Origin of the sequence: Rhodococcus sp. NPDC057529, from assembly GCF_042802055.1 — a bacterium.
GTDB lineage: Bacteria > Actinomycetota > Actinomycetes > Mycobacteriales > Mycobacteriaceae > Rhodococcus_F.
The window spans coordinates 449,734-561,695 of sequence record NZ_JBHVEY010000002.1; the positions used below are offsets into that span (position 1 = coordinate 449,734).

The following is a 111,962-nucleotide window of genomic DNA, read 5'->3' on the forward strand; positions in this document are numbered from 1 at the left end:
CGGGGGTGGAGAACTGGGTGAAGTCGAGGTATCCGAGCGATCCGAGTCGGTAGTTGATCGACACGTACACGATGTCGCCGCGGCGGACCAGCGACCGGCCGCCGTAGAGCGCGGTAGCCGACATGCCCAGCGTGTACGCGCCGCCGTGGATGAACACCATCACCGGGCGCGCCCCGGACGTGCCGGGCGTGGCCAGCACGTTGAGCGTCAGGCAGTTCTCGCTGCTCGGCTGATACTTGCCCGGCCGCAGCGCGGTGAATTTCTTGTGCTGCACGGCGGCGTCGCCGAACTCGGTGGCGTCGAGCTCGCCGGACCACGGCGTCACCGGCCGGGGTGCGCGCAACCGCAGCGGACCCACCGGGGGAGCGGCGTAGGGGATTCCCCGCCACGCGACCAGGTCGCCGACCCGCCGGCCACGGACCACTCCGGTGGTCGTCCTCACCAGCGTGTCGGTCGTGAGAGTGTCAGACGCCATGTCGGCGACTATACGGAGACCGCCTGGGGAGACGCCGGCATCGTCCGTGGTGTTCCGTTCGGGTCAGCGCCGCGCCTCCAGCAGCCGCAGCCACACCTCGCTCACGGTCGGGTACGACGGGACCGCGTGCCACAGCGTGTCGAGCGGCACCTTCCCGACCAGCGCGACGGTGGCGGCATGGACGAGTTCGGCGACATCGGTGCCCGCGAACGTCGCCCCGACCAGCGTGTCGGTGGCCCGATCGACCACGAGTTTGGCGTGACCGCTGAAATCGTCGCGGGACAGGGACGAGCCGGCGACGGCGATGTCGACCTCCACGGTCTCGACGTCCACGCCCGCGTCGCGTGCCTCCTGCTCGGTGATCCCGACGGCCGACACCTCCGGATCGGCGAACACCACCTGGGGGATCTGCCCGTGGTCGGCGGTGGCCCGGAATCGGGACCCGTCCAGCGCTCTGCCCTCGGCGCGGGCGGCGATGACGTCTCCGCACACGCGGCCCTGGTATTTGCCCATGTGCGTGAGCAGCGCCCGGCCGTTGGCGTCGCCGACCGCGTACAACCACTCGTCGGCCGTCGTCAGATGGTCGTCGGTGGTGAGGTATCCGCGGGAGTTCAGCAGTCGCGCGTCGAGGCCGAGCGACGACGTGGCCGGTGTGCGCCCGGTCGCGACGACGATCTCGTCGACGACGAGCGGGTCCTGGCCCGCCACGTCCAGGGTCACCGGACCGCCGTGGATGCGGCCGATCCCGGTGTCGCGGGCGTCGGTCCGTTCGACGCCGCGCAGGTCCGCCCCGAACAGGATCCGCGCACCCTTCTTCTCCAGGTTACGGGCCACCCGCTCGCCGGCGAACGGTTCGTTCTTCGGGAGCAGCGCCCGGCCGCGGACCACCATCGTCAGTTCCTCGGCACCGAGGTCCAGGAGCCACGTCGCGCTCTCACAGGCGACGACGCCGCCGCCGACGACGGCGACCCGGCGCGGAATCTCCCGCAGGTTGGTGACGTCCCGCGAGATCCACGGCAACGCCGCCCGCAGGCCGGGGGTGTCCGGGACCGCGGCGGTCGTGCCGGTGGCGACCACGACGGCGTGCCGGGCGCGCAGCTCGCGGGAGTCGCCGACCGTCACCGTGCGGTCCCCGGTGATGCGTGCCGATCCCCGGATGACGTCGATCCCCGCCGCGTCGGCCCACATCACCTGCGACGAGTCGTCGTGGTTGTTGGTGAAGGAGTCGCGGCGTGCCAGCACGGCGTCCACGTCGAGCGGACCGGCGGACACCCCGGGCATGTTGCGGGCCGCGCCGAGGACCCCACCCGGACGCAGCAGTGCCTTGCTGGGCATGCAGGCCCAGTATGAGCATTCCCCGCCGACGAGTTCGTGCTCGATCAGCGCCGCGGTGCGGTCGCTGCCGGCGATGGCGTAACTCGCCGCGTTCTCACCGGCGGGACCGCCGCCGATCACGATGACATCGAACTCTTCCGCGCCGCTACCGGAGTCAGTCATACCTGTAACCGTAAGCCGGTCGGTGCGCGATGTCAGAGGTTCCGCCTGGCCACTCGCGTTGTTACCGATGAGTAGATACTGTGTCGGGATGACACGGCAGAGGATTCTGATCACGGGGGCGAGCTCCGGGCTCGGCGAGGAGATGGCCCGCCGGTTCGCGGCCCAGGGACGAGACCTCGCGCTGTGCGCGCGCCGCCTCGAACGACTCGAGGCCGTCCGGGACGAATTGCAGGCAGCGCACCCCGGAATCGCCGTCGCCGTCCGCGAACTCGACGTCACCGACCACGACGCCGTGATCCGGGTCTTCGGCGAACTGCGCGACGAACTCGGCGGACTCGACCGTGTCGTCGTCAACGCCGGACTCGGCAAGGGCGCCAGGATCGGAACGGGCCGGGCCGACGCCAATCTCGCGACCGCCCGCACCAACTTCGTCGGCGCCCTGTCGCAGTGCGAGGCGGCGCTCGGCATCTTCCGCGAACAGAACTCCGGGCACCTGGTGCTCGTGTCCTCGATCAGCGCCGACCGCGGCCTGCCCGGCCCGAAGGCGGCGTACTCGGCGAGCAAGGCGGGAGTCGCGGCACTCGGCGAGGCGCTGACCGCGGAACTGGCGAAGAGCCCGATCGCGGTGACCACCCTGCTCCCCGGATACATCGCCACCGACATGTCGAGCAAGGCCGGCGACAGTTCCGCGCTGACGGCAACCCTCGACGACGGCGTCGACGCGATGGTGTCCGCCATCGAGAAGGAAACGAACCGTGCTGCGCTGCCGGGCATCAAGTGGCGAGGAATCGACGTCGCCTTGCGGTTCCTTCCTCATGCGTGGACATCCCGGTTCGTGTAGGACTGACCTATGACGACCGCCCAGGAATCCTCGTCCCTCGGCCTGCAGCGTTCGCGACCGCGGGTCGTCATCATCGGGGGAGGGTTCGGCGGCATCTACGCGGCCCGCCGGCTGCGCGACGTCGACGTGGACGTCACCCTGCTCGACCGCGGAACCAGCCACGTCTTCCAGCCGCTGCTGTACCAGTGCGCGACGGGCCTGCTGTCCGAGGGGGAGATCAGCAGCCCGCTGCGCCACCTGCTGCGCGGGGTCCGCAACGTGCACGTCGCCCTCGGCGAGGCGCAGGGAATCGACGCGGTCCGCCGGGTCCTGACCGCCAGCCGCTTCGACGGTTCCACGTTCGAACTTCCCTACGACTACCTGATCGTCGCGGCCGGCATGCGGCAGGCCTACCACGGGCACGACGAGTACATCCAGTGGGCGCCGGGGATGAAGACCCTCGACGACGCCCTCGCCATTCGCCGAAAACTGATCTGCGCCTTCGAGATGGCCGAATCGCTGCCCACCGCGGAGGAGCGCAGGCCGTGGCTGACGTTCGCCGTCGCGGGCGGCGGACCCACCGGAGTCGAACTCGCAGGCCAGATCCGGGAGCTCGCCGTGCACGCGCTGGCCAACGAGTTCCAGTCCATCGACCCCTGCGAGGCCCGGGTGCTGCTGTTCCACGGCGGCGACCGCGTTCTCCCGTCGTTCAACCGCAAACTGTCCGCGGCGGCGCAGCGGACGCTCGACAAGGTCGGCGTCGAAACGCACCTCGGTGTGCACGTCACCGACGTCTGCGAGACCAGCATCGAGACCACGGCCAAGAACGCGGCCCGCACCAAGAAGCGCTACGGGGCCCGCACGGTCCTGTGGACCGCGGGCGTCGAGGCCGTGCCGTTCGCCGCCGCTGTCGCGAATGCGCTCGGCGTGAAGCAGATTCAGGGCGGGCGCATCGCCGTCGAACCCGACCTCACGGTGCCCGGGCACCCGAACGTCTGGGTGATCGGCGACCTGATGTCGCTGAACGACCTCCCCGGGGTGGCCGAGGTCGCGATGCAGGGCGGCAGGCACGTCGGCAGTTGCATCGCCCGCACGATCGCGGGCGGAACACCCGACCGCACACCCTTCAAATACCGCGACCTCGGCAGCGCCGCCTACATCGCCCGCAGGCATGCGCTGCTCCAGGCAGGCCCGATCCGGATGTCCGGGTTCCTGGGCTGGGTGTCCTGGGGTGCCATCCACATCGCGTTCCTCGCCGGGTACCGCAACCGGTTCGGCACGCTGCTCAACTGGGCGGTCACGCTGGCGTCTCGGACGCGACGCGAGCGGGCGATCACGTACGGCGATCCGGAGTCGGCACGGCAGCCGTACACCGATCTCACGACCGGGTCGTAGCCCTCACCAGGCCCGCGCGGTGAGGCCGTGCCGGGCGAGGACCTCTCCTGCCCGCTCGCGGAGGGTCACGCGGTCCGGGCTGTCCAGCGACTCGAGCGCGAGGGCGTAGCTGCCGCCGAAGCGGCTGAGGTAGGCGGACAGCCGGGTGCGGCTGGTCACGACACCCGGATGCACGGCGCGGGTGGCGATGCCGGTGGCCCGGTGGCCGCCGATCGTGGCGAGCGCGTCGGGCAGCGGTCCGATGTTGGAACACAGCACGTCCCGTTCGCCGGGGTTGCCGGTGAGGGCGTGCGCCACGCGGTCGGGCACCAGTTGCAGCATCTCCTCCGGGAACCCGGCCGGGCTGGTCATCGCAGGTGCGGCGAACGCGGCGCGGCTCGCCGCCCGCACGTCCGCGACGGTGTCCTGCGGGGTCACGTCCACCTCGACCACGGCGACGGAGTTCGCGGTGCCCGGCGGGTCGCCCTTGCCGCGCAGATCCATCGGCACGCTGATCGTCAGCGGACGGGTCTCGCCGTCCCGCCGCGCCAACTCGGCCACCACGGTCAGGAACAAGCTGTTCGGGGTGCCGCCCGCCTGCTCCGCGACGGTGTCCCAGCGTTCGGCGTCGACGTCCAGCACCACCCCCACAGGTGAGTGGCAAAGAGTGCCGGGGGACGCTTTGCCACTCACGTGCAGGAAGCGGCGCAGTTCCGCGCGGCGGGACCCGCTCACCACCAGACCGGCGACCGCACGGGCCGTCCCCTCCGTCACGCGGCGGGCGAGCCGGGTGGCGTCCCACATGTCCGCGACAGTGCCTTCCGCCCCACCCACGTCCGACGGCGGGGCGCCCTGCAGCGCCGCCGCGATCGCGGCCGCCAGTCCGCGGGCGTCCGCGATCACGTGGGAACACACCAGCGACAGCACCGTGCCCCCTTCTGCCGGACGTGCGCAGGCCAGCCGCCAGCCGGGACCACGTTCGGGGTCCACCGGCAACGAGGCCTGCTCGTCCGCCCACGCCAACACCGCCCCGGCGCCGATCTCCGCGTATTCGACGGGAAAGGCGTCCGCGCTCGGCTCGAACCGGGGCCGCGCGCCGGGAACCCGCGGGCGCACCACCCGCCTGCCCAGCGGCCCCCGCGCGAGGTCGGCGATCAAGGTATCGAGCGTCGAGGAGTCCACCCGGCCGTCGGTGCGCCACAGTCCCTGCATCACGATCGGCGTTCCCCACCCCCGGTGGGTGCGCAGGAACATCTCGTCGACGACGCTCAATCGGGCGCTCACCAGCGAAGTGTACGACCGGTCGCGTCGGTCGCCGGAGGTCGGCCTCTGGACAACCGGCGCATACTGGAAGTGCAGCGCTGTACGGGACCGCACACGGAGAACACCATGGTTAGCGTCGAGAAATGGAAGGTGTGGGGTTCCGTCGTGGAGGTCGACGTCACCGAAGGCGCCGCCCTTCCCGAGGCCGCGGCGCTGATCGCGGCCGTCATCGACGACGCCGAATCGGTCTGCGACATCCACCGCGGCGACGCCGAGATCCACGCCGTCAACCTGTCCCAGGGTGCGCCCGTCAAGGTCAGCAGGCGCATGTCCGCACTGCTGCGTTCGGCGCTGTGGGCTGCCCGGATGACCGACGGGGCGGTGAACCCGCTCGCCACCGAATCCCCCGACGAAGACCTGATCCCCACCGTGCATCCGGAACCCAGTTTCCTCGACGTCCAGATCGACGACGACGTCGTGTTCGCGCCGTGGGGTGCCTCGTTCGACATCACCGACACCGCCAAGGCCGACACGGTGGATCGGGCGGCGGAGCTGGTCGCCCGCCAACTCGAATGCGGGGCGGCCGTGCGCATCGGCGACGTCATCGCGACGGCCGGGCACTGTCCCGCCGGCGGCTGGCAGATCCCGGTGCCCGGCGACGGCGAGGTCGAACTGGTGAACGGGACGGCGATGGCGACGGCGGTCGCGCCGCCGGTCACCGAACCACCCACCACCACCGAATGGGAGACGGTGACGGTGATCGCCGACGACGCACTCTGGGCGTACGCGGCCAGCGTCGCCGCCCTCGCCCGCGGCATCGGCGCGATCCGGTGGATCGAACAGCACGAACTGCGTGCCCGGCTGGTGGACCGCTCCGGCAGGGTCTACACCACCGAGAGCTGGTGAATCAGGCCCGTCCGCGCTGACGGCGGTACCAGCGCACCAGGCTGTCCGTCGACGAATCGCTCTGCGCGGCCGGTTCTTCCGCGGCGGTAAGCACCGGCTGCAGCTCGACGGCCTGGGTCTTGCCGAGTTCGACACCCCACTGGTCGAACGAGTCGATGCCCCACACGACACCCTCGACGAACACCTGGTGCTCGTACAGGGCGATCAGCTGGCCGATCACCGACGGCGTGAGCTTCGGCGCGAGGATCGTCGTCGACGGCCGGTTACCCGGCATGACCTTGTGCGGCACCAGATCCTCGGGGGTGCCCTCGGCCGCGATCTCCTCGGCCGTCTTGCCGAACGCCAGGACCTTCGTCTGCGCGAAGAAGTTGCTCATCAGCAGGTCGTGCATGCTGCCGGTGCCGTCCGCGGTGGGCAGGTCGTCGGTGGGCTCGCCGAAGCCGATGAAATCGGACGGCACGAGCCGCGTGCCCTGGTGCAGGAGTTGGTAGAAGGCGTGCTGTCCGTTGGTTCCGGGTTCGCCCCAGAAGATCTCACCGGTGGACGTGGGGACGGGGGAGCCGTCGGCGCGCACAGACTTGCCGTTCGATTCCATCGTCAGCTGCTGCAGATAGGCCGGGAACCGCACGAGGTCGTTGGAATACGGCAGCACGGCGCGGGATTCGGCGCCGAAGAAGTTCGAGTACCACAGTCCGATCAGGCCGAGCAGGACCGGCGCGTTCTCCTCGAGCGGCGCCGTCCGGAAATGCTCGTCCACGGCGTGGAAGCCGGCGAGGAACTCCGCGAAACGTTCCTTGCCGATCGCCGCCATCACCGACAGTCCGATGGCGGAATCGACGGAGTACCGGCCGCCGACCCAATCCCAGAATCCGAACATGTTGGCGGTGTCGATGCCGAACTCCGCCACCCGGTCCGCATGAGTGGAGACGGCGACGAAATGCTTTGCGACTGCATCGTTTCCGAGGCCCAGGCCACCGAGCAGCCACCGCCGGGCGGCGGTGGCGTTGGTGAGCGTCTCGAGGGTCGAGAACGTCTTGGATGCCACGATGAACAGGGTGGTGGCGGGGTCGAGGCCGTTCAGGCTGCGCACCAGGTCGGCGGGGTCGACGTTGGAGATGAACCGCACGCTGATGCCGGCGTCGGCGTAGTGCCGCAGAGCGCGGTACACCATCACCGGACCCAGATCCGATCCACCGATGCCGATGTTGACGACGGTCTTGATGCGCTCGCCCGTCGCACCCCGCCATTCGCCGGAGCGCACCCGATCGGTGAAATCGCCCATGCGGTCGAGGACGTCGTGGACGTCGGCCACGACGTCCTGCCCGTCGACGACGAGAGACGCGTCGGCGGGCAGCCGCAGCGCGGTGTGGAGAACGGCGCGGTCCTCGGACGTGTTGATGTGCTCGCCCGCGAACATCGCGTCACGGCGGGCCTCCAGGTCGGCGCTGCGTGCCAGCTCGAGCAGCAATCCGATCGTGTCGCGGTCGACGCGGTGCTTGCTGTAATCGATGTACAGGTCGCCGGCCGAGACGGTGAGGTCCTGCCCGCGTGCCGGGTCCTTCTCGAACAGTTCTCGGAGATGGACGGTCTGAATCCGAGCGTGATGATCACGCAATTTCTGCCAGGCAGCGGTTCCGGTGATGTCTGAGCTCACGAGATTCGAGCTTAATGCCCGCGCGTCGAAACTTCCGTGCGAACTTCGGTGCGGCGCATGATGGACGTCATGGATGCTGTCGAACTCATGCGAACCGTTCCCACGACCCTCTTCCTCGGCGGCGAGAAGCGCGACGCCGAGAACGGTGCCACGTTCACCGTGTTCGACCCGGCCACCGGCGATGCCCTCACCGAGGTGGCGGACGCCAGTCCGGGCGACGCGATGAAGGCCCTCGACGCCGCCGTGGCGGTGCAGCGGGAGTGGGCTGACACCCCGGCACGGGAGCGCGGGGAACTGCTGCGCGCGGTGTTCGAGAAGATCACCGCCCGGGCCGACGACTTCGCGCTGCTGATGACGCTGGAGATGGGCAAGGCGCTGCCGGAGAGTGCGGCGGAGGTCAAGTACGGCGCCGAGTTCTTCCGCTGGTTCAGCGAGGAAGCGGTGCGGATCGCCGGTCGCTACACCCCGGCACCCGCGGGGAACGGGCGCATCCTGGTGACCAAGCAGCCCGTCGGGCCCTGTCTGGCGATCACGCCGTGGAATTTCCCGCTCGCGATGGGCACCCGCAAGATCGGACCCGCACTGGCCGCCGGCTGCACGATGATCGTCAAACCCGCCTCCGAGACGCCGCTGACGATGCTGCTGCTCGCCGAGGTCATGGCCGACGCGGGACTGCCGAAGGGCGTGCTGTCCGTGCTGCCGACATCGAAGTCGGGCGAGGTGACCGGTCCGCTGATCGACGACCCGCGACTGCGGAAGCTCACGTTCACGGGCTCGACCGGGGTGGGGCGGATGCTCGTCGAGAAGTCGGCGAAGGGACTGCTGCGCACCTCGATGGAACTCGGCGGGAACGCGCCCTTCGTGGTCTTCGACGACGCGGACGTCGACAAGGCGGTTGCGGGCGCCCTCCTCGCCAAGATGCGCAACGGCGGCGAGGCCTGCACCGCGGCCAATCGCTTCCACGTCGCGAACAGTGTGCGGGAGGAGTTCACCGCGAAACTCGTCGACAAACTGTCCTCGTACAAGCTCGGACGCGGCACCGATCCCGACACGACTCTCGGCCCGCTGATCAACGCGGATCAGCTCGAGAAGGTCGGGGAACTGGTGCAGGACGCCGTCGGCGCGGGCGCCCGGGTGCGGCTCGGCGGCGTCGCCCCGGAAGGTCCCGGCTACTTCTACCCGGCGACGGTGCTGGACGAGATTCCCGCCCAGGCTCGGATCCTGAAGGAGGAGGTGTTCGGACCGGTGGCCGCGATCGCCGGGTTCGACACGGAGGAGGAAGGGATCGCCGCGGCCAACGACACGGAGTTCGGCCTGGCCGCGTACATCTTCACCCGCGATCTGGACCGTGCGCTGCGGGTGGCCGACGCCCTCGAATCGGGCATGGTGGGCGTCAACCGCGGGGTCATCTCGGACACCGCTGCCCCCTTCGGCGGCGTCAAAGCGTCAGGCTTCGGGCGCGAAGGGGGCAGTGAAGGCATCGAGGAGTACCTGGAGACCAAGTACGTGGCACTCGAACCGTGACGACCGTCGTCGAGGGACGGGCGGCCGCGTCGGGAACTTCAGTGACCGAGGCGGCCGCGCCCGAGGCGCAGCAGCAGCATGGCGAGCGTGTGGCCTTCCTGGCCCAGCTCGTTGAACCGCTCGAGCACCTTCATCTCACGGCTGTGGACGAGACGGGGACCGCCGGACGCCATCCGGGTGCGCCCGATGAGCTGCGAGACCTCGGCGCGGCGCTTGATCGCGGCGAGAATCTCGGCGTCGAGCTTGTCGATCTCCTGGCGGAGAACTTCGATCTCGGCCTCGCTGGTGGGAACAGCGGTTTCCTTGGCGGCTGAAGCGACGGTCTGAGTGCTCATTGGTTCGTCTCCCTCTTGTCAGAACTTGGATCGTTGTTGTGGCTCGAGTCGTTACCGATCCAGGCTCATTTGACGAAAAAAGCCCCGGATCCGGTGCGGACCTCAGGGCTCGTGAGCTGTTCAGTTCACGGGCACCGGAGGCCGGTACCCGTAAAAAAATCGCCACAGGGGGCGCGACGGCGGACTGAACATGTGTACCAGTTTGCCATGGCGGTACCGCGCAGGCCAAGCCGCTGTGACGCTGTCGGTACACGCCGGTAAGTTTGATAGTTGATGAACACTATCTCCGGCACCGCTTCTCCCCTGAGCGCCACATCGACTCCGCACACCGCCGCTCCGGCGCGCACGGGGTCCGATGCGCTCCTCCAGGGCCTCAACCCACCGCAACGGGAAGCGGTCGTGCACGCCGGATCTCCGCTGCTGATCGTCGCGGGCGCGGGCTCGGGCAAGACGGCTGTGCTCACCCGCCGCATCGCCTATCTGCTGGCCGAGCGGGGGGTGATGCCCGGACAGATCCTGGCCATCACGTTCACCAACAAGGCCGCCGCCGAGATGCGGGAACGGGTCGCGCACCTCGTCGGTCCCCGCGCCAACAGCATGTGGGTGTCCACGTTCCACTCCAGCTGTGTGCGGATCCTGCGGGCCCAGGCGGCGCTGCTTCCCGGCCTCAACTCGAACTTCTCCATCTACGACGCGGACGATTCGCGGCGACTGCTGACGATGATCGCCAAGGATCTGAACATCGACACCAAGCGCTACTCGGCGCGGTTGCTCGCCACTCACATCTCGAATCTCAAGAACGAGCTGATCGACCCGGAGCAGGCGAGCGCCGACGCCGACACGGAGCCGGCGGAACTGCCGCGGCTGATCGCCAGGGTGTACGGGCACTACCAGCAGCGGTTGCGTTCGGCGAATGCACTGGACTTCGACGACCTGATCGGTGAGACGGTCGCGATGCTGCAGGCGTTCCCCCAGGTGGCCGAGTACTACCGCCGACGGTTCCGGCACGTGCTGGTCGACGAATACCAGGACACCAACCACGCCCAGTACATGCTGGTGCGGGAACTGGTCGGCAGCACCGCGGACGGCGAAGACGCCGACCACCGGGTCACCCCGGCCGAGCTGTGTGTGGTGGGCGACGCGGATCAGTCGATCTACGCGTTCCGCGGCGCCACCATCCGCAACATCGAGGAGTTCGAACGCGACTACCCGGACGCCCGCACCATCCTGCTGGAGCAGAACTACCGCTCCACCCAGAACATCCTGTCGGCCGCCAACTCGGTGATCTCCAAGAACACCGGCCGGCGCGAGAAGAGGCTGTGGACCGATTCGGGCGAGGGCGAGCTCATCACCGGCTACGTCGCGGACAACGAACACGACGAGGCGTCGTTCGTGGCGTCCGAGATCGACAAGCTCGTCGATTCGGGCGATGCCAAGTTCGCCGACGTCGCCGTGTTCTACCGCACCAACAACTCGTCCCGCGCGCTCGAAGAGATCTTCATCCGGCTCGGCGTTCCGTACAAGGTCGTCGGCGGGGTGCGGTTCTACGAGCGCAAGGAGGTGCGCGACATCGTCGCCTATCTCCGGGTCCTCGCCAACGAGGACGACACCGTCAGCCTGCGCCGGATCCTCAACACGCCGCGACGGGGCATCGGCGACCGCGCGGAGGCGTGCGTGGCCGTCCACGCCGAGCAGCGGGGCATCAGCTTCGCCGAGGCGCTGCGGGACGGTGGGGAGGGCCGCGTGCGGCTGCTCAACACCCGCTCCCAGAAGGCGATCGCGTCGTTCCTCGAGCTGATGGACGGACTGCGGGTGCTGATGCCCCCCGAGACCACGGCCGACGACGTCGTCCCCGACCAGCTCGGCGACATCGGGGACGTCGTGGAAGCGGTCCTGGAGCGGACGGGCTACCGCGCCGAACTCGCGGCGAGCAGCGACCCTCAGGACGGGGCGCGCCTCGACAACCTCAACGAACTCGTCAGCGTGGCGCGGGAGTTCAGCTCCGACGCGCGGAACGCCGCCGGGCTGGTGGAACCGCCGGAGGACGGCGACGTCGACGCCAGGGACGGTGAACCCGACCCCGGTTCCCTCGCCGCCTTCCTCGAACGGGTGTCCCTCGTCGCGGACTCCGATCAACTACCCGACAACGACGAAGGCGTCGTCACGCTGATGACGCTGCACACCGCGAAGGGGCTCGAGTTCCCCGTCGTCTTCGTCACCGGGTGGGAAGACGGCCAGTTCCCGCACATGCGCGCGCTCGGCGACCCGACGGAACTGTCGGAGGAGCGGCGGCTCGCGTACGTGGGCATCACCCGTGCCCGGCAGCGGCTGTACCTGACGCGGGCCGTCATGCGGTCGGCGTGGGGTCAGCCCATCCAGAACCCGGAGTCGCGGTTCCTGCAGGAGATCCCGTCGGATCTCGTGCACTGGCGCCGCGAGGACCCGGGCCCCCGTATCGGGTCCGGTGGCGCGATCGGCGGTGGCCGCGCGCGTGGATCGGGATACGGGCAGGGATTCGGCGGCGGTTCCGGTTACGGCGGCGGGTCCGCAGGCACTCCGAGCTTCGGCGCCGCGCGCTCCCGCAACAACAATCTGGTGCTCGCGGTCGGCGACCGGGTCAGCCACGACAAGTACGGCCTGGGCACGGTCCTCGAGACCAAGGGGGCCGGGCCGACCGCGACGGTCACGATCGATTTCGGCAGCGCGGGCAAGGTCCGGCTGATGCTGATCGGTGGCGTCCCGATGGTCAAGCTGTAAGGGATACGAGAAACGACTGCGGGCGCATACATTGCATGCGCCCGCAGTCGTCGTGTGTTCGGGGGTGATTCCGAGAGTGTCAGTCCATCTCGGGGCCGAGGCTGATGCCGCGGGAGGCCAGCCAGGGCAGGGGATCGATCTTGTTCTCGCCGGCGAGGTGCACCTCGAAGTGCAGGTGCGGGCCGGTGGAGAAACCACGGTTGCCGACGGTCGCGATCTGGTCGCCCGCCATGACCTTCTGGCCGACCGTGACGGTGGAGGTGTTGATGTGGCCGTAGACGGTGATGGTGCCGTCGGCGTGCTTGAGGCGGACCCACATACCGAACCCGGATGCCGGACCGGAGTCGATGACCTCGCCGTCGGCGACGGCCACGATGGGGGTGCCGATGGGGGCGGCGATGTCGACGCCCGCGTGGAGGGTGCCCCAGCGGCTTCCGAAGTTGGAGGTGAACGTTCCCACGGCGGGGAGGACGAACAGGGGGCGGCGGGCCGCGGCCTCGCGGGCGGCGCGCTCTTCGCTGAAACGCTGTCCCTTGGCGAGCAGGTTGCTGAACTGCGACAGGTCGGTCGGGTTCGCGATGTTGAGGACCTGCGGGGCGTTCGAATCTGCGGTGGCCGTGTCGGCGACCGTCGAGTACTGCGCGGCCTGCGGTTCCGCGGTGGTTCCGATGGTGCTCGACTCGTCACTGGCGAGGGCGACCTCGGAGTGATCGGAGGAGTTGGAGGATCCACTGGTGACTGCGGCCTGGCCTGCGGCGACTACGGCGCCTGCTGCGACCGCGAGTACTGCGGCGCGACCTTTGAGGGCCGAGGGGGGAGTCGGGAGGCGGTGGGCTCCGCGGCGGGAGTGGGAGGGCGTGCCCTCGAAGGACTCGGAACCGCTGCGGGGGATGAAGCCGGGGATCTCGGACTCCGTGTCGACGGTCTCGACTCCGTTGCCGGGGTCGACGCTGTCGTGGGTGGAGCGAGTGGACTGCGAATTGCGGAAGAACATGCTGGAAATCTCAGAACTATCGGTCTCGGGATACTGCTCGACCGACTGTGGGGGATACGTGGGCGCGACTTCGTCCTTGTGACCCCGCAACTCGTCATCGTGGTGACTCACAAAACGGCTGGCCGTGAACTGGCTGCGATGGTGCATACGCCCGTCCGTCCTCCTGCTCGTGACCTGCCTGTGACTTAGACCTTGGCGACGGTAACGAAACGGTTGCGATGCGCGCAACCTGTAACGGAGAGGAACGGCTACATGTGATCGGCATCACAAACTGAGCTGGGGAAATGTCGAACTCGCTTTTCGTCTCGGTTCAATCTCGCCGCTGCGCACGCGTGTCACAACCCGGGGGAGGCGGTGGGTAGGCGCTAGCGTCGGCCTGTGGCGTCATCAACTCGATCCCCGGACGGGCGCAGGGCCGAGCCCGAACGCATTCCGTCGTCCGGTGGCACCGGTGTGGCGGTCGTCGACGAACCCGATCCCGTCCGTGCGCGCCGGGGAACCGTGCTCGCGGTTGTGCTGAGCCTCGTCGGAGGTCTGGGGGTGGCGTCGGCGCCCGTCCTGCAGGCCGTCCGCGCGGTCGACGGGGCGGCCGCGCCGTCCGCGATCGGCGCGGCCGCGGTGTGGGCCGCCGTCTTCGCCGTCGCGGCACCGGTACTCGCCGTTCCGGCGGTTCTCGCCCGGCACACCGCGGTGGCCGGGGCGTTGCTGGCCGGTGCGGGCGCCGTGTCCGTCGGCGCCGCCGTCCTCGACGCGCAGCTGTGGTCGGATGCCATCGACGCCAATCGGCTCGAACTGTTCCGGCCCGACACGGCGGCCGAATTGGCCGCCGGGACCGGCGCCTACGCCGCCCTCGCCGGGCACGCGCTGATCGCCTTCGCGGGCCTGCTCGGGATGGTCGCCGTGCACCGGGCGTCGCTGATGGACGGGTACGGCGACGCTCGCAGCGCCGAACAGGTCGGGCGCGCGACGGGCGCCCGCATCGGGTTCCTGCCGTCCGCCGTCGTGGTGGCGGCCGCCGTCGTCCTCGTCGGCGCGCTGTTCGCTCCCGCATTCGTATCCGAGGACCCCGTCATCCTCGTCCCGACCGTCGTCGAGTCGGACCTCGCCGCGTCCGCGGGCGCCGGGATCCTGGCGGCGGCCGTCCTGATCGTCGTCGCCTCGGCGTTGGCATCCATCTCGCCCCCCGTCGCGTCCGGCGCCCTCGTCGGGGCCGGCCTGGCCGCGCTCGGCGTGGTCGGGACGCGTCTGGTCGCGGGACTCGCCGCCGGCGAACGGATCCAGCCCGGTCCCGGCGCGGTGTGGGGGACCGTCGGCGCCGGGCTCCTGGTGCTCGTCGGCGTCTGCATTCCGATGATCGACCGGACCCGCGACAGCAGGATCCTGAAGACACTCGCCGCCTCGCCGTCCGCGCCGGCGCAGGGCGGCCCGGCCAAGCCGGGGGCGGTCACCCCGTCCGCGAAGGGCGTCGCCAAGGCGGCGCTACGAGCCGAGGCCGCCGCGGCGCGCGCCCGGATCGCGCGATGGCACGTCGCCGCCGGGGCCACCGGAATCGTCACCGCCCTACTGGCCGCCGCCGGGGCGCTGCTCCCCGTCCTCGACATCCCCGGCGACACGGCACGCCCCGACGTCTACGCCACCCGGGTCGTGCTCGTCGCGGCCCTCGTCCTCGTCGTCGGGTGCGTCTGGCTGCTGCTGTCGGAGTTCGCGTCCGCCGTCCGGCCCGCGGTCGGGGTGCTGTGGGTGACGATCCCGTACTCCGTCGCCGCCGTGTCGCAGTCCGTGGTGCTCGCCACCGACGTGCCGGGAATCGGCGCGGGAATCGGCGCCGTGCTGTTGTGGTGCGCGGCCGTCACCGCGGGCGTCACCGGCGTGCTGACGTGGTTCGCCGGCTCGGCGGAACGCGAGGAGATCGACACCTCCGAGGAGCCGTCCACCTCGATCGCGGTCCTCGCGGTCGGCGGACTCGGTGCCGTCGCCGCGTTCGCCGGACTCGGACTGCCGCTCTTCCACGGGACCGATGCCCGCGGCGACGAGTACGCGCCCGCGTCGTTCGCGGAGGTCCCGTGGAACCTCGACGTGTGGGGGCGCGTGCTGCTCGGTGCCGCGGTCGTTCTCGCAGTGATAGTTGCCTCACGTGCCCGGCCCGCCAGGGCGGTCGCGTTGCTGCTCGGTTCGGCCGTTGCCGTGGGGGTTTACCTCGTGTCGTGGCCGCTGACCGTCGCCCGGGTCACCGACCCCGAAATGGGGGCCGGTGTCGTCCCGGGGGCGGTGGGCATAGTGTTGATTGCGGCTGCCGCGGCCCTCACTGCACGCCGCAGAAATCGGTGAGGTCCGTCCCGTTTGCAGCGGTGAGGCCCGCCTCAGTGCGTGATATCGCGTGATGTGGACCACATAGCAGACACGCGGGCGCAGACCGGGCCCGGCAACTGGTTAAAGTCCAAAACAGACCCGCTCCTACCCCTCGAGCGGGTGTCAACGCAGACGAGACGGTGAGCAGATGGATCTCTTCGAATACCAGGCGAAGGAACTCTTCGCCAAGCACGAGGTGCCGACTTCGGCTGGGCGTGTTACCGACACGGTGGCCGGCGCACGCGAGATTGCCGAAGAAATCGGCAAGCCCGTGATGGTCAAGGCGCAGGTCAAGGTCGGCGGCCGCGGCAAGGCGGGTGGCGTCAAGTACTCCGCCGACGTCGACGCAGCGCAGGCCAACGCCGAGGCGATCCTGGGCCTCGACATCAAGGGTCATATCGTCAAGAAGCTGCTGGTCGCAGAGGCGAGTGACATCGCCGAGGAGTACTACATCTCCTTCCTGCTCGACCGCACCAACCGCACCTACCTGGCCATGTGCTCGGTCGAGGGTGGCGTCGAGATCGAGGTCACCGCCGAGGAGAACCCCGACGCACTCGCGAAGATCCCCGTCGACGCCGTCAAGGGCGTCGACCTCGCGTTCGCGCGCAGCATCGCCGAGGCAGGAAAGCTGCCCGCCGAGGTGCTCGACGCAGCGGCCGTGACGATCCAGAAGCTGTGGGAGGTCTTCATCAAGGAAGACGCTCTCCTCGTCGAGGTCAACCCGCTCGTCCGCACCCCGGACGACCAGATCCTCGCGCTCGACGGCAAGGTCACGCTGGACGAGAACGCCGCGTTCCGTCAGCCCGGCCACGAGGCGTTCGAGGACAAGGACGCCACCGACCCGCTCGAGCTCAAGGCCAAGGAAAACGACCTCAACTACGTCAAGCTCGACGGTGAGGTCGGCATCATCGGTAACGGCGCCGGTCTGGTCATGTCGACCCTGGACGTCGTCGCCTACGCAGGTGAGAAGCACGGTGGCGTGAAGCCCGCCAACTTCCTCGACATCGGTGGCGGCGCCTCCGCAGAGGTCATGGCGAACGGCCTGGACGTCATCCTGAACGACGCGCAGGTCAAGAGCGTGTTCGTGAACGTTTTCGGTGGCATCACCGCGTGTGACGCGGTCGCCAACGGCATCGTCGGCGCCCTGAAGACGCTGGGTGACGAGGCCAACAAGCCGCTGGTCGTCCGCCTGGACGGCAACAACGTCGAAGAGGGTCGTCGTATCCTCGCCGAGGCCGCCCACCCGCTGGTCACGGTCGTCGGAACCATGGACGAGGCTGCCGACAAGGCCGCCGAGCTGGCCTTCGCCGCAAAGTAAAGGGACTTAAATCACATGGCTATCTTCCTGACCAAGGACTCCAAGGTCATCGTCCAGGGCATCACCGGCGGCGAGGGCACGAAGCACACCGCGCTGATGCTCAAGGCCGGCACCCAGGTCGTCGGCGGTGTCAACGCCCGCAAGGCCGGCACCACCGTGACCCACGACGGCGGCGTCGAGCTGCCCGTCTTCGGCACCGTCGCCGAGGCCATCGAGAAGACCGGCGCGGACGTCTCCATCGCGTTCGTTCCCCCGGCCTTCGCGAAGGACGCCATCGTCGAGGCCATCGACGCGGAGATCCCGCTGCTCGTGGTCATCACCGAGGGCATCCCCGTTCAGGACTCGGCGTACGCCTGGGCGTACAACGTGTCCAAGGGCAACAAGACCCGCATCATCGGACCCAACTGCCCCGGCATCATCACCCCCGGCGAGTCGCTGGTCGGCATCACCCCGGCCAACATCGCGGGCACCGGCCCGATCGGCCTCGTGTCCAAGTCGGGCACGCTGACCTACCAGATGATGTTCGAGCTGCGTGACTTCGGCTTCTCCACCGCCATCGGCATCGGCGGCGACCCGGTCATCGGGACCACCCACATCGACGCCATCGAGGCGTTCGAGAAGGACCCCGAGACCAAGGTCATCGTGATGATCGGTGAGATCGGTGGCGACGCCGAGGAGCGTGCCGCCGATTACATCAAGGCGAACGTCACGAAGCCGGTCGTCGGCTACGTCGCAGGCTTCACCGCCCCCGAGGGCAAGACCATGGGCCACGCCGGCGCCATCGTCTCCGGTTCCTCGGGCACCGCGCAGGCCAAGAAGGACGCCCTCGAGGCTGCCGGCGTGAAGGTCGGCAAGACGCCGTCCGAGACCGCTGCGCTCGCTCGCGAGATCCTGCAGAGCCTGACCGTCCAGGCCTAGGCCCTCCGGGCCCGTGCGTGGTTGACGAGTCCACAGACTCGTCAACCACGCACGGGTCGTTCAGGCGTCGACCCACATCTCCCCGGCCGGATCGAGTGTCCCCGTTCCCGACGTGACGGCAGCGACCAGATCGGCCAGCTCCGCAGAGTCCCTCGCCGCGAGGGTGAGGACCGCGGATTCCGCGTACGCCGTGTCCACCACGACGACGCCTCGTCCCCGCAACTCCGACTCGACGCGTCCCGCCTCGGCGTGACCGACGGCGAGGGTGTGCAGGTGGCGACGTTCCCTCCGCACGAGCGGTGCGGCATCGACCGCGGCGGCCACCGCGCCCGAGTAGGCGCGCACCAGTCCGCCCGCCCCCAGTTTGATTCCCCCGAAGTACCGGGTCACGACGACCGCGACGTCGACGAGGTTGCGGGCCTTGAGCACTTGCAGCATCGGAATGCCCGCGGTGCCACCGGGTTCGCCGTCGTCGTTCGCGCGCTCGACCCGGTCGGACGGCCCGTTGCCGACGATGAACGCCGAACAGTGATGTCGCGCATCGGGATACGCGCCGCGTCGGTCTTGGACGAAAGCCTGCGCCGCGTCGGCGTCCTCGACGCGCCGCAGGGCCGCGATGAAGCGTGAATGCTTTACCTCCGTCTCCAGAGTGAGATCGGCGGCGCGGGGAGCGAGGGTGTACGGCACCGGACCATTGTCTCCTGCCCTGATCCCGGTGCTGCGTGCCGCGAGTGACGGCAGTGACCGACGGGTATCCGTACGCTAGCGTCGGAAGAGCGCACGCAGACGACCACTTGTCGACTAGGAGAAGTCATGACGTTCACGCCCGGAGGGCCGAGTTACGGTCCGCCCGCGCAACCGACTGCAGGGGGAGAATCGAAAGGCCTGGGCTTCTTCCTTCTGATCGGTGTCGCAGTTCTCGGTGTCCTCAACCTGCTGCTCGGATTCGCGCCCTATGCCACGTTGGCGCGAGAATCCGTGAACTCGTTCGAAGCCAACACGGACGGGCTCGGACTGCTGTTCCTCGGTGGTCTGCTCGCCGCGGCGTCCCTTCTGCCGAAGCAGTCCTATGCGGGTGCGGCCGCGGCGGCGTCCGTCGCGGGCTGGGTCGTCGCGTTGTTCGTCTTCCTGAACGTCGACGCGGATTCCGGCTGGGGCGCAATCCTGATCCTCGTTCTCGGCTTCATCCAGTCGGCCGTGGCCGTCGCGGCGGTGCTGTTCGACATCGGCGTGCTGAAGCAGCCGGCGCCCAAGCCGCCCGCGGCCGCGGGCTTCGGTCAGCCGGGCCAGGCCCCGCAGGGGTACGGCCCGGGCGCCCCGCAGGGGTACGGGCAGGGCCCGCAGCAGTCGTATGGACAGCAGCAGCCGCAGGGTTACGGCCAGAGCGCCCCGCAGGGCTACGGGCAGCAGAGCCAGTCGCAGCCCGGTTACGGGCAGCAGAACCAGCCCGGCTACGGCCAGCAGGGTTACGGCCAGCAGGGCCAGCCGTCGCAGAGCCAGCCGGGCTACACCCAGGGTTACGGACAGCCCCAGCAGCCGGGCTACGGAGCGGGCGCGAGTGCCGGATCCGCGTCGTACGACGCCCCGACCACCGCCTACCAGCAGCCGCAGTACCAGGGGTACTCGCAGCCGCCGACGCCGTCGCAGCCCACCGGGACGCCCAGCTCGCAGTACCCGGCGGGGACCAGTTACGGTTCGGCGCAGCACGCGGCGCCGGCGTACGGGTCGCCGTCCGAGTCCTCGCCCGTGGAGCGCACTCTGGAGTACGGCGAGCAGCCGTCCAGCGAGGCGAAGCCGGCCGAATCGGCAGAGAAGTCCGAATCGGAGGGGTACAGCGCGCCCACGCAGGCGTTCGACACGCGCGCCGACAGGGACGACAAGTAGCGGTCCATCCAGCAGGTGGCCTCTGACCGAACCTGGTCGGAGGCCACTTCTGTGCGGCGCGCCTGACCGCTGTCGCGGCGTCGGAGTGCCACTCTCGAGGGGATGAGTTCTTTGGTTGATCGTGCTCAGCGCGTCGCACAGGGTGCACGACGGCGAGCCGTCCGTGACGACGAGCGGCGAGCCGTCCGTGGCGACGAGCGGCGTGCCGTCCGTGGTGATGAGCGGCGTGCCCCGCGACAGCGTCCCGTGCCCGACGCCGACGAGATGCGGGCGCTGCTGGCGATCGCGTTCCGGCCCGCGGGGGTCACGGTCGTCCTGCTGTCCGCGCTCGTCGTCGTCACGCTGGTGGCGGCGAACAGTGATCTCACGGGAACGTTCGGTGCCATCGCGGCGTCGTGGCTGGCGATTCACCAGGTGCCGTTGACGATCGACGGCACGTCTCTCGGTGTCCTCCCTCTGATCCCGACGGCGGGGATGATGTGGGCCGTCGCTCGCGGATGCGCGGCGGTGGTCCATCCGGCGTCCTCGCGGCGGCACGCTCTGCAGGTGATCGGCGCCGCGGTGGCCGGACCGCTGGTCGTGACGGCCATCGCCCTCGCGGTCATCGCGGACGCGTCGGCGGTGATCCCGCTGTCCTCACCGAACGCGCTCGCCGCGTTCGGGTGGGTGCTGTTGGTGCACCTGCTCGCGGCGGGGATCGGGGTGACGGTCGCGATGTGGCCGACGCTCGGTGCGCAGGTTCCGTCGTGGGTCCGGGACGCGGTGCGTCCGGGACTGCGCGCGATGTCGGCGATTGTCGGTGCCGGCGCGGTGCTGGTCACGATCTCGCTGCTGCTGGAGTGGTCCACGGTCGGGTCGCTGCTCGAACGCGGCGACGGCGTCGTCGGCACGCTCGGACTGACGATCCTGTCGGTGCTGTATCTGCCGAACGTGGTGGTGGGTGCCGCGGCTGCCGTCATGGGCGGGACCGCGCAGATCGGCGATGTCTCGGTCAGTGTGTTCGGCAACGTCGGTGGTGCGCTGCCGCCGTTGCCGCTGCTCGGTGCGGTTCCCGACGGGGTGTCGGGTGGTGCCTGGCCGGCGTTGCTGGTGATTCCACTGCTGATCGGCGTGATGCTCGGACGCGACTGCGGACGTCGCGTCGCCGGGCAGGAAGCGCTGTTCACCGTGCTGACCGCCGCCGGGGGTGTGGGTGCGGCGACGGCCGTGCTCGGTCTGGTGTCCGGGGGAAGGCTCGGCGCCTTCGGAACGGTGGAGCTGAACTGGTGGGCGTTCGGGCTGCTCACGTTCGCGTGGCTCGGGCTCGCGGGCGCGGTGACGGCGGTGGTCGTGGCCTGGCACCGGAGCCGGGGCGCCGCCGACGAGGCCGACACGGAGGACGAGGAACCGCACCTTCCCGGCGCGGAGGAGGTTCCGGCGATCGCCGCCCCGATCACCGAGGAGCCGGAGGTCCCGGCGGCCGCCCCCGGCCGGGTGATCGAGGCCGAACTCGTTGACGACACCGAAGCGCCCGCAGCCGCCGTCGCACCGCAGGACACCGACGCCGAGGCCGAGGTCGTGGTGGACGCCGAGGTCGAGGAGGACGCGTCGACGGCAGAACCGGAGGGGCCAGGTAAGGCGGTCAACGCCTCGGAAGCCGACCTGCCCCGCGGGCCCGCAACCCCCAGCGACTAGGCTCTTGGTCGGTCGACGATGCGACCGCCCCCTTTCGATTCACCCGGCCTTTCGATTGTTCAGGAGTAGAGCGCTGACTTCCTCGCGTGACCACCTGAGGCCCACGACCGGTTCGCCGGCGCGGATCGTCGTACTCGCCTCCGGTGCGGGAACGCTCCTGAGGTCGCTGATCGAAGCAACGCGCACGGACGGGTACCCCGCCGAGATCGTCGCCGTCGGCGTGGACCGCGACTGCGACGCGACCACCCATGCGAACGCGGCGGGCATTACACACTTCCGGGTGAGCCTGCGCGAGCATGCCGACCGTGCCGCGTGGGACGTCGCGCTGACCGAGGCCGTCGCGTCGCACCAGCCGTCGCTCGTGGTGTCGGCGGGATTCATGAAGATCCTCGGCCCCGCCTTCCTGGACCGCTTCGGTGGCCGCATCATCAACACGCACCCCGCGTTGCTGCCCGCCTTCCCCGGCGCGCACGCGGTCCCGGATGCGCTGGCCTACGGCGTCAAGGTGTCGGGATCGACGGTCCACCTCGTGGACGCGGGGGTCGACACCGGGCCGATCCTGGCGCAGGAGCCCGTGCCGGTGCTCGACGGCGACGACGAGTCGACCCTGCACGAGCGCATCAAGACTGTGGAGCGACGGTTGCTGGCGGACGTCATCGCCGCTGTCGCCACCCGTGGAGTTGTTTCCGATGGACGAAAGGCCGTGATCCCCAGTGAGTGAACGCAAGGCAGTACGCCGAGCGCTCGTCAGCGTCTACGACAAGACCGGTCTGGTCGAACTGGCTACGGGCCTGCACAAGGCAGGCGTCGAGCTGGTGTCGACAGGGTCGACTGCAGCGAAGATCGCCGACGCCGGCATCCCGGTCACCCCCGTCGAGGCGCTGACGGGTTTCCCCGAGTGCCTCGAGGGCCGGGTCAAGACCCTGCACCCCCGGGTGCACGCCGGCGTCCTCGCGGACACCCGGAAGCCGGAGCACCTCGCGCAGCTCGAGGAGCTCGGCATCGAGGCGTTCCAGCTGGTGGTCGTGAACCTGTATCCGTTCACCCAGACCGTGGCCTCGGGTGCGACCCCCGACGAATGCGTCGAGCAGATCGACATCGGCGGCCCGTCCATGGTGCGCGCCGCCGCGAAGAACCACCCGTCGGTGGCCGTCGTGGTGGATCCCGCCCGTTACGACGACGTGCTCACCGCGATCGCCGGTGGTGGTTTCACGCTGCCCGAGCGCACCGCTCTCGCCGCGCAGGCGTTCCAGCACACCGCGTCGTACGACGTCGCGGTCGCGAGCTGGATGACGTCCACGCTGGTGGACAGCGGTGACTCGCAGTTCCCCGAGTGGGCGGGCGCCACCTGGGACCGCTCCGCCGTCCTGCGGTACGGGGAGAACCCGCACCAGGCCGCGGCCCTCTACGTGAACTCCGCTGCCCCGGCCGGTCTGGCGCAGGCCGAGCAGCTGCACGGCAAGGAAATGTCGTACAACAACTACACCGACGGCGACGCGGCGTGGCGTGCGGCGTTCGACTTCAGTGAGCCGGCCGTCGCGATCATCAAGCACGCGAACCCGTGTGGCATCGCGGTCGGTGCCGACATCGCCGAGGCGCACCGCAAGGCGCACGCCTGCGACCCGGTCAGCGCCTACGGCGGAGTCATCGCCGCGAACCGTGAGATCACCGTCGAGATGGCCGAGCAGGTCGCCGAGATCTTCACCGAGGTGATCATCGCCCCGTCCTACGCGGACGGCGCGCTCGGCGTGCTGCAGCGCAAGAAGAACGTCCGCGTCCTCCTCGCGCAGGCGCCCACCGCGACGGGAATCGAACTGCGTCCCGTGTCGGGTGGGGCTCTCCTGCAGGAGCGCGACGTGCTCGACGCCGAGGGCGACGACCCCGCCAACTGGACCCTGGCCGTCGGCGACGCCGCCGACGAGCAGACCCTGAAGGATCTCGAGTTCGCGTGGCGCGCGTGCCGTTCGGTGAAGTCCAACGCCATCCTGCTCGCCTCCGACGGCGCGTCGGTCGGCGTCGGCATGGGCCAGGTCAACCGCGTCGACTCCGCGCACCTCGCGGTGCAGCGGGCCGGTGACCGGGTGGTCGGGTCGGTGGGTGCGTCCGACGCGTTCTTCCCGTTCCCCGACGGACTGCAGGTCCTCGCGAACGCCGGCGTCAAGGCCGTCGTGCAGCCGGGTGGTTCCGTCCGCGACAACGAGGTGATCGATGCGGCGAAGGAAGCCGGCATCACCATGTACCTGACGGGTGCGCGGCACTTCGCGCACTAGCGTCCGGCTTTTCTCGAACGGGTCTCGGCATCGCGCCGGGGCCCGTTCTGCTTTGTCAGGCGGCTGCGGCCCCGTGCGTGCGGCCGGTGCCCTCGAGTTCACGCGGCGAACCGGTGATGACCACGCGGGCGGCGCCGCGACTGCGGACCTCGCTGATCAGCGCACCCAGACCGGCCTCGTGGGCGGCGTCGCAATGCGACAGGTCGAGGGTGACGGCGTAACCGGTGAGGTCGTCCGGCAGGTCCAGATACGGGGGAGAGGTGGACAGTTGGTTGATGCGAAGTTTCATGTGGTGCTCCTGAAAGTGAAAGGTAAAAGAAAAGGCACCCGAGGGGTTTGCCCTGGGTGCCCGAGAACGACTTGGTTGAGTCTCAACGTTCTCGGGGTGCGCCGTACTTGGTGATGTGCTTGTCGGCGGAGCATCGACGCCATGCGGGTACGGATGCGAAGAGCGCGTGAAGCTGCATCATGGCCGTACCTTTCTGCGTGTCGTTGCTGGTTGGTAGATGACCGTACAGCACCGGTTGAGGGTTTGCACCTCCATTATCCGGCCACCGCGCAGGAAGGCACGGTTGAGCAGCGAGTCTTCGCCCAGAGTTGCCGTCCCGTTCACATCCGCACCTCGTCCGTCGAATCCCACCACTTTGGTTACAGCTTGCTTTCGATCCGGACTCGAGCAGCACGAACGCGCGGTGCAGCTGATTCACTCGGGGCTGATGTGACTCGAGTGGCACCTGTGGAAGGAGAGTGGCGCCCGGACTGCGACGGTGCGCCCATCCCCGTTATGAACCGTTTTGCGATCAAGGCCGGCCTCGGCGCCTGCGTCCTGGGTGCGTCCGCGCTCATCCCTGCTCAGGTGTCGGCGGAGCCCGCGGCGACGGCGACCGGCACCGAACTGTCCGGGATGACGGTGTTCCTGGACCCCGGGCATCAGGGTTCCAGCGAGGGTCACGACCTCGCACAGCAGGTCAACGACGGCCGCGGCAACACCAAGGACTGCCAGACGAGCGGCATGACGTCGCTGGGCGGGGTGCCCGAACACACCATCAACTGGAACGTCTCCCAGCTGGTGAAGAGCAGTCTCGAGAGTCTCGGCGCGAAGGTCGTCCTGAGTCGTCAGGACGACACCGGCTGGGGCGGGTGCATCGACGAAAGGGCTCGTGCGGCAAACGAATCGAACGCAGATCTGGCGGTGAGCATTCACGCGGACTCGACGGCGCAGGGTGAGGACGCGAGCAAGCACGGATTCCACATGATCATCCCGTCGTTGCCGATCCCGGACGAGAAGGCGGACGCGGCGCAGGCCGGGGGCGGGCTCGAGGCATCGAAGATGATGCGTGACGCCTACAAGTCCGACGGTTTCGTTCCCGCCAATTACGCAGGCGTGAACGACGGCCTCCAGACCCGCGCCGACGTGGCCGGTCCGGCGCTGACCCAGATTCCGCTGGTGTTCGTCGAGATGGGCAACGGGTCCAACAAGGAGGACTCCGCGCAGCTGGAGAGCACCGACGGCCAGTTGAAGCACGCCATCACCATCACGACGGGCATCGTCACCTACCTGCTGACGGGCTCGGAGGCGGCGCCCGCCCAGGAGCTGGCCGCAGCGCCGGCCGCGACCACGGCACCCGAGGCCGGCGAGGACAGCGCGTCGTCGACCACCACCACGACCCCGAAGGCGACCACCCCGAAGTCGGCGAACCCGCAGTCGACGGCGCCGGATTCGGCGCAGCTGTCGGAGCTGATGGAGATGCTCGCGCCGCTGCTGGAGGTCCAGGGGCTGGACGGGCTGGAGGACCTCGTCAACGACAAGAACCTCGGGCTCGTGTCCGATCTGGCGAGCACGTTGCTGGCCGTGATCACCGGGGCCGGCGGGGCGAACTGATCACAGTGCCGCGATCCACCTGCTGAACGGTTCGGTGAACTCTGCCGAGTAGGGCAGCGGTTCCACGTAATCCGGACCGGTGGACGGACGGTCGCCGACGTCCTTGAGGACGTGATTGGCGTTCGCCATCCGCACCGGCGTCAGCGCGGTGTGTGCGAGGGCGTCGTTCAGGCCGTCGACGTCCGCGAGTTGCACCTGAATGTCCTTGGCGGAGCAGCTCGTGAGAACCGGGAAACCAGAGGGCAGCCGGCCGGCCAGCGCGCGGGGGTCGAGAGCGTCCTCCTCCGCGAGGGCCTTGGCGTTGGCGTGGACCAGCCCGGCGTTCTGCAGGGGTTCCGGCAGGTCGTCGGGGATCGTGCCCGACGTGCGCAGCGATTCGACGGTGTCCGCGAGCGCGAGCCGCAGTTCGTCGGCCAGCTCCACCGGCAGCTGTCCGGCGCCGACGACGGCGTCGAGCTGTCCGTGGATCTGCGTGGTGAGCAGGTCGAGGAGCCGGACGCTGAGCGGTTCGAGCAGTCCGACGGCGCGCACCCGCGACTCGTTCTCCGCGGTGGCGAGCGCGAGGGCGACGAGCCCGCCGTCGCTGTGCCCGATGACGATCAGCCGGGACGGGTCGACTCCGGGCTGGGCCGCCAGGAAGTCCAGGCCCGCGGACGCGGCGTCGACGAAGGTGGTGAAGCCGAGACCGCCGACCTCCTCCACCTCGTACGGGCCGAGGGCGGTCTCGCCGCTGCCGATCTTGTCGTAGCGCAGACTCGCGATGCCGTGCCGTTCGAGCACGTCGGCGAGGTGGCGGAGGGTTCCGATGTCACCGGGGAGCAGGGCGCTGTCGCCGTTGCGGTCGGTCGGACCGCTGCCGGCGAGCAGCAGTGCGGCGGGCGCCGACCCGTTCGCGTCGGCGGGGGTGCGGAGGCTGCCGTAGTAGGTGACGGCACCGCTGGCGAAGGTGATCTCGGTGTCAGGCATGGGGACTGTCTACCAGTTCACGTCGCGCGCAGTCGCCGCACCCGTTGCACTCCGCCGTGACGCCGGCGGAAGGCGTCGCGGCCGAGATCTCAGAGAAGCATCACAGAACTCACACATTCGGCGATTAGCGTCTGCATCACCAGTTGTTCCAACGGATTACGTCCGAGACGAGCTCCCGACTCCAGGAAGGTGCCGCATCATGAACGTCGTACAGTTGACCACCGGTGATTTCGTCGCCGCCATGTTCTCCCTCGACTTCGTCGACGGCGGATTCCGCCGGGAGGCCGTCGAGCGGATTCACCGGGGCGCGATCGACGAGTGGGTGTCTGCGCTCACCGGGTCGGGTCTGTTCTCCAACCGTGCGGTTGCGAACGTGGTCCGGGCGTGGCGAGCCGATCCGCGACTCCTGCTGGATTCGCTTCTCGCGGCGGCCGATCCGGCGACGGTCGAGCGCTACCGCGCCGTCTGGCGCGAGTTGGACGCCGCGTCCTCGTGCACGGTTGCCGCGTAGGCGCGCTGCGCTCGGGAGGGCCGCCGCGCATTAACCGCGTGCCGATTCGCCCGAACCCTCGTAGCGTGGAGTGGTGACGTCATCGGAACACAGACCTTCCACCGTCGGCGAGCTCCGCGAGTCGGGCCACGTTCAACGCACCGTCAAGGAAGAGATCCGCGAGAATCTGCTCGCGGCCCTACGCGACGGTCGTGACCCGTGGCCCGGCATCGTCGGTTTCGAGGAGACGGTGGAACCGCAACTCGAACGGGCACTCATCGCAGGTCACGACGTGGTGTTGCTCGGCGAACGAGGTCAGGGCAAGACCCGCCTCCTCCGCACCCTCAACCTGCTCCTCGACGAATGGACTCCGGTGATCGCCGGTTCCGAACTCGGGGAGCACCCCTATGAGCCCATCACCCCGGCGTCGATCCGCAGGGCGCAGGAACTGGGCGACAGCCTCCCCGTCGCATGGCGGCACCGCAGTGAGCGGTACTCGGAGAAGCTCGCGACCCCGGACACGTCGGTGGCGGACCTCGTCGGCGACGTCGACCCCGTGAAGGTCGCGGAGGGCCGCAGCCTCGGCGACCCGGAGACCATCCACTTCGGTCTCGTTCCCCGCGCGCACCGGGGCATCGTCGCCATCAACGAGCTGCCCGACCTCGCCGAACGCATCCAGGTGTCGCTGCTCAACGTCATGGAGGAACGCGACATCCAGGTCCGCGGGTACACGCTCCGGTTGCCGCTGGACGTCCTCATGGTGGCCAGCGCGAACCCGGAGGACTACACGAACCGCGGTCGTATCATCACCCCGCTGAAGGACCGGTTCGGTGCCGAGATCCGGACGCACTACCCGACGCGTCTCGACGACGAGGTCGCGGTCATCCTGCAGGAAGCGCACCTCACCGCCGAGGTGCCCGAGTACCTCCTCGAGATCCTGGCCCGGTTCACCCGGCTGCTCCGCGAGTCGACGTCCGTCGATCAGCGGTCGGGGGTGTCCGCCCGCTTCGCGGTGGCCGGCGCCGAAACCGTCAGTGCGGCCGCGGTGCATCGCGGCGCCGTCCTCGGCGAGGCCGACCCGGTCGCGCGGCCCGTCGACCTCGAGACCGTCGTCGACGTGCTGCGGGGCAAGGTGGAATTCGAATCCGGTGAGGAGGGGCGCGAGATCGAGGTCCTCGAGCACCTGCTCCGGCGGGCGACGGCCGACACGGTCCGCACCCGGCTCGGCGGCATCGACCTCGCCGAACTCGTGGACGCCGTCGAACAGGGCGACCCGGTGGTCACCGGCGAACGGATCACGGCGAAGGCACTGTTGAACGAGCTGCCCGAACTCGAGGTCCTCGACGTGCTCGCCGAACGTCTGGGCGCGGAGTCCGACGGCGAGCGGGCTGCGGCGGCCGAGTTCGCGCTCGAAGGGCTGTACCTGGCGCGGCGGATCTCCAAGAACCCGGACATCAACGGGCAGACGGTGTATTCGTAATGTCCCGCAAGGCGGAACGCGGGCTGCACAATGCGCGGTACGGCCCGTACGAGGGCGGTGATCCGCTGGCGGCGCCGGTGGACCTGCGCGAGGCGCTCGCCGCGATCGGTGACGACGTGTTCGCGGGCAGTTCGCCGCGGCAGGCGCTGCGCGAGCTGCTGCGCCGCGGCAGCCGGGACATGCGCGGCCTCGACGAGCTTGCGGCCGAAGCCAATCGCCGCCGCCGCGAACTGCTGAAGCGGAACAACCTGAACGGCACCCTCGAAGAGGTCCGGGAACTTCTGGACCGTGCGGTGCTCGAGGAACGCAAGACCCTCGCCCGCGCGCTCGACGACGACGCCCGCTTCTCGGAGATGCGCCTCGAGGAACTGTCGCCGTCCACCGCGCAGGCCGTGCAGGACCTCGCCGACTACGACTGGCGCAGTTCCGAAGCCCGCGCCGACTACGAGAAGATCCGGGACCTGCTGGGCCGCGAGGTGCTGGACCAGCGGTTCGCCGGCATGAAACAGGCGCTCGAGGGTGCCACGGAGGAAGACCGCGAACGCATCCGGGAGATGCTGTCCGACCTCAACGACCTGCTCGACAAGCATTCCCGCGGCGAGGACACGCAGGAGCAGTTCGACGAGTTCATGAACAAACACGGCGAGTATTTCCCCGAGAACCCGCGCAACGTCGAGGAACTGCTCGACTCGCTGGCGCAGCGCGCGGCGGCGGCGCAGCGGCTGCGGAACTCGCTGTCGCAGGAGCAGCGCGACGAACTCGACGCGCTGGCGCAGCAGGCGTTCGGCGACCCGTCGCTGATCGGACAGCTGGACCGCCTCGACCAGCACCTGCAGGCCGCCCGCCCCGGCGAGGACTGGCAGGGCGCGCAGCGGTTCCGCGGCGACGACGGCATGGGACTGGGCGAGGGCACCGGGGCGTTGCAGGACATCGCGGAACTCGAGTCGCTCGCCGAGCAACTGTCGCAGCAGTACGCGGGTGCACAACTCGACGACATCGACGCCGAGGCCCTGGCCCGTCAACTGGGCGACGAGGCGGCGGCGGATGCGCAGACCCTCGCCGAACTGGAGAAGGCACTGCGGGACCAGGGTTTCTTCGACCGCGGGGCGGACGGCCAGTGGCGGCTGTCGCCGAAGGCGATGCGCCAACTCGGTCAGACGGCACTGCGGGACGTGGCGCAGCAACTGTCTTCGCGCGGCGGGCAACGGGAGACGCGGCGCGCCGGGGCGATGGGGGAGCCGACGGGGGCGTCCCGCGAGTGGGCGTTCGGCGACACCGAGCCGTGGGACGTCACCCGCACCATCACCAACGCGGTGCTGCGGGCGGCGTCCGATCCGGTCGAACGCGGTCGCGTCCCGGTCCGGTTGTCCGTGGCGGACGTGGAGGTGATGGAGACCGAGCAGCGGTCGCAGGCGGCGGTCGCGTTGCTGGTCGACACGTCGTTCTCGATGGTGATGGAGGGGCGGTGGGTGCCGATGAAACGCACCGCACTCGCGCTGAATCATCTGGTGAGCACCCGGTTCCGCAGCGACGAACTGCAGCTCATCTCGTTCGGCAGGCACGCGCAGGTGCTGACGCCGTCGGAGCTGGCGGGCCTGGACGGTGCCTGGGACCAGGGCACCAACCTGCACCACGCGCTGCTGCTGGCCGCCCGGCATCTGCGCAGGCATCCCAACGCCCAGCCAGTGGTCCTGATCGTCACGGACGGTGAGCCGACAGCGCACCTCGAGCCGGACGGCTTCGCGTACTTCGACTACCCGCCGAGTGCCCGGACCCTCGGTCTGACGGTCCGGGAACTCGACACCCTCGCCCGGCTCGGCGCGCACGTCACGTTCTTCCGGCTCGGTGAGGATCCCGGTCTCGCGCGGGTGGTGGACCGGATGGCGGAACGGGTCGGCGGACGCGTCGTGGCGCCGGGTCTGGACGGTCTCGGCGCCGCCGTCGTCAGCGACTACATGCGTCGCAGGCGTTAGGCGGTGCGGCTCCGCCACCCGTGAGTACTTGTCAACCGCCCGCGGTTAACAAGTACTCACGGGTGCGTCAGCGCACGGCGGGCTGGTGCTGGGTGATGCAGTGGATGCCGCCGCCGCGGGCGAAGAGCGGGCGGGCGTCGACGGAGACGACCGTGCGTCCCGGGTAGGCGGCCGACAGGATCGCGACCGCTTCCTCGTCCGCGGGATCGTCGAAGCTGCACGCGATGACGCCGCCGTTCGCGACGAAATGGTTGATGTAGCTGTAGTCGACGAACCCCTCCTCGTCGCGCAGGACCGTCGGCGCGGGGACGGTGATGATCTCCCACGACTCACCGCGGGCGTCCGTGGTCTGCTTCAGCACGTCGATGACGGCCTTGCTGACCTCGAAGTCGGGGTGGTCGGGGTTGCGCTGATCGTGCACCAGGACGACACCCGGCGAGGGGATGGCGGCGACGATGTCGACGTGCCCGCGGGTGCCGTACGTGTCGGAGTCGCGGGTCAGCCCGCGCGGCAGCCAGATCACCGTGGTGGCACCGATCGTGCGGGCGAGTTCGGCCTCGATGTCCGCCTTCGACAGGTCCGGGTTGCGGCCGGGGTCGAGTTGCACGGTCTCGGTGACCAGGACGGTGCCGAGGCCGTCGACCTGGATGCCGCCGCCCTCGTTGACGATCGGCGAGTCGACGAGTTCGGCACCCGACCGCTCGACCACCAGGGCGCCGATTTTCGAGTCCTTGTCCCACTGGGCCCAGTCCTGGCCGCCCCAGCCGTTGAAGATCCAGTCGACGCCGCCGAGGCGTCCGTCCTCGGACAGCACGAACGTGGGTCCGATGTCGCGCATCCAGGCGTCGTTCAGCGGTGCCTCGACGATGTCGATGTCGGGGGACAGGTACTGTGCGGCCGCCGGCACCTCACCGGGGTCGACGACGACGGTGACCGGTTCGAATCGTGCGACCGCGTGCGCCACCTCGGCCCATGTGGTGCGCGCCTCGTGCTGCTCCTCGGGGGTGTCGCCCAGGGAGTAGCCCGCACTGGGATAGGCCATCCAGGTGCGTTCGTGCAGTTCGCCTTCCGCGGGCATGCGCCAGGACATCAGTTCCTCCCGAACGGGGATGCGTGATCGACGGGCTCGGTGAGGACGCCGTACGTGTCGGGGCGACGGGTGGCCAGGAACGGGAACAGCGCCAGCCAGTCCTCGCGCTGCTGGAGGTCGAGGTCCGCGACCAGCACGGCGGATTCGTCGCGCGGGGCCTGCGCGAGGATGCGGCCGTAGGGGTCGGAGATGAACGACGAGCCGTAGAACGTGATGAGGCCTTCGCCGCCGTGGCGGTTGGGCACCACCATGAACGTGCCGTTCGCGATGCCGTTGCCGACGATCACCTGCTGCCACAGCGGCTGGGTGTCGAACTGCGGGTGGTCGGGTTCCGAGCCGATTGCGGTGGGGTACACCAGGATCTCGGCGCCGCCGAGCGAGTAGGCGCGGGCGACCTCGGGGAACCATTCGTCCCAGCAGGTGGGGAGTCCGAGCTTGACGCCGTCCAGTGCCTCGGCGGTGTGGACGGGGTACGGGTTCTCGGCGGGGCCGCCGCGGAAGTAGGTGTCCTCGTAGTAGCCGGCGGTGACGGGGATGTGCAGCTTGCGGGTGCGCGCGAGCAGTTCGCCGGACGGGGCGACGAGGATGGCGGTGTTGAATCCGAGCCCGTCCTCGTACTGGACGCCGTTCTCGGAGTCGTTGCGCTCGTACAGGGACGCGTGGACGAGGACGCCGTGTTCGGCGGCGGCCTTGGCGGCGAACGTGAACGTGGGTCCCGTGAGGAGGTCCTCGGCGTGGCGGCCGGGGTTGTCACCGCCTTCGACGAAGGCCGGGTACCGGCTCAGGGTGAGTTCGGGGAGGAACACCACGCGCGCCCCGAGCGTGGCTGCGGCGGCGATGCCCTCGTCGAGTTCGGCCCGCAGATCCTGCTCGTTCTCGTGCCAGCGGTGCTGGACGAGGCCGACGCGGAGCGGGGTGCGTCCGGTCTCGCGCGTCCTCGACAGGGACTCGGGAGGTGTGAGGGCGGTGATCGTCAACATTGTGTTTCCTCGGATGTTCGGTTCGGCGAGCGCCTAAAACGAATTGGATTCGTTAAGTATGGTGGGTAAATGCTCGGCGATCAAGGGGCGGGGAGCGACGATTTCGATTCCTTCGGTATCCGCCCTGGTCGCCGATACGGCGGCGCCGAGGCGCGCGTCGCCGGTGACACGCACCGACCAGGAGGGCACCCATGCCACGGCCATCGCAGCGACTGCTGTCGCCGGAGATCATCACCGAAGCCGCCATGCGCATGGTGGACCTCACGGGTGATTTCACGATGCCGGGTCTCGCCGACCGGCTGAAGGTGCGGCCCTCCTCGCTGTACAACCACGTGTCCGGGAGGGCGGAGATCATCGAACTGATGCGTGCCCGCATGATGGCGGGCATCGTGGTGGCGGACCCCGACGGCAAGTGGAGCGAGACGGTTGCCGGCCTGGCGCGCGAATATCGGCGCAACTACGCCGAGCATCCTCGGCTGATTCCCCTGTTCACCGCGCACACAGTGCAGTCCGGTGTGGCATTCGCTCTGTACAACGCTCTGGCGCAGGCATTCTCGGACGGCGGCTTCACGCCCGAGGAGATTCTGCACGCCATCACGACGGTCGACAGTTTCGTGCTGGGGTCGGCGCTGGACCTCGCCGCACCCGAGGTGGTCTGGGCGACCGCCCCGGAGGCGAACGAGTCCATGCGGGCCGCCCTGGCCACGTCCGGGCCGAACCCCGGACGGGCGGATGCAGCATTCGAGTTCGGGCTGCGGACGCTTATCGCTGGCTTGGTGGCGCAGGCTCCGAACGAGCCGTGAGATCGCTCTCGTCCCGCAACGCGGAGGTGTCGCGGTTGAGGGTCTTGCCCTCGAAGAACGCGGGACTGCGGAAGCGCATGACCATCATCAGCACGGCGCCGAGCAGGAGGATGCCGAAGCCGAGGAAGAAGACCAGGCCGATTCCGCCGATCGACGCGCCGCTCGCGTTGTCCGGGTTCATGCTCTCCTCGATCGAGATCACGAACACCGCGAGCAGCACGAGGCCGCCGAGGACCGGGAACGCGAACCGGAAGACGAAGTTGCGGACACTCGTGAACAGGGTGTCCCGGAAGTACCAGACACACGCGAACGCCGTGATGCCGTAATACCAGCAGATCATGATTCCCAGCGCGGCGATGGTGTCGAGCAGCGTGCGCTCGGACAGGAACGTGACGACGGTGTAGAAGACCGCCGTCACCACACCGGCGACGACCGTGGCGAACGACGGGACGAGGAACCGGGGGCTCACGTCGGCGAGCTTCTTGGGGAAGGCCCCGTAGGCGCCCATGGCGAGCATGGTCCGCGCGGCGGGCAGGAACGTGGTCTGCAGGCTCGCGACCGAGGAGACGAACACCGCGAGGAACAGCAGCATGCCGCCCCAGTTGCCGAGGACCGGATCGGCGAGGGCACCGAAGACGTTCTCGGAGTTGTCCGGGTTGCCCAGTCCGAGACCGTCCTCGCCGACGCCGGCATACATCATCGCCGCGACCGACACGAGCAGGTAGGTCAGCAGGATCGTGGTCACGCACAGCAGTCCCGCGCGGCCGGGGGTCTTCTTGGGGTTCTTGGACTCCTCGCCGAGCGTCAGGCAGGTGTCCCAGCCCCAGAACGCGAAGATCGAACCCGTCAGGCCGATCACGAACGCGCCGACGGCCAGCCCCGTGAACGGGTTGAACCAGCTCAGGTCGAACGAGAGCCCGGCGGGGGCGTCGCCGTTGCCGACGTGGACCAGTGCCACCACCGCGAACGCGATGAGCAGGACCATCTGGAAGCCTACGAGCGCGACCTGCAGGCGCTCACTGGTGGTGATGCCGCGGCTGGCGATCCACGTGGCGAGCGCGATGAAGAGCAGCGTGGTGCCCACGTTGACGAATTTGTTGCCGGGCAGGTCCGCGATGCTCGGTGCGTCGAACAGTTTCGCGATGAACAGATAGAAGAACTGGACGGCGATCGCCGCGAGGTTCGAGAGAACGATGATCGTGGCGATCACCATGCCCCAGCCGCACATCCAGCCCACGTACGGTCCGAACGCCTTCGTCGACCACGTGAACGACGCACCGCAGTCGGGTGATTCGGAGTTGAGTTCCCGGTACGCGTACGCCGTGAGGAACATCGGGATGAAGCCGGCGATGAAGATGGCGGGCATCTTCAACCCGACCGCCGCGACGATCAGCCCGATGCTGGCCGTCAGCGTGTAACCCGGTGCCACCGAGGAGATCCCGAGGATCGCCCCGGAGAACGTCCCGACCGCACCGGTGGCCAGGCCTTTGGTGCTCACGGCAACGCCGGCCGAGGCCGGTGCGCCCTCGCTGTTCGTCATGTCTGAACCTCCGGTCGGGAATGATCGTGGATCCGGGGCGGGTGTCGCGGACGGTTTACTCACTGCCTGAAAACTCCTGCTTGGGTACGACCACCATGGGCACCGGCAGGACGCGGAGCATCTTGGCCGCGGTGGATCCCAGGAACAGTCGATGAGGTTGGGCGAGCCGGCTGGAGCCGACCATGACGAGGTCGCCGTCCTGCCACTCGAGTTTGCGGACCGCCGATTCCACGGAGGAGTCGTCGGCGATCGTGACGGAGACGGGAAAGTCTTCGGGAAGGGCGGATTTCGCCTCTTCGAGGGTGCTCTGCGCGTGGGCGACGGCCCGGTCGCGGATGTCGCCGGGGGTGTCCCGGTGATCGCGGAGGTCGTTCTGCGGGTCGAGGGCGACGAGCGAGACGAGGCGGAGCGGGGTCTGCATCCGCTCGCACGTCCGCACCGCCGTCCGCAGCAGCACGTCGGCCCCGGCCCGGGTGCCGAGTGCGCATGTCACCTCGCGGATCTTCTTCGCGGAAGAGTGCCGCGCCCCGCGGGGTGCGAGGGCCAGCGGAACGTGCGCCGAGTGCAGCAGTTCCGTCGACACGGAGCCGACGGAGTGCCTGCCGAGCAGGCCGTCGCCGGCGGCGCCGACGACGATCGCCTGCGCCCCCAGCCGGGACACCTCGTCGATGAGGCCCTGCGCGAACGATTCGTGGAAACTCAGGTGCACGTCCACGTCGATGTCGCTCGGCACCGACGACTTCGCGTCGTCCAGCCAGCGCTGCGCGCGGGAGGCGAGGATGTCGTCGTAACCGGTTTCTGCCGGAACTCTCGCCGGGACCGTGCGGTCCGGCGGGAGAACCATGCAGATGTCGAGCTGTGCGCCGAGACTACGGGCGAGCTGTGCCCCGAGGGCCAGACCGTCCTCCCCGCTGGGGGTGGCGAGATATCCAACGACCAATCGCATGGTGACGGTTCCGTTCTGTCTCGGGGCGGGTGGTTTACGCGAAGCCGACGTACTTGGTCTCGAGGTACTCCTCGATGCCTTCGGTGCCGCCTTCGCTGCCGAGTCCGGACTGCTTGACTCCGCCGAACGGCGCGGCGACGTCGGAGATCACTCCGCGGTTGACGCCGACCATGCCGCTCTCGAGCTTGTCGGCGACGCGGAACGCGCGGTCGACGTTCTGCGTGTAGATGTATGCGGCGAGACCGTATTCGGTGTCGTTCGCGGCGGCGACGCCCTCGGCCTCGGTGTCGAAACCGGTGATCGCGGCGACGGGTCCGAAGATCTCCTCGCGGACGATGCGGGCGTTCGCGGGCACCTCGTCGAGGACGGTGGGCTCGAAGAAGTAGCCGGGACCGTCGACGGACTTGCCGCCGGTGCGGACCCGGGCGCCCGCGGCGACGGCGTCGTCGACGAGGGACGCCACGTTGCGGCGCTGCTTCTCGTTGACGAGGGGACCGACGTTGGTGCCCTCCTCGCTGCCCGGTCCGACCTGGAGCGCGGCGATCCGGTCGGTGAGCTTGGTGGTGAATTCCTCGCGCACCGAGTTCGCGACGATCAGGCGGTTGGCGGCGGTGCAGGCCTCGCCGCCGTTGCGCATCTTCGCGGCCATCGCGCCCTCGACGGCGGCGTCGATGTCGGCGTCGTCGAACACCACGAACGGCGCGTTGCCGCCGAGTTCCATCGACGTGCGCAGTACCTGCTGGGCGGACTGCTCGATGAGGATCTTGCCGACGCGGGTGGAGCCGGTGAACGTCACCTTCCGCAGCCTCGGGTCGGCGAGCAGCGGTTCGGTGACGGCGGCGGCGTTGGACGCGGGCAGCACCGACAGCACCCCGGCGGGCAGCCCTGCCTCGGCGAAGATCTCGGCGAGCAGCAGCATGGTGAGCGGGGTGTCCTCGGCGGGCTTGACGATGATCGTGCAGCCGGCGGCGAGCGCGGGCCCGATCTTGCGGGTGCCCATCGCGAGCGGGAAGTTCCACGGGGTGACGGCCAGGGTGGGTCCGACGGGCACCTTGGTGACCATGATCCGTCCGCTGCCCGACGGCGACGTGGTGTAGCGGCCCTGGATGCGGACGGCTTCCTCGCTGAACCAGCGCAGGAATTCGGCGCCGTAGTTGACCTCGCCGCGGCTCTCCGGCAGGGCCTTGCCCATCTCCATCGTCATGAGCAGCGCGAGGTCGTCGGTACGCTCGATGACCTTCTCCCACGCCGACCGCAGGATGATCGACCGCTGCCGCGGTGCGGTCGCCGCCCATTCCTCCTGGACCGCCGCAGCGGAGTCCAGTGCGCGCATCGCGTCCTTGCCGCCCGCATCGGCGACGTCGGCGATGAGGGTTCCCGTGGCCGGGTCGTACACCGGGAAGGTGCCGCCGTCGATCGGGTCGGTCTGGGCGCCGTCGATCCACAGACCGGTGGGCAGGGTGGCGCGGAGCCGTTCGAAATCAGTCATCGGAGTCCTCGTGGTGGGGATGGTGGTGATCGCACGCCTCCGGGATGGGGGCGACGTCGAGGGCGGGGTTGCGGTCGAAGAATCCGACCGGTTTCAGCCAGAACGACACGGTGTCGGCAGGCATGATCGGCCAGTCCTCCGGCCGCGGAATGTGGTGGATCCCGAACGTGTACCAGAGCACCACGTCGGTGTTCTCGATCGGCCGGTCGGCCGCGGTCCACTCGGTAAGTCCGTGATCGACCTTGCTCTGGTTCACGAATTCCCCGGCGGGCCAGCGTTCGTCGGGGGAGTTGGGCGTCACCCAGACGGTGTGGCCGATCGCGCCGGTGCGCTGGAAGATCGGCGACGTCGGGTCGAACATCGACGGGATCGCGCCGCCGGGAACGAGTTTGTAGGCGGGGGCGGTGCCGAGTCCGGTGGTCGTGTTGTCGTTGACGACCTTCCACGCGCGCTGGCTCTGCCAGTCGAAATCCTGCCTGCCCTCGAGTTCGGTGCGCAGCGGGGTGTTCTTCTGGCGCAGCGCGAGCCCGAGGGGATTGTCCGGGCCCATCGGGACGATCTCGGTCTCGGTCGCGTACACCGTGTTCTCGGTGCCGTCGATGTCGAGATCGAGCCGCGCGACCAGGAAGTGCTGGTGGAACGGCGCGTACGTGCGGGTGTCGACCAGGGTTCCGCTCGGGTGCTCACCGCCTTCCGGAAAGTGGCTCACCACCATGATCCCGGTGGCACGGACCTCGCACTCGATGTTGCCGTCCTGGTAGAACCGCCAGTAGACGAGGTACTCGTAATTCGCGACCGTCACGTGCGTCGACACCGTCAGCCGCCGCATCCGGCGCACCTCGGCGCCGTCGTGGTCGACGTGCTTCCAGAGGACGGCGTTGTCCTCCTCGTGGATACAGATCGCGTTCTCGATCGTGAACGGCACACCGTGGCTGTCGTGGAGGACGGCGTCGAGGTACCGGATCTCGCCGAGGCAGTCGCAGCCCAGGGTGAGCGAGGTGGTCATGAACCCGATGCCCCACTCGCCGATGTCGAACGCGGTGCGGCGGTAGTGATCGGGGCTGGTGTCGCGGTACGGCACCGCCATCTCCGCGAACGACATCCGGTTCGCGATCGAACGCACCCGGCCGTTGTCGTTGTACGTCACCGCGTGCAGGGTCATGCCCTCGCGATAGTTGAATCCGACTCGCAGCGACCAGTTCTGCCACTCGAGTTTGTTGCCCTCGAGTGTGAACGACGGTCCCTCCGGCTGGACGATGTCCAACGGCTTCAACGGCGGCCGGGTGCTCGCGTTCCGGATCCGTTCCGGAATGTGCCGGGGCACGTACTCGCCCATGACCTCGGGACGTTCGACGCTGAACGTGTCCTCGATCTCGAGCAGTTCCATCGCGTTGACGTCGATCACGCAGTGAAAGCCGTTGACCGGGCCCGCATACGGGTTGGCGCCCTCGGACGCCCGCACCCAGGTGTCCGACCAGCCGAGCCGGCGGCCCTTGTACTTCTCCGGGGTCACCGCGTCGCCGTACGTCCACACGTCCATGAACACCAGGCTCATGTCCGTGATCCCGCGCTTCGCGAGCGCGGCGATCACGTCCGGGTGCCCGCGGAGGAAGGCGTCCGCCTCTTCCCATTCGTCGACCGTGAAATTGGCCTGGACGTCCGGGATGTGCTGCCAGGAGACCACGTTGTCTCCCGTCAGCGAGACGAGCGCCTTGTAGGTGTCTCCGCTGCCGCGGTCGAAGCACATGACGATCGCCCGGCGGTCCGGGACGGTGCCCGCGGTGTCGAACGCCGACACCGCGGCCTTGTCCGGTTCGGCGAGTTCGATCGACGCGAACCGCCAGCCGTCCCCGACCCCGTGTTCCCTGGCGAGGACGGCCGCGGCCTTCGCGAACTCGTCCGCCCCCAACGGGTCCAGAGGATGGAACGTGCCGGTGGTCGTCCGGGTCATGATGTCTCCTCTGGTCGATGGGTGGGCACTTCGTGCTCGTGCGCCTTTTCGGTCGTGGTGGCTACCGAAAAGGCGCACGGGTCAGACGAGCGAGCGCACGATCTGCTCGATCACGGTCAGGGCGTCGTCGAGCAGGTCGTCGCCGATCACCAGCGGCGGAAGCAGCCGGATGACGTTGCCGTACGTACCGCATGTCAGCAGAATGACACCTTGTTCGAGCGCACGGGCGGCAATGGCCTTCGTCAGTTCCGCGTCCGGCTCGGTCGTGCCGGGCTTGACGAACTCCATCGCGAGCATCGCGCCGCGTCCGCGCACCTCACCGATGACCCCGACCTCGGCGGCGAGGGCCCGCAACCGCGGCAGCGCCAGGTCGCCGATGTGCTGTGCGCGAGCGGGCAGGTCGAACTTCCGCATGCTGTCGATCGCGGCGAGCGCGGCGGCACACGCGACGGGGTTGCCGCCGTACGTGCCACCCAGTCCGCCCGGGTGCACCTTGTCGAGCAGTTCGGCACGGCCCGTGATCGCGGACAGCGGCATACCGCCCGCCATGCCCTTGGCCATCGTGATGATGTCCGGGACGATCTCCTCGTGCTCGCACGCGAACCAGGCGCCGGTGCGGGAGAATCCGGTCTGCACCTCGTCGGCGATGAACACGACGCCGTTTTCGCGGGCCCAGTTCACCAGGGTGGGGAGGAATCCCTCGGCGGGAACGATGAATCCGCCCTCGCCCTGGATCGGCTCGATGATGATCGCCGCGAGCGAATCGGCGCCGATCTGCTTCTCCATCTGGCTGATGGCACGCTGCGCGGCCTGCTCGCCGGTCAGTCCGTCCTGGTCCCGGTACGGGTAGGACATCGGGAGCCGGTACACCTCGGGCGCGAACGGGCCGAAGTGGGCCTTGTAGGGCATCGACTTGGCGGTGAGGGCCATCGTCAGGTTGGTGCGACCGTGGTAGGCGTGGTCGAACGCGACGACGGCGTCGCGGCCGGTGGCGAGGCGGGCAACCTTGATCGCGTTCTCCACCGCCTCGGCGCCCGAGTTGAACAGGACGGTGCGCTTCTCGTGGTCGCCGGGGGTGAGAGCGGCGAGTTCCTCCGCCACGCGGACGTAGCCCTCGTACGGGGTGACCATGAAACAGGTGTGGGTGAAGTGCCCGACCTGCTCCCGGACCGCCTCGGCGACGGCCGGATCGGACGCGCCGACGCTGGTGACGGCGATGCCCGAGCCGAGGTCGATCAGGGAGTTGCCGTCGACGTCGACGACCACACCACCGTCGGCATCCGCCGCGTACACGGGGACGCTGGAGCCGACGCCCGCGGCCACGGTAGCGCGGCGGCGTGCGGTGAGGGCCGCCGACTTCGGGCCGGGGAGCTCGGTGACCAGGGCGCGCTTCTGCGGCAGCCGGTACTGGATGTCGTTCATGTTGGTGCAGTCCTCAAGGGTCGTGACGTGGATGGGTATGGGTGGGAGCGACGTCAGTCGTTGGAGCTCATGACGTGCTTGATGCGGGTGTAGTCCTCGACGCCGTAGCCGGAGAGGTCCTTGCCGTATCCGGAGTACTTGAATCCGCCGTGCGGCATCTCGGCGACCAGCGGGATGTGGCAGTTGATCCAGACGGCACCGAAATCGAGTGCGGCCGAGAGCCGTTGCGTGACGCCGTGATCGTTGGTCCACACGCTCGACGCCAGACCGTACCGGACGTCGTTGGCGAGGGTCACGGCCTCCTTCTCGTCGGAGAAGCTCTGCACGGTGAGGATGGGACCGAACGTCTCCTCCTGCACGATGTCGTCGCGCTGGTCGACGCCGGTGATCACGGTGGGTTCGAAGAAGAATCCCTGCTCGCCCGAACGCTTTCCGCCGGTGACGATCTTGGCGGAGGTGGGGAGCGCGGCGATCTTGGAACTGACCGCGTTGAAGTGGTTGACGTTGTTGAGCGGGCCGTAGAACGTGTCCGGGTCGTCCGGCAGTCCTGGCTCGAGCGTCTCGGCCTTGCGGACGAGGGCGTCGACGAGCTGGTCGTGGATGGACTCGTGGACGAGGACGCGGGTGGCGGCGGTGCAGTCCTGGCCACCGTTGAAGAAGGCGGCCTCGGCGATGCCGCTCGCGGTCTTCTCGATGTCGACGTCGCCGAAGACGATGGCGGGGGCCTTGCCGCCGAGCTCGAGGTGGGCCCGCTTGAGCTGGCGTGCGGCGGAGACGGCGACGGCGATGCCCGCGCGCACGGATCCGGTGATCGACACCAGGCCGAGGGCGGGGTTCTCCACGAGGGTGGCGCCGGTCTCGCCGTTGCCGAGGACGACGTTGAAGACGCCGTCCGGGAGGATCCCCTTGGTCAGTCGGGCCAGCACCAGTGTGCTGTTCGGGGTGGTGTCGCTGGGCTTGAGGACGATCGTGTTGCCTGCCGCGAGCGCGGGGCCGATCTTCCACAGCGCCATCATGAACGGGTAGTTCCACGGGGTGACCTGACCGACGACGCCGATCGGCTCGCGGCGCACGTAGGACGTGAAGCCGTCCATGTACTCGCCGGCGGCCTTGCCTTCGAGCATGCGGGCCGCGCCCGCGAAGAAGCGGAGCTGGTCGGCGCCCACCTTGATCTCTTCGTCGGCGATGACCTGCTTGGGCTGTCCGGTGTTGCGGCACTCGGCCTCGACGAGTTCGTCGCTGTGCGCCTCGATCGCGTCGGCGAGCTTCAGCAACGCGGCCTGCCGCACGCTCGGTGTGGTCTTGCCCCACGTGACGAACGCCCGCTCGGCGGCCTCGACGGCCGCGTCCACGTCGGCCTTGGTGGAGACGGGCGCCCGCCCGACGACGCTCTCGTCCACAGGGTTGATCAAGTCCAGCGTCTCCGTCGCGGATGAGGCGACGAACTCACCGTTGATGTAGTTCTCGAGTACGTCGATCGACATTCGTACCGGTTCCTCTCGTGTGGTCGAAACTCGTGGTCCGCAGCGGTCCGTCGGCGGAACGGTCCGACCGGGGCCCGGAGTTGCAGAACATCTGAAAACAAGTGTGCGCTGTCTCACAAGCTGGAGGCAGCTGACAAAATGGTGAATGACGCGCCCCCCACCGCGCCGAGTTGTCCAATCCGGACGTCACCCGTGCGAGCAGGTGTGCCCGGCCGCGCCGGAACCGGCGAACGGCACGTCCGCGGGGACGTTCGCGACGGCGGCGTCGTGCACGACCTCGCCGCCGACGAGCGTGAGGTCGGCCCGCTGGTCCAGCAGTTCCCCGGGTTCGAGCGCATACAGGTCCGCCGACCAGACGACCAGGTCGGCGTGGGCGCCGGGACGGATCACCCCGAGGTCGTCCTCGGCGTGCCAGGCCCAGGCGCCGCCGCGGGTGTACGCCCGCAACGCCGAATCCAGGTCCATGCGTTCGCGCGGGGTCCAGTCGGTGCGGCCGTCCAGACCCGAGCGGGTGAGAGCCGAGTAGAGGCCGACGAGCGGATCCATCTCCCCGACCTGCCAGTCGCTGGAGAACGCCAGCGCCGCCCCCGACTCGGCGAGCGAACGGAAACGCCACGCCCGGTCCCACCGGTCCTCGCCGACGTTCTCCATCCACGTTCCCGCGACGAGGTCGGGTGAGCAGTGCCGCGGCTGCATCGCCGCGACGACGCCGAGGTCCCGGAACCGGGGAAGGTCCTCCGGGTGCAGGCACTCGACGTGGACGATGCCGTGCCGCCGGTCGGTGGTGCCGTTCACCCCGGCGGCGTGCTCGATCGAGTCGAGCGCCAGCCGGATGCCCCAGTCGCCCGTCGCGTGCGTGTGCGTCTGGAAACCGAGGCGGTCGAGTTCGGTGAGCATCGCGGTGAACTCCTGCGGCGGCAGGCTCGGCGCTCCGCGGTGGCCCGGCCGGTTCGCGTAGTCGGCGAGCATGGCGGCGGTGTGCGGCTCGATCACGTCGTCGGCGTACAGCTTGACCGGCCCGAGCCGGAGCATGTCGTCGACCGGCGCGCCGTCGACGGCCTCCCGCAGGTCCCGGCGGAACGCGGCGTCGGCGCCGACCGGATGGAACAGGGCGGTGATCACCCGCGACTGCATTCGCCCCTCGGCCCGTGCCCGGTACATCAGGTCGAGTTCGGCCAGTGGGACCTGTGGTTCGACGACGGTGGTGATGCCGCACGCGGTCGCCATCTCCAGGCTGGACGTGATGCGCCGGTACCTGCGGTCGGGGGAGTACATCGGGATGTCGCGTTGCAGCCCGGCCAGGCCGGCCCGCGTCATCGCGCTGGTGTAGAAGTCCGTGACCCAGCCGGTGGGTGCGCCGTGGCCGTCGAATTCCGGACGCCCCCAGGGGATCTGCGTGCCACGGTCGATCCCGAGCTTCCGCAGCGCGGCCTCGTTCAGCCACACCGAGTGCTGGTCGTAGGTGGTGATGAACACCGGGCGGTCGGTGAGGCCGCGGAGGTCGTCGGCGTTCGGCCTGCGCCCGGTCACCACGGAGTAGACGGCGTTCTCGGCGCAGATCCAGTCGAGGTCGGGGCGGGCGGCCGCGTGTGCGCCGATCCGCCGCCGGACCTCCGTGAGGTCCTGTGCGCCTTCGAGGCTCACGGCGTCGGGGTCGAATCCGAGGAGCAGGTGGTTGTGGCTGTCGATGATGCCGGGGGTGACCAGCCGGCCACGCAGGTCGATGGTCCGCCGGGCGGGAGGGGCGTCCTCGGTGGTCCCGACGTATCGGATCCGGCCGTCGGCGATGCCGACGGCCTCGGCCCGGCCGGGAGCATCGAATGTGCGGACGACGCCGTTGTTCAGCAGCAGGTCGAGCATCAGCAGGTCTCCTCGGGGGCGGCGTCGAGCAGCAGCAGGTGGGTGTTCTTGCGCGGTCGCAGGTACAGGGCGAAGTAGGCGAAGCCGGCGGCGACGAGTCCGAGGGAGATGCCGAGGCTGAGCCACTGCTCCGGGTCCAGCAGGGTGACGACGAAGACGAGACCGAGTGCCGCGATGCAGATTCCCGGGGCCAGCGGCCACAACGGCATGCGGTAGCCGGGTCGGGTGGTCCCGCCGCGGCGGTGGTGGATCGCGGCCAGCGCGATGAACAGGTAGGTGAACGTCAGGGTCGACCCGGTGGCGGTGAGCAGGACGTCCAGCGGGACGAAGCACGCGGCGAACGCGATCGCGCCCATCACGACGGTGGCGAGCACGGGAACGCGGCCCTTGCTGCTGACGGCCTGCAGCGGCGCCGCGACGGTCTCGGGGAGCGCGCGATCGCGAGCGGCGGCGTAGAGGAGCCTGCCCGCCTGCAGCGTGATCGCGATGATCGCGTTGATCACGGCGAGGGCGATCGAGAGCATGACCACCATGGCGACGGCGTGACCGGCGCGTTCGGTGAGGAAGGCCTCGACGGGAAGGCTGGAACCGAAGAGTTCGGTCTGCGAGCGGGCGCCGACCATGATGGCGATCAGCGGGACGAGTTCGGTGGCGACGGTGATGACGGCGCTCCAGATCACGGCCTTCGCGATCGAGCGGGCGGCATTCTTGGTCTCCTCGGCGAAGTACACGGCGCCGCCGTACCCGTTGTACGCGAAGATTCCCTGGGTGACGGCGAGCATCAGTCCGGAGATCGCGAGTGGTGCGAGTTGGCCGGTGGCCGGGTCGAGGACCTCCGGGCTGAGCAGGCTCGACAGCGGCCGTTCCATGTGGACGAAACCGAGAACGGTGAGCAGTGTCAGCGCCGCCATCTCGACACCGAGGAAGACCCCGGTGAGCCACGCGTTCGTCCGGATGTCGAAACACGCGGTCACGGTGGTGATCACGACCACGACCAGCGCGGTCTGCTGCGGCGACAGTCCGTGGATCGCGACGCCCAGATAGTCGGCGACGCCGAGGGCGAAGACCGCGATGATCAGCGGCAGGGAGATGAGGCTGATGAAGAACGTGGCGACGCCGAAGGCCGGTCCGAGTGCCCGCGACACCAGCGAGTAGTCGCCGCCGGCAACGGGATACGCGGAGGCGAGTTCGGCGTAGCAGAAGGCGATGAGGATGCTGACGACGCCGGCGATGAGGAACGCCCAGAAGACGCCGGTGCCGAACAGGGCGAGGGCCGAGCCGCCGAGGATGAAGACGCTCGACGCCGGTGAGATCGACGACAGGGTGATCAGAATGTTCCCGCCGACGCCGATGCTCCGCGAGAGTGAGGCCTCGTAGGCGCCCGCGGCGGCGGGGGGAGTGGCGGTGGGCGGCCGGGCGGTCTGGTCCATGAGCTGTCCGTTCGAGGGGGTGAGGGGGTGAAATAGTTTTTTGACAGATCCGTCAAACAACTGGGCCGAGTGTCACAGATCACGTCGGCTACTGTCAACGGCATGGCGCGACCGAACACTCAGAAGCAGCGGCGTTCCGAACTCGTCGAGGCCGCGCTGCAGGCGGGATCCGCTCACGGACTGCGGTCCCTGTCCCTGACCGACGTGGCGAAGCGGGCGGGCCTGACGCGCGGTGCGCTGCTCTACTATTTCGACGACCTGGATGCGCTTCTCGTCGAGGCGCACCGGGCGGGCACCGAGCGCTACTGCGATCAGCGCGACGAGGCGGTGGCCGCCCAGGCGTCGTACGCCGCCAAGCTGAGGACGGCCATCGACGCGGGGCTGCCGAGCGGGCCCGACGACACCCTGATGCGGCTGCTCTACGAATTCGACTTCATGTCGGGCACTTCGGCGCTGCACGACGAACTGGTCCGGAAGATGTATCTGCGGCAACTCGCGACGTACCGCGCGATCCTCGGCGACGGGCACGCGTCGGGGGAGTTCGCCGTGCGCGGCGACCTCGACCAGGCGGCCATGAACCTGGTGGCCCTCGAGGACGCGTACGGTCTGCACATCGTCGGGGGAAACAGCCTCATCACCGTCGACGCCGCGCGCACGGCCATGCTGGGATTCTGTGAACAGATCGGCTGCGGCGTCACGAAAGACGCCGCAGCCGAACGGGACTGACCGGAACGGTTACACGTGGAGGCTGCCTGCCACCGCTGCTTCGTGGCGCACCGAACCGGCCACCACGGTCAGCTGCACCCGTGCGGTGAGCAGGGAATCGGTGCCCGCGGTGAACGGATCCCCGTCGAGGACCACGAAATCGGCGGCCTTGCCCTCGACGAGCTGACCGGTGAGGTCGTCCCAGCGGCACGAGTAGGCGGCGTCGCGGGTGGCGTGCGCGAGCGCGTCCGCCATCGGCAGCGCGTACTCGGGCAGGTTGGGCGCGAGCGCCGGATCGATCGCGGACTTGCGCGTCGTCGCGATGTACATGTTGGGCAGCGGGGGATGCGGTGCGGTGGGGGCGTCGGAGCCCAGCGCGAGGACGGCGCCCGCCGCCGTCATCTCGGGCCACGGGAACGCCCGCTCGACCCGATGGTCGCCCAGCATCGCCCGCCAGTTGTCCTGGATCGCCGGGTCGGCGTGCACCGGTTGCATCGAGGCGACGACGCCGAGCCGGGCGAGCCGCTGCACGTTGTCCTCCGTGATCGTCTCCAGGTGCTCCATCCGGTGCCGGCGTGGTCGAATCCCGTTGGCGGCGACGGCCTGTTCGAGGGCGTCGAGCGCGATCTCCGACGCCTGGTCGCCGATGGCGTGCATCGCCACCTGGAGTCCGGCGGCGTCGGCCGCGGCGACCACCGGTGCCAGCGAGGCGAGGTCCCAGATCGGTTCGGCGTTCGTGCCGTCCGAGTACGGCTCTTTCATGGCGGCGGTGCAGCTGTCGATGACACCGTCGATGATGACCTTGATCCCGGCCATCCGCAGCCACGGGCCCTGCAGGCGCTGCTGGTACTCCGCCGCCTCGTGCACCTGGCGGACGTTGTCCTCTTCCGAGTCGGTTCGTTCGATCAGCCAGTGTCCGGCCACTCGCAGCGGCAGCGTGCCGCCGCCCGCGGCCAGTGCGCGTTCGAGCGCCGCGACCTCGTCCGCGCCGAGCGCCATGTCGACCGCACCGGTGACGCCGTCGGCGAGATACTGCTCGAAGGCGGCCGCGAGGGCGGTGTCCCGTTCGTCGTTGCTGATCGCCTTCGCGAGGGCGGGCCACACGATCTGGGTCACCGCCGTCTCGAACAGCATGCCGGTGGCCTCACCGGTGACGGGATCGCGCTCGATGCGGCCGCCGATCGGGTCCGGGGTGTCCGTGTCGATGCCGAGTTCGCGCAGCGCGGCGGTGTTCACCCACGCCGAGTGCACGTCGTTGGAATCGAGGTAGACGGGACGGTCGGATTCGGCCGCGTCGATCATCTGACGCGTCGGCGGGTGCCCGTCGAGTGCGGAGAACAGCCAGCTGCGGCCGAGGAGCCGGGGTGCGTCCGGGTTCTCGGCGGCGAACCGGCGGATGCGGTCCTGGATGTCGGTCAGGTCGGCGGCGCTCTGCAGGTCCACCTTCTGCAGGGCCTGTCCCATCATCAGCAGGTGGGTGTGGGCGTCGATGAAGCCGGGCAGGACGAATGCCCCGCCGAGGTCGACGACGCGGGCGTCGCCGGACAGCCTGTCGGCGGTCGCGGTGTCGCCGACGTACGTCAGGCGGTCGCCCCGGACGATCATCGACTCGGCCCAGGCCGGTTCGGCGGCGGTGAAGATCCGGCCGCCGCGGTAGTGGGTCGTGTCCGTGTTCATGGTGTTCTCTCTTTCCGTCAGACGACGACCGAGGTGGTGTACCGGGCAGCGGGATCCTGTCCGGGTAATGCGGAGGCCCGCTCGGTGCGCGTCGACAGGCGGGCGATCCAGACGATCGGCGCGAGCAGGGCGAGGCTGATGCCCGCCAGGACGAAGCCGAACGCGACGTATCCGACGGCGCCGGTCACGAGCGTGCCGAACAGCGGGGCGAACGCCGACCCCACCAGGTAGGTGCCGAGGAGTGGGGCGGACCAGCGGCCGGACGGGTCCAGGGCGGCGGCGATGGCCACCACGTAGATGAAGGCCGCGGCGTACACGGTGTTCCAGGCGATGATGAGCACCAGATACGTCGTCGAATCGGTGGCCAGGCAGGAGCCCAGTTTCAGGGCGGCGCCGAGTCCGAGGAGGACGGCGGTGGGAACGGTGCGGCCGAGGCGTGAACCGAGCGCCGTGAGGACGAGGGCGGCGGCGATACCGCCCGCGGTGGACAGGCTGAGGGCCAGACCCATCTGCTGTTCGGTGAGAGACGCGTGTTCGGCGCCCATGATGCCGGACACCGCCCACAGCGAGTCCTCGCCGATCGCCCAGATCGCGAAGAGGACGAGGAGGGAGTAGCCGGCGACGGCGAGTTTCTTCTCGGTGACGCCCTCGGGCAACGGGGTTCGGGTGTGTGCCGCGCTCGGCTCGTCGTCGCCGCCGGCGGCGGGGGCGGAGGGCAGCCAGGTGATCGTGAACACCGTCGCCAGCGCCAGCACCGCGACGATCCCGAAGGCATTGGTCATGTGCAGGCCGAGGATCGGGATCAGCGCGAGGATTCCGGTGACCGCGGTGCGGTTGACGAGCCCGTTGATCCCGGACACCCGGTTCGGATTGTTCAGTGCGGCCAGGGCGGCGCCGCCGACCGCGACCGCGCCGCCGGCGCCGATCCCGCCGACGATGATGGCGGCGCACGCGATCGGCGCGGAGTGGACGAGGGCGGCGACGCCGAAACCGGCGGCCATCACGACGAGGCTGACGCGGCCGAGCAGGTGGCGTGAGCGGCCTGCCGCCCACCGGGTGGTCGCGAGGCAGACGAGCGCGGTGGCCAGCAGCGAACCGGTGAGGACGGCGCCGGCGACGGTCTGGGTGACGCCGAGGTCGTCGACCATCGCGATGATCATGAGCGGGATGAGATTGGCGGTGATGTAGCCGACGACGAAGACGCTGAAGGTGGCGATGCCGCGGCCGAGGGTGAGGGGGACGCGGACGGCGGCGGTCACGTGGGATTCCTGGGGTGGGACAACGACAACTCCGGGTCTCGGGTGGCGGCCCGCGTGAGACGTGGGTCACTTAGCGAATGGGATTCGTTAAGTATGCGGAGGGTGTGCCCCGGGCGCAAGGGGGCAAACGAACTTGATTCGTTAATGTTGCGTTTCGGCGTTGTTCGAGGTCGGCGTCTGACACAATGGAGTAGTCGTCCGTGCTCAGCTGGCCAACTTGTCCAGCGCTGTCCCGATTCCGACAGGTCAGGGTGGCACGGACCCGACCGCACACTGCGCAGGAGCCGACATGACCGTTCCCGTTCGCTGGATGTTGTCCCAGCCGGACCTGGCTCTCGAACTGAAGGGTGGGGCCGCCGGACTCGGCAACGAGATCACGTTCGCCCACACCACCGAACTGCAGGACCCCTTCCGTTGGCTCTCCGGCGGCGAACTGCTCCTCACCACGGGAATCCGGCTTCCGCTGACGGCCGCCGACCGGGGACGGTACCTGCGCGGACTCGGCGAGGCCGGGGTGGCGGCGGTCGGGTTCGGCACCGGCCTCTCCCACCCGGAGGTGCCCGAGGATCTGGTGATCGTCGCCGACGAGATCGGGCTGCCGCTGCTCGAGATTCCGCTGCCGACGCCGTTCGCGGCCGTGGTCAAGCGGGTCATGAACCGCCTGGCGGAGCAGGAGTACGAGGCGGTGCTGCGCGCGTCGCGGGCGCAACCGCGGATGACCCGCGCCGTCATCCAGGGTGGCACCGGCGCCACCGTCCGCGAACTCGCCGTCGCGACGTCGTCCACCGTCCTGCTCCTCGACCTGTCCGGCCGGGTGCTGGAGGCGCATCCGGCGCAGCCCGCGGAGGACGTGCTCGGGGAACTGCGGGATGTGCTGGACGCGGGCACCGGCGGGGCGTCGAGCAGCGTGTCGCTCGCGCGTTCGGGCGCGTCGATCACGGTGCAGCAGATCAGCGTCGGCAGCACCCCGCACGGCCACCTCGCCGTGATCAGTCCCACCGCGCTCAGTCACGTGGACCAGATCCTGCTCGGGCATGCGAACTCGTTGCTCGCGTTGGATTTCGAGAAGCCGGTGCGGCTCAGGACGGCGCAGAACCGGCTCAATTCGCACGCCCTCGGCCTGCTGCTCACCGAGGACCGCGACCTCGCGCCCGCGTGGTCGCAGATCCGGCACGCCGCGGACGCGGACGGCATGGTCCGCGGACTCACCGTCGTCGCCGAGACGCCCGCGCTCGCGGAACGGGCGGAGTCGGCGGTCGCGGTGGCCATGAACAAGGCCGGACGGCAACTGTTCTCCCGCAGGCACGATGCGCGGGTCACCGTTCTGCTGCGGGGAACCGACGACGTCGACTTCGCGCGGGCGATGCTGCGCAGCCTGTCCGCCCCGGAACGGAAGGCGATCCGGGCCGGGCTGAGCGGGCGGCGGGAGGTCGCCGGACTCGTGGCGGCCATCGAACAGTCCCAACTGGCCGCGTCGGCCGCCGAAGCGGGGGCGGATCCGCTGGAATTCGCGGCACTGACCGGCAGCGCGCTGCTCGCGTTCAGTTCGACGCGGGAGGTGCTGAACTCGCTGGCGGACACGATGATCTCGCCGATCGACGACTACGACCGCACCAACGGCACCGAACTGCTCGGGTCGCTGCGGGCGTTCCTCGAGGCGAACGGGCACTGGGAGTCGGCGGCCGCGGCGATGGGCGTGCACCGGCACACCCTGCGCAGCCGCATGGCGCGGATCGAATCGCTGATCGACTGCAGGCTGGACGTGGCGCGGGTGCGCGCCGAACTGCTGCTCGCGATCATCGCCCGGCAGTCGTGACTGCCGGGCGATGACCGGACGGGACTACTGTCCGAGGCGGGCGACGATGTCCGCGGCGGTGCGCTGACCCATCCGGACGGCGCCGTCCACGTGCTGGTAGCCCTCGGCGGCGATGTCCGAGCAGGAGAAGTGGAACGGTCCGACGGGCGTCCGCGTGTCCTTGCCGTACCGGTGCAGGCCACCGAGGTCGAAGCTCGCGGCGTACGCGCCCCGGGTCCATTCCTCGGAGCCCCAGTCGGACTCGTAATACACCACCGGCTCGGCAGCCTGCGGTCCGAGGTAGCGGGCGAGCGAGCCGAGAATGGTGGCGCGGCGCTCCTCCTCGCTCAGCGCGAACATCGCGTCGGCCTTCTCGTCCGACACGAACGCGACGAGGGTGCCGCGGGTGTCCTCGTGGTTGGTGTTGTCGTACACCTCCTGCACGACCTCGGAGGCGCCGAATCCGGTGCCGGACAAGCCGTCCGCCCGCCAGAACGGGGTCTCGTACACGGCGTGCACCTTGATGACGAGTCCCAGCGACTGGTGCTGGTGCATCTGGTGCTGGCGGCGCGGCAGCGGCGGATCGTAGGAGATGCGGGAGTACAGGTTCGGCGGGACGGCGAGGATCACGCGGGCGGCCTCCACGCGAATGTCCCCGTCCGCCAGCGCCACTGCGCCGTCCTCGGTCCACCGGACGGTGCGCACGGGGGCGTTCAGGAAGACGTCGTCGCCGAGGGCGGCCGCCATCCGGATCGACACCTGCTGCATACCGCCGATGACCCGCTTGTCGAGGATGAAGTCCTCGTCGACCAGGTGCGAGAACGATCCGGCGGACGCAGCCATGAGCACGGCCTGGAGCGCGGAGAACGAGTGCGCCGGCTTGGTCAGCATGCCGCCGGCGATGAACAGGCCGATGTTGTCGCGGGCCTCGGCGTCGTCGGACTGCTCGATCAGCCAGTGCTTGAACGAGATCGTGTCCAGTTCGCGCGCCAGCGGATGCGCCCAGGGCTCCTCGGCCCCGATCTGTGCGGCGAGGTCGTCGAGGATCTGGACCAGGCGATCCATCTCCTTGCGGGTCGTCTCGTCGACAGGGAACGACTCACCGGTGTAGCGGGTGCGGTCGCCTGCGGCCGAGATGTACACGGATTCGCCCTCGCGGTACCGGTCGAACGTCTCCAGGCCGAGTTCGTCGAGCAGCGAGATCAGCGCAGTCTGGTCGGGGGAGACCCACTGACCGCCGATCTCCAGCATCGCGCCGTCGATGGTGTCGGTCCAGGTGCGGCCTCCGACGCGGTCGCGCGCCTCCAGGACGGCGACGGACAACCCCGCCTTACGCAGCGCCGTCGCTGCGGCCAGGCCGGACGGGCCTGCGCCGACGATGGCGACATCACGTTGGAGAGTAGGCACTTTCGAGCTCCTTTGGTTGAAGTGCTTGAGGTGGATGAACGGTGGATCTGGTTCAGCAGCGGGTGAGCGCGAGCGACAGTTCGGCGTCGATGACGCAGATGCTCGCGTTGTCCACGCGGTCGAGGCTGCGCAGTTCGCCGAGCATCTGAGCCAGGCGGTCCGCGGCGGTGGCGTGGTCGGTGAGCCAGTGGGCGACGGCGTCGGCGGCGGTCGTCGCGGGCGAGGCGCCGTGCAGGACGAGCCCGATCAGGCCGTGCCAGTGCTCCTGGAGGTTGTCGACGAGGACGGCTCCCGCCATCGCCTCCCAGTACGCGGTCCCGGTCTCGCCGACGGAGAACCGCTCCGACAGCCAGTCGAGGCCCACGACGCGGCCGAATTCGCGGTACGTCTCGGCCACCTGGGTGATCGGCAGGTCCAGCGACTGCGCGGTGGTCTCCAGCGCGAAGGCCTGCGCCAGGATCCGCAGCGTGCCCAGGTCCTGGGCCGGCGCACCGGTGAGGCGGGGCAGCGCGGCCGCGAGTTCCTGGACCGGCTTCGCGAAACGCTCGATCAGGTCCTGCGCATCCGTGCCACGGTGCCGCAGCAGCCACGACGTCGTGCGCTCGATCAGGTCCTGGATGCCGAAGTGCAGGTTCAGCCGGGTCCGGTGCGACGCGCCGGGCAGCGTGAGGACCTCGTTCCACAGGCGGTCGATGTCGAACACCTGCCGGACGACGGCGTAGGCGACGGTGATCTCGGGGGTGCCGACGCCGAGCCGCTCCTCCAGCCGGTGGATCAGGCCCGGTCCGACACGGTCGATCATGTCGCCCGCCACGATGACGGCCACGATCTCCCGGGCGAGCCGGTGCCCGCTGATCTGACGGGGGACGCGTTCGCGGATGGGGGCCGGGAAGTAGTCGGCGAGCACACCGTCGAACACCGCGAAGTCGAGTACGGGGGAGGCGAGCAGTTCGGTGACGACGAGGTTCTTCGACTGCGCGAGCAGAACGGCGATCTCCGGCCGGACCAGTCCCTGGCCCGCGCGGTGCCGCGCCGACAGTTCCGCCGCGGACGGCAGGACCTCCGCGGCCCGGCTGATGCCGGCGTCCCGCTCGAGGTTTTCGATCAGCCGTTCGTGGCGCCCGAGCAGGAACGGGGCGTGGACCTCGGCCAGGCTGATGGCGAGGGTCTGGGATGCGGCGTCGGCGAGCACCGATTCGCCGATCTCGTCCTGGACCCGGGCGAGCAGCGTGTTCCGTTCCGCCGCGGGGAGTTCGCCGACCGCGACGGCCGCGTCCAGTGCGACCTTCAGGTTCACCTCCCGATCCGACGTGGCGACGCCGGTGGCGTTGTCGATGAAGTCGGCGTTGATCCGGCCGCCGTTCAGCGCGTACTCGATCCGGGCGCGATGGGTGAGACCGAGGTTGCCGCCCTCGCCGATCACCGCGGCGCGCACATCGTTCGCCTCCACCCGGACTGCGTCGTTGGCCGGGTCGGCCGCGTCGGCGTGCCCCTCGGCAGACGCCTTGACGTACGTGCCGATTCCGCCGTTCCACAACAGGTCCACGTCCGCGGTGAGCAGCGCCTTGACCACCTCGTGCGGGGGGAGTTCGGTCGCGGTCACGCCGAGCCGTTCACGCACCTGCGGCGACAGCGGGACCGTCTTCGCCGTCCGCGGCCACACCCCGCCACCCGCCGAGACGAGGCTGCGGTCGTAGTCGTCCCAGCTGCTGCCGGGCACCGCTGCGAGGCGCTCGCGCTCGCGGTAGGACGCCTCGGAATCCGGTTCCGGATCGAGGAAGATGTGCCGGTGGTCGAACGCGCCGACCAACCGGATGGCGCGGCTGAGCAGCATGCCGTTGCCGAACACGTCCCCGGACATGTCGCCGATGCCGACCACGGTGAACGCGTCCGTGTCGACGTTCTTGCCCATCTCCGCGAAATGCCTGCGCACCGACACCCATCCGCCGCGCGCCGTGATGCCCATCGCCTTGTGGTCGTAGCCGGCGGACCCGCCGGACGCGAACGCGTCACCGAGCCAGAAGCCGCGTCGCGTCGCGATGCTGTTGGCCAGATCGGAGAACCGGGCCGTGCCCTTGTCGGCCGCCACCACCAGATACGGGTCGGACTCGTCGTAGATCACGGTGTCCCGGGGATGGATCACCTCGCCGTCGACGATGTCGTCGGTGACGTCGAGCAGTCCGTCGATGAAACTCGTGTACGCCGCGCGGACCGCGTCCGGCGTCGTCTCGGTGCGCACCACGAACGCGCCCTTCGCGCCCATCGGGACGATCAGCGAGTTCTTCACGTGCTGCGTCTTCATCAGACCCAGGACCTCGGTGCGGAAGTCGTCCTTGCGGTCCGACCAGCGCAGTCCGCCGCGGGACACCGGGCCGCTGCGGACGTGGCTGCCCTCGACGATCGGCGAGTGCACGAAGATCTCACGGTACGGCGTCACGGCCGCGGACAGCGACAACAGCGACGGGTCGATCTTGAATGCCGCGGGGGCGGCGCTGATCGTGCGGTCGTGGCGGAACCAGTTGGTGCGCAACACCGCCGAGGTGAACGACAGCAGTCCGCGGAGCAGCCGGTCCTCGTCCATCGTCGCGGTGCGGTCGATCGCGGCGAGCAGCACCCGCTCGGCGTCCGCCGCGGCGTTCTCGCGATCGGAGCCGGCGACGGCGGGATCGAATCGGGCAGTGAACAGGTCGCGGAATCCCCGCACGAAATCTGTGTGCCGCAACAGGATCGCGACGATATTGGGTTCCGACAGCCCCAGCCCCACCTGCCGGAGGTACCGGCACGCCGCCCGGACCAGGACGGCGTCCGTCCACGTCAGGGTCGCGGCGGCGACGAGACGGGTGAAACCGTCGACCTCCAGATGTCCGGCGGCCGCGGCCTCGAACGCGTCGGAGAGCAGCCCGGGAGTTGCGGCGTCCCAGGCGAAGTCGCCGGTGCTGAAATCGAACCGGTGGACCAGCGGGCTGCCGGGCTCGCCGTCGGGCAGCTGTTCGTGGGACGCCACCTGCAACCCGAGGTCGGCGAACAACGCGACCAGTTCCGCGAGCAGCGGGGTGCCCTGCGGCCACACCATGACGGCGGCCGGCTCCGGCAGTGCGTCCGCGGAGTCGACGAAACGCAGCCGCGGGGTGGTACCTCCGGACGCCAGGACCGCGCTCGACACGGCGGCCTCGTCCCGGCGTGGACCGGGAGTGTCGGTCGTGCTCGGAATGACACCGGTATAGCTCATCGTGTGGCTCCTGACCCCTGATCTGACAAACGCGTGACTGGGAACCAGTGTGTCGAGGAGAGACGCACGCCACATCCGACGAAGTGGAGCGTCGTGTGTTGGTGGACGCGACGTTTCGGCACCCGTGAGTACTTGTTAACCGCCGGCGGTTAACAAGTACTCACAGCTCGCCAGGTCGAGACGGCCGCGGTGCCGAGCAGACCGCCGGTGATCACGAAGATCGACGACGTGCCCGCGACCCCCGCCGCGGCGCCCGCGGCCAGCGGAATCAGGACCTGTCCGAGCCGGTTGCCGGTCAGCCGCAACGACAACGCGGCGGCCCGGTTGGCGGCGGTGACGAGCCCGGCCACCCACGTCATGGTCAGCGGCTGGCCGATGCCCCAGAAGAATCCGGCGACGACGAGCAGCAGCGCCATCACGGCCGGGTCGGGGACGAACGGCAGCAGGGCGGTGGGCAGCGCCGAGCACAGCGTGGCGGAGACCAGCAGCCTCGACCGCGGCACCCGGGTCAGCAGCCACGGCAGGAAGGCGCGCGACACGATCGACGCCGCGGTGCGCGCGGTCAGCAGCAACGTCACCAGGAGCACGCTGAAACCGAATTCGTGCCCGAGGACGGGGAGGTACGCGACGACGACGTCGACCGACGCCAGCACGATCAGACTGCTGAACACGGCCGGCCGCATCCCGGTCGTCGAGATCATGCTGACCACGGACTGCCGGTCGCCGGACGTCGGTGGCCCCGCCGGCTGCGGGCGTTCACGAATCGGCCAGGCGAACGGGACCGCGGCCAGCGCCACCGCGCCCATCACCGTCAGGGCCAGGGTCGTCTCGACGCCCCCGCCGTCCGAGCTTCCCGCCGCGATCACGCCGACCAGCGGTACCCCGACGGCCTGGCCGATCGACACGCCGAGCGTCAATCCGGCGAAACCACGGTCCAGTTCACCCTGCGGGGAGAGGAGCGTGATGAATCCCTGCCCGGCGACGGTCACGAGGATCTGCCCGAAACCGAGGATCACGTTCCCGAGTCCGAGGACGATCAGGTCGCCGCTGACGGCGATCACCAGGACGCCGAGGGCGGTCAGCAGCACCCCGATCCGCAGGACCGCGGCCGCATGCCGGTGGTCCACGGCGCGTCCGATCCGGACGGCCACGAGCAGCGGCGCCAGCGAGAACAGCGCGGTGACGACGCCGATCGTGACGGCGTCGCCGCCGAGAGCGAGGACGCGGTAGGAGACGAGAACGCGGACGGCGTGATAGACGGCCTGGAGGAGAGCAGTGGCAACGCAGACGTTGAGGAACCAGTGCTTCACCAGGTCATCCGTTGATGACCTGACGATTGCCGAGCGGCCCCTGCAACTGGACCTCGAGGGTGCCGAACACGGCGACGAGGATGCACATCTTGTCGGCCGCCTCCGGGAGGGTGCCGGTGCGCAGCGAGATCGTGACGGTGGTGTCGGTCTCCGTCACCGTCGCGTCGGCGCCGTAACACTCCGGGGTTCCGGTGACGAAGTGGATCGCCACCTTGTTGCCGTCCGCGCGGGACCAGGACTCGAACGGGGTCGGGTTCGCCCGGACGATGTCGGGCCGCGGTTCGAAGACGGTGCCGAAGTCCTCGCCGGGCACTTCGGAGGGAATGGGCATCCCCGACGACGGATTGGTCGGGCTGGGATCCACTGCGGACGCGATCTCCGGGGGAATCGTCGGTTCGTCGGTGCTCGAACCGGACCCGCATCCGGCGACGGCGAGGCAGGCCAGCACTGCGAGGGCGATTACGCGCATAAGCCACGGTAACCTCATCCCGCGAGCAGGCCGGAGACCAGCGCAATCCCCGGAATCGCGGCCAGAGTCGTGACGAATGCGGTGTCCCGGGCCATCACCGTTCCCACCCCGTACCGGCTGGCGTAGACGAAGACGTTCTGCGCCGTCGGGAGCGTCGCCACCACCACGATGGCGAACAGTTCGTGGCCGTCCAGCCCGAGCAGATAGCGCGCCATGAGGTAGGCGAGCACGGGTTGCACGACGATCTTGAGTACCGATGCCAGCGCGACGTCGCGACGCGGACTCGTCCCCTTCTCGAGCACCCGCACCCCGTACAGGGAGATGCCGAACGCGAGCAGTGCACCCGGCACCGACGCGCCACCGATGAGCCGGAACGGCTGCATCAGCGCCTCGGGCGGGGTCCAGCCGAGGATCGCGATCAGCAGTCCCGCGGCGCCCGCCACCACGATCGGGTTCTTGAACGGCGCGGTGACCGTCTCGAGTCGCGAGGCGCCGCGCCGGAGGGTGGTGACGTCCAGGATGGTCAGGGCGATCGGGGAGTACGCGATGATCTGGAACAGCAGCAGCGGCGCCACGAACGAGGCGTCCCCCAGCACGAAGACCGCGATGGGAATGCCCAGATTCGCGGAGTTCACATACGAGGACGACAGCGCACCGATCGTCAGTTCCGGAAGGGGCCTGTGTAGCCACAGCTTCGCGACGACCATGTACAGTGCGCCGACCGTCAATGCAGTGGCAGCCGCGACGGCCAGAGTGGGCGAGAAGATCACCGAGAGGTCGGACGATGCGAGCGATTCGAACAGCAGCGCCGGTGTGGCGACGAAGAACACCAGCCTGCCCAGGACGGATTCGCCCTCCGCGCCCAGCGTCCCGCGCCGGCCGAGAATGTAGCCGATCGCGATGATCACGAATATGACGGTGAATCCCGCAACCACTCCCGACACGCTGCGGGGCACCTCCTCGACAGGGATGCCTCTGTCGGCAAACCTTCCGAAGTCTAGTGCGAGGCGTTCGGGTGGGTGACAATGGCGTCCGGTCGGGGACATCGTCTGTGTGCGCGTTCCGTCGCGCGCGAGGAGTCGCAATGCTGCGTCGAACGACCGTTCTCTGCGCGCTGTTCTGTGCGTGGACCCTCGCCTGGGGTGCCGCTCCCATAGCGTCGGCGCTGGCACCGCCGTCGAGCGGGGATCCGGCTCTGATCGCGCTCGCCGGACAGGTCCTCGGGCGCAGCTACCGGGAGAACGCGAGCGTCGCGTACATCGACGCCTCCGGCACCCGGTACGCGAACTTCGGGGCCACCGAGGACACCGACTTCGAGATCGGTTCCGTCACCAAGACGTTCACCGCCGAACTGTTCGTCGACGCCGTCGCCCGGGGTGAGGTGCGCGAGGACACGAAGGTCGCGGACGTGCTGCCGCTGCAGGGTGCGCCGGTCGGCGACGTGACGCTCCTCGAGTTGGCGTCGCACACGTCCGGTCTGGCGCAGTTCCCGATGAGCACCGACACCGTGGTCGCCGTCGGGCACTGGGTGGTCGCGTCCAACCCGTTCACCTACGACCGGGACACGCTGCTCGAGCAACTGCGGTCGGCGCCGCTCACGACCCGCGGCAGCTACTCCTACTCGACCGTCGGTTTCGCGCTGCTCGGCCAGGCACTGGCCGCGGCCGCGCACACCGACTACCCGTCGCTGCTGCGCGAGCGCATGCTCGTCCCGCTCGGACTGTCGCAGTCGTGGATGCCGCTCACCGCTGCCGACCTACCGGCGGACGTCACCCGCGGATTCGACGTCCTGCACCGGTCGCAGGATCCGTGGCCGCTGGATGCGTACGCCCCGGCCGGTGGATTGCGGTCCACGGCGAACGACATGGCGACGTACGTCCGGGCTCTGCTCGACGGCACGGTCCCGGGTGGCGCCGCCATGGACCCGCGGTGGGTCGGCGACAGCTACCGGGCGCTGACGTGGTCGAGCGTTCCGTTCGAGGGCCGGGACTACACACTGCACGGCGGCGCGACGGGTGGTTTCCAGTGCACCGTCGTGCTCGACCGGGCGAACGGCCGCGGACTCGTCGTTCTCACCGACACGATCGGCGGACTCGAGCAGCAGGGTCTGGAGATTCTCGCGCACACCCCCATGTGAGTGCGAACGCGTCCCCCGGCACACTTTGCCACTCACCTGCCCGACGTCCCCCCCAGGTGAGTGGCACAGTGTCCTCGGGCACGAATCGCCACTCACCTGGGTACCCCCACTGGGTATGTCCGGTTACAGTGGGGCTGTGGAGACGGCAGCAGGGCGGAGGCGCACAGTCGCGGCGCGTGCCGCACTACTGATCGCCGTCGCCGCCGGCGTGCTCCTCATGCACAGCCTGATCGCGCCGACCGTGATCGCCGCGGTGCACGAACAGCCCTCGGCCACCGCGACCCACGGCGAGGACCCCCACGGATGCGGCGGGGACGGTTGCGAGCAGCCGCATCTCACCGGCCACCAGTGTGCCGGTGTGATCGTGGTGATCGCCGCGCTGACGTCGGCGATGCTGCTGTGGTGGCGGTCCGCGGATCCCGCGGCGCGACGGTCGCGGGTGAGCGCCGACGGTGGGCAGTCGGGGCGTGGCCCGCCGCCGTGGACGGTGTTGTCGTTGGCGGAACTTTCGATTCTGCGGGTGTGACAGGGAGCCCGGGGCGTGTGCCCCGGCGGATCCGACTGTCATTTTCCGATGTGATTACGAGGAGTTCCTCATGCGTATTACCAGCACAGCTCTGATCTCCGCAGCGGCGGCCGCCGCCCTCGTCCTGACCGGGTGCGGCGCCGACTCGGCCGGCACCTCGACGTCCGCGGCCACGACGTCGGTGGCCCACTCGCAGGCACGGTTCAACGATGCCGACATCGCGTTCCTGAACGGGATGTATCCGCATCACGCGCAGGCGGTGGAGATGGCCGACCTGGTCGCCGGCCGCACCGAGAACGCCGATGTGGTCGCTCTCGCCGCCGCGATCGAGGCGGCGCAGCAACCGGAGATGGACCGGATGACCGACTGGCTCCAGCAGTGGGGACAGCCGCTTCCGGCGTCGGACATGTCCGGCATGGACCACGGCGGCACGGACCACGGCGACGGCATGATGTCGACCGATCGGATGGACGCCCTGACGGCACTGTCGGGCGCCGAATTCGACCGGCAGTGGCTGACCATGATGATCGAGCACCACGAGGGCGCGATCGACATGGCGAACACCGAACTCGCCGACGGCGAGAACCCGGACGCGAAGCAGCTGGCCACCGACATCGTGACCGCCCAGCAGAGGGAGATCGCCGACATGCGGGCCGCGCTCGGCTGACCGGAATGACGAAAAGGCCGCGTAATCCGAGGATTACGCGGCCTTTTCGGTGCCTTGCGAGTTACCGGCTCGTGAAGGGCAGCAGAGCCATCTCGCGAGCGTTCTTGACGGCGACGGCAACCTGACGCTGCTGCTGCGGGGTCAGGCCCGTGACGCGGCGGCTACGGATCTTGCCGCGGTCCGAGATGAACGTGCGGAGAAGGTTGATGTCCTTGTAATCGACGTACTCGATCTTGGCCGCGAACAACGGGTTCTTCTTGGGCTTGCGGCCCTCGACGGGACGCGGCTTCTTCGACGGTGCTCTCTTGACTGCCATCTTCTTCCTTTACCAGCTCGACTTGTGGACGCCTGGCAGCTCCCCGCGGTGCGCCATCTCGCGAACACGCACGCGAGAGAGCCCGAACTTCCTCAGGTGGCCGCGCGGACGTCCATCCGCAGCGTCTCGATTGCGCAATCGTACCGGACTCGCGTCGCGGGGCAGACGCTGCAGTGCCGCCCGGGCCTCGGCGCGCTCGTCTTCGCTGCTCGACGGACGGCGGATGGTCTCCTTCAGCTCCGCGCGGCGCTCGGCCCAGCGTGCCACGACGATCTTGCGCTGCTCGTTCTTCGCGATCTTCGACTTCTTTGCCATGTGTGGTGTCTTCTACTTCTCTTCTCGGAAATCGACGTGCTTCCGCAGGACCGGGTCGTACTTCTTCATCACCAGACGGTCCGGGTCGTTGCGGCGGTTCTTGCGCGTCACGTACGTGTAGCCGGTGCCCGCCGTCGATTTGAGTTTGACGATCGGGCGGATCTCGTTGCGGGCGGCCATCAGACCTTCTCCCCGCGGGCGCGGATCCGGGCGACGACGGCTTCGATGCCGTCCCGGTCGACGGTCTTGATGCCTTTCGCGGACAGCGTGAGGGTGATCCGCCTCCCCTCGCTGGGCAGGAGATACGTCTTCTTCTGGATGTTCGGATCCCAGCGCCGGTTGGTGCGCTTGTGGGAGTGCGACACGGACTTGCCGAATCCTGGCTGGCGTCCGGTCACCTGGCAGTGCGCCGACATGGGCGTTCCTCTCTGCCTCTCGCGACCACTCGACGAGAGGGTGATGACAATCATTTTCGACAACGGCGAGTTTCCAATGTAGCGTTCCGTCAACGTAATGACAATCGTTATCGAAAGGGTGCTCGTGAACGAGATACTCGACGGCCGGACGCCGCTGATCCTGGTATCCGGCTGGAACGGCCCCACCGAGGACGCGGCTCGCTCGCTGCTCCGCGACGGCACCGTCGTCGTGCATCACGACCTCGACCTCGTGCACGAAGGCATCGTGCGACGCACCGTCACCACCCTGGAGTCGGGTGCGCCGCGCGAGCGCCTCCGCATCCTCGAACTGGCACACGGCTGCATCTCCTGCACGCTGCGCGAGGACCTCCTCCCGCTGATCCGCCGCCTGCACACCCGCAGTTCGGTGCAGCGCATCGTGCTGCACCTCGACCGCAGGCTCGAACCCGAGTCCGTCTGCTGGGCGGTCGAGCACGTGTCGGTGTCCGGTGTGGTCGGGCAGATCGACGGTCCGGCCTCGCGGGACGTCCGCGTCGACGGCGTCGTGACCTGCCTCGACGCGGGATCGTGGCTGGCCGATGCCACCGGCGACGACGCGCTGGACGACGACCGCACCGTGGCGCAGGTCGCGGTCGGGCAGGTGGACTTCGCCGACGCCCTCGTCGTGTCGGGCAGCGCGGGCGACGGCTGGCAGCAGGCAAGGCTCCACGCCGTCCTGGCCCGGCTCGCACCGGACGCACCGATCAGCTGGGGCGGGGACACCCCCGACGTCGAGCGACTGCTCCTCGACATCCCGGCCGGCGCGCGGCGCGGTGAGCCGTCCCACGCCCATTCACCGCTGCTGCGCGGACAGCCGCCGCTGTCCCACGACTGCGGCGTGATGCTCGTCGAGTTCACCGCCACCCGCCCGTTCCACCCGGAGCGGCTGCACGAGGCCGTCGACGTGCTCCTCGACGGTGTCGTCACCTCGCGCGGACGCGTGTGGGTCGCGACGCAGCCGGACGAGGCGCTGTGGCTCGAGTCGGCCGGTGGGGGACTGCGGGTGGCGAGCGCCGACCGCTGGCTCGCGGCCATGACCCCGGAGGAACAGGAACAGGTCGGGGTCGCGCGTCGTGCGATGGCCGCGCTGTGCTGGGACGAACGCTTCGGCGACCGGCACACGTCGTTGGTGGTGCTGGTGCATGCCGCCGACCCCACCGAGATCGGCCGCACGCTGCAGTGGGCGCTCGTCACCGACGACGAACTCGCCGACGAAGACGCCTGGCGGTCGTGGCCCGACCCGTTCGGGCAGTTCCATGAAGACCCCTGCGAGAGCAGCGAATCACCCTACGCAGAACCCGAATCGAGAGAGGGACACGAATGAAACCAGGAATCCATCCCGACTACCACCCCGTGGTGTTCCAGGACGCGAGCACCGGAACCACGTTCCTCACGCGGTCGACGCTGACCAGCGATCGCACCGCCGTGTGGGAGGACGGCAACACCTATCCGCTGGTGGTCGTGGACGTGACCAGTGAGTCGCACCCGTTCTGGACCGGTGCGCAGCGCGTGATGGACACCGCGGGCCGCGTCGAGAAGTTCGAGCGCCGGTACGGAGTACGCAGGCGCCCGTGAGTACTTGTTAACCGCGGGCGGTTAACAAGTACTCACGGGCCGACGAAGGAGGCAGACAGAAGATGGCAGTACCGAAACGCAGAATGTCGCGGTCCAATACGCGCAGCCGGAGATCGCAGTGGAAGGCGCAGGCACCCGACCTCGTCGAGGTGAGAGTGGGCGGCGCGACGCACCGTGTGCCGCGGCGGCTGGTGAAGGCCGTGAAGCTGGGATTGGTGGACCCGGCCGGAAAGTGACGCGCCCCGTGCGAACCTTGGCGGGTGCTGCTGTACATCCTGGAACTCGTGGGCATTGCGGTGTTCGCGGCGTCGGGCGCCCTGGTGGGGGTGACGAAGCGCCTCGACATTTTCGGTGTGTGCGTGGTCGGTGTGTTCACCGCGCTGGGCGGCGGCATCGTCCGCGACGTCCTGCTGGGCATCCACCCGCCGACGTCGCTGGGTAGCTGGCCGAACCTCGGCACGTCGTTCGGCATGTCGTTGCTGGTGTTCTTCCTGCATTCGACTGTCGGGCGGCTCCGCCGGGAGATCCTGGTGCTGGACGCCCTGGGGATGGGCCTGTTCGCGAGCACGGGGGCGGTGATCGCGCTCGACCACGGGGCGAGTCCGCTGGCGTCGTGCCTCATCGGCGGCACGGCGGCGATCGGCGGCGGCATCCTGCGTGACGTGCTGGTGAACGAGGTCCCGTTGCTGCTGCAGCGGGACTTCTACGCGGTGCCGGCGCTGCTCGGTTCGGCGCTGGTCGTCGCGGTGAGCGAGTGGGGTTCGGGTACCGATGTGGCCCTGGTGGTGGGGACGGTGTTCGCGTCCGCGCTGCGGGTGGTGGCGTTGTGGAGGAACTGGGGGCTGCCGGGTCCGCGTGTCCTGGAATGACCGGCGACATCTCGTGTCGAGGTCCCCTTCTCAGACATATCTCAGTTGATCGGGCCAAACTGTCGGGTATGCGCATTTTGGTGGTCGACGACGATCGCGCCGTGAGGGAGTCCTTACGGCGGTCTCTCAGCTTCAACGGGTACTCGGTGGAACTGGCCGTCGACGGTATCGATGCTCTCGAGAAGGTCGCGACCGCGCGCCCCGACGCGCTCGTGCTCGATGTGATGATGCCGCGTCTGGACGGTCTCGAGGTGTGCCGCCGGTTGCGGAGCACCGGCGACGACCTGCCGATTCTCGTCCTGACGGCGCGCGATTCCGTGTCGGAGCGGGTGTCGGGTCTGGACGCCGGGGCTGACGACTACCTGCCGAAGCCGTTCGCCCTCGAGGAGTTGCTGGCCCGGTTGCGTGCGTTGCTGCGCCGCGCGGCGCCGGAGCCGGGCATCGATTCGGAGAAGATGACGTTCGAGGACCTCACGCTCGATCCGGTCACCCGCGAGGTGACGCGTGGCGAGCGGTCGATCAGCCTCACCCGCACGGAGTTCTCGCTCCTCGAGATGCTGATGGCCAATCCGCGCCGGGTGCTCACCCGCGGTCGCATCCTCGAGGAGGTGTGGGGGTACGACTTCCCGACGTCCGGCAACGCGCTCGAGGTCTACGTCGGGTATCTGCGCCGCAAGACGGAGGCGGACGGAGAGACCCGCCTGCTGCACACCGTCCGCGGGGTCGGCTACGTGCTGCGGGAGACGCCTCCGTGATGGCAGTTCCGTTCCACCGGACCGCCCCGAAGTCGGGGGCGGCGAAGCACGAGACGCACTCCGTTTCTCGGCACCCCACAGGACCGATCCCGTTACCGCCCGAGATGCGGCCTCCGATGCCGTTGACGCGGTCGGTGTCGCTGCGGTGGCGGGTGACGCTGCTCGCCGCGTCCGTGGTGGCCATCGCGGTGGCGGTGATGGCGATCGCGGCGTACGCCGTGGTGTCGCGGGCACTGTACGCGGACGTCGACAACCAGTTGCGGAACCGCGCGTCGGCGCTGATCGACAGCAACCTCGTGACGTTCGATCCGCGCTACATCGCGGGTGCGACGCTGTACACGACGGACATCAGTGTGGCGCTGATCTTTCCGGACCTCGACACGTACACGCCTCCGGGTTCCGACGTGCCGATCGGGGAGCCGGAGCTGTCGGTGGCGCGCGGTGAGCAGGACACGTCCCTGCGCACCGCCGACAACCAGCGGGTGCTGGCCGAGCGCACCCAGGACGGCAGCACGCTGGTGATCGCGCAGCGGCTGGCGCCGACGGGTGCGGTGCTCGACCGGCTGGCCTGGGTGCTGTTCATCGTCGGCGGGTGCGGGGTGGTCCTCGCGGCCGCCGCCGGAACGACGGTGGGACGCACCGGTCTGCGTCCGATCGCCCGGCTCACCGCCGCCACGGAACGGGTGGCCCGGACCGACGACCTGACGCCGATGCCCGTGACGGGCAACGACGAACTCGCCCGGCTCACCGAAAGTTTCAACACCATGTTGAGGGCGCTCGCGGAATCGCGGGAGCGGCAGAGCCGGCTCGTCGCCGACGCGGGGCACGAACTGCGGACGCCGCTCACGTCGCTGCGCACCAACATGGAGTTGCTGATCGCGTCGAGTCGTCCTGGCGCGCCGCACATTCCGGACGAGGACATGGCCGAACTGCGCACCGACGTGGTGGCGCAGATCGAGGAACTCTCGCAGCTGGTGGGCGACCTCGTCGACCTCGCCCGCGAGGACGCACCGGAAACCGTCTTCGAGAGAGTCGATCTCAGCGAAGTGGTGGACCGTAGCCTCGAGCGTGCGCGACGTCGGCGCAACGAGATCGACTTCACCGCCGTCACCGTTCCCTGGTTCGTCTACGGCGACCACGCGGGATTGTCGCGGGCGGTGCTGAACGTCCTCGACAACGCCGCCAAGTGGAGCCCTACCGGTGAGCAGGTGCGGGTGGCGATGAAACCGGCGGGCGACGGACTTCTCGAGCTGACGGTCGACGACGCCGGTCCGGGCATTCCGGAGGAGGATCGGGAGCTGGTGTTCGACCGCTTCTACCGGTCCACGGCGTCGCGCTCGATGCCCGGCTCGGGGCTGGGGCTGGCGATCGTCCGGCAGGTGGTGGTCAAGCACGGCGGCACGATCGCGGTGGACGTCTCCGAACGGGGCGGTGCGCTCATCCGCATCGTCCTTCCAGGTGAACCCGAAGCGGAATAGTCTCGAAGCGCGAGGTCTCGGCTAACTCAAAGGCCGGTCTCAGGACCTTCTCAGTCCCACCGGGCACTCTCGTGGACAGAGACGGTGCGACTGCCCCTGCGGGCGGTCGCGGGAGATGGAAGTGATGCGATGACCGAGGATCGAAACAACCCCGACGGCGACAGCCGCGACAACGCCGGTGGCGACCGGGGCGGGCGCCCCGACCATCCGGCGCAGCCTCCGACGCCGGGGTACCACTCGACCGAGCAGTTCCCGACCACGCCGCACAACCCGGCGGGCGGTCCGGTGGGTCAGCAGGCCTACGGCGCCGGGTATCCGCAGGGCAATCCGTACGGTGCGCCGCACCAGCCCACGCAGCAGTTCGGGCACCCCCAGCACGGCGCCCCGGGGCATCCGGGTGCCCAGCACGCGGTCGGGCAGCCGGGGACGCCTCAGGGCCCGTTCCCCGGCCTGCAGGGGCCAGGACAGGCCGGAGCGGGATCGACGGCGACCGCGACCAAGCGTCCCGCACGCACGGCGATCGTGGTGGGCGCTGTGGCGCTCGCTCTCGTGAGCGGCGGCATCGGCGGCGTCGTGGGCTCCCTGGCGACGGATCGCAACGGCAGCGGCGCCGCAGTGACCAACTCCCTCGACGCCCCCAAGAACACCGCGACCCCGGCAGCGAACGCACCGGCAGGGTCGGTGCAGGCGGTCGCGAACAAGGTGGTCCCGAGCGTCGTCCAGATCGAGGTGGCGACGGCAGGAGGTTCCGGCGGCGAGGGATCCGGCATCGTCATCTCGTCCGACGGCATGATCCTCACCAACAATCACGTCGCGGGCGCGGCCGCCAAGGGCGGCAAGCTGACGGTCGCCTTCTCCGACGGCAGCACGGCCGACGCCAAGCTGGTCGGCGCCGACCCGGTATCCGACCTCGCGGTCATCAAGGTGGACGGCAAGACCGACCTCACCCCGATCGAGCTGGGAACGTCCGGCAACGTGCAGGTCGGACAGCAGGTCGTCGCGATCGGTTCGCCCCTCGGGCTCGCCGGGACCGTCACCGAGGGCATCATCTCGGCGCTCAACCGCCCGGTGTCCACCAGCGGTGAGTCCGGCAACCAGAACACCGTCATCGACGCCCTGCAGACGGATGCGGCGATCAACCCGGGCAACTCCGGCGGCGCCCTCGTCAACATGGACGGTCAGCTGATCGGCATCAACACCGCCATCGCGAGCATCGGCGGTTCCGGCGCGGGTGAGCAGAGCGGTTCCATCGGACTCGGCTTCGCGATCCCGGTCGATCAGGCGCGGCGCATCGCGGACGAGTTGGTCAAGACGGGCAAGGCCACGCAGGCCGTCATCGGGATCCAGGTCCCGTCGCAGGATGCTGCCAACGGTGCCACCGTCGTCGAGGTCACGTCGGGCAGCCCGGCGGAGAAGGCGGGAATTCCGAAGGGCTCGGTGATCACCAAGGTCGACGACCGGGTCATCACCAGCGGCGACGCGCTCATCGCCGCCATCCGTTCACACGCACCGGGAGATAACGTGTCCATCACCTACACCGACGGGAACGGATCGAATTCCAAGACCGTCGACGTCACGCTCGGAACCGCCGAACAGGGCGGCCGCTGATGAACACGGGGATTCTCGGGCAGGTCGAGTCCGTTCTGAACGGGGCCACTACGGTAGGGACCATGGACATCGAAGCCTCGCTGGCCGGCCGCGCGCTGGTGGTAATCGTCGACGACCGCACCGCTCACGGTGACGGCAAGGACTCCATCGGGCCTCTGGTGACGGAACTGCTGAACGAGGCCGGCTTCATCGTCGACGCCATCGTCGCGGTGGCGGCCGACGAGGTGGAGATCCGCAATGCGCTCAACACCGCCGTCATCGGCGGCGTCGACCTCGTCGTCTCCGTGGGCGGCACAGGCGTGTCGCCCCGCGACGTCGCCCCCGACGTCACCGCCGAGGTCCTCGACCGCGAGATTCCCGGAATCTCGGAGGCGCTCCGGTCTTCGGGTCTGGCCGCGGGTTCGCTGGACGCCGGCCTGTCTCGCGGGCTCGCCGGTGTGTCCGGCAGCACACTCGTGGTAAACCTCGCGTCCTCGCGTGCCGCGGTCCGGGACGGCATGGCCACCCTGACGCCGCTCGCGGCGCACGTGATTTCCGAATTGTCCGGTCTGGAAGGCTGAGACGATTTCTCGTTCCGACGAGCCGGGTTCGCAGAGCGGGCCCGACGAGCAGGCAGTTCCGAGCCGGGCCCCGATCGACAGGGCCCGGCTCGAACGCATCTTCGGGGACGTCTTCCCCGACACCACCGCGGACGAACGCGAACCTGGCGAAGGGTCCTCCTCCGACGCCGCCGGCGACGAGTGGCTGCGCCGACAGCGCCCCCCACATCACGGGTAGTTATCTTCGAAACCCTCACCTTAAGCAAATCGTGATCTGCGGTCGTGGTCTGCGATCATCGTGAGTTTTTGTGCTATGACGCGGCGAAAACTTCCCTGGGCGAAGAGCCGTTCCCGGCGTTCTTTCAGGCCTCGCATTTCGGTCAGAACAGACATCCTTCGAGCTCGTGAACCGAATGTAAACGTTACCGAACTTAACGTGAACGGCCAGTGAACCTGCTGGTCACAGAGTCGGCGAGTGGTCGGAATTTTCTCTCAAATCCCACACGTTGGACACGTTTCGGGGTGTGGCATACATCACGATTCTGTTTCGGCAGGAATTAATTGCTTAGGCAACCACCTGCCGGTTACTGTCCTCGGCGAGTCAGTACTGGAGATGGAGGGCAGGGTCGATGTGCCGTTGCCCAGTCGGAACCCTGACGCTTCGTCAGTGATTTCGTCTTCAGCGCGGTTATCGAGCTGTGATCATCCGTAGTTCACTCTGCGGACATCACAGCTCTGGATACTGCGCTGGGCCCGACATGGACCACTCCTCAGTCTCGAAGGTCGTGACTGGGAACCAGCAGAATCCTGATGAGGGGAACGAATGAGCGAGAACCGAAAGACCGGCCTGCGCCGTGGAGCCCGCGTTGCCGGCCTGGGTGCCGCTGCGGCTGTAGTCCTCGGCCTGATGTCCACGGGTGCGGCCAACGCCGACACGTTCGTGCCGCTGCCGGGTGGCGAGAAGGTCGTCAACGCGGGAAGCGTCACGGCCAAGATCGCCCGCAACGCGGAGAGTGCTCTGGTTTCGCCGTCGCTGGCCGCCAACGGCGCGGGCCGCGTCGCGTGGGTGTCGGGTGACGTGTTCGCCGAGCTCGGTGGCGACATCCCGGAGGAAGGCGCGACGCTGACCACCGGTTACATCGTGGGTTGCCAGGCTGACATCACCGGCCTCGAGGGTGGTCTGAGTGCCGATCTCGGTCTCGACTCGCTCGGCCTGGGTGGTTCGCTGTCGATTCCGATCAGCGCCGGTGAGGTGAAGTTCGCGAAGGTCAAGTCCAAGACGGACCTGAAGCCCGGTGTCTCGGCGATCCAGTACCGCGACCAGCAGATCGAGCTCCAGGGCTGCGGTGGCTACGCGCAGGCTCGCGCGTACACCGTCGTCGAGGTTCCCGGGAACCACTACGTCAAGGCCACCCTCTACGGGCAGCCGTTCAGCATCGGCTGATTGCTCGTAAGCAGATCTCACTTCACGACTTCTCGCGTAAGCGACATTCACCCTAGAGGGGAACAATGAACAGCAAGACCCTGCGCCACGGCGCCAAGGCTGCCGGTGTGGTCGCCGCGGCCACCGTCGCGATCGGCCTCTTCTCCACCGGTGCGGCCAACGCCGACACCTTCGTTCCGTTGCAGGACGGCACCATCACCCAGACGCTGCTCGACGGCACCGTGGTGACGGTTCGCCAGACCGGTAACTCCGCGAACATCAGCCCGTCGATGGGTTCGACCCCGCTGCACCGCAACGTGTGGGCGTCCGGCACGATCGACGTCTCCCTCGACGGTGGCACCGCCAAGGGCGGCACCATCGACGCCGGGTACATCGTGGCGTGCCAGCTGAACTTCGGCGGTTCCGTCGACGCCGAGGCCGGCGCGAGCATGGCGCCCTCCGAGATCATCGGTGCGGCGACCGGCGGCGCTGCCGCGGCGATTCCGGCCGAGGGTGGTGCCGGTAGCGGCATCACGATCGGACCCGGCGAGGCCACCAACGTGCCGATCCTCGACATCGAATACACCGACGACTACGGCGCCGAGGCGCACAAGAGCAGCTTCAAGTTCACCGGCAAGAGCGGTGGCTTCACGTACTCCGACGAGACGTTCGGTGTGTCCGGTTGCGCCGGTTACGCGCAGGCTCGCTCCTACGTCAAGGTTGCGGTCTCGACCGAGTCGGTCGACGGCACCGTCACCCTGTGGGGACAGCCCTTCAGCCTCGGCTGACGCATGACGCCGAAAAAAAATTGAACAATGTAATACCTCGAGGTTGGGGGCGTACGGCAGTTCCGTACGCCCCCAACCTCGCTCTATGCGCTGTTACGCATGTCACAGTTCAGACACGGATGCTGGCGCGGAGGCGGATTCGGACACGTAGCTATAACATTTGGACGTTGTTTCAGCTAACTTTATCCCGTCAAGAGGTAAAGACTGCCTAACCGAACGCCGGGTAGGTGGTACCTGATGAGGGGAAAGAATGAGCGAGATCCGTAAGTCAGGCCTGCGCCGTGGGGTCCGCGTTGCCGGCCTCGGCGCCGTCGCGGCTGTTGCACTCGGCCTGATGTCCACCGGCGCTGCGAATGCCGACACGTTCGTGCCGCTGCCGGGTGGCGAGAAGGTCGTCAACGCAGGAGGCGTCACGGCCAAGATCGCCCGCAACGCCGAGAGTGCTCTGGTTTCGCCGTCGCTGGCCGCCAACGGCGCGGGCCGCGTCGCGTGGGTGTCGGGTGACGTGTTCGCCGAACTCGGCGGAGAGGTGCCGGAGGAAGGCGCGACGCTGACCACCGGTTACATCGTGGGTTGCCAGGCTGACATCACCGGCCTCGAGGGTGGTCTGAGTGCCGATCTCGGTCTCGACTCGCTCGGCCTGGGTGGTTCGCTGTCGATTCCGATCAGCGCCGGTGAGGTGAAGTTCGCGAAGGTCAAGTCCAAGACGGACCTGAAGCCCGGTGTCTCGGCGATCCAGTACCGCGACCAGCAGATCGAGCTCCAGGGCTGCGGCGGCTACGCGCAGGCTCGCGCGTACACCGTGCTGGAAATTCCGGGCAACCACTACGTCAAGTCGACCCTCTACGGGCAGCCGTTCAGCATCGGCTGATCGCCGCGCACCCGAACAACCAACCTTGTCGAGTCCTGTGGGTGGCCACGGGCGTGCCCACAGCAAGAAACCCTAGAGGGGAACAATGAACAGCAAGACCCTGCGCCACGGCGCCAAGGCTGCCGGCGTGGTGGCCGCGGCCACCGTCGCGATCGGCCTCTTCTCCACGGGTGCGGCCAACGCCGACACCTTTGTTCCGTTGCAGGACGGCACCGTCACCCAGACGCTGCTCGACGGCACCGTGGTGACGGTTCGCCAGACCGGTAACTCCGCGAACATCAGCCCGTCGATGGGTTCGACCCCGCTGCACCGCAACGTGTGGGCGTCGGGCTCGATCGACGTGTCGCTCGACGGTGGCACCGCCAAGGGCGGCACCATCGACGCCGGGTACATCGTGGCGTGCCAGCTGAACTTCGGTGGCTCGGTCAACGGTGAAGCCGGTGCCAGCCTGACGCCGTCCGAGGTCATCGGTGCAGCGGCCGGCGGCCCTGCCGCGTCGATTCCGGCCGAGGGTGGTGCCGGTAGCGGCATCACGATCGGACCCGGCCAGGCCACCAACGTGCCGATCCTCGACATCGAGTACGAGGACAGCTACGGCGCCGAGGCTCACAAGAGCAGCTTCAAGTTCACCGGCAAGAGCGGTGGCTTCACGTACTCCGACGAGACGTTCGGTGTGTCCGGTTGCGCCGGTTACGCGCAGGCTCGCTCCTACGTCAAGGTTGCGGTCTCGACCGAGTCGGTCGACGGCACCGTCACCCTGTGGGGGCAGCCCTTCAGCCTCGGCTGATATTCGTTCCATCCATGACTCCGGGCCCGTGCACGCAGCTGCTGCACGGGCCCGGAGTCGTCGAAGTGCTATTCGCGGGTCTGCTCCAGCTTCGCGGCCTTCTCCGCGGGCATGGCGTGCGCTCCGTCGGAACTCGCTGTCGCCCCGTCGGTTTGGAGGCTCGCTTCGAGGATGTCGCGGATCTGGATCAGCAGGTCGGCCTCGCTGGCCTTCTTGTCGGCGGGTTCGGTGATGAACCGTTTCTTCGCGGCGTTGGCCGGGACGATGAGAATGAAGTACACGACCGCGGCGATGATCACGAAGTTGATGACGGCCGTGATGACGGCGCCGATGTTGATGAAGGTGGCCGGGTTGTCGGCGATGATCTGGTAACCCCAGCCCAGATCGTTGGCGCCGCCGGCAACGGCGATCAACGGATTGATCACGTTGTTGGTGAACGATGTGACGATGGCGGTGAACGCGGCTCCGACTACGACCGCGACGGCGAGGTCGAGGACGTTCCCCCGGAGCAGGAAGTCCTTGAATCCCTTGAGCATGTCGACGTCTCCTCGAGTGGGTGGCAAGTCATCCAGCACTGTCTCCCGGAAAAGCCTAGATCAGTGACCCGCGGCGCGGCGGGTCACTGAAAGGTCACGGTGATCGCGTTCGTGAGGGATGCCGCGGCCACCGTCGTGGCGTCGGAGGCCGGAAGCGCCAGCATCACCACCCGTTCTCGCTGGTCACGTCCGTTCTCGGAGGGAGTCACCAGCACGACGACGGCATGGGATGCCAGGACGGTGGCTCCGGACCGCCGGTCCGGATTCGACGGTGTGCCGGGATCGACCGTGAGCACGTCGACGCGATCGCCCTCACGGAGGAGTTCCGTGACGGCGGGGTCGGCGAGTCGGACGGGGACGATCCGGGCGTCGTCCATGCCCGCTGCGGCAGCGGCCAGACGGGGGCCCAGTACCCGGACGTCGGTGAGGGCTTCACCGGCGCGGGTCGGTCCGGCGAGGGTGCGTCCGTTTACGTCCGCCAGAGCAGTGACGGCGCCGTCGGGCAGGCTCCCGGCTTCGAACTCGACCAGTTTCACGTCGGCGTCCGTGAGGACGACGCCGGGTTGCAGATCTCGCGCGGCCACCACGACCGCGGAGCGGGCGGAGCCGGGGTCCCCGCGGGCGAGGAGGGCCAGCGCGAGGCAGACGAGTGCGGCGGCCAGGACGCGTCTGGCGGCGACGGTGCGGGCCCAACCGGGATGGGTGAGATCCGACAGCCGGTCTGCCCACGACGGGCTCAGGCTTCGATGGGCACGGTTCGATCGGCGGTGACCGGTCTGGGCAGGGTCGAACGACATGGTTCGACGCTAGGAGACCGGCAGGCCCGTAGGTACGCCGAACGGGCCCGCCTGTGGATGGACGAGAAGTTGTGGATAACCCGCGGAAGCGCGAGAACTAGCTGGCAGCAGCCTTGGCCGGCGCGGCGGTCGCGGTGCTCGTCGAGCTGGACGAGGCCGTCGCCGAACTTTCCGACTTGGCTGCGGGGGCGGAATCGGTCTTGGCCGGCTCGCTGGCCGCTCCGGACGTGCCGCGGCTGTCGGTGCGGTAGAAACCGCTGCCCTTGAAAACGATGCCGACGGAGTTGAACAGCTTGCGAAGCTTGCCCGAGCATGCGGGGCAGACGGTCAGGGAGTTATCGCTGAACGACTGGACGATGTCGAAACGGTTGTCGCATTCCGTGCACGCATATGAGTAAGTGGGCACTGGGTTCCTCCGCACTGTGTAGTCAAACCGCAGGTTTTAGCACTCTACAGTCGACAGTGCCAACAACGCTAATCAGAGAACTATTCCGGACCGTCCGTTCCCCGTTGTTCGCCGAGTGCGACGAGTCCCGAGCCGGGGGTGAGAGCCCATCCCATCCGTACGTCGTGGGGATCCTCCGGCAGCTCGGACACCAGTTCCTCGTCACGGACCACCGTGATCAGCCGTGCGCCGGGGGCGGCGAGCCCGAGAGTCCGGTCGTAGAAACCTGCGCCGCGGCCGAGTCGCACGCCCCGTCGATCGACGGCCAGTGCGGGAACGAAAATGGTATCGGCCGAACGGATCTCGTCGGGTTCCTGCACCGGCCCGGTGGGCTCGCGCAGGCCGTAACTCGCGTCGGCGAGACCGTCCGCGCCCGTGAACTCGGACCAGTAGAGCGGGCCGGGACCGCGGGTGACGGGTACGAGGACGCGTCCGGCGACCCGTCGGAGGGCGTCGAGGAAGTCCAGCGACCCGGGCTCGAGCGCGGTGGGGACGTAGGCGCAGACGGTCGATCCGCCGGCGACTTCCCGTGTGACGAGCGCGACGATCGCCTGGTCTTCGGCGGTGCGGAGTTCAGGGGTCAGCGCACGCCGCCCGGTGAGCACCAACTGCCGCCACTCGTCCTTCGTTCGTGCGTGCATGCCCCAACCTTAGAGCCGGCCCGAGAGCGTCTCCGACGGGTTCCGGGAGGTAGCTGACAGGATCTTGGTGACTGACTGGTAGGTCCGCACAGTTAAGGTGTGGGCATGACAGACGCCGCCCCGCACACCGCCAGCGCCTTTCGCACGGCTGTCGTGCCCGCAGCGGGAATGGGGACGCGATTCCTCCCCGCGACCAAGACCGTGCCGAAAGAGCTGCTCCCGGTCGTCGATACCCCAGGTATCGAACTCGTGGCCGGGGAAGCCGCCGATTCGGGTGCCGGCCGGCTCGTGATCGTCACGTCGCCCGGTAAGGACGGAGTGGTCGCCCACTTCGTCGAAGACCTCGTCCTCGAGAGCAAGCTCGAGGCCAGCGGCAAGTACCACCTGCTCGAAAAGGTGCGCAAGGCTCCCGGCCTGCTCGAAGTGGAGTCCGTCGTCCAGGACCAGCCCCTCGGCCTCGGTCACGCGGTCGGCTGCGCGGAGTCGGTCCTCGACGACGACGAGGACGCCATCGCCGTACTCCTCCCGGACGACCTCGTGATGCCGCGCGGAGTGCTCGAGACGATGTCCCGGGTCCGTCGCAAGCGCGGCGGCACCGTCCTCTGCGCCATCGACGTCCCCAAGGACCAGGTGAGCGCGTACGGCGTCTTCGAGGTCGAGACGGTGCCCGACGCCGTCAATCCGGACGTCCTCAAGGTCACCGGCATGGTCGAGAAGCCGGCCATCGAGGACGCCCCGTCCACGTTCGCGGCGGCAGGCCGCTACCTCCTCGACCGCGCGATCTTCGATGCGCTGCGGCAAATCGAGCCCGGCGCCGGCGGCGAACTCCAGCTCACCGACGCCATCGCCCTCCTCATCAAGGAAGGCCACCCCGTTCACGTCGTCGTGCACCGAGGCACGAGACACGATCTCGGAAATCCCGGCGGCTACCTCCGCGCTGCGGTTGACTTTGCGTTGGACATGGAAGAGTACGGCCCGTCGTTGCGCGAATGGCTGATCGACCGATTGAAGCGGACGGAATCCTAGAAGCTCGGGAGGCAAGAACTTGCGGTCGGTCGAGGAGCAACAGACGATCGTGACCGCGGCCGCGGTGGCGCCGCGGCCGGTCCGTGTGGCGATCTCCGAAGCCCAGGGGCTGCTGTGTGCCGAAGAAGTGGTCACCGAGCGGCCGCTGCCCGGGTTCGACCAGGCCGCCATCGACGGTTACGCCGTCCGTAGCGTCGACGTCCAGGCTGCCGGAACCGACATCCGGGACGACGACGGTGCTCCCGTGGAACTGTCCCTTCCCGTGGTCGGTGAGGTCACGGCGGGTTCACGGCAGCCGATCCGGCTGCAGCCCCGTCAGGCGGTCAAGGTCGACACCGGTGCTCCGCTCCCGACGCTCGCCGACGCCGTCCTCCCGCTCGACCGCACCGACGGCGGCCGAGCCCGCGTCAAGATCTACAAACCGGTCCGCTCCGGCGACTACGTGCGCCGCGCCGGTGACGACGTGCAGCCCGGCGACGTCGCAGTCCGTGCAGGCACCATCATCGGCGCCGCCCAGGTGGGTTTGCTGGCCGCGGTGGGACGCGACAAGGTGCTCGTCCATCCCCGGCCCCGGCTGTCCGTCATCTCGGTCGGTGGCGAACTCGTCGACGTCGACCGGACCCCGGGACCCGGTCAGGTATACGACGTCAACTCCTACGCGCTGGCGGCCGCCGCCCGCGACGCCGGCGCCGACGTCAACCGGGTCGGTATCGCGAACGCCGACGCGCGTCGCCTGCGCGAGGTGGTGGAGGGCCAGCTGATCCGGTCCGAGATCGTCGTCATCGCGGGTGCGGTCGGCGGCGGCGCCTCCGAGGACGTGCGGGACGCGCTCGCCGATCTCGGAAACCTCGAGGTCGACCGGGTCGCGATGCACCCGGGGTCGGTCCAGGGTTTCGGTCAGCTCGGCCGGGACGAGGTTCCGACGTTCCTGCTCCCGTCCAATCCGGTGAGCGCCCTCGTGGTGTTCGAGGTGATGGTGCGCCCGCTGATCCGCATCGCACTGGGTCGCAGGCAGCCGATGCGCCGCGTCGTCACCGCCCGCACCGTCGCGCCCATCACGTCCATCGAGAACCGCAAGGGTTTCCTGCGGGGTCAGCTCATGCGTGACGAGGCGACGGGGGAGTACCTCGTCCAAGCGCTCGGCGGGGCGCCGGGCGCGTCTTCGCACCTGCTCGCCACACTGGCCGAGGCCAATTGCCTGGTCCTCATCGACCCCGAGATCACCGAGGTGCGGACGGGTGACCAGGTCGACGTGGCGTTCCTGGCGCAGCGTGGCTGATGACGCAGTGTGAGAACGAGATGACACAGCATCGGTGTGAGGCGGGATGACGCAGCATCCGGGTTGGCCGCCGCATCTCGGGCCCCTGCGGGTGAAGGGTGGCGTCGTCACGGTGCGCGCCATCAGGTTGCGTGACGCGGCCGCGTGGAGCCGCCTGCGCACCCGCGACCGCGCGCACCTCGAACCGTGGGAGCCGACGGGGGAGGCGCCCTGGGAAGCGCGCCACCATATTTCGGGATGGCCGGGGCTGTGCAGCAGTCTGCGTTCGGAGGCGCGGAAGGGCCGGATGCTGCCGATGGCCATCGAACTCGACGGCAATTTCTGCGGCCAGATCACGATCGGCAACGTGGTGCGGGGTGCACTCCGCTCTGCGTGGATCGGTTACTGGGTGGCCAGTGACGTCAACGGGCTCGGCGTGGCCACGGGTGCGCTCGCTCTGGGACTCGATCATGCCTTCGGACCCGTGGGTCTGCACCGTGTGGAGGCCACCGTGCGCCCGGAGAACCTGGCGAGCCAGGCGGTGCTCCGCAACGTCGGCTTCCGCGAGGAGGGTCTGCTCGCGCGCTACCTGGACGTCGACGGGCAGTGGCGTGACCACATTCTGGTCGGTATGACCGTCGAGGACGTGCCCGGCACGGTGGCGGATTCGCTCGTGCGGAGTGGCAAAGCCACCTGGGCATGATCGCCGCCGCCGTCTGGGCGTGACCGGCAAAGCCAACCGGAGAATGTCCGCCGAATCGGACATGGACAAATGTCCAGCTATGCGGCAGTTATCTGACGGTATCAAAGCGCCCCGACCGGGACTCGGCTTTCGGCGAGTCTTTGCCCGATCGTTTCCTTCGCCCCTCGGGGCATGCCGAGCGCCACATTTCCGCGTTACGCATGTGACACCTGAGTATGGTGAGATCGGCGCGTCTGCGAAGATGTGCGTGTTCATGCGGTTAGCCTGGATGGGTCAACAGCGGTATCCATGCTGGTAGACGATTGGGAGGAGGTCGCCGAATGCCGAACTCGTTTCTCTGGATCGGGCTCGTCGTCGTGTGGCTCTTCGTCCTGGTCCCGATGCTGGTGAACAACCGCCCCCGGATTCGGCAAACCAGTGACGCAGCACTCGCGACGCGCGTGCTGCACCGCGGCGACGAACGTCCCGTGCAGCGTGGACCCGCGGCAGGGCACCGCAGCGACCCGTACTGGCAACCGGAACCGGACCACTACGGCTACGACGCGGAGGACCTTGTGGACACTCACGCAGAGGAAGACGAATTCGACGGTGAGCGGGCACCGGTCGGTGAGTACGTGCCGGTGCGCCGGGGACGTGGCGGCTTCGACCCCGAGGCCGACGCGATCGCGCGCGAGGCCCGATACGGATTTCGGCAGCGGTCGCTTCTCGGGCTGGTGTTCGCGACGATCATGTCGGCGGCGCTCGGGCTGATCATCTCTCCGCTGATGTGGTGGGCGTTCGCGGCGGGCGTCGCCGGTCTCGTCGCCTACATGGCGTACCTGCGCAGGCAGGTCCAGATCGAGCAGGAGATCCGCCGTCGCCGAACCGCGCGTCTCAACCGCTCGAGGCTGGGCGTCGAATCCCGGAGCGACGACGAACTCCGGCTCGTCCCCGCCCGGTTGCGGCGTCCGGGGGCCGTCGTCCTCGAGGTGGACGACGAGGACCCCGAATTCGATCATCTCGAGCACTTCGACGACGAGCCGATGCAGCAGGCGACCATGCGCCGGGCCGCCGGTGAGTAGCCCTCCGATCCGGGCCGAAAGCCACGTCGGTGCAGGCGATTCGCTCCCTCCGCGGGTTGCCTGCTAGAGTTTGCCGAGCGGATCGCAGGATCCGCGCGGGGCTGTGGCGCAGTTGGTAGCGCGCTTCGTTCGCATCGAAGAGGTCAGGGGTTCGATTCCCCTCAGCTCCACCCCAGAAGAGGCACTCACTCCATCCGGAGCGAGTGCCTCTTCTGCGTTCCGGCTCGGGTGAGTGCCGTCGTCGGCGGTTCGCGACGGCGACATTCCGGCCGAAATTTGCCAAAAGGTAACTGAATGCTGTGTACTGTCCGTAGGTCATCAAGGGGTCGATCGCACGGGGTGGAAATACATGCAGGCAATGCGCAAAATCTCGAAGTTCCTGGAGCCGGCGACGGTGGTCGCGACCATCACCGCGACGATGTTGCTGGTGAACGTTCTGTGAACTCCGGCCTGCCAGACGACGTCGCGACGGCCCCGACCGATCCGTACCTCCAGGCGATAACCCCGAGCCCGTAGGGGTTCTCCGAAGCTGCTCGAGTCCCACCTGGCTCGGGCATCGCTGGTGGTGCCGGTCCCCCGACACCGGCACCACCAGCACCTCCGCTCGATTCGCTCGTTACCATGACAGCGGCGATGTCGCCGTGAACGTGGTGTCGTGTCGTGAATACGAGGGGGGTGCATGGTGAGCGCGCGTCGTGTCTTGCGAAGGCTGACCGTGGTCGGGCTGGCCGTGGCCTTCTTGTCCGGGCTCGCCTGGATCACCGTTTCGGCGTTCCCGTCCGACGCCGTTGCCGGTCCGCAGTACCACGAATGCGACGGCGGTCGCTGCGAAGGCGGTTCCACCGGGTCCCCCGGCGGCGGCAAGCCCCAACATCCCCATCCGCCGTGCGAGAGCCGGCGCGGATGCGGTGGCGGAGAGCCCAGCGAGACACAGGAACCCAGCGAGACGGTCCAGCCCACCAAGCCGTCCGAGCCGTCCGGGACCACGGAGCCGTCCGAGACCGGCGAGCCCTCCGGGACCACGGAACCGTCCGGGACCGCCGAACCCACGGAGACGTCGACTCCGTCGACGTCCCGGGTCGTGGTCGCGCCGCCTCGTCCGATCACGTTGCCGCCCCCGGCCGAACCGAAAGTCCTGCGCCCGGACACGTCCGGAGACGACGGTTCCGGGGACGACGGATCCGGAGGTGGCGGTTCCGGAGACGGGGGTTCCGACGCCGCTGCCGCCCCGGGCTCCGAGAGCCCTGCTGCACCCCCGGCGTCCGGGGGAGTCCCGGCAGGAGGTCCCGGCGCCGTGGCAGGACCGGGTACGAACGGTCCGACTGATTCCGCGCCCCAGGACCGGCCCGCAGGGGAGAACCCGGGCAGCGACACACAGTCGTCCGGCGCGCAGGCGCCCGGCCAGGGTGATCCGGCTGCCGCGCCGCCGGGAATGGTTCCGGTGGTCCACAGTGAGCCGTTGCCCGCGATCACCGTTCTCGGTGGGGTCGGCGTGCTGCTGTGCTGCGCAGGCGGAGCGGGTGCGCTGACCTTCAAGGGTGCTCGCGCACAACAGGCGCGCATCGCGGCCGCGCGGGCGGAATTCTTCCCGCCCGCTTCGAATGGAGGGGTGTAGTCGTGGGGGCGAACAGATCTCATCGTCGGGTGGCGGCGGCCGTGGACGCGGTGTGTGACGCGGCGGCCAGAGCGGAGGCCGTGACGCTCCGGCACGTGGTGGACGCGGTGGCCCGCGAACGGCAGCGCGCCATCGAACTCGATTTCACGAAGCCGATGGCGCCCGGGGTGTGCGGCCAGCGGCGCGCGTACCCGGACCGGGACGTGATCGTGCTGGCGCCGGGCCTGCCGGACCTCGACCGCACGCTCGCGCACGAGTTGGGTCACATCGTGTTTCGGCACGAAGGCGCAGAGATCGTGGCCGCGACCCTCGAAGCCGGGGACGACCTGATCGCCTACATGCTCAGCCAGCGGTCGCGGCGGCGGGGAGACGAACAGCCGTCCGACGAGGTGGCCGAATGGGAGGCCGAGACGTTCGCGTCGATGCTGCTCATCCGCTTGAAGACGATGCAGGGGCGCGGTACTCCCGTGTCCGTGCTCCGATACGACGAGGCGATCGGCTGATGGGCTGGCTGATTGCGCTCGTCGTGTGGACGGCGGCGGGTGCCCGGATCGGCCGGGTCGCCGCGCGTCAACCGACGCCGCTGCGCGTGGCGATGGTGGTGGCGGTGTCCAGCGCGGCAATCGCGTCGACGCTGGCCGTCCCGGACATCGCGGGTCGCCTCGACACCGCGGCCCCGACGGCCGGGCTGTCGGAGGTCGTCCTCGAACTGGCGTGGACGCTGTTCGCCGCCGCGAGCGCGGTCGGCGCGGTGTCCGTGTGGCCGATACTCCCGCGTCCGGCGCTGCGCGCGGTTGCCGTGATCGTCTACACCCTGGCCGTCGTGCTCGGAATCGGGCTTGCCGGTGGAGTTCCCGTTCCCGCGCTGGTGTTCATCGTGATCGCGCTGACCGCGGTGGTCGTGACCGGCGGCCGGCACGTCGCGTGGACCCCGCTCGGCCGGGGAATTTCACTGATCGTCGTCGGATCCGCGACGGTCCTGGCGGCAGCCGTCGTGGGACTGGTGCGTGAACTGTCGGGGCAGACGTGGGTCGTCGGCTCGTCGCCGGCGTACACCGCCGCTGCGGTGATCGTGTCGATCGGCACCGTGTGGGTGCTCGCCGAAACCTGGCTGCGCGCGCGGCAGGACCTGCGCCGCATGGACACCCTGCATTCGGTGCTCGTCACCCGGTTCCCCGAAGTGGTCGACGGCGACGGCAAGGGCAGCACGACCGTCCTCCGCGCCTCCGACGCCGTCGCCCACGTCATGGATGCGCTGTACCTGCAGGCGGGTGCCGGCACGCTCGACACGGACGAACAGGACCTTCCGGAATCGACGGCCGAGCGCGCCGAGATTCTCGCGCGCTGGATCCACGACCCGATCGCCTCGGACGTCCTCGACACCGAATGGATCGCGCCGCCGCAAGGAATGTCGCCGCGCAGATGGGTGCTCGAACTCGCGGACGCGTACACCGGATTCGGCACGTCGGCCCCGGCTCCCACCAGGGTGGACACCGCCGACTCGGCTGCGGACTAGCCGCAGCGGACGGTGAGACCGTCAGTCCGGCGTACCGGTGACGAGCCACCCGCAGGGCGCGGCGAGGTCCTCTGCCTCGGGCGGTCCCATGGATCCGGCGGGGTACGGCTTGGCCGGGGGAGGGTCCCGCAGGAGCGCGTCGGCGACGGTCCAGACGTGGGCCAGGCCGTCGGGGCGCGTGAACAGCGACCGGTCGCCGTGCAGGACGTCGAGGATGAGCCGCGAATAGGGTGCCAGGGCGTGGCCGAGCGGCACCGTGTCGAGGGGCAGTCCCAGGTGGCCCACCGACAGGCTGTCGTCGGGCCCGGGTTCCTTGACGACCATGGAGATGTCGATCTCGCCGTCCCCCTTCAGATCGAACGTCAGGACGGCGCCGTCCGGCGGAATGTCGGTGAGCGGGCCCCGGGGACTGCGGAAGACCAGGCTCACCCGTTGCTTGCTGACGCCCAGCATCTTTCCGGTGCGGAGGAGGAACGGCACCCCGCTCCAGCGGTCCGTGTCGACCCACAACCGAGCGGCGACGAACGTCTCCGTCGTCGAATCGTCGGCGACACCGTCCACGTCGCGATATCCCTCGTACTGGCCGAGCACCACGTCGGCCGTGTCCAGGGGCCGGAACGCCCCGATCACCGATTCCCGGGCCGATTGGAGATCGTCGGCGCCCAATGTCTCCGGCGGTTCCATCGCGATCTCGGCGGCGACCTGGAACAGGTGCGTCACGAGCATGTCGAGGACGGCGCCGGTGGCGTCGTAGAACCGGGCGCGGTCGTCGATGTCGAGCGTCTCGGGCACGTCGATCTGAATCTGCTCGACGTGCTCCCGGTTCCAGACGCCCTCGATCATCCCGTTCGCGAAGCGCAGGATGTGCAGGTTCTGGGTGCTCTCCTTGCCGAGGAAGTGGTCGATCCGATAGATCTGCTTCTCGTCGAGGACGTGGTGCACGGCTTCGTCGAGTTCGGTGAACGCCTCCTGGGAAGTCCCGAACGGCTTCTCGTACACGACGCGTGCGCCGCGGGCCAGATCGTGGGCGCCGAGCGCGCGGGTGGTTTCGGCGAATGTGCTCGGTGGCAGTGCCAGGTAGTGGACCAGCTGCGCATCTGCCGCGCCGAGGTCCTGCCGCGCCTGCTGCACGGCCGCGGGGAGCGTTCCCGGATTGTCGGGGGTGAAACCGCCGCCTGCGAATCTCAGCCGCCGGGAGAACGGTTCCCAGTCGGCGTCGTCGTGCGGCACCCCGAACTGGTTCACGACGTCGCGCACGTGGTCGCGGAACTGATCGTCGGAAACGTTGCCCCGCCCGGTGCCGATCAGCATCCACTCGGAGTTCAGGAGCCCCGAGAGGGCGAGTTGGAAGAACGCGGGGAGGACCATGCGTTTGGACAGGTCTCCGGTGGCACCGAAGAGGACGAAGATCGTGGGACCGAGCTGCGGTCTGTCAACCATTGCTCCATCATGCGCCACCGAGGCACGCCGGGCAGGACAATCCGGTGGTGTCGTCGGGCCCGCGTCCGCGAGTCCCAGACGAATCTGCGAAACGATCGGCTGTGAACCCGTTGCCGCCCAACGGTTCTCGTGGTCAGCGCGACGCGTCCGGCGGGACCTCCGGTAACCCCTCGCTGGCGCGGAGTTTCTCGGCCATCGTGGTAAGCAGATTCTGCGACTCCTCGGAGAGGTCGAACGCGCGGCTGGAGAGCTTGCGGAGTCCGTATCCCTGGAGTTGCGAGAGAAGCTCGAGATCGTGGTCGATCTTCGCGGCGTAGATGTCGTTGAAGAAGTAGTCGGGCTTCACCTTGAAGAAGCGGGCGAATGCCGCGACCGTCTCGTCGGACGGATTGGTGCGCTGCCCCGATCGGAGCTGGGAGATGTAGGGCTTCGAGATCTGATGTCCGTCTGCGATCAGCGCAGCAGCGACCTCAGCGTTGGTATGCGGTTTACGTCCCGGAGGGTGGACCGTGTCGAAAAGCTTGTTCAACCGCGCAGCAAAATCTGCCATTGTGAGCCGCCGGGTCCTCTCTCGTGCGCGCGTCAGTCGTGTGAACGACACCGTACCACGATGATAACCGATTGATAACTCACGAACATAGAGGCAAAACGTCGTTCGCTCGAGCGTGCCTTATCTCATATATGTTTCAATCACCACGCGCCGTTCGCGGGGGAGTTCTCGGCTTTTCGACGTCCCTCTGCGCTCGTCACGCACGGTCTACCGTTGAAAGTTCAAGGGAGTGGCCGGTGTGGGCCGAGTGGCGCTCGCATCGATGCGCGCGGTCGGGGGCGCGACTTCATGGTTGCTGCTTCAATCACTGAGAGTTTGCTGGCACCGTTGCAGGGGTGTGCGGCGTGGGGTCGGCACGCCCATAGTCCCTGTTCAGGGCTAATGTGTTGCGTTGCGCATCGCAACGTCGGGAGGTCGCTCGCGGCCCGCGGGGCTTGGTGAACACTACTGTGAAGAGGGGCCTTCTGCACGGGCGGCGGGCCTCGCGTCGCCGTTCCGCTCCTCCGCCGCCGCGAGTCGGGTGCGGGACTGCCTCGGTGAGCTGGACGATTGTCCAGCTCAGGTGGGTGCGGCACCGGCGGCGGACCTGCGAGTCTGGTCAAAACCGAAGCCGTCGGGGATGATTGTGATATGGAACACAGAATGAGTGACGCCGAGCTTCGGAAGGCGATTCGAGTTCTGCGCGAGCGCGCCGACGACGCCCGGCACCGAGGAAACGACGACGATGCCAACGGGATCGAGAGGACGATTCGTACCTATCAGGAAGAAATGACCCAGCGGTTGTGAACCGTCACGAACCGGCCCGCCGAGGGCCGGTTCGAGTCTCTTCCGGGCACGTGCGCCGCCGCAGTTGCGTGCGCGCAATCAGATTGCGTGCGTAGACTTCCAGCCGACACGGATCGGTGACGACGGGGGCGCACACGGCTATGGCGATCAAGACGCTGGACGGCAAGAAGTGCCTGATCACGGGCGCAGGTAGTGGAATCGGGCAGGCGACGGCCCTGGCGGCTGCGGCCGACGGCGCCGAACTGTTCCTCACCGACATCAACGAAGTCGGCCTCGCGCAGACGGTCGAGCAAGTCGGTAGCGGTGGGGGCACCGTCAGTTTCTCGCGTGCGCTCGACGTATCCGATTACGACACGGTTGCCGCATTCGCCGCCGACGTCCACGACCAGTTCGGCAGCCTCGACGTCGTGATGAACGTCGCCGGCATCTCCGCGTGGGGGACGGTCGAGAATCTCGAGCACCGTCACTGGAAATCGATGGTCGACGTCAATCTGATGGGTCCGATCCACATCATCGAGAGTTTCGTGCCCCCGATGGTTCGGGCGGGACGCGGCGGTCACCTCGTCAACGTCTCTTCCGCCGCCGGACTCCTGGCGCTCCCGTGGCACGCGGCATACAGCGCAAGCAAATTCGGGCTCCGCGGAGTGTCCGAGGTCCTGCGGTTCGATCTCAAACGGCACGGGATCGGCGTCAGCCTCGTGGTTCCCGGCGCGGTCAAGACGCCGCTGGTGGGCACCGTCGAGATCGCGGGTGTCGACCGTGACGATCCGCGCATCCAGAAGGCGATCCACCGGTTCGAAAAGCGCGCCGTCACGCCCGAGAAGGTCGCGTCCTGCATCATCGCCGGCATCAAGAAGGACCGGTACCTGGTGTACACGTCGCCGGACATCCGGTTCGGCTACTGGTGGGCCCGCAAGTTCTCGCCGCCGTACGACTTCGTGATGCAGCGGGCCAACGACCAGTTCAGCAAGTTCCTGTAGCGGCTACGGCAGGTCACCGCGCTCGGGGATGCCGAGTTCGCCTCGCACCGCGGTGAGAAAGTCGTCCTGGGCGCTCGTCCCGGCCTGGAAGTGGTCGGCGAACTGCTGCTGACGGGCGGACAGGGCGTCCGCCGACACGACGTCATCGGCCGCGAAGTCGTTGCTCAGCCAGCCGATCGTCTCGGCGCCGGCCAGATACTCGACCACCATTCGCCGTGCCGATTCCACCACCGCCTCGGATCCGATCAACTCCACCGCCGCGAACTTCGAGCCGAGCACGATATTCTGCCGCGGTAGCGGCCCGAGGATTTCGAGCATCACGCCCGAGAGATCGGGGCCGTCGAAGTGGTCGAATGCCACCGACACCGAACCCGCGGTGGTGCGCACCTCGTTGGCCGCGGTGAGGAACTCCGTGTAGATCTGCTGCCGCTGTGTTCGCAGGAACTCGTTCGAGGACTGGTTCACCGTCGCCTCCACCTGATTCGAGGTGTTCAGCAGTGTGAACGCCCCTCCGGACACGGAACCGATCAGGGTGCCGGCGACGGCCATCGAGGCGACCAGCATGCTGAGCCGAAATTGATGGCGTCGCACAGCTATTCGGTCGAGAGGTTCGGCGCTCTTGGTCTCGCTCACTGTTTCGCTCCCATCGATGCTCCACCGGTGTACATCGACTCTCGCGTACGGCCCGAGACCCGTCGCGCGTAGTCGACTACGCGGGTCGTGAAACTTTTCGGGGGTGTCGGAGCGATATGCGTAGTAGGCGGCGATCGATGACCGCACCGGTGGCTGCACCCGCAGCCGCCGAGCATCACCGTTCGCCGAAGAGTCGGGACTCGACACACGAAGGTGAGCACAATGAACAAGATCGCACTCCGCACGGCAATCGCTTCGGCCGTCATCGCTCCGGTGATGCTCGTCGGAGCAGGCCCGGCGACGGCATCACCGACGCTCAGTACGGGCGCCAGTGGCGGGATCGACATCAAAGTGCCGGACAAGGAAAGCTGGAACTGCTTCGGGCTGGATTCGAACTTCGGCCTCAAGGCGGGCGTCGGAAAGCTGGATGGATTCGCGAAGGGATCCAACGTGACCGTGTTCTGCTTCGGCACCACGGCGCCGTTCTTCTTCACCGGCAGTGTGAAGGCCGGAACGTAGAACTCTTCAGCGGTGCCCGCCGTGCAGGCAGTCCTCGAACAGTGTGCGCACCTCGTCGACGTGCCGGTCGAGGTCCGCGAGGTCCCAGCCGTCGGTCGGCACGGGCGCGAGGACGTCGACGTCGACGGTGCCGGGGTGCGCGACGAGCGAGTTCCGCCACATCCGTTCGCCGGCGTTGTGGATGACGATCGGCACGATCGGCACCCCCGCCTGCATCGCCAGGTGGAATCCGCCTTTCTTGAACTTGCCGAGCCGCGGGGACGGTGAGCGGGTGCCCTCGGGGGCGATCGCGATGGAGACGCCGGACTGCAGTTTGTCCACGGCCGGGCGGAGCGCCGCTCGCGCCTTGGTACTGTCCGACCGGTCGATGTAGGCGACGTCGAGGAGGGCGCCCACGGGAATGAACCGGGGGTCGCGCGCGGCCTCCTTCTTCGCGACGCCGGTGACGTCGCGCCGGATGACGCTGCCGATCACCAGCAGGTCGAGCGAACTCTGGTGATTGAACATGAAGACCGCGGGCCTGGCCGACCACGCGTTCTCCCTGCCCTTGATGCGCACGTTGATGCCGCAGATCGCGAGGGCGAGATCCGGTCCGAAGCTGCCGACCAGGTTGGCGCCGGTCTGCCGGTTCTGGGTGAGCAGGCCCGCGGAGACACCGAACGCCGCGGCACCCATCAGCGCGCCGATCGCGGTGGTGGTGCGGGCGATGGACATCGGATCGGCGCCGCTCTCGGGAGGTCGCAGATTCACCGACGGCCACCCGTTCTGCCGCGCGGTGGCCGCCAGTTTGCGGTCGGGGTTCAGCGCCACGGGGTGTCCCACCGACTTCAGCATCGGAACATCCTCCGCGCCGTTGGAGTACGCGAAGCTGTCACCGAGATCGGCGTCGTGCTTGTCGGCGTACTCGCGCAGTGCCTCGGCCTTGGCCGGTCCCCACAGCGGTGCCGATTCGAGCTTGCCGGTGAGCATCCCGTCCAGGACCGCGGGCCGCGTGCACAGCACGTCCTCGGGTTCGATGTCGAGGTCGGCGGCCACCGACAGCGCCTGATACGGGGTGGCGGACGTGGCCATCACCACCCGGTGGCCGGCGTGCCGGTGCGCGGCGAGCAGGCCGCGGACCTCCGAGAAGATCATCCTCGCGATCTCCTGCCGGAACAGCCGCTGCCCCCACTCCTGCATCTCGTCCTCCATGCGCCCGGCCAGGCTCTGCACACCGATGCGCATCAGATTGCCGACGTCGGCGCCCCGGAATCGGGTCTCCACCGCGGCATTCGTGGTGCGGAGAAGCTCGGCCACGCTGATGTCGAAGCGCCGCAGGCGGTCCCGGTAGACGACGCTCGCGGAGTACCCGCTGATCAACGTGCCGTCCAGGTCGAACGCCGCGAGGGTGGCCGGGCCCGGCACGGCGGCCGCAATGTCGTCGTGGAGACTGCGGAGATCGCTCATCTACTCACCTACCACCCATCTGGTCCAGATTCTCGTGCGCGATGGCCCGGATGCGGAGCACCTGGTCGATCAAGGTCTGGAGTTCGGCCTCGAACTCGACCCGCCGGGCCGCCATGTTCTCGGCGTTCGGTTCGACCAGTCCCCGGTTCCGCGCCAGCTTGAGCGCGGTCGTGAAGAGTTCGGCCGAAATCGACTCGCTGCTCCCGATCTGCTGCCGCAGTCGTCGCTGCTCGGCGAGCGCGAGGCACGCCGTCATGAATGCTTTCTCGTCGAACTTCCGGTCCACAGGAGTGCGCAGCAGCTGACTCGCGACCACCGCGTACGCCTCCAGGAACGGCTGCAGCACCCGGTGCGCCAGGTGAATGCGCATCCCGGACAACAGGTTCGCCGCATGTTGAGGGTCGCCCAGGTTCGACTGCCATGCCGGGTCGATCAGGTCCAGTTCGGCTCGCAGTTCCTTCCGGAAGCTGTCCTTCTCGCTGAAGAAGAATTCGAACTTGAGGAGGTCGCGGATGCGCAGCGCCGCATTCCATCCGTCTTCGAGCGGGTCGGTGAACTGCTGATCGACGGCGGCGCGCAGCACCATTTCCGCGATCGCCCGCATCACGAGGAAGTGAATGGTGTTGTTGCGGTAGAACGCTGCCACGAGATGCTGATCGCGCCCGAGGTAGAACACCCGCTCGGTGCCCTGATCGAAACTCTTCAGGACCCCGGAGTCGAGATGCGTGCGCACGGCCTTGCGGATCACCTGCGGATCCGTCAGATCCACGTCGCCCGCGGTCGGCAGCGAGCGCGCCGTGATGTAGTCGACGAGGGGTCCGAGAATGGCACCGACCTCGGCGACGGTGAGCGCCCGATCCTCGATGCCGAGGAACGCGAGCATCACGAGTGAGGACGCCGTGACGGGGGTGACCTCGTTGATGCGGTGACACACCTCGAACGCCGTCTTCTGCACCGCCAGCCGCAGGTCGTCCTCCTGGGCGAGGTAGTCCGCCAGCGACATCGGCCTGCCGACGTTGACGTGCGCGACGCCGTGCCGCTGACCCTGCGCCCGAACGTATCCGAAGAGCCAGCGCAGACTTTCCTTGCTCTTCGCCTGGCCGTGCGCCTCCGCCGCCATCGCCCCGACCTCGTACAGCTGGTCGTAGGTCAGCGACACCGGGACGAGGTACACGTCGGACATCCCGCTGTCCCGGAACGCTTTCGCAAGATAGTTGAGCAGGCCGAACCGCGGCGGCCGCAGCTTGCCGGTGCGGCTGCGCCCGCCCTCGATGTACCACTCGAGGTTGAACCGCTTCGTGAGCAGATAGCGCATGTACTCGCGGAGCGTCCACTTGTAGATCTCGTCGCCCTCGATCTTGCGGCGAATGAACACGGTGCCGCTGCGCTTGCCGATCGGCCCGATCGGCCAGAAATTGATGTTCAGCCCGCCCATCACGTGATTGAGCGGAAGGTCGTTCGCGAGCAGCGCCGGCCGCAGCACCAGCGGGTCGAGGTACGAGCGGTGGCTGGGCAGGAACACCAGGGAATGTTCCTTGTTCAGCTCCCGCAGGTCGTCGAGCCGGGTGGTGTCGACGTCGAGGCGGTATGCGCGGGAGAAGTAGCGGCCCAACTGATCCCACAGAGCGATGGCCCGCCGGCTCTGGGCTGCGACCATCTCGTCGAGCGCCCCGCGGGCCCGGCGATCCACCTCGGCGACCGGGAGATTCAACTGGGCCGACAGTTCGTGCGTGCCGTCGTGGTACCGGCTGGCGTCGGTGATCTCGTCGACGACGAACCTCGACACCTTGTACTGCGTGCCCAGCACCGTGCGCTCGGCCCGCTCCAGGGTCAGCGCCGCTTGGCGGCGGATGAAATCCGGAAGCGACCCCCCGCCGTTCTCGGCGAGCCGGCGTTCGAGGTCGCTGAGCGGGGCCGGGTCGCCCTCCAGAACCTGGCACCGGGCCGGGTCGTCGCGCATCACCCGGCGCTGCGTGTTCTGGCCGGGGTGCAGCGGATCGCGCAGCGACAGCGTCTCCCGCAATCGCTGCGCGCCGTCCGGATGCGTCTCCTTCGGCAGCCACACCACCCGCAGCGGGGTGAGCAGCGGATCGTCCTTGCGCCGTGCCAGATCGGCGAGGGCCTGATCGGTGACGCGGACGGTGGGCGGCGGCTGACCGGAGTCGTTCGCCTGCCGCTCCAGCCACGTGCGGAGAACGTCGTCCTCCATCTCGCTCATCGTCTCGATGAGGTAGACCTGTGGCCGTGTCGTCTGCTCGTCCATCGCGCCAGCCTTTCCTTTCACCCGCGGCCGAGTTCGACGATCTCGTCGAGACTCTCCTGCAGGCACGACATGAACCGCGCCGGTGCCGTCACGGCGGCCGTGTCGAGATTGACACCGATGCAACACGTGCCGACGTGGGAGACCAGGGTTGCCATGACCGCGCAGCCGGGGGCGGGACCGAACGGGAACATCCGCTCGATCCGGGCACCCGCCAGATACACGGGCACGGGCACGCCTGCGACGTTGCTGGCCTGCAGATCGAGGCCCGTCGACTGCGAGAGGTACCAGTTGGCCAGCACCACCGTCGGGATCCGGACCAGGATCGGGGCGGCGGAATCGAGCAGACCGAGCGCCGGTTCCTGGCGCAACCCCAGAATGATCGCGCGTACCTTCTCGATCCGGGCGATCGGGTCGCGTTCTCCGACCGGTCCGGCGAACCGGGCCGCCGCGAACCGGTTGCCCCCGGTGGGATCCGACGCCGAACGCATACTCACCGGCATCCCCACCGGAATCGTCTCGAGGTCGTGGCCGAACGATTCGTGATACCGGCGGAACCCGCCCAGCAGTGCCGCCACATACGCGTCGTTCAGCGACCCGCCCGCGACGTGGGCGGCGGAACGCAATTCGTCGACACTCACCTCGAGCACGCCGAACCAGCGTCCGAGCCCCCGGTCGCGCAGCAGGTCCGAACCCGTGGTCGGGGGAGGGGTCACCACCCTGCGGATCGAGTTCGCGTAACCGGCGACCTCCGTGACACTGCCCACCGGGTCGCCGACCACCGTCATCGCCGTCCGCACCGCGCCGCGGATCAGGCCGCCGAGACGGCCGGGGGCGCTGCGCACGTTGTCGAGCGCCTGCTCGAACAGGGCGCCGCCACCCGACATCTGCTCCGGCAACGGCGCGGGCCGATCCGGTTTGTCCGGCGACGGTTCGGGGCGCCTGCTGTGCAGCAGCGTCATCAACTGGATGCCGCCGAGACCGTCCGTGATGCTGTGGTGCGTCTTCACCACGTACACGGCGCGCCCGTCGTCGAGCCCCTCGATGAGCATCGCGCTCCACGGTGGCCGGGCGCGGTCGAACGGCTCGGTCGCCATGTGCCTGCACATTCGCAGTGCGTGGTCGAACGTCGCGGGCTCCGGCAGCCGCACCCGAGACAGGTGATAGTCGAGATCGAACTCGGGGTCCACCGACCACATGGGGTTGCCCAGCCGCAACGTCGGCTCCACCACCCGCATCCGGATGCGCGGCACCATGTGCGACGCCCATTCGTGGGCGCGCACGAGCCGCTCCCAGTCCGGCGGCTTGTCGAGGACGTCGACCGCGACGATCGGCGAGCGCAGCTTCGGCTGCACCTCCTCCATCCGCCACATCCCGGTCTCGAAGTCGGACATCGTGCGGTCCGCTCCCCAGGCGACGTCGGAGAAATCCACGTCGACGGCACTCGGTGGTATCAGAGGTTCGCCGTCGGCCATGCCCACCCTCATTCGGTTGCTCGAGTTGCCCTCAGCTGCTGCTTTTCCAGTGTGGACCCGCCCCGCAGATCGCGTCCCTGGTTCCGGCGGATTCGCGGTCCCCGCCCGTGCGCGTTTGACGAGTCCCTGGACTCCTTCGCCGCTCACGGAGTTGTCGTAGGCTGCCGTCATGGCGAAAAGCTTCGACTACTCCGAACAGATCGCGTACCCGATCGACCGTGTGCACGCGACGGTGACGGACCGGGCGTTCTGGCAGCACCGGTTCGAGGAGGCGCCGGAGAAGCTCACCCTCGACGACAGCCGCGGCCCCGGCACGCTGACGGCGACGATGCGCGACACCATCGGCGCGTCCTCCCTCCCCGGGCTGGTGCGCAAGGTCGTCACCGGTGAACTGAAGGTCGAGCGGGCCGACGAATGGGGCGCACTCGACGGCGACCACGCCGAGGGCCGGATCAGCGGCAGTTCCACCGGGATCCCCGTGAAGATCGACTGCACGTCGGTGCTCCGCGCGTCGGGCGACGTCACCTTCCTCGACGTGTCCGGATCGGTGCAGGTCAAGATTCCGCTCGTCGGGGGACAGATCGAATCCCTCGTGAGGAAGCTGATCGGCGACATGGTCGGGCAGGACCGCGACGCGATCGAGAAGTGGCTCGGCGACAGCTGACGCTCACACCCCCGGCGCGGGGCCGTCCAGTTCCACGTCCAGCGTGCGGGCGCCCGGTCCCGCCGTGCCCAGCCGGTCGTGGCTGTTGACGATCGCGCAACTGCCCAGCGACAGGCACCCGCAGCCGATGCAGCCGGTCAGGTTGTCGCGGAGCCGGATCAACTGCTCGATCCGCTGGTCCAGATCCGCGTGCCATCGCGTCGACAACTTCTCCCAGTCCTTCCGGTTCGGGGTGCGGCCCTCGGGGAGCGTCGCGAGGGCGTCCCGGATCTCCGCCAGCGGAATTCCGACCCGTTGGGCGATGCGGATGAACGCGACCCGCCGCAGCGTGTCCCGGCGATAGCGACGCTGATTGCCGGACGTCCGTCTGCTGGTGATCAGCCCCTCGCGCTCGTAGAAGTGCAGCGCCGACACTGCCACGCCGCTGCGCTCGGACAGCTGTCCCGGCGTCAGTTCCTTCGCTCTCCATTCGGGCATCTCCACGACAGGTAACCTTTCCCCGGGTTACCTGAACAATACTCGAGGTCAGTCGCGGCGGAGATGACCGTGGAGATGGTGTGTGAGCGGAGTCAGGTCGTGCGCCATCCACAGGTCGTACGTGAGGTCGCCGCCGCGCACCGACAACTGCCGCCGGATGCTGTGCACCGGTTTGGCGTCCGGGGACGCGCTGAGCGCCACCATCGACAACTCGATGATCCCGTCCCGGATCTGACCGCGGTGGATCTCGGTGAATCCGGTCGGCTGGGCCACGAGCAGTTCCGCCTCGTCCTCGGCGACGAGCCGCAGATACCCGGACTCCGAGTGCAACGGCCGCCCGGTGCCCGCCTCCCGCGTTCGAGACCGATACGCCAGGAACGGTTTACCGCTGGGGGCGAATTCGATCTCCTCGGTGTACGTGAAGTCCTCGATCGTCGGATACGCGCCCTCGCCCTCGCCGCGCCACAGACCGGCGAACGGCGCCAGGGCCGGCGGCACGGACGGAAGCGGTGGTGTGGTCGCAGACGAACTCGCCGTCGCATCCGTGTGCGCCGGCGAGAGAGTCGAGTTCTCGTCCATGAGATACCTCCGCCGCTTCACGGTACTCGCCTGCGGGGCCGAGGGACACGGTCGGCGGCGGAGCGTTTGAGCGTGCCTGCCGGGCCCGCCGGCATTACCGTCTAGACATGAACGCGTCCGGTTCTGCACCGCTGGGGGCCAACTCCGAAGTCGGGCATCTGCGTGCCGTCCTCCTGCACCGGCCCGGGGACGAACTGAAGCGGCTCACGCCCCGCAACAACGACCAACTCCTGTTCGACGGACTGCCCTGGGTCGACCGCGCACAGGAGGAACACGACGCGTTCGCGGACCTCCTGCGCAGCCGTGACGTCGAGGTCCTGCTGCTGTCCGACCTGCTCACCGAGACCCTCGGCGCCAGCGGAGCCGCCCGCATCCACGGCATCGGGGCGGCCGTCGACCCCCGGAAACTGGGCCACACCCTGGCGCAGGAACTGGCCGCGCACCTCCGCGGCGTCCCGGCCCCCGAACTCTCCACCATCCTTACCGCAGGCATGACGTTCGACGAACTGCCCGTCGCCGCGAACACGGCGTCGCTGGTCCGCCGCATGCACCACGGCGGCGACTTCGTCATCGACCCGCTGCCCAACCTGCTGTTCACCCGGGACTCGTCGTTCTGGATCGGACCGCGCGTCGCGATCACCTCGCTGGCACTGCCCGCCCGCGTCCGCGAAACATCCCTCACCGACATCATCTACGCCCACCACCCGCGTTTCCGGGGCGCCCGGCGCGCCTACGAATCCCACACGGCCCCCGTCGAAGGCGGCGACGTCCTGCTTCTCGCACCCGGCGTCGTCGCCGTCGGAGTGGGGGAGCGCACCACACCCGCCGGTGCCGAGGCGTTGGCGCGCAGCGTGTTCGAGGACGAACTCGCGCACACCGTGCTGGTGGTGCCCATCGCGCAGGCCCGGGCGTCGATGCACCTCGACACCGTGTGCACGATGGTCGACCACGACGCCGTCGTGATGTACCCGATCATCCAGGACACGCTGTCGGCGTTCACCATTCACCGCGAGGACAAGGGTGTGTCGATCCGCGGCGCCGACCCCTTCCTCGCCGCCGCCGCCGAGGCCATGGGCATCGGCAAGCTGCGCGTCATCGACACCGGACTCGACAACGTCACCGCCGAACGCGAACAGTGGGACGACGGAAACAACACGCTCGCACTCGCACCCGGCGTCGTCGTCGCCTACGAACGGAACGTCGAGACCAACGCCCGGCTCGAGGCGTCCGGCATCGAGGTACTGCGGATCGCGGGTTCCGAGCTCGGTTCGGGCCGCGGCGGGCCCCGCTGCATGTCCTGCCCGGTGGCCCGCGACCCGCTGTAGGCGGCTCCGCCGCCCGTGCGTGGCTGACGAGTCTCTGGACTCCCTAACCACGCACGGGCGCGCAGCGCCTAGAGGATGTCGCGGACCTTCTCGGCCGGCCGGGCGAGGACGGTGCCCTTGTCCGTCACGACGATCGGTCGCTCGATGAGGATGGGGTTGTCCACCATCGCTTCCAGCAGTTCGTCCTCGGACGCCTCGGCGAGCCCGAGTTCCTTGAAGACGGCCTCCTTCTTGCGGATCGCCTCGCTCGGCTTCAGGCCGGCGTCGTCGAGAAGTTTGCGCAATCCGTCCCGCGAGGGCGGGGTCTCGAGGTACTTCACGACGGTCGGTTCGATGCCCGCGTCCCGGATCAGTCCGAGGACGGTGCGGGACGTGTTGCAGCGCTGGTTGTGGTAGATGGTCGCGGTGTTCGCCATATCCGACATTCTGCACCCGGGGAACAAATGCGCCCGCACCGAGCGCTGAACCGGGGGTAGTCAGTCGTGAACAGCCGACGAAAGAGGGAGATCGACCATGGCCGAGCACAGGGACGCAGCGCCGCAGCGCATCGTCATCGCGGGTGGGCACGGGAAGATCGCCCGTCACCTCATCAAGATCCTCACCGCCCGCGGCGACCGTGCGGTCGCGTTGATCCGCAATCCCGACCACGAGCACGAGGTGGAGGCGCTCGGCGCCGAACCGGTGGTGATCGATCTGGAGACGGCGAGCGCGGACGACGTCGCGAAGACCCTCGTCGGTGCGGACGCCGCAGTGTTCGCGGCCGGTGCCGGCCCGGGCAGCGGAATCGCCCGCAAGGACACCGTCGACCGCGGGGCCGCGGTCCTGCTCGCGGACGCCGCCGAGAAGGCGGGCACGAGGCGATTCGTTCAGGTCGGCTCGTTCGGGGCGGGTGAGCCGATCCCCGAGGGTACCGACGACGTCTTCGCCGCCTACCTGGTCGCGAAGACAGCCGCCGAGGAGGATCTGCGCGCCCGCACCCACCTCGACTGGACGATTCTCCGTCCGGGCGGCCTCCTCGACGACGACCCGACGGGGCACGTCACGCTCACCGCGCCTCCCCTCGAACGCGGCACCGTCACGCGTGCCGACGTCGCAGCGGTGGTCGCGGCGCTCCTGGACCACCCGAACACGGCGAAGAAGACGCTCATGCTGACGTCCGGTCCGACGCCGATAGCGGACGCCGTCGCCGCGCTGTAACCATTGCGGCGCCGCAACCGCGCAACTACGGTCTGATACAACGCCTGGAACAACGGAGGTGGCGCCGGCCGTGGACATCGACATCGACCCCGATTCGTCGACCGCCCCGTTCGACCAGTTGCGATTGCAGATCATCGAGCAGGTGCGCAGCGGGCAACTGATCGCGGGAACGAAGATCCCCACGGTTCGTGCGCTCGCCGTCGAGGTCGGCCTCGCACCGAACACGGTCGCCAAGGCGTACCGGGAACTCGGTGAGCAGGGTGTGATCGAAACCCGGGGCAAGCAGGGCACATTCATCGCGAGCGGCGGCGACCCCATTCGCGCCGGGGCCGAGAAGGCCGCAACAGGGTATGTGCAGGAACTGCGGAAGCTGGGGGTGTCCGACGAGGAGATCCTCGGCTTCGTGCAGTCCGCTCTCCGCGGCGCCGACTGAGGACGGCGCCCCATCCAGAAGGTGTGACCTCAGAAGGTGTGACCCAGAAAGGTAGACGCTCGGTATGGCTTCCGCACTCTTCCGCGACCTCGCACTACTGATCGCCCGGATCGGGCTCGGCGTGATCTTCGTCGCGCACGGCTGGCAGAAGTTCTTCGACTACGGAGTGAAGGCCACCCAGGCGTCGTTCGCCGACATGGGCGTCCCGCTGCCCGACATCTCTGCTGTTGCGGCCGCCACTGTCGAACTCGCGGGTGGATTTGCTCTCATCGTGGGCGTCGCCACACCGATCGCCGGAATCCTGCTGTTCCTCGACATGCTCGGCGCGCTGATTCTGGTGCACGCGGACAAGGGTGTGTTCGTCGCGAACGGTGGGTACGAACTCGTCGGCGCACTCGGCGTCGGGTCGCTGCTTCTCGCCGTGATCGGCGCCGGACGCCTCAGCATCGACGGGCTCCTCGGAAGAGGCTCGGGATGGGGCAAAACCGCAGCGTAACGATACCGTTCGGTGGGTCTCGATTCGGTGTGAAGCGGTGGGCTAGCTTGCTTTTACCATCGAAAATGACCAACGTAGTTGTTCATGGCAATGAATACTGATCTGCCTGATCAAGGTTCCGACACCGCTGACGCGGCCGTCGGCGGAGGGCTCAGACGGGTCGGTGTTCGCACCGACCACGTCGTGTTCTCGGCCGCCGCCGCCGCGGTGTCGGCAATCGTCGTCTGGGGGCTCGTGGCCCCCGACAATCTCGACACCACGACGGGTAAGGCGCTCGACTGGCTGGTCACCGACATGGGCTGGTTGTTCGTCCTGTCGGCGTCCGGGTTCGTCCTCTTCTCACTGTGGCTCGCGTTCAGCAAGTTCGGACAGATTCCGCTCGGCAAGGACGGTGAGAAGCCGGAGTTCCGGACCGTCAGCTGGATCGCGATGATGTTCAGCGCCGGAATGGGCATCGGACTGATGTTCTTCGGTGTCGCCGAACCGCTCGCGCACTACGTGACACCCCCTCCGGGTTCCAGCGGTGGCATCGGAACGGCGATGGCCACCACCATGTTCCACTGGAGCCTGCACCCGTGGGCGATGTACGCGGTGGTCGGACTGTCGATCGCGTACGGCTCGTACCGCAAGGGTCGCAAGCAGCTGTTCAGCTCCGCGTTCATCCCGCTGCTCGGCCGCCGCGCCGAGGGGCCGATCGGCAAGTTCATCGACGTCCTCGCGATCTTCGCGACACTGTTCGGCACCGCAGCCTCGCTGGGCCTCGGCGCACTGCAGATCGGTTCCGGATTTCAGGTCGTCGGGTGGATGTCGGAGGTCAGCACGTTCCTGCTGGTCGCGATCGTCGCCCTGCTGACTCTCGCGTTCGTGGCCTCCGCCGTGTCGGGTGTCGCCAAGGGAATCCAGTGGCTCTCCAACACCAACATGGTGCTCGCCGTCGTCCTGGCGCTGTTCGTGTTCGTCGTCGGCCCGACGGTTCTCATCCTCAACCTGCTGCCCACGACGATCGGCGCCTACGCCGCGCAGCTCGCCCAGATGTCGGCCCGCACCGGGGCGTCGTCCGATCCGGCGACCGGCGAATGGCTGTCCTCGTGGACCATCTTCTACTGGGCGTGGTGGATCTCCTGGACCCCGTTCGTCGGCATGTTCCTGGCCCGCATCAGCCGCGGCCGCACCATCCGGCAGTTCGTGGTCGGTGTGATCGTGGTGCCGAGCGCCGTGAGCCTCGTGTGGTTCGCGATCTTCGGTGGTGCGGGAATCAACGAGCAGCGTGACGGAATCGACCTCGCCGGGCAGGACACCCAGGAGGGGCAGCTGTTCGGGATGCTCAACCACCTGCCGCTCACCGGCATCACGACCGTCCTGGTGATGATTCTCGTGGGAATCTTCTTCGTCTCCGGCGCCGACGCCGCATCGATGGTGATGGGAACCCTGTCGCAGCGCGGTTCACTGGAGCCGCAGCGCTGGGTGGTCGTGTTCTGGGGTGTGCTCACCGGTGGTGTGGCCGCGCTGATCCTGTGGACCGGCGGCGACACCGCACTCGACGGACTGCAGACGATGACGATCATCGCTGCGGCGCCGTTCGTCATCGTGATGATCGGGTTGTGCTTCTCGCTGTACAAGGATCTGTCCCGCGACCAGATGATCGTCGACGGCCGGGAAATGCGGAGGGAGATGCGGAGAGCGGCGGCGAAGCGTCGTCGCGACCGGATCTCGTCCCGCTAGAGAAACAGTCTGCGAGCCGCTCGGGTCCCACCGGACCCGGGCGGCTCGACTCGTCTACGGTGTCAGCGCCAGCTGGGCAGCCACAGTTGATGCTGCCACGTCTCCGGGGTGATCGGGACGGCCGTGAGGATCGGCCACAACCAGATGAAGTTGGCGACCACGAGCCCCACATAGAGGCAGACGGCGAGCAGGCCGGTGGTGCGGCGCTCGAACGACGCCCGCGCGCTTCCGAGGACGTCGCCCAGCACGAGCGCGATTCCCATCACCATGAACGGTGCGAGCGCCACCGCGTAGAAGTAGTACATCTGGCGGTCCAGGGTGGTCAGCCACGGCAGGAACGCGGCGCCGTAGCCGGTGAGGACGGTGGCGTACCGCCAGTCCTTCCGCACCACGGACCGCCACAGGGCCCACCCGAGCATCGGCAGTGCCAGCCACCACATGGCGGGCGTCCCGATGAGCATGACGGCCTTGACGCAACTCGACGCCCCGCAGCCGGTGACGTGATCGCCCTCGGCGAAGTAGTACAGCATCGGGCGCAGACCCATCGGCCACGTCCACGGCTTCGACTCCCACGGATGGTGATTGCCCGCCGAGTTGGTGAGGCCCGCGTGGAACTGGAGGACGTTGCCGCTGTAGTACCACAGCGACCGCAGCGCTGCCGGCACGAACGACCACGGGCCGCCCGTTCCGATCTCGTTGCCCACGGCATGCCGGTCCACACCGGTCTCGCTGGCGAACCACGCCCAGTAGCTGGCGAGGTACACGAACAGCGGGACGACGACGAGCGCGTACAGCGCGGGACCGACATCGCGGACGCCGGCGCCGAACCACGGGCGGCGAACCCCGTAGGCGCGCCGGGCAGCCACATCGAAGGCGACGCTGAGCAACCCGAAGAACACGATGAAGTAGACGCCCGACCATTTGGTGCCGCACGCCAGGCCCAGCATGATCCCGGCGCCGAACCGCCACCAGCGCACACCGAGCCGCGGACCCCACTCGCTGTCGCCGATCCGGCCCTCGGCGTACACCCGGGCCATCCGCTCGCGGACCTGGTCGCGGTCCACGATCAGGCAGCCGAGCGCGGCCACCGCGAACAGCGCCAGGAAGATGTCGAGCATGCCGAGCCGGGACGAGACGAATGTCACCCCGTCCGCGACCAGCAGGATCCCGGCGAGACCGCCGAGCAGGGTGGACCGCGTGAGCCGTCGGACGATCCGGATCACCAGCAGAACCATGATCGTGCCCGCCACCGCCGACGCGAACCGCCAGCCCCAGCCGTTGTAGCCGAAGATCGCCTCGCCCATCGCGATCAGCTGTTTCCCGATCGGCGGATGCACCACCAGCCCGTAGCCGGGATTGTCCTCGAGCCAGCCGCCGGTGAGCACCTGCCAGCCCTGCGGCGCGTAGTGCTTCTCGTCGAACACGGGAGTGCCCGCGTCGGTCGGGTACCCGAGCATCGTGAACCGGGTGATCGCCGCGATCGCCGTGACGAACAGGGTCACCACCCAGCCGCGGGCGCGGTCGACGGGACCGAAGTCGGGAGGCGGCACGAGCGGCGCCGGTCCGACCATGGACGGCTGTCGTGCGGAGGGCGTCGGTCGCTCGTCCGTCAGCATCGTCACGCCGCAATCGTAGGCTGTGGGTCATGACTGGTCGCCTAGTGCTCGCCGCAACACCGATGGGGGACGTGGGTGACGCCTCGCCGAGGCTGCGTACGGCGCTCGCGACGGCCGACGTCGTCGCCGCCGAGGACACCCGCCGCACCAAGGCCCTCGCCTCCGCGCTCGACGTGACGATCACCGGCAAGGTCGTGAGCTTCTACGACCAGGTCGAGACGGCCCGGCTGCCCGCACTCGTCGCCGACGTCGCGTCCGGCAAGACCGTTCTCCTCGTCACCGACGCCGGCATGCCGTCGGTCAGCGACCCCGGGTACCGGCTGGTGTCGGCGTGCGTGGCCGAGGATCTGGCGGTGACGTGCCTGCCCGGACCGTCGGCGGTGACGACGGCGCTCGCGTTGTCCGGGCTGCCCGTCGAACGGTTCTGCTTCGACGGTTTCCCGCCCCGCAAGCAGGGTCAGCGCAAGACGTGGTTGCAGGCCCTGGTCACCGAGCAACGCGCCTGCGTGTTCTTCGAGGCCCCGCACCGGCTCGCCGACTGCCTGGCGGACGCCGCCGACGTGCTCGGCGGCACCCGCCGCGCCGCCGTCTGCCGCGAGCTGACCAAGACGTACGAGGAGGTCCGCCGCGGCACCCTCGCCGAACTCGCCGAGTGGGCCGCCGAGGGCGTCCGCGGTGAGATCACCGTCGTGGTGGAGGGTGCCACCCTCGTCGCATCCGACCCCGCCGACCTCGTCGACGAGGTGGAGCGACTGGTCGCCGACGGCACCCGGCTCAAGGACGCGTGCGCGCTCGTCGCCACCACCGGCGTGTCGAAGCGGGAACTCTACGAGACGGTGCTGGCGGCCCGGAAGGACTAGGCGTCCGGCGGGCACTACCGCCGGAGGGCACGCTCCCCGGCCGCCAGCGACGCGTCGTCGGCGGCCGCCTGCCCGGCGTACCAGCCGTTGGCGTCGACGGCCCGGCCACGTGCCTTCTTGGTCCGCGGAAACAGGCGGTCGAATTCGGCGTCGACGGCCTCGGACTTGGTGGCCAGGATCGGCAGCAGATCCGCGACGGGAATCGACGCCTCGTCGGCGGCGTCGGCCGTGGCCCGGCTGTCGGCGTCACGCAACCGCTGCCCGATGCGGCTGGCGAAGCCCGCCAGGAAACCCTTCCGGAACGACGTGGTGCGCGAACCGCTGCGACTGTCGGCATCTGCGAATTGCATTGCGCGCGTAGCCTGCACCAGCAGCGAGGTGAAGAGCATGTCGACCTGCTGGAGGTCGAGGGGGGTGCCGACCACGGTCGCGATGGCGAGGGAGCTGAACCACACGGTGCGCACCCGGTTGGAGTCGCCGATCTCGGTGAGAAGGTGCACCTTCTCCTTGACGTACGGGTTTTCCAGGTGGATGCGGCGACTGTGCACCGCGGTGTTGCCCACCCCGTTCTGGGTGTGGAGGAGGGCCGCGTTGATCGCGTAGCGCGTCATCAACTCCTGCGCCTTCGCGGTGAAGATCTCCGCCTCCTCCGCGAAGTCGGTGGCCTCGGCCTTCGCGAGGAGTCCGCGAATCCTGTTGAGCACCTTCGCGTCGGCCTCCGCCTCGCCCGGCATCGCCGCGGACGGGTCGGCGACCCGGACGATCGGCCACGTCGACGGCGGGGGAGTGAGCACCGTCCAGCCGGGCAGATTCGTCCACGTCAGCGACAGGTCGGTGAGCTGGTAGACGGAGTGGTACGGGTCTTCGAACAACAGCCCGGCGGCCAGCGCCCGAACGTCGGGACCGTCGACCGGAACCCGCGCCGCCAGGTGGGACGCGCCCGGGTACTGCTCGCCGATGGTGCGCAGTTGCTCCACCCAGTCCCGCGGCGCCCGGTGCGCGGCCCGCGTGCGCTCCGCCTCGTGCAGCACCACGGCCGCCGCCAGTGCCGCGTCGGCCGGCTCCTTCGATCTCCGCGCCAGATGCACGACGTCGGCGGGCTGCCACCCACGCTCGTACGCGGCCGACAACTCACCCATCAGGGTGTGGACTGCCGCGGCGGCCTGGGGACTCACTTCGTCGTCGAACACGCGCGCTCCGTTCCCGAATCCACCGTGATGAGATCGAATGTATGTTCTATTCGGCGTCATGCGGAGAGTGTGCACGCAGGGTCCGACAAGATGTGGACCCCGCGTGAATCAGTCCTCCACGTAGCGCGGGAACACGCCCGACGGTGCGGGCAGCGGGGTGCCCGCCACGATGCGCGCCGGAAGGTCGCTGAACTGCCGCGCGTCGCTCTTCTGGCCCAGCAGGTCCAGGATCTTCTCCGCGGCGTCCGGCATCACCGGCTGCACGAGAACGCCCACGATCCGGACCACCTCGAGCGTCACGTACAGCACCGTCGCCATCCGCTCCGGGTCCGTCTTCCGCAGCACCCAGGGCTCCTGCTTGGAGAAGTACCGGTTGGTCTCGCCGAGGACCGACCAGATCGCCTCCAGCGCGAGATGCAGTGCCTGGACGTCGTACTCGGCGCGCACCCGCTCCAGCAGCGCATCGGCCTGCGCGAGCATCGCCGTGTCGTCCTCGGTCAGCTCGCCCGGCGTCGGGACCTGCGCGTCGCAGTTCTTCGCGACCATCGAAAGCGAACGCTGGGCGAGGTTGCCGAGCTCGTTCGCCAGGTCGGCGTTGATCCGGGTGACGATGGCCTCGTGGCTGTAGCTACCGTCCTGGCCGTAGGAGATCTCGCGGAGCAGGAAGAAGCGCACGGCGTCGAGACCGTACTGCGCCACCATGGCGACCGGGTCGACGACGTTGCCGACCGACTTCGACATCTTCTCGCCCTTGTTGTAGAGGAACCCGTGCACGAAGACCCGCTCCGGCAACTCGATTCCCGCCGACATCAGGAACGCCGGCCAGTACACGGTGTGGAACCGGGTGATGTCCTTGCCGATGATGTGCAGATTCGCCGGCCAGAACTTGCCGAACTGCTCGGAGTCCGTGGCCGGGTATCCGGCACCGGTCAGATAGTTGGTGAGCGCGTCCACCCACACGTACATGACGTGTTCGGGATGATCGGGAACCGGAACGCCCCAGTCGAACGTCGTCCGAGAGATCGACAGATCCTTCAGGCCGCCCTTGACGAAGCTGACGATCTCGTTGCGCCGCGTCGCGGGCGCGATGAAGTCGGGGTTCTCGTCGTAGAGAGCCAGCAGCTTGTCCTGGTACTCGGACAGCTTGAAGAAGTACGTGGACTCCTCCGTCCACTCGACCGGGGTGCCCGTCTCAGTGGACAGGCGCGAACCGTCCTCCTGCAGCGTGGTCTCGGCCTCGGTGTAGAACGCCTCGTCGCGGACCGAGTACCAGCCCGAGTACGTGTCGAGGTAGATGTCGCCGTTGTCGAGCATCTTCTGCCAGATCGCCTTGCTGGCCTCTTCGTGGTCGGCATCCGTCGTGCGGATGAACCGGTCGAAGGAGATGTTCAGCGTCTTGTCCATCGCCTCGAACACATCCGAGTTCCGCGCGGCGAGCTCGCGGACGTCGATGCCCTCCTTGGCCGCGGTCTGCTGCATCTTCAGACCGTGCTCGTCGGTTCCCGTCATGAAGAAGACGTCGAACCCGTCCAGGCGCTTGAACCGTGCGAGGGCGTCGGAGGAGATGTACTCGTAGGCGTGGCCGATGTGCGGCACGCCGTTCGGGTACGCGATCGCCGTCGTCAGATAGAAAGGTGGCCGCGAGGCGGTGGAATCAGCAGCATTCATGGTGCGACCACTCTATCTGCGCGCCGCCGTTTCGTGACGCGCAGATTCGGGATCTAGCCCGGGCCGGCGCCGTCCTCGCCGGTGACGGTGCGCGACTCGTACGCTGCGCGGGCCGACTTGTCCGTGGACCGCACCTGGTCGGGAACCATCCGCCGGACCGCGAAGTCGCGGGCGAACTGGGGAAACACGGTGACCAGCCGGACCAGCGGTCCGACGTACCACGGGATGGTCACTTCGAACCGGGGCCGCCGGATGACCGCGACCACCGCCTTCGCGACGTCGGCCGGCGACAGCAGTTTCGCTGCGCCCGTCGCCGTCCCGGCCGCGAGTTCGGTGTCCACGACCCCGGGCATGATCACCGAGATCTGCACACCCGACCCGCGCAGTTCCTCGCGGACCCCGGTCAGGTAGCCGAGAACCCCGTGCTTGGTGGCGGCGTACGTAGACTCGCCGGGCGGTGCGACCTTCGACGCCGCCGACGCCACCGTGACGATCTGGCCGCGGCCCCGCTCACGCATCGCCGGGGCTGCCAGGCGCACTCCCCGGATGACCCCGTGCAGGTTCACCGCCTGCTGCCGGTCCGTCGCGGACTCGGGTTCCTCGTCGAAGCTCCCGACCCACATGACGCCCGCATTGTTGACGAGCACGTCGAGCGCGCCCCAGTGATCCTCGACGGCCGCGAGGAAGGCCGTGAACGACCCGGTGTCGGTGACATCCAGTTCGAGGCCCTCCACCGTCCCGCCCGCCCGGCCGAGTTCGTCCGCCGTGCGCCGGGCCGCGGCGCCGGCGACGTCGCCGATCGCGACCCGCGCGCCTGCGACCGCCAGCTGTCGGGCGATTTCCTTCCCGATTCCCCTCGCACCGCCGGTCACCGCGATCACGCGGCCGTTCATCGAGCTCGAAGTCATGGACACGGCTCCCTCCCCGTCGGGTGAAAAGTACCGCATGTGACACGTGCGGCGGCGGCGTCGACAATGTCCGCATGAGCAAAGACCGTCCCGCCCCGGAAGCCCCTACGCCGCTGTTCCCGCTCGTCGACTCGCACACCCACCTCGACGCGTGCGGGGCGTCGGACGCGGCGAGTGTCACGGCGATCGTCGACCGGGCGGCCGCGGTCGGGGTGGAGCGGGTGGTCACGGTGGCCGACGACCTGGCGGCCGCGCAGTTCGCCGTCGACGCCGCGCACTGGGATCCCCGCGTCTATGCGGCCGTCGCGATCCACCCGACCCGGGCGAACGTGCTCGACGACGCGACCAGGGCGGAGATCGAGCGGCTCGCCGGTGATCCCCGGGTGGTCGCGGTGGGGGAGACGGGACTCGACTTCTACTGGCCCGGGAAACTCGACGGCTGCGCCACCGTCGTCGAGCAGACCGAGGGCTTCCGCTGGCACATCGACCTCGCGAAGCGGCTCGGCAAGACGCTGATGATCCACAACCGGGAGGCCGACCAGGCGCTGCTGCAGGTGCTGCGGGAGGAGGGGGCGCCGGAGACGGTGATCTTCCACTGCTTCTCCTCGGACGCCGAGATGGCGCGCGAATGTATCGACGCCGGTTACGTCCTCAGCTTCTCCGGCACCGTCAGCTTCACGAACGCGAAGGCGCTGCGGGAGGCGGCGCCGCTGGTGCCGTCGGATCAGCTGATCGTCGAGACGGATGCGCCGTTCCTCACCCCGCACCCGTTCCGAGGCGCTCCCAACGAGCCGTACTGCCTGCCCTACACGGTCCGGGCGCTCGCGGAGATCCGCGGCGAGGACCCGGACGACCTGGCGAAGGCGTCCACCGCGACCGCCGAGCGCGTGTACGGCCTCCGGCCCGTGAGTGGGTAGCGAGTCCCTGGACTCGTCGGGCGCGCACGGGGCCGCAGGCCTTAAGTTGAAGTTTCAACTTAGAGAACTTAGGATCGTTGCCTGTTCAACCAATGGTCGTCCCGGTCGCGCGGGGACACCTCGATGAAAGGCGCATCCATGAACAACCCCGCAGTCCGAAGCCTGGGCATCCTCGTCGCCCGCGTGGGCATCGGCGTGATCTTCCTGGCTCACGGCTGGCAGAAGGCGTTCACCAACGGCCACGCCGGCCAGACCGCCGGCTTCGAGGCCATGGGAGTTCCGCTCCCCGGCGTCTCGGCGTTCGTCGTGACCTGGCTCGAGGTCATCGGCGGCCTCGCGCTCATCGTCGGCGCGGCAGTCCCGGTCTTCGGCGTCCTGCTGTTCCTCGACATGGTCGGCGCATTCTTCATCGCGCACATCGACAAGGGCATCTTCGCGAGCGAGGGCGGCTATGAACTGGTGCTGGCGCTCGGCGTCGGATCGCTGCTGCTCGCCGTCGTCGGATCGGGCCGCTTCGGTGTCGATGGACTGCTCGGCGACAAGCTGCCGTGGGCCGCGAAGGAACCCGCCACCGTCTGACCCCCAGGTGAGTGGCGAAGTGTGCCCCGGCACGCTTCGCCACTCACGTGTCAGAGGACCTTGTTCAGGAAGTCCTGGGTGCGGGACTGCTGCGGGTCGCCGAAGATCTGCTCCGGAGTTCCCTCCTCCACCACGTACCCGTCGGCCATGAAGATCACCCGGTCGGACACCTCGCGGGCGAAGCCCATCTCGTGCGTGACCACGACCATCGTCATGCCGCCCTTCGCGAGGTCGCGCAGAACCTGCAGCACCTCGCCCACCATCTCGGGGTCCAGCGCGCTGGTGGCCTCGTCGAACAACATGATGTCCGGGCTCATCGCCAGGGCCCGTGCGATCGCGACGCGCTGCTTCTGCCCACCCGACAGATTCGCCGGCTTCGCGTCCGCCTTCTCCGCCAGCCCGACCTGCTCGAGCAACCGCACGGCCGTCGCCCTCGCCTCCTCCTTGGAGGCCCGCTTGGTCTGCACGGGTGCGAGCATCACGTTCTCGATGGCCGTCATGTGCGGGAACAGGTTGAAGTGCTGGAACACCATCCCGATGTGCTGGCGCACCCGGTCGATGTCGATCTTGGGGTTGCTCACGTCGAAGCCGTCGACGACGACGTTGCCGCCGGTGATGTCCTCGAGCCGGTTGAGGCAGCGCAGGAACGTGCTCTTGCCGGACCCGGAGGGCCCGATCACGCACACCACCTCGCCGCTCGCGATGTCGACGTCGATGCCCTTGAGCACCTCGTTGTCGCCGAACGACTTCTTCAGGCCCTTCACCCGGATCTTCGGGTCGGCGGCCTCGGCCTTGTTCTCCGTCGCCGGTGTCTCGGTCACTTGTTGATCCTCTTCTCGAGCCGGTTCGACAGCTTCGTCAGCGCCATGATGATGATGAAATACATCGCGCCGATGATCAGCCACATGTTGAAGGACTGGAAGTTGCGGGCGATGATGATCCGCCCCGTCTGAGTGAGCTCGGCGAGCCCGATCACGGACAGGATCGACGTGTCCTTCAGTGTGATCACGAACTGGTTGATGTACGACGGGATCATCGTCCGCACGGCCTGCGGCATCACGACCTTCTGCATCGACTTCAGGTAGCTGATGCCGAGACTCCGGGACGCTTCCATCTGACCCTTGTCGACGGACAGGATGCCGCCGCGCACGATCTCGGCCATGTAGGCGCCTGCGTTGAGGCTCAGCGTGATGATGCCCGCGGTGAACGCCGACATCTGGAAGTCCAGTGCCGCCGGGATGCCGAAGTAGATGAAGAAGGCCTGCACCAGCAGTGGGGTGCCGCGGAACACGTCCACGTACGTGGTGCCGATGCCGCGCAGGACGATGTTGGTCGACACCCGGAACAGGCCGAAGATCGCGCCGAGCACGAGCGCGATGGCGATCGAGACCACGGTCAGCACGATCGTCAGCCACAGCCCCTCGAGCAGCAGCGGGTAGGTGCTCTTGATCAGGCCGAGGATCGAATTGTCGTCGTCGGAGGCGTCGGCGTTGAGGTAGGTGTCGAGGATCTCGTCGTACTCGCCGCTCGCCTTCACGTTGGCGAGACCGGTGTTGAACTCCTGGAGGAGCTGCGCGTTCTGGCCCTTCGCGACGGCGAACCCGTAGCTGGCGCCGGGGACCTTGTCGGTGACGGTCTTGAACCCGTTGCCCTGCTTGATGCCGTACGCGAGGACGGGGTAATCCTCGAACACGGCCACCGAGTTACCCGTGCGGACCTCGTCGAACATGCTCGACGAGTCGGCGAAGTATTTGGTGGTGAAACCGTACTGGTCCTTGATGGACTCCGCGTACGTGGCGCCCTCGGTGCCGTTCTTGACGGCGACGGACTTGCCGCGCAGGTCTTCGTACGACGTGATCGAGTCGTCGGACTCGAGCACGCCCATCTGCACACCCGATTCGAAGTACGGGTCGGAGAAGTCGAACGTCGCCTTGCGGGCGTCGGTGATCGACATGCCGGCGATCATGCCGTTGGCCTGGCCGCCCGTGACCGCCTGCAGTGCGGCGTCGAATCCGACGGCGTTGACCCGGTAGGTGAATCCCTGGTCCTCGGCGATGGCGGCGAGAAGGTCCATATCGATGCCGACGAGCTTGCCGCTCTCGTCCTGGAACTCGAACGGGGCGAACGTGATGTCGGTGGCGATGGTGTAGTCGTTGCCCGGAGCGGGCTGCTGCGCGCCGGCGACACCGGGCGCGACGAGCGTGACGAGCAGCGTCAGCGCGGCGATCACCGCGGGCACTCTCGGACGTCTGACGAGTCTCAGAAGTCGATCGGATCTGCTGCGCACGGAACCCCAGCTTTCTTGTCGGTAATGCCCGGTCGCTTCCGGGCTTCTTGGTGCATGTCGCAAGATACTGCGTTTCGAGGGTGGTCCGGACCAGAAGCGATTGATCACGGCAAAGCGAAAACTGTCCCCGATCTCAACCTTTTCGTGATCTAGGACGCAGGTCGTAGCGGCAAAGTTGCCAGACCATCGCCGATTCGTTACCGTACCGTGATCAAACGTCCGCCAGCCTTGGGATCTCACGTGTCGCCTTTCGCCAGAATCAACACCGCCAAATCGCCCCTTCTCTATGTCGTCGTCGCGGCACTGCTCGCGACGCTCGTCGTGGGCGGAGCGTTGGCAGTGGCGCGGCACAAGACCGTCACGCTCGACGTCGACGGCGAGACCATGTCGCTCGGCACGATGGCGTCCGACGTCAGCGGTGCGCTCGACGACGCCGGATACACCGTCAGCGAGCGTGACGCAGTCGCTCCCGCGGCCGACGCATCGCTCTCCGACGGCGACACCGTCGTGTTGCGGCGGGCCCGCGAGATCGACCTCACCGTCGACGGTCAGCCCAAGACGGTGTGGACCACCGCGCTCACCGTCGACGACGCGCTGAAGCAGTTCGAACTCGCCGACGACGTCCACGTCTCGGCATCCCGCTCCGAGCGCCTGCCGCTCGAGGGCACGTCGCTCGAGGTCGTCAACGCCAAGCTCGTCAAGGTCGCCGACGGCGGCGCACCGCTCACCGACGTCCGCCTCGCCGCCCCCACCGTCGGCGAACTCCTCGCCGCCAACGGCGCCCCGCTCGAGCAGGCCGACACCGTCGTCCCGCCCGCCGACGCCCCCGTCGTCGAAGGCGCCGAGATCCACGTGACCCGCGACCGCACCGAGACCCGCACCGAGACGCTGCCCATCGCGCCTCCCGAGAACCGCGTCGACGATCCCGCGCTCGACAAGGGCAAGACCGTCGTCGAGAACTCCGGCGTTCCCGGCGAGCGCACCGTCACCGCCTCCGTGAAGACGGTCAACGGTGTGGAGGCCGGACGCCAGGAGCTCAGCTCGCAGGTGCTCCGCGAGCCCGCACCCGCGCTCGTCAAGGTCGGTGTGAAGGAACTCGCCATCTCCAACGCCGCCACCTGGGACTCGATCGCGCACTGCGAGGCCACCGGCAACTGGGCCATCAACACCGGCAACGGATTCTTCGGCGGACTGCAATTCACCCAGAGCACCTGGGAGGCGTTCGGCGGAACCCAGTACGCCGCCCGCGCCGACCTCGCGTCCCGCGAACAGCAGATCTCCGTCGCCGAGAAGGTCCAGGCGGCACAGGGCTGGGGCGCCTGGCCCGCCTGCACCAGCAAGCTCGGACTCCGCTGACGATCGGAAGTAAAGGACACGATGTCGCCCTTCGCGAAGATCAACTCGGCTCGCTCGCCGCTGCTCTACACCGTGGTGGCCCTGCTTCTCGCCACGCTGATCGCCGGCGGAGTGATGGCCGTGGTCCGGCACAAGAACGTCACCCTCGACGTGGACGGCGAGACGATCTCGCTGAGCACGATGACCACGAGCGTCGACGCGGCTCTGGCCGACGCCGGGTACTCGGTCAGCGACCGCGACGTCGTCGCACCCGACCGTGACGCGTCGCTGTCCGACGGCGACACCGTGGTGTTGCGCCGCGCGCGTGAGGTGTCGCTGACGGTCGACGGTCAGCCCAAGACGGTGTGGACCACCGCGCTCACCGTCGAGGACGCGCTGAAGCAGTTCGAACTCGGCGACGACGTGCACGTGTCCGCGTCCCGTTCGCAGCGACTCCCGCTCGACGGCGCCGCGCTCGACGTGCTCAACCCGCTCGTCGTCAAGCTCACCGACGGTGCGCTGCCGGTCACCGACGTGCGCATGGCCGCGCCCACGGTCGGGGATTTCCTGGCCGCACACGGCGCGCCGCTCGAGCAGGCCGACACCGTCGTCCCGGCGGCGGACACTCCGCTGACCGAGGGCATGAACGTGACGGTCACCCGCGACCGCACCGAGACGAAGGTCGAGACGCTGCCGCTGGCTCCCGAGGAGCAGCGCGTCGAGGACCCGACGATGAACATGAGCCGCACCGTGGTCGAGAGCCCGGGACTGCCCGGCGTCCAGGACGTGACGTTCGCGGTCAACACCGTCAACGGCGAGGAAGTCGGACGCAACCAGGTGTCGGCGACGGTCACCACTCCCGCTCAGCCGAAGGTGATCCGCGTCGGCGCGAAGCCGGGCACCGAGGTGCCGCCCGTCGAGAACGGTTCGGTCTGGGACGCTCTCGCGCAGTGCGAGGCCACCGGCAACTGGGCCATCAACACGGGCAACGGATTCTTCGGCGGCGTCCAGTTCGACCAGAACACGTGGGAGCGTCAGGGCGGCCTCAAGTACGCACCGCGTGCCGACCTCGCCACCCGTGAGGAGCAGATCGCGGTCGCGTCGAAGACGCAGAAGACGCAGGGCTGGGGAGCGTGGCCGACGTGCTCGGGCAGGCTCGGCGTGCGTTAAAGTTCGCCTGGTGTCCGAAGCCGAAGTACCCCCCGCCGCTCGAGGTCAGGCCGCACTGCTCGGCCCCGCCGAGGTGCGGGCACTCGCCGAGGAG

106 protein-coding genes and 1 tRNA gene (1 of these 107 running past the window's edge) are annotated in these 111,962 nt (G+C 68.7%); 58 read left to right on the plus strand and 49 right to left on the minus strand.

Annotated elements, in window-relative coordinates:
• The coding region (locus ACFU5V_RS05145) for a carboxylesterase family protein (protein WP_378697360.1) at positions 1 to 475 on the minus strand (475 nt) is incomplete at its 3' end.
• 63 nt (positions 476 to 538) lie between these two features.
• Complete coding sequence (locus tag ACFU5V_RS05150; protein WP_378697361.1) at positions 539 to 1,972, minus strand: dihydrolipoyl dehydrogenase family protein; 1,434 nt, start codon at positions 1,970 to 1,972, stop codon at positions 539 to 541.
• 88 nt (positions 1,973 to 2,060) lie between these two features.
• Here ACFU5V_RS05150 and ACFU5V_RS05155 point away from each other — a divergent pair, with 88 nt between their 5' ends.
• Positions 2,061 to 2,813: an SDR family oxidoreductase gene (locus ACFU5V_RS05155; protein ID WP_378697362.1), complete on the plus strand. Its 753-nt coding sequence runs from the start codon at positions 2,061 to 2,063 to the stop codon at positions 2,811 to 2,813.
• Positions 2,814 to 2,822: 9 nt separating this feature from the next.
• Positions 2,823 to 4,187, plus strand: coding sequence for an NAD(P)/FAD-dependent oxidoreductase (locus ACFU5V_RS05160; RefSeq protein ID WP_378697364.1), 1,365 nt, complete (start codon positions 2,823 to 2,825; stop codon positions 4,185 to 4,187).
• A gap of 3 nt (positions 4,188 to 4,190) precedes the next feature.
• On the opposite strand, the gene ACFU5V_RS05165 is transcribed toward ACFU5V_RS05160, so the two are convergent.
• Positions 4,191 to 5,450, minus strand: a complete 1,260-nt coding sequence (locus ACFU5V_RS05165; protein ID WP_378697366.1) for a hypothetical protein — start codon at positions 5,448 to 5,450, stop codon at positions 4,191 to 4,193.
• Positions 5,451 to 5,555: 105 nt separating this feature from the next.
• On the opposite strand from ACFU5V_RS05165, the gene ACFU5V_RS05170 reads away from it, so the two are divergent.
• A complete protein-coding gene (locus ACFU5V_RS05170) occupies positions 5,556 to 6,335 on the plus strand; it encodes an FAD:protein FMN transferase (RefSeq protein WP_378436294.1) in 780 nt (259 codons plus the stop codon).
• Between the two features lies 1 nt (position 6,336).
• Here the strand turns inward: ACFU5V_RS05170 and pgi are convergent, their stop codons facing one another.
• Positions 6,337 to 7,989, minus strand: coding sequence for a glucose-6-phosphate isomerase (gene pgi / locus ACFU5V_RS05175; protein ID WP_378436296.1), 1,653 nt, complete (start codon positions 7,987 to 7,989; stop codon positions 6,337 to 6,339).
• Positions 7,990 to 8,058: 69 nt separating this feature from the next.
• Here pgi and ACFU5V_RS05180 point away from each other — a divergent pair, with 69 nt between their 5' ends.
• Entirely contained in the window at positions 8,059 to 9,513 is a 1,455-nt protein-coding gene (locus tag ACFU5V_RS05180; RefSeq protein ID WP_378697371.1) for an NAD-dependent succinate-semialdehyde dehydrogenase, read from the plus strand.
• A gap of 38 nt (positions 9,514 to 9,551) precedes the next feature.
• Here ACFU5V_RS05180 and ACFU5V_RS05185 read toward each other — a convergent pair whose 3' ends face one another.
• Positions 9,552 to 9,848, minus strand: a complete 297-nt coding sequence (locus ACFU5V_RS05185; RefSeq protein ID WP_005238528.1) for a chorismate mutase — start codon at positions 9,846 to 9,848, stop codon at positions 9,552 to 9,554.
• A 273-nt stretch (positions 9,849 to 10,121) separates the two neighbouring features.
• Between ACFU5V_RS05185 and pcrA the strand changes: the two genes are divergently transcribed.
• Complete coding sequence (gene pcrA / locus ACFU5V_RS05190; protein ID WP_378436301.1) at positions 10,122 to 12,605, plus strand: DNA helicase PcrA; 2,484 nt, start codon at positions 10,122 to 10,124, stop codon at positions 12,603 to 12,605.
• A 79-nt stretch (positions 12,606 to 12,684) separates the two neighbouring features.
• On the opposite strand, the gene ACFU5V_RS05195 is transcribed toward pcrA, so the two are convergent.
• Complete coding sequence (locus ACFU5V_RS05195) at positions 12,685 to 13,746, minus strand: M23 family metallopeptidase (RefSeq protein WP_378697376.1); 1,062 nt, start codon at positions 13,744 to 13,746, stop codon at positions 12,685 to 12,687.
• Between the two features lie 231 nt (positions 13,747 to 13,977).
• Between ACFU5V_RS05195 and ACFU5V_RS05200 the strand changes: the two genes are divergently transcribed.
• The 3 genes from ACFU5V_RS05200 to sucD all read left to right on the plus strand — a co-directional run bounded on the left by ACFU5V_RS05200 (position 13,978) and on the right by sucD (position 18,184).
• Entirely contained in the window at positions 13,978 to 15,927 is a 1,950-nt protein-coding gene (locus tag ACFU5V_RS05200; protein ID WP_378697378.1) for a hypothetical protein, read from the plus strand.
• Positions 15,928 to 16,096: 169 nt separating this feature from the next.
• Positions 16,097 to 17,266, plus strand: coding sequence for an ADP-forming succinate--CoA ligase subunit beta (gene sucC / locus ACFU5V_RS05205; RefSeq protein WP_276135506.1), 1,170 nt, complete (start codon positions 16,097 to 16,099; stop codon positions 17,264 to 17,266).
• Positions 17,267 to 17,281: 15 nt separating this feature from the next.
• A complete protein-coding gene (sucD, locus tag ACFU5V_RS05210) occupies positions 17,282 to 18,184 on the plus strand; it encodes a succinate--CoA ligase subunit alpha (RefSeq protein ID WP_005238543.1) in 903 nt (300 codons plus the stop codon).
• Positions 18,185 to 18,244: 60 nt separating this feature from the next.
• Here sucD and ACFU5V_RS05215 read toward each other — a convergent pair whose 3' ends face one another.
• Positions 18,245 to 18,871, minus strand: coding sequence for an IMPACT family protein (locus ACFU5V_RS05215; RefSeq protein ID WP_378697380.1), 627 nt, complete (start codon positions 18,869 to 18,871; stop codon positions 18,245 to 18,247).
• Between the two features lie 126 nt (positions 18,872 to 18,997).
• Here ACFU5V_RS05215 and ACFU5V_RS05220 point away from each other — a divergent pair, with 126 nt between their 5' ends.
• From ACFU5V_RS05220 to purH, 4 genes are all read left to right on the plus strand, one after another.
• Positions 18,998 to 20,068, plus strand: a complete 1,071-nt coding sequence (locus ACFU5V_RS05220; RefSeq protein ID WP_378697382.1) for a DUF5336 domain-containing protein — start codon at positions 18,998 to 19,000, stop codon at positions 20,066 to 20,068.
• Positions 20,069 to 20,179: 111 nt separating this feature from the next.
• The gene (locus ACFU5V_RS05225; RefSeq protein WP_378697601.1) at positions 20,180 to 21,742 is read left to right on the plus strand and encodes a DUF6350 family protein; all 1,563 of its coding nucleotides are present in this window, start codon (positions 20,180 to 20,182) and stop codon (positions 21,740 to 21,742) included.
• Positions 21,743 to 21,797: 55 nt separating this feature from the next.
• Entirely contained in the window at positions 21,798 to 22,463 is a 666-nt protein-coding gene (purN, locus tag ACFU5V_RS05230; RefSeq protein ID WP_378697384.1) for a phosphoribosylglycinamide formyltransferase, read from the plus strand.
• Complete coding sequence (purH, locus tag ACFU5V_RS05235) at positions 22,456 to 24,012, plus strand: bifunctional phosphoribosylaminoimidazolecarboxamide formyltransferase/IMP cyclohydrolase (RefSeq protein WP_378436135.1); 1,557 nt, start codon at positions 22,456 to 22,458, stop codon at positions 24,010 to 24,012. Before purN ends, purH begins: the two co-directional genes overlap by 8 nt.
• Positions 24,013 to 24,067: 55 nt before the next feature.
• Here purH and ACFU5V_RS05240 read toward each other — a convergent pair whose 3' ends face one another.
• Positions 24,068 to 24,301 carry a hypothetical protein gene (locus ACFU5V_RS05240; protein WP_015889394.1) on the minus strand — a complete coding sequence of 78 codons (234 nt, stop codon included), beginning with the start codon at positions 24,299 to 24,301 and terminating at the stop codon, positions 24,068 to 24,070.
• Between the two features lie 495 nt (positions 24,302 to 24,796).
• On the opposite strand from ACFU5V_RS05240, the gene ACFU5V_RS05245 reads away from it, so the two are divergent.
• Positions 24,797 to 25,894, plus strand: a complete 1,098-nt coding sequence (locus ACFU5V_RS05245; protein WP_378697386.1) for an N-acetylmuramoyl-L-alanine amidase — start codon at positions 24,797 to 24,799, stop codon at positions 25,892 to 25,894.
• Here ACFU5V_RS05245 and ACFU5V_RS05250 read toward each other — a convergent pair whose 3' ends face one another.
• Entirely contained in the window at positions 25,895 to 26,860 is a 966-nt protein-coding gene (locus ACFU5V_RS05250; protein WP_378697388.1) for an alpha/beta fold hydrolase, read from the minus strand.
• A gap of 199 nt (positions 26,861 to 27,059) precedes the next feature.
• On the opposite strand from ACFU5V_RS05250, the gene ACFU5V_RS05255 reads away from it, so the two are divergent.
• From ACFU5V_RS05255 to ACFU5V_RS05265, 3 genes are all read left to right on the plus strand, one after another.
• On the plus strand, positions 27,060 to 27,371 hold the full coding sequence (locus ACFU5V_RS05255; protein ID WP_378697390.1) for a hypothetical protein: 312 nt from the start codon (positions 27,060 to 27,062) through the stop codon (positions 27,369 to 27,371).
• A gap of 73 nt (positions 27,372 to 27,444) precedes the next feature.
• Positions 27,445 to 28,830, plus strand: a complete 1,386-nt coding sequence (locus ACFU5V_RS05260; RefSeq protein WP_015889399.1) for a sigma 54-interacting transcriptional regulator — start codon at positions 27,445 to 27,447, stop codon at positions 28,828 to 28,830.
• On the plus strand, positions 28,830 to 30,803 hold the full coding sequence (locus ACFU5V_RS05265; RefSeq protein ID WP_378697392.1) for a VWA domain-containing protein: 1,974 nt from the start codon (positions 28,830 to 28,832) through the stop codon (positions 30,801 to 30,803). The genes ACFU5V_RS05260 and ACFU5V_RS05265 overlap by 1 nt, the downstream gene beginning before the upstream one ends.
• A gap of 67 nt (positions 30,804 to 30,870) precedes the next feature.
• Here ACFU5V_RS05265 and ACFU5V_RS05270 read toward each other — a convergent pair whose 3' ends face one another.
• Positions 30,871 to 31,893, minus strand: a complete 1,023-nt coding sequence (locus tag ACFU5V_RS05270; RefSeq protein WP_378697394.1) for an agmatine/peptidylarginine deiminase — start codon at positions 31,891 to 31,893, stop codon at positions 30,871 to 30,873.
• Positions 31,893 to 32,873 (minus strand): nitrilase-related carbon-nitrogen hydrolase, encoded by a 981-nt coding sequence (locus ACFU5V_RS05275; protein ID WP_378697396.1) that lies wholly within the window; start codon positions 32,871 to 32,873, stop codon positions 31,893 to 31,895. The genes ACFU5V_RS05270 and ACFU5V_RS05275 overlap by 1 nt, the downstream gene beginning before the upstream one ends.
• 191 nt (positions 32,874 to 33,064) lie before the next feature.
• Here ACFU5V_RS05275 and ACFU5V_RS05280 point away from each other — a divergent pair, with 191 nt between their 5' ends.
• The gene (locus ACFU5V_RS05280; protein ID WP_378697398.1) at positions 33,065 to 33,676 is read left to right on the plus strand and encodes a TetR/AcrR family transcriptional regulator; all 612 of its coding nucleotides are present in this window, start codon (positions 33,065 to 33,067) and stop codon (positions 33,674 to 33,676) included.
• Here the strand turns inward: ACFU5V_RS05280 and ACFU5V_RS05285 are convergent.
• The 8 genes from ACFU5V_RS05285 to ACFU5V_RS05320 all read right to left on the minus strand — a co-directional run bounded on the left by ACFU5V_RS05285 (position 33,636) and on the right by ACFU5V_RS05320 (position 45,798).
• Positions 33,636 to 35,216, minus strand: a complete 1,581-nt coding sequence (locus ACFU5V_RS05285) for an APC family permease (RefSeq protein ID WP_378697400.1) — start codon at positions 35,214 to 35,216, stop codon at positions 33,636 to 33,638. The genes ACFU5V_RS05280 and ACFU5V_RS05285 overlap by 41 nt on opposite strands.
• 55 nt (positions 35,217 to 35,271) lie before the next feature.
• On the minus strand, positions 35,272 to 36,162 hold the full coding sequence (locus tag ACFU5V_RS05290) for a universal stress protein (RefSeq protein WP_378697402.1): 891 nt from the start codon (positions 36,160 to 36,162) through the stop codon (positions 35,272 to 35,274).
• 34 nt (positions 36,163 to 36,196) lie between these two features.
• A complete protein-coding gene (locus ACFU5V_RS05295) occupies positions 36,197 to 37,651 on the minus strand; it encodes an NAD-dependent succinate-semialdehyde dehydrogenase (RefSeq protein WP_378697404.1) in 1,455 nt (484 codons plus the stop codon).
• A complete protein-coding gene (locus tag ACFU5V_RS05300) occupies positions 37,644 to 39,602 on the minus strand; it encodes a primary-amine oxidase (protein ID WP_378697406.1) in 1,959 nt (652 codons plus the stop codon). The genes ACFU5V_RS05295 and ACFU5V_RS05300 overlap by 8 nt, the downstream gene beginning before the upstream one ends.
• Positions 39,603 to 39,683: 81 nt before the next feature.
• Positions 39,684 to 41,024, minus strand: coding sequence for a 4-aminobutyrate--2-oxoglutarate transaminase (gabT, locus tag ACFU5V_RS05305; protein ID WP_378440378.1), 1,341 nt, complete (start codon positions 41,022 to 41,024; stop codon positions 39,684 to 39,686).
• 53 nt (positions 41,025 to 41,077) lie between these two features.
• Positions 41,078 to 42,508, minus strand: a complete 1,431-nt coding sequence (locus ACFU5V_RS05310; protein ID WP_378697408.1) for a gamma-aminobutyraldehyde dehydrogenase — start codon at positions 42,506 to 42,508, stop codon at positions 41,078 to 41,080.
• A gap of 186 nt (positions 42,509 to 42,694) precedes the next feature.
• The gene (locus ACFU5V_RS05315) at positions 42,695 to 44,368 is read right to left on the minus strand and encodes an amidohydrolase (RefSeq protein ID WP_378697410.1); all 1,674 of its coding nucleotides are present in this window, start codon (positions 44,366 to 44,368) and stop codon (positions 42,695 to 42,697) included.
• Positions 44,368 to 45,798: an APC family permease gene (locus ACFU5V_RS05320; RefSeq protein ID WP_378697412.1), complete on the minus strand. Its 1,431-nt coding sequence runs from the start codon at positions 45,796 to 45,798 to the stop codon at positions 44,368 to 44,370. Before ACFU5V_RS05320 ends, ACFU5V_RS05315 begins: the two co-directional genes overlap by 1 nt.
• A 102-nt stretch (positions 45,799 to 45,900) precedes the next feature.
• On the opposite strand from ACFU5V_RS05320, the gene ACFU5V_RS05325 reads away from it, so the two are divergent.
• Positions 45,901 to 46,524, plus strand: a complete 624-nt coding sequence (locus ACFU5V_RS05325; RefSeq protein ID WP_378697414.1) for a TetR/AcrR family transcriptional regulator — start codon at positions 45,901 to 45,903, stop codon at positions 46,522 to 46,524.
• A 9-nt stretch (positions 46,525 to 46,533) separates the two neighbouring features.
• Here the strand turns inward: ACFU5V_RS05325 and ACFU5V_RS05330 are convergent, their stop codons facing one another.
• Together ACFU5V_RS05330 and ACFU5V_RS05335 are read right to left on the minus strand one after the other, a co-directional pair.
• Positions 46,534 to 48,180: an amidohydrolase gene (locus ACFU5V_RS05330; protein ID WP_378697416.1), complete on the minus strand. Its 1,647-nt coding sequence runs from the start codon at positions 48,178 to 48,180 to the stop codon at positions 46,534 to 46,536.
• Positions 48,181 to 48,197: 17 nt separating this feature from the next.
• On the minus strand, positions 48,198 to 49,439 hold the full coding sequence (locus tag ACFU5V_RS05335) for an MFS transporter (protein ID WP_378697418.1): 1,242 nt from the start codon (positions 49,437 to 49,439) through the stop codon (positions 48,198 to 48,200).
• Between the two features lie 289 nt (positions 49,440 to 49,728).
• On the opposite strand from ACFU5V_RS05335, the gene ACFU5V_RS05340 reads away from it, so the two are divergent.
• Positions 49,729 to 51,255 (plus strand): PucR family transcriptional regulator, encoded by a 1,527-nt coding sequence (locus ACFU5V_RS05340; protein WP_378697420.1) that lies wholly within the window; start codon positions 49,729 to 49,731, stop codon positions 51,253 to 51,255.
• A 24-nt stretch (positions 51,256 to 51,279) separates the two neighbouring features.
• Here the strand turns inward: ACFU5V_RS05340 and ACFU5V_RS05345 are convergent, their stop codons facing one another.
• The 5 genes from ACFU5V_RS05345 to ACFU5V_RS05365 all read right to left on the minus strand — a co-directional run bounded on the left by ACFU5V_RS05345 (position 51,280) and on the right by ACFU5V_RS05365 (position 58,593).
• Positions 51,280 to 52,641 (minus strand): flavin monoamine oxidase family protein, encoded by a 1,362-nt coding sequence (locus tag ACFU5V_RS05345; protein ID WP_378697422.1) that lies wholly within the window; start codon positions 52,639 to 52,641, stop codon positions 51,280 to 51,282.
• A gap of 52 nt (positions 52,642 to 52,693) precedes the next feature.
• The gene (locus ACFU5V_RS05350) at positions 52,694 to 55,870 is read right to left on the minus strand and encodes an NAD-glutamate dehydrogenase domain-containing protein (RefSeq protein ID WP_378697424.1); all 3,177 of its coding nucleotides are present in this window, start codon (positions 55,868 to 55,870) and stop codon (positions 52,694 to 52,696) included.
• A 149-nt stretch (positions 55,871 to 56,019) separates the two neighbouring features.
• The gene (locus ACFU5V_RS05355) at positions 56,020 to 57,183 is read right to left on the minus strand and encodes an MFS transporter (protein ID WP_378697603.1); all 1,164 of its coding nucleotides are present in this window, start codon (positions 57,181 to 57,183) and stop codon (positions 56,020 to 56,022) included.
• A 1-nt stretch (position 57,184) separates the two neighbouring features.
• On the minus strand, positions 57,185 to 57,649 hold the full coding sequence (locus ACFU5V_RS05360; protein WP_072937298.1) for a hypothetical protein: 465 nt from the start codon (positions 57,647 to 57,649) through the stop codon (positions 57,185 to 57,187).
• Positions 57,650 to 57,663: 14 nt separating this feature from the next.
• A complete protein-coding gene (locus ACFU5V_RS05365; RefSeq protein WP_378697425.1) occupies positions 57,664 to 58,593 on the minus strand; it encodes an AEC family transporter in 930 nt (309 codons plus the stop codon).
• Positions 58,594 to 58,733: 140 nt separating this feature from the next.
• Between ACFU5V_RS05365 and ACFU5V_RS05370 the strand changes: the two genes are divergently transcribed.
• The 3 genes from ACFU5V_RS05370 to ACFU5V_RS05380 all read left to right on the plus strand — a co-directional run bounded on the left by ACFU5V_RS05370 (position 58,734) and on the right by ACFU5V_RS05380 (position 60,979).
• Entirely contained in the window at positions 58,734 to 59,786 is a 1,053-nt protein-coding gene (locus tag ACFU5V_RS05370) for a serine hydrolase domain-containing protein (RefSeq protein ID WP_378697426.1), read from the plus strand.
• A 136-nt stretch (positions 59,787 to 59,922) separates the two neighbouring features.
• A complete protein-coding gene (locus ACFU5V_RS05375) occupies positions 59,923 to 60,312 on the plus strand; it encodes a DUF6153 family protein (protein ID WP_378697428.1) in 390 nt (129 codons plus the stop codon).
• 70 nt (positions 60,313 to 60,382) lie between these two features.
• Positions 60,383 to 60,979, plus strand: coding sequence for a DUF305 domain-containing protein (locus ACFU5V_RS05380; protein WP_378697430.1), 597 nt, complete (start codon positions 60,383 to 60,385; stop codon positions 60,977 to 60,979).
• Between the two features lie 61 nt (positions 60,980 to 61,040).
• Here ACFU5V_RS05380 and rpsR read toward each other — a convergent pair whose 3' ends face one another.
• Genes rpsR through rpmB form a run of 4 tightly spaced genes read right to left on the minus strand, consistent with a single transcriptional unit; the run spans position 61,041 to position 62,026 of the window.
• Positions 61,041 to 61,295 (minus strand): 30S ribosomal protein S18, encoded by a 255-nt coding sequence (rpsR, locus tag ACFU5V_RS05385; RefSeq protein ID WP_005238639.1) that lies wholly within the window; start codon positions 61,293 to 61,295, stop codon positions 61,041 to 61,043.
• Between the two features lie 9 nt (positions 61,296 to 61,304).
• Positions 61,305 to 61,610: a 30S ribosomal protein S14 gene (rpsN, locus tag ACFU5V_RS05390; RefSeq protein ID WP_005259913.1), complete on the minus strand. Its 306-nt coding sequence runs from the start codon at positions 61,608 to 61,610 to the stop codon at positions 61,305 to 61,307.
• Between the two features lie 12 nt (positions 61,611 to 61,622).
• Positions 61,623 to 61,790 carry a 50S ribosomal protein L33 gene (gene rpmG, locus ACFU5V_RS05395; RefSeq protein ID WP_378697432.1) on the minus strand — a complete coding sequence of 56 codons (168 nt, stop codon included), beginning with the start codon at positions 61,788 to 61,790 and terminating at the stop codon, positions 61,623 to 61,625.
• Entirely contained in the window at positions 61,790 to 62,026 is a 237-nt protein-coding gene (rpmB, locus tag ACFU5V_RS05400; RefSeq protein ID WP_124389227.1) for a 50S ribosomal protein L28, read from the minus strand. The genes rpmG and rpmB overlap by 1 nt, the downstream gene beginning before the upstream one ends.
• Before the next feature lie 97 nt (positions 62,027 to 62,123).
• On the opposite strand from rpmB, the gene mrf reads away from it, so the two are divergent.
• The 12 genes from mrf to ACFU5V_RS05460 all read left to right on the plus strand — a co-directional run bounded on the left by mrf (position 62,124) and on the right by ACFU5V_RS05460 (position 72,758).
• Complete coding sequence (gene mrf, locus ACFU5V_RS05405; protein ID WP_378697434.1) at positions 62,124 to 63,389, plus strand: ribosome hibernation factor-recruiting GTPase MRF; 1,266 nt, start codon at positions 62,124 to 62,126, stop codon at positions 63,387 to 63,389.
• Positions 63,386 to 63,640: a type B 50S ribosomal protein L31 gene (locus tag ACFU5V_RS05410; RefSeq protein WP_378436532.1), complete on the plus strand. Its 255-nt coding sequence runs from the start codon at positions 63,386 to 63,388 to the stop codon at positions 63,638 to 63,640. Before mrf ends, ACFU5V_RS05410 begins: the two co-directional genes overlap by 4 nt.
• 62 nt (positions 63,641 to 63,702) lie before the next feature.
• Positions 63,703 to 63,876 (plus strand): 50S ribosomal protein L32, encoded by a 174-nt coding sequence (rpmF, locus tag ACFU5V_RS05415; RefSeq protein WP_378441118.1) that lies wholly within the window; start codon positions 63,703 to 63,705, stop codon positions 63,874 to 63,876.
• 24 nt (positions 63,877 to 63,900) lie between these two features.
• Positions 63,901 to 64,509 carry a trimeric intracellular cation channel family protein gene (locus ACFU5V_RS05420; protein WP_378441109.1) on the plus strand — a complete coding sequence of 203 codons (609 nt, stop codon included), beginning with the start codon at positions 63,901 to 63,903 and terminating at the stop codon, positions 64,507 to 64,509.
• Between the two features lie 68 nt (positions 64,510 to 64,577).
• The gene (locus ACFU5V_RS05425; protein WP_073365748.1) at positions 64,578 to 65,264 is read left to right on the plus strand and encodes a response regulator transcription factor; all 687 of its coding nucleotides are present in this window, start codon (positions 64,578 to 64,580) and stop codon (positions 65,262 to 65,264) included.
• The gene (locus tag ACFU5V_RS05430) at positions 65,264 to 66,742 is read left to right on the plus strand and encodes an ATP-binding protein (protein WP_378697437.1); all 1,479 of its coding nucleotides are present in this window, start codon (positions 65,264 to 65,266) and stop codon (positions 66,740 to 66,742) included. Before ACFU5V_RS05425 ends, ACFU5V_RS05430 begins: the two co-directional genes overlap by 1 nt.
• Before the next feature lie 129 nt (positions 66,743 to 66,871).
• A complete protein-coding gene (locus ACFU5V_RS05435) occupies positions 66,872 to 68,350 on the plus strand; it encodes a trypsin-like peptidase domain-containing protein (protein ID WP_378697439.1) in 1,479 nt (492 codons plus the stop codon).
• Positions 68,350 to 68,910 (plus strand): molybdenum cofactor biosynthesis protein B, encoded by a 561-nt coding sequence (locus ACFU5V_RS05440; RefSeq protein WP_005567398.1) that lies wholly within the window; start codon positions 68,350 to 68,352, stop codon positions 68,908 to 68,910. The genes ACFU5V_RS05435 and ACFU5V_RS05440 overlap by 1 nt, the downstream gene beginning before the upstream one ends.
• 802 nt (positions 68,911 to 69,712) lie before the next feature.
• Positions 69,713 to 70,333, plus strand: coding sequence for an MspA family porin (locus ACFU5V_RS05445; protein WP_378697441.1), 621 nt, complete (start codon positions 69,713 to 69,715; stop codon positions 70,331 to 70,333).
• Between the two features lie 65 nt (positions 70,334 to 70,398).
• A complete protein-coding gene (locus ACFU5V_RS05450; RefSeq protein ID WP_378697443.1) occupies positions 70,399 to 71,100 on the plus strand; it encodes an MspA family porin in 702 nt (233 codons plus the stop codon).
• A gap of 250 nt (positions 71,101 to 71,350) precedes the next feature.
• Positions 71,351 to 71,971, plus strand: coding sequence for an MspA family porin (locus ACFU5V_RS05455; protein ID WP_378697445.1), 621 nt, complete (start codon positions 71,351 to 71,353; stop codon positions 71,969 to 71,971).
• An 85-nt stretch (positions 71,972 to 72,056) separates the two neighbouring features.
• Positions 72,057 to 72,758, plus strand: coding sequence for an MspA family porin (locus tag ACFU5V_RS05460; protein ID WP_378697447.1), 702 nt, complete (start codon positions 72,057 to 72,059; stop codon positions 72,756 to 72,758).
• A gap of 68 nt (positions 72,759 to 72,826) precedes the next feature.
• Here ACFU5V_RS05460 and mscL read toward each other — a convergent pair whose 3' ends face one another.
• The 4 genes from mscL to ACFU5V_RS05480 all read right to left on the minus strand — a co-directional run bounded on the left by mscL (position 72,827) and on the right by ACFU5V_RS05480 (position 75,177).
• On the minus strand, positions 72,827 to 73,294 hold the full coding sequence (gene mscL, locus ACFU5V_RS05465; protein ID WP_378441789.1) for a large conductance mechanosensitive channel protein MscL: 468 nt from the start codon (positions 73,292 to 73,294) through the stop codon (positions 72,827 to 72,829).
• Between the two features lie 83 nt (positions 73,295 to 73,377).
• Positions 73,378 to 74,091: an SAF domain-containing protein gene (locus tag ACFU5V_RS05470; protein ID WP_378697449.1), complete on the minus strand. Its 714-nt coding sequence runs from the start codon at positions 74,089 to 74,091 to the stop codon at positions 73,378 to 73,380.
• Positions 74,092 to 74,188: 97 nt separating this feature from the next.
• Positions 74,189 to 74,497 carry an FmdB family zinc ribbon protein gene (locus tag ACFU5V_RS05475; RefSeq protein ID WP_378441785.1) on the minus strand — a complete coding sequence of 103 codons (309 nt, stop codon included), beginning with the start codon at positions 74,495 to 74,497 and terminating at the stop codon, positions 74,189 to 74,191.
• Between the two features lie 80 nt (positions 74,498 to 74,577).
• A complete protein-coding gene (locus tag ACFU5V_RS05480) occupies positions 74,578 to 75,177 on the minus strand; it encodes a 5-formyltetrahydrofolate cyclo-ligase (protein ID WP_378697451.1) in 600 nt (199 codons plus the stop codon).
• 105 nt (positions 75,178 to 75,282) lie between these two features.
• Here ACFU5V_RS05480 and ACFU5V_RS05485 point away from each other — a divergent pair, with 105 nt between their 5' ends.
• The 9 genes from ACFU5V_RS05485 to ACFU5V_RS05525 all read left to right on the plus strand — a co-directional run bounded on the left by ACFU5V_RS05485 (position 75,283) and on the right by ACFU5V_RS05525 (position 82,356).
• Positions 75,283 to 76,203 (plus strand): UTP--glucose-1-phosphate uridylyltransferase, encoded by a 921-nt coding sequence (locus ACFU5V_RS05485; RefSeq protein ID WP_378441780.1) that lies wholly within the window; start codon positions 75,283 to 75,285, stop codon positions 76,201 to 76,203.
• Between the two features lie 19 nt (positions 76,204 to 76,222).
• Positions 76,223 to 77,482 carry a gephyrin-like molybdotransferase Glp gene (gene glp / locus ACFU5V_RS05490; protein ID WP_378697453.1) on the plus strand — a complete coding sequence of 420 codons (1,260 nt, stop codon included), beginning with the start codon at positions 76,223 to 76,225 and terminating at the stop codon, positions 77,480 to 77,482.
• Between the two features lie 46 nt (positions 77,483 to 77,528).
• Entirely contained in the window at positions 77,529 to 78,164 is a 636-nt protein-coding gene (locus ACFU5V_RS05495; protein WP_015889441.1) for a GNAT family N-acetyltransferase, read from the plus strand.
• A gap of 320 nt (positions 78,165 to 78,484) precedes the next feature.
• Positions 78,485 to 79,225, plus strand: a complete 741-nt coding sequence (gene glpR, locus ACFU5V_RS05500; RefSeq protein ID WP_378442183.1) for a gephyrin-like molybdotransferase receptor GlpR — start codon at positions 78,485 to 78,487, stop codon at positions 79,223 to 79,225.
• Positions 79,226 to 79,322: 97 nt separating this feature from the next.
• Positions 79,323 to 79,395, plus strand: a tRNA-Ala gene (locus ACFU5V_RS05505).
• Between the two features lie 62 nt (positions 79,396 to 79,457).
• A complete protein-coding gene (locus tag ACFU5V_RS05510; RefSeq protein ID WP_378442181.1) occupies positions 79,458 to 79,667 on the plus strand; it encodes a hypothetical protein in 210 nt (69 codons plus the stop codon).
• 258 nt (positions 79,668 to 79,925) lie between these two features.
• A complete protein-coding gene (locus ACFU5V_RS05515) occupies positions 79,926 to 80,840 on the plus strand; it encodes a cell surface protein (RefSeq protein WP_378697455.1) in 915 nt (304 codons plus the stop codon).
• 2 nt (positions 80,841 to 80,842) lie between these two features.
• Positions 80,843 to 81,343 (plus strand): ImmA/IrrE family metallo-endopeptidase, encoded by a 501-nt coding sequence (locus ACFU5V_RS05520; protein WP_095861224.1) that lies wholly within the window; start codon positions 80,843 to 80,845, stop codon positions 81,341 to 81,343.
• Positions 81,343 to 82,356 (plus strand): hypothetical protein, encoded by a 1,014-nt coding sequence (locus tag ACFU5V_RS05525; protein ID WP_378697457.1) that lies wholly within the window; start codon positions 81,343 to 81,345, stop codon positions 82,354 to 82,356. The genes ACFU5V_RS05520 and ACFU5V_RS05525 overlap by 1 nt, the downstream gene beginning before the upstream one ends.
• Before the next feature lie 21 nt (positions 82,357 to 82,377).
• Here the strand turns inward: ACFU5V_RS05525 and ACFU5V_RS05530 are convergent, their stop codons facing one another.
• Together ACFU5V_RS05530 and ACFU5V_RS05535 are read right to left on the minus strand one after the other, a co-directional pair.
• On the minus strand, positions 82,378 to 83,796 hold the full coding sequence (locus tag ACFU5V_RS05530; protein WP_378697459.1) for a glucose-6-phosphate dehydrogenase (NADP(+)): 1,419 nt from the start codon (positions 83,794 to 83,796) through the stop codon (positions 82,378 to 82,380).
• Between the two features lie 133 nt (positions 83,797 to 83,929).
• Positions 83,930 to 84,346, minus strand: coding sequence for a helix-turn-helix domain-containing protein (locus ACFU5V_RS05535; protein ID WP_005238699.1), 417 nt, complete (start codon positions 84,344 to 84,346; stop codon positions 83,930 to 83,932).
• A 642-nt stretch (positions 84,347 to 84,988) separates the two neighbouring features.
• On the opposite strand from ACFU5V_RS05535, the gene ACFU5V_RS05540 reads away from it, so the two are divergent.
• Together ACFU5V_RS05540 and ACFU5V_RS05545 are read left to right on the plus strand one after the other, a co-directional pair.
• The gene (locus ACFU5V_RS05540) at positions 84,989 to 85,132 is read left to right on the plus strand and encodes a hypothetical protein (RefSeq protein WP_005561362.1); all 144 of its coding nucleotides are present in this window, start codon (positions 84,989 to 84,991) and stop codon (positions 85,130 to 85,132) included.
• Between the two features lie 140 nt (positions 85,133 to 85,272).
• Complete coding sequence (locus ACFU5V_RS05545; protein ID WP_378436712.1) at positions 85,273 to 86,112, plus strand: SDR family oxidoreductase; 840 nt, start codon at positions 85,273 to 85,275, stop codon at positions 86,110 to 86,112.
• 3 nt (positions 86,113 to 86,115) lie between these two features.
• On the opposite strand, the gene ACFU5V_RS05550 is transcribed toward ACFU5V_RS05545, so the two are convergent.
• Entirely contained in the window at positions 86,116 to 86,745 is a 630-nt protein-coding gene (locus ACFU5V_RS05550; RefSeq protein WP_378436709.1) for a hypothetical protein, read from the minus strand.
• A gap of 222 nt (positions 86,746 to 86,967) precedes the next feature.
• Here ACFU5V_RS05550 and ACFU5V_RS05555 point away from each other — a divergent pair, with 222 nt between their 5' ends.
• Positions 86,968 to 87,264: a hypothetical protein gene (locus ACFU5V_RS05555; protein ID WP_378697461.1), complete on the plus strand. Its 297-nt coding sequence runs from the start codon at positions 86,968 to 86,970 to the stop codon at positions 87,262 to 87,264.
• Between the two features lie 6 nt (positions 87,265 to 87,270).
• On the opposite strand, the gene ACFU5V_RS05560 is transcribed toward ACFU5V_RS05555, so the two are convergent.
• Genes ACFU5V_RS05560 through ACFU5V_RS05570 form a run of 3 tightly spaced genes read right to left on the minus strand, consistent with a single transcriptional unit; the run spans position 87,271 to position 92,445 of the window.
• Positions 87,271 to 88,710 carry an HAD-IB family hydrolase gene (locus ACFU5V_RS05560; protein WP_378436705.1) on the minus strand — a complete coding sequence of 480 codons (1,440 nt, stop codon included), beginning with the start codon at positions 88,708 to 88,710 and terminating at the stop codon, positions 87,271 to 87,273.
• A 4-nt stretch (positions 88,711 to 88,714) separates the two neighbouring features.
• Positions 88,715 to 90,973, minus strand: a complete 2,259-nt coding sequence (locus ACFU5V_RS05565) for a glycerol-3-phosphate 1-O-acyltransferase (protein WP_378697463.1) — start codon at positions 90,971 to 90,973, stop codon at positions 88,715 to 88,717.
• 17 nt (positions 90,974 to 90,990) lie between these two features.
• Entirely contained in the window at positions 90,991 to 92,445 is a 1,455-nt protein-coding gene (locus tag ACFU5V_RS05570) for a wax ester/triacylglycerol synthase domain-containing protein (protein WP_378436701.1), read from the minus strand.
• Between the two features lie 169 nt (positions 92,446 to 92,614).
• Between ACFU5V_RS05570 and ACFU5V_RS05575 the strand changes: the two genes are divergently transcribed.
• The gene (locus ACFU5V_RS05575) at positions 92,615 to 93,109 is read left to right on the plus strand and encodes a DUF2505 domain-containing protein (RefSeq protein ID WP_378697465.1); all 495 of its coding nucleotides are present in this window, start codon (positions 92,615 to 92,617) and stop codon (positions 93,107 to 93,109) included.
• 3 nt (positions 93,110 to 93,112) lie between these two features.
• Here ACFU5V_RS05575 and soxR read toward each other — a convergent pair whose 3' ends face one another.
• Complete coding sequence (gene soxR, locus ACFU5V_RS05580; RefSeq protein WP_378436697.1) at positions 93,113 to 93,592, minus strand: redox-sensitive transcriptional activator SoxR; 480 nt, start codon at positions 93,590 to 93,592, stop codon at positions 93,113 to 93,115.
• A 42-nt stretch (positions 93,593 to 93,634) separates the two neighbouring features.
• Positions 93,635 to 94,165, minus strand: coding sequence for an FABP family protein (locus tag ACFU5V_RS05585; protein WP_378697467.1), 531 nt, complete (start codon positions 94,163 to 94,165; stop codon positions 93,635 to 93,637).
• A 107-nt stretch (positions 94,166 to 94,272) separates the two neighbouring features.
• Between ACFU5V_RS05585 and arcA the strand changes: the two genes are divergently transcribed.
• Positions 94,273 to 95,490 (plus strand): arginine deiminase, encoded by a 1,218-nt coding sequence (arcA, locus tag ACFU5V_RS05590; protein ID WP_378436693.1) that lies wholly within the window; start codon positions 94,273 to 94,275, stop codon positions 95,488 to 95,490.
• Positions 95,491 to 95,558: 68 nt separating this feature from the next.
• On the opposite strand, the gene arsC is transcribed toward arcA, so the two are convergent.
• The gene (gene arsC, locus ACFU5V_RS05595) at positions 95,559 to 95,906 is read right to left on the minus strand and encodes an arsenate reductase (glutaredoxin) (protein ID WP_378441935.1); all 348 of its coding nucleotides are present in this window, start codon (positions 95,904 to 95,906) and stop codon (positions 95,559 to 95,561) included.
• A 97-nt stretch (positions 95,907 to 96,003) separates the two neighbouring features.
• Between arsC and ACFU5V_RS05600 the strand changes: the two genes are divergently transcribed.
• The 4 genes from ACFU5V_RS05600 (at position 96,004) to ACFU5V_RS05615 (ending at position 99,338) form a co-directional block, all read left to right on the plus strand.
• Positions 96,004 to 96,687 carry an NAD(P)H-binding protein gene (locus ACFU5V_RS05600; protein ID WP_378697469.1) on the plus strand — a complete coding sequence of 228 codons (684 nt, stop codon included), beginning with the start codon at positions 96,004 to 96,006 and terminating at the stop codon, positions 96,685 to 96,687.
• Positions 96,688 to 96,745: 58 nt separating this feature from the next.
• A complete protein-coding gene (locus ACFU5V_RS05605; protein WP_015889460.1) occupies positions 96,746 to 97,120 on the plus strand; it encodes a GntR family transcriptional regulator in 375 nt (124 codons plus the stop codon).
• A gap of 64 nt (positions 97,121 to 97,184) precedes the next feature.
• The gene (locus tag ACFU5V_RS05610; protein WP_378697471.1) at positions 97,185 to 97,616 is read left to right on the plus strand and encodes a DoxX family protein; all 432 of its coding nucleotides are present in this window, start codon (positions 97,185 to 97,187) and stop codon (positions 97,614 to 97,616) included.
• A 90-nt stretch (positions 97,617 to 97,706) separates the two neighbouring features.
• A complete protein-coding gene (locus ACFU5V_RS05615) occupies positions 97,707 to 99,338 on the plus strand; it encodes a BCCT family transporter (RefSeq protein WP_378441937.1) in 1,632 nt (543 codons plus the stop codon).
• 62 nt (positions 99,339 to 99,400) lie between these two features.
• On the opposite strand, the gene ACFU5V_RS05620 is transcribed toward ACFU5V_RS05615, so the two are convergent.
• Positions 99,401 to 100,909: a dolichyl-phosphate-mannose--protein mannosyltransferase gene (locus ACFU5V_RS05620; RefSeq protein WP_378438377.1), complete on the minus strand. Its 1,509-nt coding sequence runs from the start codon at positions 100,907 to 100,909 to the stop codon at positions 99,401 to 99,403.
• Between the two features lie 74 nt (positions 100,910 to 100,983).
• Here ACFU5V_RS05620 and rsmI point away from each other — a divergent pair, with 74 nt between their 5' ends.
• The gene (gene rsmI, locus ACFU5V_RS05625) at positions 100,984 to 101,814 is read left to right on the plus strand and encodes a 16S rRNA (cytidine(1402)-2'-O)-methyltransferase (RefSeq protein WP_378697473.1); all 831 of its coding nucleotides are present in this window, start codon (positions 100,984 to 100,986) and stop codon (positions 101,812 to 101,814) included.
• Between the two features lie 14 nt (positions 101,815 to 101,828).
• Here the strand turns inward: rsmI and ACFU5V_RS05630 are convergent, their stop codons facing one another.
• The 3 genes from ACFU5V_RS05630 to ACFU5V_RS05640 all read right to left on the minus strand — a co-directional run bounded on the left by ACFU5V_RS05630 (position 101,829) and on the right by ACFU5V_RS05640 (position 105,580).
• Positions 101,829 to 103,004 carry a DUF2786 domain-containing protein gene (locus tag ACFU5V_RS05630; RefSeq protein WP_378697475.1) on the minus strand — a complete coding sequence of 392 codons (1,176 nt, stop codon included), beginning with the start codon at positions 103,002 to 103,004 and terminating at the stop codon, positions 101,829 to 101,831.
• Between the two features lie 108 nt (positions 103,005 to 103,112).
• A complete protein-coding gene (gene metG, locus ACFU5V_RS05635) occupies positions 103,113 to 104,672 on the minus strand; it encodes a methionine--tRNA ligase (protein ID WP_378697477.1) in 1,560 nt (519 codons plus the stop codon).
• A 53-nt stretch (positions 104,673 to 104,725) separates the two neighbouring features.
• On the minus strand, positions 104,726 to 105,580 hold the full coding sequence (locus tag ACFU5V_RS05640; protein WP_378697479.1) for an SDR family oxidoreductase: 855 nt from the start codon (positions 105,578 to 105,580) through the stop codon (positions 104,726 to 104,728).
• 74 nt (positions 105,581 to 105,654) lie between these two features.
• On the opposite strand from ACFU5V_RS05640, the gene ACFU5V_RS05645 reads away from it, so the two are divergent.
• Both ACFU5V_RS05645 and ACFU5V_RS05650 read left to right on the plus strand, forming a co-directional pair.
• On the plus strand, positions 105,655 to 106,497 hold the full coding sequence (locus ACFU5V_RS05645) for a TatD family hydrolase (protein WP_378438367.1): 843 nt from the start codon (positions 105,655 to 105,657) through the stop codon (positions 106,495 to 106,497).
• Between the two features lie 138 nt (positions 106,498 to 106,635).
• Positions 106,636 to 107,076 (plus strand): DoxX family protein, encoded by a 441-nt coding sequence (locus ACFU5V_RS05650; protein ID WP_378438365.1) that lies wholly within the window; start codon positions 106,636 to 106,638, stop codon positions 107,074 to 107,076.
• Between the two features lie 50 nt (positions 107,077 to 107,126).
• Here the strand turns inward: ACFU5V_RS05650 and ACFU5V_RS05655 are convergent, their stop codons facing one another.
• Positions 107,127 to 107,897: an amino acid ABC transporter ATP-binding protein gene (locus ACFU5V_RS05655; RefSeq protein ID WP_378438363.1), complete on the minus strand. Its 771-nt coding sequence runs from the start codon at positions 107,895 to 107,897 to the stop codon at positions 107,127 to 107,129.
• Positions 107,894 to 109,363: an amino acid ABC transporter substrate-binding protein/permease gene (locus ACFU5V_RS05660; protein ID WP_378438361.1), complete on the minus strand. Its 1,470-nt coding sequence runs from the start codon at positions 109,361 to 109,363 to the stop codon at positions 107,894 to 107,896. The genes ACFU5V_RS05655 and ACFU5V_RS05660 overlap by 4 nt, the downstream gene beginning before the upstream one ends.
• A 240-nt stretch (positions 109,364 to 109,603) precedes the next feature.
• Between ACFU5V_RS05660 and ACFU5V_RS05665 the strand changes: the two genes are divergently transcribed.
• The 3 genes in view from ACFU5V_RS05665 to rsmA are tightly spaced (at most 21 nt apart) and all read left to right on the plus strand, a layout consistent with a single transcriptional unit that may run on beyond the window.
• A complete protein-coding gene (locus ACFU5V_RS05665) occupies positions 109,604 to 110,719 on the plus strand; it encodes a transglycosylase family protein (RefSeq protein ID WP_378438359.1) in 1,116 nt (371 codons plus the stop codon).
• A gap of 21 nt (positions 110,720 to 110,740) precedes the next feature.
• On the plus strand, positions 110,741 to 111,868 hold the full coding sequence (locus tag ACFU5V_RS05670; RefSeq protein ID WP_378438357.1) for a transglycosylase family protein: 1,128 nt from the start codon (positions 110,741 to 110,743) through the stop codon (positions 111,866 to 111,868).
• A gap of 10 nt (positions 111,869 to 111,878) precedes the next feature.
• A protein-coding gene (rsmA, locus tag ACFU5V_RS05675; protein WP_378438355.1) for a 16S rRNA (adenine(1518)-N(6)/adenine(1519)-N(6))-dimethyltransferase RsmA crosses the window boundary here: on the plus strand, positions 111,879 to 111,962 show its start. The gene runs 807 nt beyond the window's last position; 84 of the gene's 891 nt are visible here — the first part of the coding sequence; its start codon is at positions 111,879 to 111,881; the stop codon falls past the right edge of the window.

What these genes read in the sequence shown, in the direction of transcription:
- pcrA (WP_378436301.1), top strand. Translation starts at nt 10,122, where the DNA reads ATGAACACTATCTCCGGCACCGCTTCTCCCCTGAGCGCCACATCGACT.
- ACFU5V_RS05360 (WP_072937298.1), bottom strand. Translation starts at nt 57,649, where the DNA reads ATGCGCGTAATCGCCCTCGCAGTGCTGGCCTGCCTCGCCGTCGCCGGA.
- ACFU5V_RS05540 (WP_005561362.1), top strand. Translation starts at nt 84,989, where the DNA reads ATGAGTGACGCCGAGCTTCGGAAGGCGATTCGAGTTCTGCGCGAGCGC.
- ACFU5V_RS05295 (WP_378697404.1), bottom strand. Translation starts at nt 37,651, where the DNA reads ATGACTGATTTCGAACGGCTCCGCGCCACCCTGCCCACCGGTCTGTGG.
- gabT (WP_378440378.1), bottom strand. Translation starts at nt 41,024, where the DNA reads ATGAACGACATCCAGTACCGGCTGCCGCAGAAGCGCGCCCTGGTCACC.
- ACFU5V_RS05610 (WP_378697471.1), top strand. Translation starts at nt 97,185, where the DNA reads ATGGCTTCCGCACTCTTCCGCGACCTCGCACTACTGATCGCCCGGATC.
- rpmB (WP_124389227.1), bottom strand. Translation starts at nt 62,026, where the DNA reads ATGTCGGCGCACTGCCAGGTGACCGGACGCCAGCCAGGATTCGGCAAG.
- ACFU5V_RS05340 (WP_378697420.1), top strand. Translation starts at nt 49,729, where the DNA reads ATGACCGTTCCCGTTCGCTGGATGTTGTCCCAGCCGGACCTGGCTCTC.
- metG (WP_378697477.1), bottom strand. Translation starts at nt 104,672, where the DNA reads ATGAATGCTGCTGATTCCACCGCCTCGCGGCCACCTTTCTATCTGACG.
- ACFU5V_RS05560 (WP_378436705.1), bottom strand. Translation starts at nt 88,710, where the DNA reads ATGAGCGATCTCCGCAGTCTCCACGACGACATTGCGGCCGCCGTGCCG.
- mrf (WP_378697434.1), top strand. Translation starts at nt 62,124, where the DNA reads ATGACAATCGTTATCGAAAGGGTGCTCGTGAACGAGATACTCGACGGC.
- glpR (WP_378442183.1), top strand. Translation starts at nt 78,485, where the DNA reads ATGCCGAACTCGTTTCTCTGGATCGGGCTCGTCGTCGTGTGGCTCTTC.
- ACFU5V_RS05585 (WP_378697467.1), bottom strand. Translation starts at nt 94,165, where the DNA reads ATGGACGAGAACTCGACTCTCTCGCCGGCGCACACGGATGCGACGGCG.
- ACFU5V_RS05470 (WP_378697449.1), bottom strand. Translation starts at nt 74,091, where the DNA reads ATGTCGTTCGACCCTGCCCAGACCGGTCACCGCCGATCGAACCGTGCC.
- ACFU5V_RS05325 (WP_378697414.1), top strand. Translation starts at nt 45,901, where the DNA reads ATGGCGCGACCGAACACTCAGAAGCAGCGGCGTTCCGAACTCGTCGAG.
- ACFU5V_RS05350 (WP_378697424.1), bottom strand. Translation starts at nt 55,870, where the DNA reads ATGAGCTATACCGGTGTCATTCCGAGCACGACCGACACTCCCGGTCCA.
- ACFU5V_RS05250 (WP_378697388.1), bottom strand. Translation starts at nt 26,860, where the DNA reads ATGCCTGACACCGAGATCACCTTCGCCAGCGGTGCCGTCACCTACTAC.
- ACFU5V_RS05300 (WP_378697406.1), bottom strand. Translation starts at nt 39,602, where the DNA reads ATGACCCGGACGACCACCGGCACGTTCCATCCTCTGGACCCGTTGGGG.
- ACFU5V_RS05320 (WP_378697412.1), bottom strand. Translation starts at nt 45,798, where the DNA reads ATGGACCAGACCGCCCGGCCGCCCACCGCCACTCCCCCCGCCGCCGCG.
- mscL (WP_378441789.1), bottom strand. Translation starts at nt 73,294, where the DNA reads ATGCTCAAGGGATTCAAGGACTTCCTGCTCCGGGGGAACGTCCTCGAC.
- ACFU5V_RS05445 (WP_378697441.1), top strand. Translation starts at nt 69,713, where the DNA reads ATGAGCGAGAACCGAAAGACCGGCCTGCGCCGTGGAGCCCGCGTTGCC.
- ACFU5V_RS05180 (WP_378697371.1), top strand. Translation starts at nt 8,059, where the DNA reads ATGGATGCTGTCGAACTCATGCGAACCGTTCCCACGACCCTCTTCCTC.
- ACFU5V_RS05620 (WP_378438377.1), bottom strand. Translation starts at nt 100,909, where the DNA reads ATGGTCGGACCGGCGCCGCTCGTGCCGCCTCCCGACTTCGGTCCCGTC.
- ACFU5V_RS05670 (WP_378438357.1), top strand. Translation starts at nt 110,741, where the DNA reads ATGTCGCCCTTCGCGAAGATCAACTCGGCTCGCTCGCCGCTGCTCTAC.
- ACFU5V_RS05310 (WP_378697408.1), bottom strand. Translation starts at nt 42,508, where the DNA reads ATGTCGATCGACGTACTCGAGAACTACATCAACGGTGAGTTCGTCGCC.
- ACFU5V_RS05240 (WP_015889394.1), bottom strand. Translation starts at nt 24,301, where the DNA reads ATGAAACTTCGCATCAACCAACTGTCCACCTCTCCCCCGTATCTGGAC.
- ACFU5V_RS05535 (WP_005238699.1), bottom strand. Translation starts at nt 84,346, where the DNA reads ATGGCAGATTTTGCTGCGCGGTTGAACAAGCTTTTCGACACGGTCCAC.
- rsmI (WP_378697473.1), top strand. Translation starts at nt 100,984, where the DNA reads ATGACTGGTCGCCTAGTGCTCGCCGCAACACCGATGGGGGACGTGGGT.
- arcA (WP_378436693.1), top strand. Translation starts at nt 94,273, where the DNA reads ATGAACGCGTCCGGTTCTGCACCGCTGGGGGCCAACTCCGAAGTCGGG.
- ACFU5V_RS05410 (WP_378436532.1), top strand. Translation starts at nt 63,386, where the DNA reads ATGAAACCAGGAATCCATCCCGACTACCACCCCGTGGTGTTCCAGGAC.
- ACFU5V_RS05195 (WP_378697376.1), bottom strand. Translation starts at nt 13,746, where the DNA reads ATGCACCATCGCAGCCAGTTCACGGCCAGCCGTTTTGTGAGTCACCAC.
- ACFU5V_RS05255 (WP_378697390.1), top strand. Translation starts at nt 27,060, where the DNA reads ATGAACGTCGTACAGTTGACCACCGGTGATTTCGTCGCCGCCATGTTC.
- ACFU5V_RS05370 (WP_378697426.1), top strand. Translation starts at nt 58,734, where the DNA reads ATGCTGCGTCGAACGACCGTTCTCTGCGCGCTGTTCTGTGCGTGGACC.
- ACFU5V_RS05495 (WP_015889441.1), top strand. Translation starts at nt 77,529, where the DNA reads ATGACGCAGCATCCGGGTTGGCCGCCGCATCTCGGGCCCCTGCGGGTG.
- ACFU5V_RS05430 (WP_378697437.1), top strand. Translation starts at nt 65,264, where the DNA reads ATGGCAGTTCCGTTCCACCGGACCGCCCCGAAGTCGGGGGCGGCGAAG.
- ACFU5V_RS05530 (WP_378697459.1), bottom strand. Translation starts at nt 83,796, where the DNA reads ATGGTTGACAGACCGCAGCTCGGTCCCACGATCTTCGTCCTCTTCGGT.
- ACFU5V_RS05645 (WP_378438367.1), top strand. Translation starts at nt 105,655, where the DNA reads ATGAGCAAAGACCGTCCCGCCCCGGAAGCCCCTACGCCGCTGTTCCCG.
- ACFU5V_RS05150 (WP_378697361.1), bottom strand. Translation starts at nt 1,972, where the DNA reads ATGACTGACTCCGGTAGCGGCGCGGAAGAGTTCGATGTCATCGTGATC.
- ACFU5V_RS05245 (WP_378697386.1), top strand. Translation starts at nt 24,797, where the DNA reads ATGAACCGTTTTGCGATCAAGGCCGGCCTCGGCGCCTGCGTCCTGGGT.
- ACFU5V_RS05265 (WP_378697392.1), top strand. Translation starts at nt 28,830, where the DNA reads ATGTCCCGCAAGGCGGAACGCGGGCTGCACAATGCGCGGTACGGCCCG.
- rpmF (WP_378441118.1), top strand. Translation starts at nt 63,703, where the DNA reads ATGGCAGTACCGAAACGCAGAATGTCGCGGTCCAATACGCGCAGCCGG.
- ACFU5V_RS05440 (WP_005567398.1), top strand. Translation starts at nt 68,350, where the DNA reads ATGAACACGGGGATTCTCGGGCAGGTCGAGTCCGTTCTGAACGGGGCC.
- rpsR (WP_005238639.1), bottom strand. Translation starts at nt 61,295, where the DNA reads ATGGCAGTCAAGAGAGCACCGTCGAAGAAGCCGCGTCCCGTCGAGGGC.
- ACFU5V_RS05170 (WP_378436294.1), top strand. Translation starts at nt 5,556, where the DNA reads ATGGTTAGCGTCGAGAAATGGAAGGTGTGGGGTTCCGTCGTGGAGGTC.
- ACFU5V_RS05330 (WP_378697416.1), bottom strand. Translation starts at nt 48,180, where the DNA reads ATGAACACGGACACGACCCACTACCGCGGCGGCCGGATCTTCACCGCC.
- ACFU5V_RS05280 (WP_378697398.1), top strand. Translation starts at nt 33,065, where the DNA reads ATGCCACGGCCATCGCAGCGACTGCTGTCGCCGGAGATCATCACCGAA.
- ACFU5V_RS05480 (WP_378697451.1), bottom strand. Translation starts at nt 75,177, where the DNA reads ATGCACGCACGAACGAAGGACGAGTGGCGGCAGTTGGTGCTCACCGGG.
- ACFU5V_RS05285 (WP_378697400.1), bottom strand. Translation starts at nt 35,216, where the DNA reads ATGACGAACAGCGAGGGCGCACCGGCCTCGGCCGGCGTTGCCGTGAGC.
- ACFU5V_RS05485 (WP_378441780.1), top strand. Translation starts at nt 75,283, where the DNA reads ATGACAGACGCCGCCCCGCACACCGCCAGCGCCTTTCGCACGGCTGTC.
- ACFU5V_RS05555 (WP_378697461.1), top strand. Translation starts at nt 86,968, where the DNA reads ATGAACAAGATCGCACTCCGCACGGCAATCGCTTCGGCCGTCATCGCT.
- ACFU5V_RS05275 (WP_378697396.1), bottom strand. Translation starts at nt 32,873, where the DNA reads ATGTTGACGATCACCGCCCTCACACCTCCCGAGTCCCTGTCGAGGACG.
- ACFU5V_RS05160 (WP_378697364.1), top strand. Translation starts at nt 2,823, where the DNA reads ATGACGACCGCCCAGGAATCCTCGTCCCTCGGCCTGCAGCGTTCGCGA.
- ACFU5V_RS05650 (WP_378438365.1), top strand. Translation starts at nt 106,636, where the DNA reads ATGAACAACCCCGCAGTCCGAAGCCTGGGCATCCTCGTCGCCCGCGTG.
- ACFU5V_RS05525 (WP_378697457.1), top strand. Translation starts at nt 81,343, where the DNA reads ATGGGCTGGCTGATTGCGCTCGTCGTGTGGACGGCGGCGGGTGCCCGG.
- ACFU5V_RS05270 (WP_378697394.1), bottom strand. Translation starts at nt 31,893, where the DNA reads ATGTCCTGGCGCATGCCCGCGGAAGGCGAACTGCACGAACGCACCTGG.
- ACFU5V_RS05455 (WP_378697445.1), top strand. Translation starts at nt 71,351, where the DNA reads ATGAGCGAGATCCGTAAGTCAGGCCTGCGCCGTGGGGTCCGCGTTGCC.
- ACFU5V_RS05600 (WP_378697469.1), top strand. Translation starts at nt 96,004, where the DNA reads ATGGCCGAGCACAGGGACGCAGCGCCGCAGCGCATCGTCATCGCGGGT.
- ACFU5V_RS05185 (WP_005238528.1), bottom strand. Translation starts at nt 9,848, where the DNA reads ATGAGCACTCAGACCGTCGCTTCAGCCGCCAAGGAAACCGCTGTTCCC.
- ACFU5V_RS05290 (WP_378697402.1), bottom strand. Translation starts at nt 36,162, where the DNA reads ATGCGATTGGTCGTTGGATATCTCGCCACCCCCAGCGGGGAGGACGGT.
- ACFU5V_RS05565 (WP_378697463.1), bottom strand. Translation starts at nt 90,973, where the DNA reads ATGGACGAGCAGACGACACGGCCACAGGTCTACCTCATCGAGACGATG.
- ACFU5V_RS05615 (WP_378441937.1), top strand. Translation starts at nt 97,707, where the DNA reads ATGAATACTGATCTGCCTGATCAAGGTTCCGACACCGCTGACGCGGCC.
- ACFU5V_RS05220 (WP_378697382.1), top strand. Translation starts at nt 18,998, where the DNA reads ATGACGTTCACGCCCGGAGGGCCGAGTTACGGTCCGCCCGCGCAACCG.
- ACFU5V_RS05380 (WP_378697430.1), top strand. Translation starts at nt 60,383, where the DNA reads ATGCGTATTACCAGCACAGCTCTGATCTCCGCAGCGGCGGCCGCCGCC.
- arsC (WP_378441935.1), bottom strand. Translation starts at nt 95,906, where the DNA reads ATGGCGAACACCGCGACCATCTACCACAACCAGCGCTGCAACACGTCC.
- ACFU5V_RS05155 (WP_378697362.1), top strand. Translation starts at nt 2,061, where the DNA reads ATGACACGGCAGAGGATTCTGATCACGGGGGCGAGCTCCGGGCTCGGC.
- sucC (WP_276135506.1), top strand. Translation starts at nt 16,097, where the DNA reads ATGGATCTCTTCGAATACCAGGCGAAGGAACTCTTCGCCAAGCACGAG.
- ACFU5V_RS05315 (WP_378697410.1), bottom strand. Translation starts at nt 44,368, where the DNA reads ATGCTCGACCTGCTGCTGAACAACGGCGTCGTCCGCACATTCGATGCT.
- ACFU5V_RS05435 (WP_378697439.1), top strand. Translation starts at nt 66,872, where the DNA reads ATGACCGAGGATCGAAACAACCCCGACGGCGACAGCCGCGACAACGCC.
- ACFU5V_RS05450 (WP_378697443.1), top strand. Translation starts at nt 70,399, where the DNA reads ATGAACAGCAAGACCCTGCGCCACGGCGCCAAGGCTGCCGGTGTGGTC.
- ACFU5V_RS05640 (WP_378697479.1), bottom strand. Translation starts at nt 105,580, where the DNA reads ATGACTTCGAGCTCGATGAACGGCCGCGTGATCGCGGTGACCGGCGGT.
- sucD (WP_005238543.1), top strand. Translation starts at nt 17,282, where the DNA reads ATGGCTATCTTCCTGACCAAGGACTCCAAGGTCATCGTCCAGGGCATC.
- rpmG (WP_378697432.1), bottom strand. Translation starts at nt 61,790, where the DNA reads ATGGCCGCCCGCAACGAGATCCGCCCGATCGTCAAACTCAAATCGACG.
- ACFU5V_RS05425 (WP_073365748.1), top strand. Translation starts at nt 64,578, where the DNA reads ATGCGCATTTTGGTGGTCGACGACGATCGCGCCGTGAGGGAGTCCTTA.
- ACFU5V_RS05575 (WP_378697465.1), top strand. Translation starts at nt 92,615, where the DNA reads ATGGCGAAAAGCTTCGACTACTCCGAACAGATCGCGTACCCGATCGAC.
- ACFU5V_RS05570 (WP_378436701.1), bottom strand. Translation starts at nt 92,445, where the DNA reads ATGGCCGACGGCGAACCTCTGATACCACCGAGTGCCGTCGACGTGGAT.
- ACFU5V_RS05545 (WP_378436712.1), top strand. Translation starts at nt 85,273, where the DNA reads ATGGCGATCAAGACGCTGGACGGCAAGAAGTGCCTGATCACGGGCGCA.
- rpsN (WP_005259913.1), bottom strand. Translation starts at nt 61,610, where the DNA reads ATGGCAAAGAAGTCGAAGATCGCGAAGAACGAGCAGCGCAAGATCGTC.
- ACFU5V_RS05460 (WP_378697447.1), top strand. Translation starts at nt 72,057, where the DNA reads ATGAACAGCAAGACCCTGCGCCACGGCGCCAAGGCTGCCGGCGTGGTG.